The 115,343-nt window shown below is 58.8% G+C and carries 104 protein-coding genes, 1 pseudogene and 1 riboswitch (1 of these 106 running past the window's edge); of the genes and pseudogenes, 57 read left to right on the forward strand and 48 right to left on the reverse strand.

The genetic code is table 11. From position 1 onward, the window contains the following. Positions 1 to 210: 210 nt before the first annotated feature. The 9 genes from FHT73_RS18415 to FHT73_RS18455 all read right to left on the reverse strand — a co-directional run bounded on the left by FHT73_RS18415 (position 211) and on the right by FHT73_RS18455 (position 10,523). A complete protein-coding gene (locus tag FHT73_RS18415; RefSeq protein ID WP_112611326.1) occupies positions 211 to 1,080 on the reverse strand; it encodes a shikimate dehydrogenase in 870 nt (289 codons plus the stop codon). 143 nt (positions 1,081 to 1,223) lie between these two features. After that, positions 1,224 to 1,895, reverse strand: a complete 672-nt coding sequence (locus FHT73_RS18420; RefSeq protein ID WP_112339739.1) for a TetR family transcriptional regulator — start codon at positions 1,893 to 1,895, stop codon at positions 1,224 to 1,226. A gap of 83 nt (positions 1,896 to 1,978) precedes the next feature. After that, positions 1,979 to 3,865, reverse strand: a complete 1,887-nt coding sequence (locus FHT73_RS18425; RefSeq protein ID WP_183713690.1) for a sugar phosphate isomerase/epimerase and 4-hydroxyphenylpyruvate domain-containing protein — start codon at positions 3,863 to 3,865, stop codon at positions 1,979 to 1,981. Positions 3,866 to 3,947: 82 nt separating this feature from the next. After that, positions 3,948 to 5,288, reverse strand: coding sequence for an MFS transporter (locus FHT73_RS18430; protein WP_183713693.1), 1,341 nt, complete (start codon positions 5,286 to 5,288; stop codon positions 3,948 to 3,950). Between the two features lie 228 nt (positions 5,289 to 5,516). Continuing rightward, entirely contained in the window at positions 5,517 to 6,821 is a 1,305-nt protein-coding gene (locus tag FHT73_RS18435) for a hemolysin family protein (protein ID WP_183713695.1), read from the reverse strand. 108 nt (positions 6,822 to 6,929) lie between these two features. Next, positions 6,930 to 7,838, reverse strand: a complete 909-nt coding sequence (locus FHT73_RS18440; protein WP_183713698.1) for a TIGR03571 family LLM class oxidoreductase — start codon at positions 7,836 to 7,838, stop codon at positions 6,930 to 6,932. Between the two features lie 169 nt (positions 7,839 to 8,007). Next, positions 8,008 to 8,370: a PsiF family protein gene (locus FHT73_RS18445; RefSeq protein WP_183713701.1), complete on the reverse strand. Its 363-nt coding sequence runs from the start codon at positions 8,368 to 8,370 to the stop codon at positions 8,008 to 8,010. Between the two features lie 140 nt (positions 8,371 to 8,510). After that, positions 8,511 to 9,638, reverse strand: a complete 1,128-nt coding sequence (locus tag FHT73_RS18450) for an S-(hydroxymethyl)glutathione dehydrogenase/class III alcohol dehydrogenase (RefSeq protein ID WP_183713704.1) — start codon at positions 9,636 to 9,638, stop codon at positions 8,511 to 8,513. 51 nt (positions 9,639 to 9,689) lie between these two features. Beyond that, positions 9,690 to 10,523 carry a TIM barrel protein gene (locus FHT73_RS18455; RefSeq protein WP_183713707.1) on the reverse strand — a complete coding sequence of 278 codons (834 nt, stop codon included), beginning with the start codon at positions 10,521 to 10,523 and terminating at the stop codon, positions 9,690 to 9,692. Between the two features lie 302 nt (positions 10,524 to 10,825). Between FHT73_RS18455 and FHT73_RS18460 the strand changes: the two genes are divergently transcribed. The 3 genes from FHT73_RS18460 (at position 10,826) to FHT73_RS18470 (ending at position 13,772) form a co-directional block, all read left to right on the forward strand. Beyond that, positions 10,826 to 11,860, forward strand: coding sequence for a sterol desaturase family protein (locus FHT73_RS18460; RefSeq protein ID WP_112603556.1), 1,035 nt, complete (start codon positions 10,826 to 10,828; stop codon positions 11,858 to 11,860). Between the two features lie 356 nt (positions 11,861 to 12,216). Beyond that, entirely contained in the window at positions 12,217 to 12,534 is a 318-nt protein-coding gene (locus FHT73_RS18465) for a MocE family 2Fe-2S type ferredoxin (protein ID WP_112339297.1), read from the forward strand. Continuing rightward, complete coding sequence (locus FHT73_RS18470; RefSeq protein ID WP_183713710.1) at positions 12,531 to 13,772, forward strand: FAD-dependent oxidoreductase; 1,242 nt, start codon at positions 12,531 to 12,533, stop codon at positions 13,770 to 13,772. The genes FHT73_RS18465 and FHT73_RS18470 overlap by 4 nt, the downstream gene beginning before the upstream one ends. Before the next feature lie 80 nt (positions 13,773 to 13,852). Here the strand turns inward: FHT73_RS18470 and FHT73_RS18475 are convergent, their stop codons facing one another. After that, on the reverse strand, positions 13,853 to 14,773 hold the full coding sequence (locus FHT73_RS18475; RefSeq protein WP_183713713.1) for a sugar-binding domain-containing protein: 921 nt from the start codon (positions 14,771 to 14,773) through the stop codon (positions 13,853 to 13,855). A 228-nt stretch (positions 14,774 to 15,001) separates the two neighbouring features. Between FHT73_RS18475 and FHT73_RS18480 the strand changes: the two genes are divergently transcribed. The 8 genes from FHT73_RS18480 to FHT73_RS18515 all read left to right on the forward strand — a co-directional run bounded on the left by FHT73_RS18480 (position 15,002) and on the right by FHT73_RS18515 (position 24,136). Further along, positions 15,002 to 15,943 (forward strand): tagatose-bisphosphate aldolase, encoded by a 942-nt coding sequence (locus FHT73_RS18480; RefSeq protein ID WP_183713716.1) that lies wholly within the window; start codon positions 15,002 to 15,004, stop codon positions 15,941 to 15,943. After that, complete coding sequence (locus FHT73_RS18485) at positions 15,936 to 17,363, forward strand: ROK family protein (RefSeq protein ID WP_183713719.1); 1,428 nt, start codon at positions 15,936 to 15,938, stop codon at positions 17,361 to 17,363. Before FHT73_RS18480 ends, FHT73_RS18485 begins: the two co-directional genes overlap by 8 nt. 227 nt (positions 17,364 to 17,590) lie before the next feature. Next, positions 17,591 to 18,580, forward strand: a complete 990-nt coding sequence (locus FHT73_RS18490) for a substrate-binding domain-containing protein (RefSeq protein WP_112414954.1) — start codon at positions 17,591 to 17,593, stop codon at positions 18,578 to 18,580. Between the two features lie 109 nt (positions 18,581 to 18,689). After that, on the forward strand, positions 18,690 to 19,754 hold the full coding sequence (locus tag FHT73_RS18495) for a ribose ABC transporter (RefSeq protein WP_112603566.1): 1,065 nt from the start codon (positions 18,690 to 18,692) through the stop codon (positions 19,752 to 19,754). Beyond that, positions 19,747 to 20,493, forward strand: coding sequence for an ATP-binding cassette domain-containing protein (locus tag FHT73_RS18500; RefSeq protein ID WP_183713722.1), 747 nt, complete (start codon positions 19,747 to 19,749; stop codon positions 20,491 to 20,493). Before FHT73_RS18495 ends, FHT73_RS18500 begins: the two co-directional genes overlap by 8 nt. Before the next feature lie 293 nt (positions 20,494 to 20,786). Then, positions 20,787 to 22,316: a histidine ammonia-lyase gene (gene hutH / locus FHT73_RS18505; RefSeq protein WP_112603568.1), complete on the forward strand. Its 1,530-nt coding sequence runs from the start codon at positions 20,787 to 20,789 to the stop codon at positions 22,314 to 22,316. Beyond that, positions 22,316 to 23,320 (forward strand): ornithine cyclodeaminase family protein, encoded by a 1,005-nt coding sequence (locus FHT73_RS18510; protein WP_183713725.1) that lies wholly within the window; start codon positions 22,316 to 22,318, stop codon positions 23,318 to 23,320. Before hutH ends, FHT73_RS18510 begins: the two co-directional genes overlap by 1 nt. 6 nt (positions 23,321 to 23,326) lie before the next feature. Beyond that, on the forward strand, positions 23,327 to 24,136 hold the full coding sequence (locus tag FHT73_RS18515) for a PhnD/SsuA/transferrin family substrate-binding protein (protein ID WP_246712172.1): 810 nt from the start codon (positions 23,327 to 23,329) through the stop codon (positions 24,134 to 24,136). A gap of 26 nt (positions 24,137 to 24,162) precedes the next feature. Here FHT73_RS18515 and FHT73_RS18520 read toward each other — a convergent pair whose 3' ends face one another. After that, on the reverse strand, positions 24,163 to 24,747 hold the full coding sequence (locus FHT73_RS18520; protein ID WP_183713728.1) for a nucleoside 2-deoxyribosyltransferase: 585 nt from the start codon (positions 24,745 to 24,747) through the stop codon (positions 24,163 to 24,165). A gap of 222 nt (positions 24,748 to 24,969) precedes the next feature. Here FHT73_RS18520 and FHT73_RS18525 point away from each other — a divergent pair, with 222 nt between their 5' ends. The 4 genes from FHT73_RS18525 to FHT73_RS18540 all read left to right on the forward strand — a co-directional run bounded on the left by FHT73_RS18525 (position 24,970) and on the right by FHT73_RS18540 (position 29,539). After that, on the forward strand, positions 24,970 to 26,232 hold the full coding sequence (locus FHT73_RS18525; RefSeq protein WP_183713731.1) for an adenylate/guanylate cyclase domain-containing protein: 1,263 nt from the start codon (positions 24,970 to 24,972) through the stop codon (positions 26,230 to 26,232). A gap of 237 nt (positions 26,233 to 26,469) precedes the next feature. Continuing rightward, entirely contained in the window at positions 26,470 to 26,991 is a 522-nt protein-coding gene (locus FHT73_RS18530; RefSeq protein WP_183713733.1) for a DUF992 domain-containing protein, read from the forward strand. A gap of 184 nt (positions 26,992 to 27,175) precedes the next feature. Continuing rightward, positions 27,176 to 28,408, forward strand: coding sequence for a peptidase T (pepT, locus tag FHT73_RS18535; RefSeq protein WP_183713736.1), 1,233 nt, complete (start codon positions 27,176 to 27,178; stop codon positions 28,406 to 28,408). A 273-nt stretch (positions 28,409 to 28,681) separates the two neighbouring features. Then, complete coding sequence (locus tag FHT73_RS18540; protein WP_183713739.1) at positions 28,682 to 29,539, forward strand: hypothetical protein; 858 nt, start codon at positions 28,682 to 28,684, stop codon at positions 29,537 to 29,539. 100 nt (positions 29,540 to 29,639) lie between these two features. Here FHT73_RS18540 and FHT73_RS18545 read toward each other — a convergent pair whose 3' ends face one another. Next, the gene (locus tag FHT73_RS18545; protein WP_183713742.1) at positions 29,640 to 30,254 is read right to left on the reverse strand and encodes a hypothetical protein; all 615 of its coding nucleotides are present in this window, start codon (positions 30,252 to 30,254) and stop codon (positions 29,640 to 29,642) included. A 369-nt stretch (positions 30,255 to 30,623) separates the two neighbouring features. On the opposite strand from FHT73_RS18545, the gene FHT73_RS18550 reads away from it, so the two are divergent. Genes FHT73_RS18550 through FHT73_RS18565 form a run of 4 tightly spaced genes read left to right on the forward strand, consistent with a single transcriptional unit; the run spans position 30,624 to position 35,223 of the window. Continuing rightward, complete coding sequence (locus FHT73_RS18550) at positions 30,624 to 31,121, forward strand: spore coat U domain-containing protein (protein ID WP_112603580.1); 498 nt, start codon at positions 30,624 to 30,626, stop codon at positions 31,119 to 31,121. A gap of 25 nt (positions 31,122 to 31,146) precedes the next feature. Then, complete coding sequence (locus tag FHT73_RS18555) at positions 31,147 to 31,866, forward strand: molecular chaperone (RefSeq protein WP_183713745.1); 720 nt, start codon at positions 31,147 to 31,149, stop codon at positions 31,864 to 31,866. A gap of 22 nt (positions 31,867 to 31,888) precedes the next feature. After that, positions 31,889 to 34,249, forward strand: a complete 2,361-nt coding sequence (locus FHT73_RS18560; protein ID WP_183713748.1) for a fimbria/pilus outer membrane usher protein — start codon at positions 31,889 to 31,891, stop codon at positions 34,247 to 34,249. A gap of 14 nt (positions 34,250 to 34,263) precedes the next feature. After that, positions 34,264 to 35,223 (forward strand): spore coat U domain-containing protein, encoded by a 960-nt coding sequence (locus tag FHT73_RS18565; RefSeq protein WP_183713751.1) that lies wholly within the window; start codon positions 34,264 to 34,266, stop codon positions 35,221 to 35,223. Positions 35,224 to 35,317: 94 nt separating this feature from the next. Here the strand turns inward: FHT73_RS18565 and FHT73_RS18570 are convergent, their stop codons facing one another. Next, the gene (locus FHT73_RS18570; protein WP_162707995.1) at positions 35,318 to 35,620 is read right to left on the reverse strand and encodes a hypothetical protein; all 303 of its coding nucleotides are present in this window, start codon (positions 35,618 to 35,620) and stop codon (positions 35,318 to 35,320) included. A 531-nt stretch (positions 35,621 to 36,151) separates the two neighbouring features. Here FHT73_RS18570 and FHT73_RS18575 point away from each other — a divergent pair. From FHT73_RS18575 to FHT73_RS18585, 3 genes are all read left to right on the forward strand, one after another. After that, a complete protein-coding gene (locus FHT73_RS18575; protein ID WP_183714176.1) occupies positions 36,152 to 36,709 on the forward strand; it encodes a GNAT family N-acetyltransferase in 558 nt (185 codons plus the stop codon). A gap of 84 nt (positions 36,710 to 36,793) precedes the next feature. Continuing rightward, complete coding sequence (locus tag FHT73_RS18580) at positions 36,794 to 37,753, forward strand: acetylxylan esterase (RefSeq protein ID WP_112603588.1); 960 nt, start codon at positions 36,794 to 36,796, stop codon at positions 37,751 to 37,753. Further along, positions 37,750 to 38,478, forward strand: coding sequence for an alpha/beta hydrolase-fold protein (locus tag FHT73_RS18585; RefSeq protein ID WP_112603590.1), 729 nt, complete (start codon positions 37,750 to 37,752; stop codon positions 38,476 to 38,478). Before FHT73_RS18580 ends, FHT73_RS18585 begins: the two co-directional genes overlap by 4 nt. A gap of 24 nt (positions 38,479 to 38,502) precedes the next feature. Here the strand turns inward: FHT73_RS18585 and FHT73_RS18590 are convergent, their stop codons facing one another. Further along, entirely contained in the window at positions 38,503 to 38,691 is a 189-nt protein-coding gene (locus tag FHT73_RS18590; protein ID WP_112603592.1) for a hypothetical protein, read from the reverse strand. Positions 38,692 to 39,047: 356 nt separating this feature from the next. Between FHT73_RS18590 and FHT73_RS18595 the strand changes: the two genes are divergently transcribed. Then, the gene (locus tag FHT73_RS18595; protein WP_183713753.1) at positions 39,048 to 41,384 is read left to right on the forward strand and encodes a glucose/quinate/shikimate family membrane-bound PQQ-dependent dehydrogenase; all 2,337 of its coding nucleotides are present in this window, start codon (positions 39,048 to 39,050) and stop codon (positions 41,382 to 41,384) included. Between the two features lie 47 nt (positions 41,385 to 41,431). Here FHT73_RS18595 and FHT73_RS18600 read toward each other — a convergent pair whose 3' ends face one another. The 6 genes from FHT73_RS18600 to FHT73_RS18625 all read right to left on the reverse strand — a co-directional run bounded on the left by FHT73_RS18600 (position 41,432) and on the right by FHT73_RS18625 (position 47,795). Then, positions 41,432 to 42,718: a DUF763 domain-containing protein gene (locus FHT73_RS18600; RefSeq protein ID WP_183713756.1), complete on the reverse strand. Its 1,287-nt coding sequence runs from the start codon at positions 42,716 to 42,718 to the stop codon at positions 41,432 to 41,434. A 108-nt stretch (positions 42,719 to 42,826) separates the two neighbouring features. Further along, positions 42,827 to 43,570, reverse strand: a complete 744-nt coding sequence (locus tag FHT73_RS18605) for an aspartate/glutamate racemase family protein (RefSeq protein ID WP_183713759.1) — start codon at positions 43,568 to 43,570, stop codon at positions 42,827 to 42,829. 4 nt (positions 43,571 to 43,574) lie between these two features. Further along, entirely contained in the window at positions 43,575 to 44,396 is an 822-nt protein-coding gene (locus FHT73_RS18610; protein ID WP_112339273.1) for an ABC transporter permease, read from the reverse strand. A 1-nt stretch (position 44,397) separates the two neighbouring features. Beyond that, on the reverse strand, positions 44,398 to 45,309 hold the full coding sequence (locus FHT73_RS18615; protein WP_149635707.1) for an ABC transporter permease: 912 nt from the start codon (positions 45,307 to 45,309) through the stop codon (positions 44,398 to 44,400). Between the two features lie 69 nt (positions 45,310 to 45,378). Further along, positions 45,379 to 46,677 (reverse strand): PotD/PotF family extracellular solute-binding protein, encoded by a 1,299-nt coding sequence (locus FHT73_RS18620; RefSeq protein ID WP_112603600.1) that lies wholly within the window; start codon positions 46,675 to 46,677, stop codon positions 45,379 to 45,381. Between the two features lie 29 nt (positions 46,678 to 46,706). Next, positions 46,707 to 47,795, reverse strand: coding sequence for an ABC transporter ATP-binding protein (locus FHT73_RS18625; RefSeq protein WP_183713762.1), 1,089 nt, complete (start codon positions 47,793 to 47,795; stop codon positions 46,707 to 46,709). Between the two features lie 266 nt (positions 47,796 to 48,061). On the opposite strand from FHT73_RS18625, the gene FHT73_RS18630 reads away from it, so the two are divergent. Further along, positions 48,062 to 48,775 (forward strand): GntR family transcriptional regulator, encoded by a 714-nt coding sequence (locus tag FHT73_RS18630; RefSeq protein ID WP_246699032.1) that lies wholly within the window; start codon positions 48,062 to 48,064, stop codon positions 48,773 to 48,775. Between the two features lie 60 nt (positions 48,776 to 48,835). Then, positions 48,836 to 50,038, forward strand: a complete 1,203-nt coding sequence (locus FHT73_RS18635; RefSeq protein WP_183713764.1) for an amidohydrolase family protein — start codon at positions 48,836 to 48,838, stop codon at positions 50,036 to 50,038. A 33-nt stretch (positions 50,039 to 50,071) separates the two neighbouring features. Here the strand turns inward: FHT73_RS18635 and FHT73_RS29730 are convergent, their stop codons facing one another. Together FHT73_RS29730 and FHT73_RS18640 are read right to left on the reverse strand one after the other, a co-directional pair. Continuing rightward, positions 50,072 to 50,206, reverse strand: coding sequence for a hypothetical protein (locus tag FHT73_RS29730; protein WP_015343038.1), 135 nt, complete (start codon positions 50,204 to 50,206; stop codon positions 50,072 to 50,074). A 369-nt stretch (positions 50,207 to 50,575) separates the two neighbouring features. Then, positions 50,576 to 50,830, reverse strand: coding sequence for a hypothetical protein (locus FHT73_RS18640; RefSeq protein WP_183713767.1), 255 nt, complete (start codon positions 50,828 to 50,830; stop codon positions 50,576 to 50,578). A 193-nt stretch (positions 50,831 to 51,023) separates the two neighbouring features. On the opposite strand from FHT73_RS18640, the gene FHT73_RS18645 reads away from it, so the two are divergent. The 6 genes from FHT73_RS18645 to ugpC all read left to right on the forward strand — a co-directional run bounded on the left by FHT73_RS18645 (position 51,024) and on the right by ugpC (position 57,106). Then, positions 51,024 to 51,719 carry a FadR/GntR family transcriptional regulator gene (locus FHT73_RS18645; RefSeq protein WP_112339265.1) on the forward strand — a complete coding sequence of 232 codons (696 nt, stop codon included), beginning with the start codon at positions 51,024 to 51,026 and terminating at the stop codon, positions 51,717 to 51,719. Next, complete coding sequence (locus FHT73_RS18650; RefSeq protein WP_183713770.1) at positions 51,716 to 52,882, forward strand: PLP-dependent transferase; 1,167 nt, start codon at positions 51,716 to 51,718, stop codon at positions 52,880 to 52,882. Before FHT73_RS18645 ends, FHT73_RS18650 begins: the two co-directional genes overlap by 4 nt. Positions 52,883 to 52,923: 41 nt before the next feature. Beyond that, entirely contained in the window at positions 52,924 to 54,183 is a 1,260-nt protein-coding gene (locus tag FHT73_RS18655) for a sugar ABC transporter substrate-binding protein (RefSeq protein WP_112339263.1), read from the forward strand. Positions 54,184 to 54,273: 90 nt separating this feature from the next. After that, positions 54,274 to 55,209 carry a sugar ABC transporter permease gene (locus FHT73_RS18660; protein ID WP_112339301.1) on the forward strand — a complete coding sequence of 312 codons (936 nt, stop codon included), beginning with the start codon at positions 54,274 to 54,276 and terminating at the stop codon, positions 55,207 to 55,209. Between the two features lie 3 nt (positions 55,210 to 55,212). After that, on the forward strand, positions 55,213 to 56,043 hold the full coding sequence (locus tag FHT73_RS18665; RefSeq protein WP_112339262.1) for a carbohydrate ABC transporter permease: 831 nt from the start codon (positions 55,213 to 55,215) through the stop codon (positions 56,041 to 56,043). 4 nt (positions 56,044 to 56,047) lie between these two features. Then, positions 56,048 to 57,106, forward strand: coding sequence for a sn-glycerol-3-phosphate ABC transporter ATP-binding protein UgpC (ugpC, locus tag FHT73_RS18670; RefSeq protein WP_183713773.1), 1,059 nt, complete (start codon positions 56,048 to 56,050; stop codon positions 57,104 to 57,106). 21 nt (positions 57,107 to 57,127) lie between these two features. Here ugpC and FHT73_RS18675 read toward each other — a convergent pair whose 3' ends face one another. Then, positions 57,128 to 58,273 (reverse strand): Xaa-Pro peptidase family protein, encoded by a 1,146-nt coding sequence (locus FHT73_RS18675; protein WP_112603616.1) that lies wholly within the window; start codon positions 58,271 to 58,273, stop codon positions 57,128 to 57,130. 310 nt (positions 58,274 to 58,583) lie between these two features. Between FHT73_RS18675 and FHT73_RS29520 the strand changes: the two are divergent. The 4 genes and pseudogenes from FHT73_RS29520 to FHT73_RS18695 all read left to right on the forward strand — a co-directional run. After that, a pseudogene (locus tag FHT73_RS29520) lies at positions 58,584 to 58,721 on the forward strand (DUF1127 domain-containing protein); the annotation flags it as partial. Between the two features lie 70 nt (positions 58,722 to 58,791). Continuing rightward, complete coding sequence (locus FHT73_RS18685) at positions 58,792 to 59,643, forward strand: AraC family transcriptional regulator (protein ID WP_183713778.1); 852 nt, start codon at positions 58,792 to 58,794, stop codon at positions 59,641 to 59,643. Between the two features lie 82 nt (positions 59,644 to 59,725). Further along, complete coding sequence (locus tag FHT73_RS18690) at positions 59,726 to 59,887, forward strand: hypothetical protein (RefSeq protein ID WP_183713781.1); 162 nt, start codon at positions 59,726 to 59,728, stop codon at positions 59,885 to 59,887. Between the two features lie 261 nt (positions 59,888 to 60,148). After that, positions 60,149 to 60,763, forward strand: coding sequence for a hypothetical protein (locus tag FHT73_RS18695; protein ID WP_183713784.1), 615 nt, complete (start codon positions 60,149 to 60,151; stop codon positions 60,761 to 60,763). A 771-nt stretch (positions 60,764 to 61,534) separates the two neighbouring features. On the opposite strand, the gene FHT73_RS18700 is transcribed toward FHT73_RS18695, so the two are convergent. The 9 genes from FHT73_RS18700 to FHT73_RS18740 form a co-directional block, all read right to left on the reverse strand. After that, positions 61,535 to 62,800, reverse strand: a complete 1,266-nt coding sequence (locus FHT73_RS18700) for an ATP-binding protein (protein WP_183713787.1) — start codon at positions 62,798 to 62,800, stop codon at positions 61,535 to 61,537. Further along, complete coding sequence (locus FHT73_RS18705) at positions 62,797 to 63,528, reverse strand: response regulator transcription factor (RefSeq protein WP_183714182.1); 732 nt, start codon at positions 63,526 to 63,528, stop codon at positions 62,797 to 62,799. Before FHT73_RS18705 ends, FHT73_RS18700 begins: the two co-directional genes overlap by 4 nt. Before the next feature lie 225 nt (positions 63,529 to 63,753). Then, positions 63,754 to 64,803, reverse strand: a complete 1,050-nt coding sequence (locus tag FHT73_RS18710) for a hypothetical protein (RefSeq protein ID WP_112603626.1) — start codon at positions 64,801 to 64,803, stop codon at positions 63,754 to 63,756. Positions 64,804 to 64,821: 18 nt separating this feature from the next. Further along, positions 64,822 to 66,147 carry a glycosyltransferase family 1 protein gene (locus tag FHT73_RS18715; protein WP_183713789.1) on the reverse strand — a complete coding sequence of 442 codons (1,326 nt, stop codon included), beginning with the start codon at positions 66,145 to 66,147 and terminating at the stop codon, positions 64,822 to 64,824. A gap of 43 nt (positions 66,148 to 66,190) precedes the next feature. Continuing rightward, entirely contained in the window at positions 66,191 to 67,054 is an 864-nt protein-coding gene (locus FHT73_RS18720; protein ID WP_246712170.1) for an FkbM family methyltransferase, read from the reverse strand. Between the two features lie 122 nt (positions 67,055 to 67,176). Beyond that, positions 67,177 to 68,349, reverse strand: coding sequence for a polysaccharide biosynthesis/export family protein (locus FHT73_RS18725; protein ID WP_183713794.1), 1,173 nt, complete (start codon positions 68,347 to 68,349; stop codon positions 67,177 to 67,179). A 57-nt stretch (positions 68,350 to 68,406) separates the two neighbouring features. After that, positions 68,407 to 69,420: an AraC family transcriptional regulator gene (locus FHT73_RS18730; RefSeq protein WP_112603632.1), complete on the reverse strand. Its 1,014-nt coding sequence runs from the start codon at positions 69,418 to 69,420 to the stop codon at positions 68,407 to 68,409. Positions 69,421 to 70,070: 650 nt separating this feature from the next. Beyond that, positions 70,071 to 70,805, reverse strand: a complete 735-nt coding sequence (locus FHT73_RS18735) for an ATP-binding cassette domain-containing protein (protein WP_112337155.1) — start codon at positions 70,803 to 70,805, stop codon at positions 70,071 to 70,073. Further along, a complete protein-coding gene (locus FHT73_RS18740; protein ID WP_183713797.1) occupies positions 70,802 to 72,007 on the reverse strand; it encodes a capsule biosynthesis protein in 1,206 nt (401 codons plus the stop codon). The genes FHT73_RS18735 and FHT73_RS18740 overlap by 4 nt, the downstream gene beginning before the upstream one ends. 354 nt (positions 72,008 to 72,361) lie before the next feature. Here FHT73_RS18740 and FHT73_RS18745 point away from each other — a divergent pair, with 354 nt between their 5' ends. The 5 genes from FHT73_RS18745 to FHT73_RS18765 all read left to right on the forward strand — a co-directional run bounded on the left by FHT73_RS18745 (position 72,362) and on the right by FHT73_RS18765 (position 78,440). Then, positions 72,362 to 72,622, forward strand: a complete 261-nt coding sequence (locus FHT73_RS18745) for a hypothetical protein (RefSeq protein ID WP_183713800.1) — start codon at positions 72,362 to 72,364, stop codon at positions 72,620 to 72,622. A gap of 201 nt (positions 72,623 to 72,823) precedes the next feature. After that, a complete protein-coding gene (locus FHT73_RS18750) occupies positions 72,824 to 74,764 on the forward strand; it encodes a capsular polysaccharide biosynthesis protein (protein ID WP_246712169.1) in 1,941 nt (646 codons plus the stop codon). Further along, complete coding sequence (locus FHT73_RS18755; RefSeq protein ID WP_183713805.1) at positions 74,761 to 76,128, forward strand: glycosyltransferase family 1 protein; 1,368 nt, start codon at positions 74,761 to 74,763, stop codon at positions 76,126 to 76,128. Before FHT73_RS18750 ends, FHT73_RS18755 begins: the two co-directional genes overlap by 4 nt. 69 nt (positions 76,129 to 76,197) lie before the next feature. After that, a complete protein-coding gene (locus FHT73_RS18760; protein ID WP_112603642.1) occupies positions 76,198 to 77,250 on the forward strand; it encodes an FkbM family methyltransferase in 1,053 nt (350 codons plus the stop codon). Between the two features lie 71 nt (positions 77,251 to 77,321). Continuing rightward, complete coding sequence (locus FHT73_RS18765; RefSeq protein WP_112603644.1) at positions 77,322 to 78,440, forward strand: DUF6270 domain-containing protein; 1,119 nt, start codon at positions 77,322 to 77,324, stop codon at positions 78,438 to 78,440. Between the two features lie 28 nt (positions 78,441 to 78,468). Here the strand turns inward: FHT73_RS18765 and FHT73_RS18770 are convergent, their stop codons facing one another. Further along, positions 78,469 to 79,278, reverse strand: coding sequence for an ABC transporter permease (locus FHT73_RS18770; RefSeq protein ID WP_183713808.1), 810 nt, complete (start codon positions 79,276 to 79,278; stop codon positions 78,469 to 78,471). Positions 79,279 to 79,577: 299 nt separating this feature from the next. Between FHT73_RS18770 and FHT73_RS18775 the strand changes: the two genes are divergently transcribed. Beyond that, the gene (locus FHT73_RS18775; RefSeq protein WP_246712168.1) at positions 79,578 to 80,654 is read left to right on the forward strand and encodes a capsule biosynthesis protein; all 1,077 of its coding nucleotides are present in this window, start codon (positions 79,578 to 79,580) and stop codon (positions 80,652 to 80,654) included. Positions 80,655 to 80,662: 8 nt separating this feature from the next. On the opposite strand, the gene FHT73_RS18780 is transcribed toward FHT73_RS18775, so the two are convergent. The 9 genes from FHT73_RS18780 to FHT73_RS18820 form a co-directional block, all read right to left on the reverse strand. Then, complete coding sequence (locus tag FHT73_RS18780; protein WP_183713813.1) at positions 80,663 to 81,508, reverse strand: tetratricopeptide repeat protein; 846 nt, start codon at positions 81,506 to 81,508, stop codon at positions 80,663 to 80,665. Further along, a complete protein-coding gene (locus FHT73_RS18785; RefSeq protein ID WP_348648146.1) occupies positions 81,505 to 82,296 on the reverse strand; it encodes a hypothetical protein in 792 nt (263 codons plus the stop codon). The genes FHT73_RS18780 and FHT73_RS18785 overlap by 4 nt, the downstream gene beginning before the upstream one ends. A gap of 163 nt (positions 82,297 to 82,459) precedes the next feature. After that, positions 82,460 to 84,778, reverse strand: coding sequence for a glycosyltransferase (locus tag FHT73_RS18790; protein ID WP_183713818.1), 2,319 nt, complete (start codon positions 84,776 to 84,778; stop codon positions 82,460 to 82,462). A 160-nt stretch (positions 84,779 to 84,938) separates the two neighbouring features. Further along, complete coding sequence (locus tag FHT73_RS18795; RefSeq protein WP_112414992.1) at positions 84,939 to 86,129, reverse strand: Hint domain-containing protein; 1,191 nt, start codon at positions 86,127 to 86,129, stop codon at positions 84,939 to 84,941. A 51-nt stretch (positions 86,130 to 86,180) separates the two neighbouring features. Beyond that, positions 86,181 to 86,873 (reverse strand): outer membrane protein, encoded by a 693-nt coding sequence (locus FHT73_RS18800; protein WP_112603656.1) that lies wholly within the window; start codon positions 86,871 to 86,873, stop codon positions 86,181 to 86,183. An 886-nt stretch (positions 86,874 to 87,759) separates the two neighbouring features. Next, positions 87,760 to 88,323 (reverse strand): DUF982 domain-containing protein, encoded by a 564-nt coding sequence (locus tag FHT73_RS29525; protein ID WP_246712167.1) that lies wholly within the window; start codon positions 88,321 to 88,323, stop codon positions 87,760 to 87,762. Between the two features lie 371 nt (positions 88,324 to 88,694). Further along, positions 88,695 to 88,940, reverse strand: a complete 246-nt coding sequence (locus FHT73_RS18810) for a helix-turn-helix transcriptional regulator (RefSeq protein WP_112603660.1) — start codon at positions 88,938 to 88,940, stop codon at positions 88,695 to 88,697. Positions 88,941 to 89,241: 301 nt separating this feature from the next. After that, complete coding sequence (locus FHT73_RS18815; protein ID WP_183713822.1) at positions 89,242 to 89,775, reverse strand: NUDIX hydrolase; 534 nt, start codon at positions 89,773 to 89,775, stop codon at positions 89,242 to 89,244. Between the two features lie 297 nt (positions 89,776 to 90,072). Next, the gene (locus FHT73_RS18820; protein WP_112414994.1) at positions 90,073 to 91,401 is read right to left on the reverse strand and encodes a dicarboxylate/amino acid:cation symporter; all 1,329 of its coding nucleotides are present in this window, start codon (positions 91,399 to 91,401) and stop codon (positions 90,073 to 90,075) included. Positions 91,402 to 91,619: 218 nt separating this feature from the next. On the opposite strand from FHT73_RS18820, the gene FHT73_RS18825 reads away from it, so the two are divergent. Both FHT73_RS18825 and FHT73_RS18830 read left to right on the forward strand, forming a co-directional pair. Then, positions 91,620 to 93,497, forward strand: a complete 1,878-nt coding sequence (locus FHT73_RS18825; protein WP_246712166.1) for a sensor histidine kinase — start codon at positions 91,620 to 91,622, stop codon at positions 93,495 to 93,497. Next, positions 93,494 to 94,870, forward strand: a complete 1,377-nt coding sequence (locus tag FHT73_RS18830; protein ID WP_183713825.1) for a sigma-54 dependent transcriptional regulator — start codon at positions 93,494 to 93,496, stop codon at positions 94,868 to 94,870. The genes FHT73_RS18825 and FHT73_RS18830 overlap by 4 nt, the downstream gene beginning before the upstream one ends. A gap of 47 nt (positions 94,871 to 94,917) precedes the next feature. Here FHT73_RS18830 and FHT73_RS18835 read toward each other — a convergent pair whose 3' ends face one another. The 3 genes from FHT73_RS18835 to FHT73_RS18845 all read right to left on the reverse strand — a co-directional run bounded on the left by FHT73_RS18835 (position 94,918) and on the right by FHT73_RS18845 (position 98,333). Beyond that, positions 94,918 to 96,525, reverse strand: coding sequence for a hypothetical protein (locus tag FHT73_RS18835; RefSeq protein ID WP_183713828.1), 1,608 nt, complete (start codon positions 96,523 to 96,525; stop codon positions 94,918 to 94,920). 212 nt (positions 96,526 to 96,737) lie between these two features. Next, on the reverse strand, positions 96,738 to 97,613 hold the full coding sequence (yghU, locus tag FHT73_RS18840) for a glutathione-dependent disulfide-bond oxidoreductase (RefSeq protein WP_112398563.1): 876 nt from the start codon (positions 97,611 to 97,613) through the stop codon (positions 96,738 to 96,740). A gap of 573 nt (positions 97,614 to 98,186) precedes the next feature. Then, entirely contained in the window at positions 98,187 to 98,333 is a 147-nt protein-coding gene (locus FHT73_RS18845) for a DUF1127 domain-containing protein (RefSeq protein ID WP_015342994.1), read from the reverse strand. 229 nt (positions 98,334 to 98,562) lie between these two features. Continuing rightward, positions 98,563 to 98,659, forward strand: a riboswitch (TPP riboswitch). Between the two features lie 50 nt (positions 98,660 to 98,709). On the opposite strand from FHT73_RS18845, the gene thiM reads away from it, so the two are divergent. Genes thiM through thiD form a run of 3 tightly spaced genes read left to right on the forward strand, consistent with a single transcriptional unit; the run spans position 98,710 to position 100,957 of the window. Next, positions 98,710 to 99,513: a hydroxyethylthiazole kinase gene (thiM, locus tag FHT73_RS18850; RefSeq protein ID WP_183713830.1), complete on the forward strand. Its 804-nt coding sequence runs from the start codon at positions 98,710 to 98,712 to the stop codon at positions 99,511 to 99,513. Next, positions 99,510 to 100,148 (forward strand): thiamine phosphate synthase, encoded by a 639-nt coding sequence (thiE, locus tag FHT73_RS18855; protein ID WP_183713833.1) that lies wholly within the window; start codon positions 99,510 to 99,512, stop codon positions 100,146 to 100,148. Before thiM ends, thiE begins: the two co-directional genes overlap by 4 nt. Further along, complete coding sequence (gene thiD, locus FHT73_RS18860; protein WP_183713836.1) at positions 100,145 to 100,957, forward strand: bifunctional hydroxymethylpyrimidine kinase/phosphomethylpyrimidine kinase; 813 nt, start codon at positions 100,145 to 100,147, stop codon at positions 100,955 to 100,957. The genes thiE and thiD overlap by 4 nt, the downstream gene beginning before the upstream one ends. Positions 100,958 to 101,087: 130 nt before the next feature. On the opposite strand, the gene FHT73_RS18865 is transcribed toward thiD, so the two are convergent. From FHT73_RS18865 to FHT73_RS18875, 3 genes are all read right to left on the reverse strand, one after another. Further along, entirely contained in the window at positions 101,088 to 101,960 is an 873-nt protein-coding gene (locus FHT73_RS18865; protein WP_112603674.1) for an undecaprenyl-diphosphate phosphatase, read from the reverse strand. A gap of 199 nt (positions 101,961 to 102,159) precedes the next feature. Beyond that, complete coding sequence (locus tag FHT73_RS18870; protein WP_183713839.1) at positions 102,160 to 102,372, reverse strand: hypothetical protein; 213 nt, start codon at positions 102,370 to 102,372, stop codon at positions 102,160 to 102,162. Between the two features lie 103 nt (positions 102,373 to 102,475). Beyond that, a complete protein-coding gene (locus FHT73_RS18875; RefSeq protein WP_015342988.1) occupies positions 102,476 to 103,180 on the reverse strand; it encodes a transcriptional regulator NanR in 705 nt (234 codons plus the stop codon). 177 nt (positions 103,181 to 103,357) lie between these two features. Here FHT73_RS18875 and oiaX point away from each other — a divergent pair, with 177 nt between their 5' ends. The 11 genes from oiaX to dhaL form a co-directional block, all read left to right on the forward strand. Continuing rightward, positions 103,358 to 104,617, forward strand: coding sequence for a 3-oxo-isoapionate-4-phosphate decarboxylase OiaX (oiaX, locus tag FHT73_RS18880; RefSeq protein WP_112603676.1), 1,260 nt, complete (start codon positions 103,358 to 103,360; stop codon positions 104,615 to 104,617). Between the two features lie 5 nt (positions 104,618 to 104,622). Then, positions 104,623 to 105,957 carry a four-carbon acid sugar kinase family protein gene (locus FHT73_RS18885; protein WP_183713841.1) on the forward strand — a complete coding sequence of 445 codons (1,335 nt, stop codon included), beginning with the start codon at positions 104,623 to 104,625 and terminating at the stop codon, positions 105,955 to 105,957. 89 nt (positions 105,958 to 106,046) lie between these two features. Beyond that, positions 106,047 to 106,874 (forward strand): phosphogluconate dehydrogenase C-terminal domain-containing protein, encoded by an 828-nt coding sequence (locus tag FHT73_RS18890; RefSeq protein WP_112603680.1) that lies wholly within the window; start codon positions 106,047 to 106,049, stop codon positions 106,872 to 106,874. Between the two features lie 79 nt (positions 106,875 to 106,953). Beyond that, complete coding sequence (locus FHT73_RS18895) at positions 106,954 to 107,895, forward strand: D-ribose ABC transporter substrate-binding protein (protein ID WP_112337184.1); 942 nt, start codon at positions 106,954 to 106,956, stop codon at positions 107,893 to 107,895. Between the two features lie 76 nt (positions 107,896 to 107,971). Further along, the gene (locus FHT73_RS18900) at positions 107,972 to 108,616 is read left to right on the forward strand and encodes a DUF2291 domain-containing protein (protein WP_112604030.1); all 645 of its coding nucleotides are present in this window, start codon (positions 107,972 to 107,974) and stop codon (positions 108,614 to 108,616) included. Then, entirely contained in the window at positions 108,613 to 110,166 is a 1,554-nt protein-coding gene (locus FHT73_RS18905) for a sugar ABC transporter ATP-binding protein (RefSeq protein ID WP_112603682.1), read from the forward strand. The genes FHT73_RS18900 and FHT73_RS18905 overlap by 4 nt, the downstream gene beginning before the upstream one ends. Next, positions 110,163 to 111,227: an ABC transporter permease gene (locus FHT73_RS18910; RefSeq protein WP_112337186.1), complete on the forward strand. Its 1,065-nt coding sequence runs from the start codon at positions 110,163 to 110,165 to the stop codon at positions 111,225 to 111,227. Before FHT73_RS18905 ends, FHT73_RS18910 begins: the two co-directional genes overlap by 4 nt. Before the next feature lies 1 nt (position 111,228). After that, the gene (locus tag FHT73_RS18915) at positions 111,229 to 112,263 is read left to right on the forward strand and encodes a Gfo/Idh/MocA family oxidoreductase (protein WP_183713844.1); all 1,035 of its coding nucleotides are present in this window, start codon (positions 111,229 to 111,231) and stop codon (positions 112,261 to 112,263) included. Then, complete coding sequence (locus FHT73_RS18920) at positions 112,260 to 114,143, forward strand: hypothetical protein (protein WP_183713847.1); 1,884 nt, start codon at positions 112,260 to 112,262, stop codon at positions 114,141 to 114,143. Before FHT73_RS18915 ends, FHT73_RS18920 begins: the two co-directional genes overlap by 4 nt. Positions 114,144 to 114,200: 57 nt before the next feature. Further along, a complete protein-coding gene (locus FHT73_RS18925; protein ID WP_183713850.1) occupies positions 114,201 to 115,220 on the forward strand; it encodes a dihydroxyacetone kinase subunit DhaK in 1,020 nt (339 codons plus the stop codon). Continuing rightward, a protein-coding gene (gene dhaL, locus FHT73_RS18930; RefSeq protein WP_183713853.1) for a dihydroxyacetone kinase subunit DhaL crosses the window boundary here: on the forward strand, positions 115,217 to 115,343 show its beginning. 512 nt of this gene lie beyond the right edge of the window; 127 of the gene's 639 nt are visible here — the first part of the coding sequence; it begins with the start codon at positions 115,217 to 115,219; the stop codon falls past the right edge of the window. The genes FHT73_RS18925 and dhaL overlap by 4 nt, the downstream gene beginning before the upstream one ends.

Here is a 115,343-nt window from a genome sequence, read left to right on the forward strand (position 1 = left end):
TCCCCAATCCTGACGTTCGACCAGCATCCCGAGAGGCGACGAGTGTCGCATCTCTAACTGGCCTATGTGTCGCATCTCTAAAATGCCGCTACACAGGTAAATATCAGATAATCTATCTTATGGAACTTAAAGCCGCAGTCATTTGCATGGAAATGCAAATGATGATCCATCGGTGCGAAAAGCAGCTTGATGCGGATAAACGGGCTTTTCTCAGGAGCGCAATGAATTGAAGTGCTGCATCATACGGTTCGCATCCGGACGCATGCCCGTGAATAGTTCGAAAGCCTTTACGGCCTGAAATACCGCCATGCCACCGCCGTCGAGTACGCGGCATCCTGCCTGCTTGGCGCGCTTCACCAATTCGGTTTCTATCGGGAAGTAAACGATTTCGGCAACCCAAAGGCGCTCCGTTAAAAGCCGTCCGTCGAGCGGCAGACCCGGATGCGCATCCATGCCGGTTGGGGTTGCGTGGACTAGGCCGTCCGCGGCATCAAGCGCGGCGACAAGATCATGACCGATCGAGAAACGACAGGCATCGTGTGCCGGCTGAAGCTGCTCCACGAGAGCCTGTGCACGCTTGGGATCCAGATCGAATATCTCTATGGAGCGCGCGCCCATCGCGGCCGTTGCATGCGCGACGGCAACACCTGCGCCACCTGCTCCTAGCTGTACGACATGACCAAGCGCAACGCCGGCCAGCCCGCGGCGGAAGCTTTCAGCAAAGCCCCACCAATCGGTGTTATGGCCGATCCTGCTCTTTCCATGAAAGGTGATCGTATTGATGGATCCCAGCGTCTGGGCATCAGGCGATAGCTCATCCACGAGTGCAACAGCCGCCTGTTTGCAAGGATGCGTGATATTAAGACCGGCAAAACCCAGCGCTTCGGCTTCATCGATAAGTGCAGGCAAATCCGAGACCGATAGACCGCGGGCATCCAGGTCGATGAGATCGTAGCGATAGGACAGTCCGCAATGCTCGCCTTCGCGCATATGCATGGCCGGCGTGAGCGACCGGCCAATGCCGGCGCCGATTAATCCGACGCGAAGCTGACGCGGAACGATTGCGGTTTGGGTGTTCAATTCTTCCTCCCGAGCAGCGAAATAAGGTTATGCCACGTGGCTTTGCGACAAAAATGTACGAACTAGTACGTAAAGTCAACGTAAGGCGCAGTTTTGCATGCCGGCTGGAGCCGCCGACGGAACTCAAACAGTTTGACGCGAATTCAGATCAAGTCGGGAGACGGATTTTTCAGAAAGGCAAGAATGGCATCTATTATCAAAGATTTGTGCCGTTTCTTCAATTCTTCTGATGAAAGGTCGCGCTCGAAGATCGCTCCGAAAGTATGCCGATTGGAAACGCGAAAAAAGCACTGCGCGCTGATCATCATGTGTAAATCGACGGGATCGACGCGGCGCACGAAGCTGCCATCGGCATAACCCCTTTCGAGAATTTGTGAGATGATGTCGATGACTGCGATATTCATTTGCGACAGGACGACCGAACGTTTCATATGCTCCGCGCGATGAATGTTCTCGATGCTGACCAGGCGGACGAAATCCGGATTTTGATCATCGTGATCAAAGGTGCTTGCAATCAATTGCGCCATGGCCTGAACGGGCGGCATGTTTTCGAGATCGAGTTCGCTCTCGAGCGTGCGGATCTTCGTGTAAGCCTGCTCCAGGACAGCGAGATAGAGCCCTTCCTTGCTACCGAAATAGTAGTAAATCATGCGCTTGGACGTCTTGGTGCGCTCGGCAATCTCGTCGACGCGCGCCCCGGAAAAGCCGGCCGCGACGAATTCCTCGGTTGCGATCTTGAGGATATTTTCTTTGGTCGCGTCTGGATCGTTCTTTCGCGCAATACGCTCTATCTTCGCCGCTTGCGATTTGGTCATGCCCTCTGCCCGTCTTCCTGGGCGCTCCGGCCCATCATTGAAGATCAAAGCTTTAACATAGGCTTCGCGCTGATGGGGAGAGCCTAAAGTTTCGGTACACCAATTGGCCGCAGATGCCGCCGGAGCGCCGCAATGCGAAAGATGGCGTTTGCCGCACCATAGCCGCGATAGCCGCTGCGCTGAACGATTTCGAAGAAGAAACCTTCGCCATAGGTCGGGCTATAGAGCTGGAAATATTCGCCGTAATCGTCTCGATCGTAGAGAATATTATGTGCCTTCAGACGATCGGTGAAGGTCGGCTCCAGGCCGAATCTCGCCTCGAGATCGTCGTAATAATTGGGCGAGATCATCAACGTCGCAAAACCATTTTTCGACAAAGCTACCGCTGTCGCGAAAATATCGTCGGTAGAAAAGGCCAGGTGTTGAATCCCGGAGCCGAAAGTCTCGGCAATGAAATGTCCCGCCAAGGTATTGCGATTTTCCGCACCGTTCAAAGTAATACGCAAAGTTCCCGGCTCGTTTTCGACCACCTGGCTGCGGACGACACCGGCGGGATCGATAATGTCGACCATTGGCGTCTTATGCGCCTTCAAGATCGCGGTGTAAAAGAGCAGCCAGGTCAGCAACTCCTCGTATTTCATCGTTTGCGCAACATGATCTATTCCCGTCAGTCCGACCGGTCGGAGATCAGTATCGTCATCGATCGGATCGAATTCGCTCTCCCATATGCGAGCGAGCACGCTCCCCCGATCCAGGAAATAAAGGATGCCGCCGCCGACGCCTCTTATGGCCGGCATTTTTATTTCACCAGGCGTCAGGGCCTGCTCAAAGCGTTCGGCGCCGAGGGCGACAGCCCGTGCGACCGCAGCCTCAGCATCATCCACCCACAATCCCATCGCATAGGCCGACTGCCCATGCAGGGCATAGGACACGCCGGCAAACCCATCCGGATCGGTATTGACGACGAGATTGATATTGCCTTGCCGGAAGACGTCGACGCGCTTGCTCTTGTGGTGCCCGACATGGCGAAAGCCCAGGGCACGCAACCGATCCGAGAGGGCGGATGTCTCCGCTTCATCGACGGTAAATTCGATAAAGGCAACGCCCTCCACCTCGGCACGCGCCGGCATCGGCGGCAGGGTAAGGCCGCTGCTTTCCGCGCGGCGCACCTGGTCGCCGAGATAAATGAGCGAACGCCGGCCATCGACGGCAATGGCGGTCGGCGAGCCGCCACGAAACTGGTCGTTGAAAATTTCGAGAGAGAGATAGCCGTCATAGCCTGTCGCCGCGACGGCTTTCATGAAGTCAAGCACGGGAAGGTCGCCCTCGCCCGGCATATTGCGGAAATGACGGCTCCAATAGAGGAGATCCATGTCGATCAACGGCGCATCGGCAAGCTGGATGATGAAGATCTTCTCTTTCGGTATTGACCGGATCGAATTGATATCGATCTTGCGCGAGAGGGTATGGAAGCTGTCGAGAATGAGGCCGATATTCGGATGAGCGGCCCGACGGACGATTTCCCAGGCGTCGCGATGGTCGTGAATGTGCCGGCCCCAGGCAAGTGCTTCATAGCCAACGCGCAAGCCGCGCTTGGCCGCCCTCTCCCCGAGTTCGTAGAAGTCGGCCGCTGCTCGATCGATACCCCCCATCGCGACCGACGAAACATTCGAGCAGACAAGCACAAGATCCGTGCCCATCTCCTGCATCAGATCGAACTTGCGTTCGGCGCGGTCGAAGGTCCGGCTGCGCAAGGGCTCCGGCATGCCTTCAAAATCTCTGAAGGGCTGAAAGAGCGTGATCTCCAGCCCATGGTCGCGGACCATTTGACCGACCTGGCGTGGCGATTCATCGAAAGCGAGAAAATCGTTCTCGAAGATCTCGACACCGTCGAAACCAGCTTTGGCGATGGCGTAAAGCTTTTCCTTCAAGTCTCCGCTGATCGAAACGGTCGCAATCGAGGTTTTCATTGTTTCATCCCATTCACGTGGTGGTTTTCAACAAGCTTGTCCGCGATCGCGACACGTCATCGTCCAGATCGGATCCTGACGTCTAGACCGTCCGATCGGCGTGGTTCATCGAGCCTGCGAAGCGCCGCGCATCCTTGCCGAGTTGATCGATCGGCGTTTTATAAGTCTCCGTCGCGGTTGCGGCGGAAATGGCGGCAATCAAGGCTGTGATCGAGGTAAACAAGGCAACCGGCACCCATCCCATGGGACCGCTGCCCATAAGGGCGGCGCTGATCGTCGGAGCAAAGCCGCCAAGCGCAAAACCGATCTGGGTGCCGACGGCCATGCCGGACAGACGCACGCGGGTGTCGAACATTTCCGCATAGAGCGCCGGCCAGATGCCGTTGGATGCGCTGTAAACAACGCCCGAGAGCAGAATGCCGAGGATGAAGACGAGTGTGAGGTCATTCTGGCTGATTGCCCAGATATAGGGCCATATCAGAAGCGCGCAGCCGATGGCGCCGAAGATGAAGACCGGTTTGCGGCCGATTCGGTCCGCCAGAATGGCCCAAGCCGGAATGGCGCCAAGCGCCACGATGTTGGCGAGCACCAGAACGGTCAGCATCGTCGAGCGATCGATATGCATGGTGTTGACAGCATAGGAGAGCGTGAAGACGCTGAAAATCGTGCTGACCACGGAAATCAAGGCGGCAAAGATGATACGCAGCACATCGGCCCAATAGTTGGCAAACAGCGAGACCAGCGGCAGCCTGACCACATCGCCTTTCTTCGTCTCTTCAAGGAAAGCGGGCGTTTCCGCGAGCGTTCGACGAACCCAGAAGCCGACGATAACGACAGCGAAACTCAGGAAAAATGGGATGCGCCAGCCCCATGAGAGCAAAGCGGCTTCGTCCAGCGTTCCCAACGGAATGAAGACGAGGGTCGCGAGGATCAGGCCCGCTTGTGTCCCGCTCAGCGTAAAGCTTGTAAAGAAGGCCCGGCGGTTCTCGGGAGCATGCTCGAGGGTCATCGAGCTTGCTCCGGCCTGCTCTCCCGCAGCCGAAATACCCTGCAGCAATCGCGCGAAAACCAGGAGGATCGGAGCCAGGATGCCAGCCTGGCCATAGGTCGGCAGGAAACCGATAATAAAGGTCGAGAATCCCATGAGAAGCAGCGTGAAGGTCAGCACTTTTTTGCGACCGAACTTGTCGCCGATGTGACCCAGGATCACCGCACCCAATGGCCGCATGATGTAGGCCACGCCGAAGGTCGCAAAAGAAGCGATTGCCGCTGTCTGCGGATCTTCCGCTGAAAAGAATATTTTCGGAAAGATCAGCGCCGCGGCCGTCCCATAGACAAAGAAATCGTAATATTCGACGGCACTTCCCAGCCAGCTGGCAAAAGCGGCGCGCCTAGGCGTCTTATGATCAGTTGATATCGTCATCGTTGTTCCTCCCCAGACAATTCCAATTTCAAGGAAATGCAGCGAGCGGCAACGCCGAATCTACCTTCCGCGCCCCCTTCGCATGGCATTCAAGCCGATCTTGGCAGTCACCGTGCTGCTTCGGGCAGCAGGTACTCCTCCTCTGAGGAAATAATGTACGAACTAGTTCGTTTTGTAAAGAGACGTGCTTAGATGATCAGGGGCGTGTCACGCATCTCAATCCAGCTGTCAAAGGCTACTATCGCTGCCGCCGTTTTCCGAGCTCACCAGCAGCTTGTCGATCCTGCGGCCGTCGAGATCCACGACCTCGAAGCGCCAGCCGTTTTTCGTGAAGCTTTCGCCCACATCCGGAAGATGGCGCAGCTCCTGCAGCACGAAGCCTGCAACCGTCTGGTAGTCGCGATCGTCTTCGATCTGGAGGTTCATGAAATCGGCGAATTCGTCGATAGGCATCCAGCCGGACACGAGATAGCTGCCGTCGTGGCGACGGACGATTGCCTGTTCGCCGCCGGCGTCTTCTTCTTCCTGAACGGCTCCCAAAATGGCTTCCAGGATGTCACCCGACGTGATGACGCCTTCGAAATGCCCGTATTCGTCATAGACGAGCACCATGTGCGAAGAGGAGCGACGCAGAGCCTTGACGACGTCAAGGGCGCTTGAAAGATCCGAAACGATCGGCACCTGCTTGCCGAGCTTCAGAATGTCAGGCTGACCGCCGGAAGCCAGTGCGTCGAAGAAATCCCTTGTTGTCAGCACCCCAACGATCTCGTCGGAGCTGTCCTTGCGTAACGGCAGCCGCGCTTTTTCGGTGCGGCGAATCTGCTCGCGAACCTTGCCGAAGCTATCTTCGATATCGATAACCTCCACGTCGCGACGCGGCGTCATCAATGCCCTTGCGGTTCGGTCGGCCAATCGCATGACGCCCGAGATCATCGCCTGCTCTTCTGTTGCGATGACGCCGGCGCTCTGTGCCTCCGCCAGAACCGTCTTGATTTCCTCGTCGCTGACGCCATCGGCAACCTTGCCGGATTGACCAAGCGCCCTCAGAACCAGCCGTCCCGAGAGGTCGAGCAACCAGACGAGCGGGGCTGCAGCTCGGGAAAGGAACACCATGGCCGGCGCGACTTTGCTGGCGACCAATTCCGGCGCCCGGAGAGCAACCTGCTTCGGTACGAGTTCGCCGATAATCAACGATAGATAGGTGATGGCCATTACAACGGAACCAACGCCGATGGCATCGGCGGCTGCGACCGAAAGACCTTGCGCGGCAAGCCAGCCCGACAGCCGAGCGCCGAGTGTGGCGCCCGAGAAGGCGCCGGACAGGACGCCGACGAGCGTAATGCCGATCTGTACCGTTGAGAGGAAGCGGCCCGGTTCCTCGGCCAACCTTATCGCCATGGTCGCGCCTCTGCTGCCTTGATCCGATAGCACTTTCAGACGGGCAGGACGGGATGAGACGATCGCCAATTCCGACATGGCAAGCACGCCGTTCAGGAGGGTGAGGACGATGACGATAGAAATTTCGAGAAGCAAAATCGGCCCTTTTTGGTTGCAGCGGAAAGATAGGTGGCAAGGGCTGCAAAAGCCAGGGTCACAGGGATAGGATTTCCACGACGCTACCGTCGAGGGCAATTGGCGAGGCTACCGCATAGCCGGCAAAATATCCGCTGCGATCTCTTCCAAGACGTCGCCGGCAGGTCTGCCCTGGGTAACGAGATTGAAGGCGACGTGATGAATGCCGGCTTCACGCATTGCCGACAAGGCGTCGATAAGCCCTCGCCTACCGGTTCTGCCGCCAAGATTGATCTCCTCATAGGAGGCCTGCGGGTTGTCGAGCAGTTCCAGCACCATGGACTGGCCGAAGCCGCGAAAATCCGTGGTTACCTTGGCTTGGGCATTATGCCAAAGCGCCAACCGGTCTTTCTGAACGGGTAGCGGCCGGTAATAAGTCATCCAGGCTGTTGCGTGGCGGGCAATCCATTCGAGCGATTGCGACGATGAACCGACCGCCACCAGGGGAATGGAGGGTTGTTGCAGCGCGGGCCTGATGGCGAACTCGTTTCGCACGCGACCGCCTTCATCGACGACCTTCTGATCCGGGCTAAGTGCAACGGCGAGCCGGTCCCAATGCGATTGAAAGAGCATTTTACGGTTCTCGATATCCTCTCCGAAAACATCATATTCGCTCGGTCGGTCTCCCGAACCGAGACCGAGGACGAGCCGGCCTTTCGAAAGGGAGGCGACGGACAGCGCGGCCTTGGCGATATGGAGCGGATGCCGCAAAGGCAGGACGATTGCGCCGGTCGCAAGATGGATATTAGAGGTGACAGCCGCCAAAGCTCCCAGGAAAACCCAGGGATCGGCATGTCCGATCGGGTCGGAGTAGCTTTCGCTATTGAGGGGAACATCCCTCACCCACAGCGCATCGAAACCCAATTTGTCGGCATGGGTTGCAATGCCGAGCTGAGTAGCGAACTGAATGTCGGCCGCAGTTCGCGGCTGCGCCGGCAGTACCATGCCGAATGAAAGTCGGTCTGGATGGAAAAGCACGCCACGCCCTGAAGTTTATGTCCTTGCTTAAGGAGATAAGGCGACTTGCCTGCGGGAAAAAGGGCCGACGTGACGTGCGCGGTGATTGTGCGAGGTAGTGGTCCGGCCCCGTGAAGCGGACTGTTACGATGAGCAGCTCCGGCGAGAGGCCGCGATTGCAGGTCGCTGTTCAGCTCGCGGTAATGCACTGCTTGACGTAATCGTGCAGCGCCTTCTTCTGCAAACCTTTACCCGTACCTTCGTCATGGCAGGTCTTGCGTTTTGCCAGGACCGGATACTTTTGCTGCAGGCAGCTTTTGACTGCGTCCTTGCGTGCCTGACCCTTGAGGCCCTGGCCTGTCGCATCCTGCCGGCAGGCTTGCCGCGCCGTCTTGATCTCATCCTTCGAGGGCATGGTGGACGATCGCGCCGATGTGGAAGACGTCGTGACGGGAGCTGGCGTCGCAGGTGCCGTCGTTTGGGCGAAGACGACGGTTGCGGAAGATAGAGCGAAGAGAGCGGCGGCGGTCGCACCTAGCAACTTGCTGGTCATGGGCATATCCTTTTGCCTGAAGGTCATTCATGTTCAAACCGCCGACCCCATTACGAAGGCCGGCGTTCTTCTTGAGCGATGGCGATCGGCTTATCCGTCGCTTGGATCGCCAGAAACTTCCGGCGAGGACGCCTGTGCCGTCAGTAGATGACGACGCCGCGAACACTCTTTCCCGAATGCATGAGTTCAAAACCCTTGTTGATGTCGTCGAGCGGCATGGTGTGGGTGATCATCGGATCGATCTCGATCTTGCCCTCCATGTACCAGTCGACGATCTTCGGAACGTCAGTGCGGCCACGCGCGCCGCCGAAGGCCGTGCCCATCCACGAGCGGCCCGTCACCAGCTGGAACGGACGCGTCGAGATCTCCTGGCCGGCGCCGGCAACGCCGATGACCACCGACTTGCCCCAGCCGCGATGGCTGGCTTCCAGCGCCTGGCGCATCACCTTGGTGTTGCCGGTGCAGTCGAAGGTATAGTCGGCACCGCCGATCTGGTCGGCCCCGCGCTTCGTCATGTTGACGAGATAAGGCACGATGTCGTCACCGACCTCCTTCGGATTGACGAAATGCGTCATGCCGAAGCGCTCGCCCCAGGCCTTCTTGTCATTGTTGAGATCGACGCCGATGATCATGTCGGCACCGGCAAGCCTCAAGCCCTGGATGACATTGAGGCCGATGCCGCCAAGACCGAAGACGATGGCGGTTGCGCCCATCTCCACCTTGGCAGTGTTGATGACCGCACCGATGCCTGTGGTCACGCCGCAGCCGATATAGCAAATCTTGTCGAAGGGAGCGTCGGGATTGACCTTGGCAACGGCAATCTCCGGCAGCACGGTATAATTGGCGAAGGTCGAGCAGCCCATATAGTGATGGATCTTGTCCTTGCCGATCGAGAAGCGCGAGGTGCCGTCAGGCATCAGACCCTGGCCCTGGGTCGAGCGGATCGCCGTGCACAGATTGGTCTTGCGGGAAAGGCACGATGGGCATTCGCGGCATTCGGGCGTGTAGAGCGGAATGACGTGATCGCCCTTCCTGACCGAGGTGACGCCAGGTCCGACATCGACGACGATGCCGGCGCCCTCATGGCCGAGGATGGCCGGAAACAGGCCTTCCGGATCGGCACCCGACAGCGTGAAATCATCGGTATGGCAGATGCCGGTCGCCTTGACTTCGATCAGCACTTCGCCGGCCTTCGGCCCCTCAAGCTGAACCGTCATCACCTCAAGCGGCTTACCAGCCGCAACCGCGACCGCTGCTCTTACGTCCATCGAAAATTCCTCCAAAATCAATAGTCTATGATCGATATCTAATTCGACTTATCAGCCGGCTACCTTTGCCCATAAATCGAGTATTTCCTGCCGCATAAGCAGCGATTCTTCCCAGCGGTCGGTGGTATCTTCACCGTCCCTGCCGGTGATCGCATAAGGCTTGGGCCCGAGCTCGCAGGTGAAGGCGAGCGTTGCGTCCTCGTTGGCGCGCTTCTTCCAGCTTTTGAAGCCATATTCCCACCAGCCGAGGAAAAGGTCGACCCAGGGCCTGTGATGCGGGAAAGAAATCTCGATCTGGACCTGTTCGCGCGAGGCGACGCGGCCATGGAAAGCCCAGGAGCTATCCAGTATCCGATGGATGAGCGCATGGTTCTCGTCGGATACCGGCCAGGCGAACTCCCGCCCGACGAGGAAATGGGAGACATCCCCCAACAGCCGCAGATCCGGCAGTCGATCGAGGAGATCCAGCGTGAAGAATAGATCCGTCGTCATACGGTCGCGATGCGTCTCGATCCAGACGTCGATGCCGGCTTCTTCCGCCAGCCGCTGCCAACCCTCCAGCAATGGAATACAGTCCTCCAGCCGACGTAGCCGCACGTCCGGCTGCAGACAGATATGATGAACATTGTATTCGGCCGCGATTTCCAGCACCGGCTTCAGATCGTCGACAGTCCTGGGAAAGCACTGACCTTCCGCCTGCAAGCCATGCTGCTTGAGCAGCCCTGCGACGCGGGAAACGACCTTACGGTCGTACCAGTGGGTACTGATGCCATCGAAGCCCGCAGACGCGATCTTTTCGATGTTTTCTTCCAGAGAAAGCTCCGGATATTGCGCGCTGCGCCGCTCCATGGACCAGAGCGACTGGAATATGAGCAAGTTCTGCATGGTTCCTCCCCTGCCAGTGCGCAGCTCAGATCATGAATCCGAGATCTTCGCCAGCCGGCGCGATGATGGCTTTTGATCATCGCGGCGTTTCATTGCAAAGCGGATGTATTCGCGAGCCGGGCGCCGGTGTCGTGAGGGTTTTTCATCAAGACGCTCTGGATGCCAAATCGCCACCTTTCCCTCCCCGATCGCAACTCAGAAAAGTTCCCGTCTCCGTGAGCAAATTTCATCAAATCAATGCTGTCGTTTCCAGCCGACGTCGCTGACACTGACCGCATAGTTCATCCACCGGGAGGCACATTATGGACGACACGCTCTATGGCACCCGCGACAAACGCGGCGACTGGAAACCCAACAAGCTTCTGCACTATCCGCCCGTCTTCATCTGGCCGGCTAAACCGATCGCTTTCCTGAAATGGTTCTTTGGATATCCCGGCTATCTGATGCCCTGGAATGCCGTCTATGCCGCCGTTGCAACGTTGCTGTGGCTCTACGCGACACCTTCCATGGAAACGATGAAGACACTGGCGCCGGGCTGGATTGCCTATCTCCTCCTGCGCAATGCCGCGCTGGTTTTCCTGTTCTTCGGCGCCTTTCATCTCCGCCTCTACATGCAGAAGAAGCAGGGCACGCGCTTCAAATATAATAGCAAGTGGCCGTCGAAGGATAACTCGGCCTTCCTTTTCAAAAACCAGACCGTCGACAACGTGATCTGGACCTTTGCGAGCGCCGTACCGCTCTGGACGGCATTCGAAGTTCTGACGCTATGGGCCTTTGCGAACGGCATCATTCCCTATGTCGACTTTGCCGAGCACCCCATCTATTGCATCATCATCATGCTGTTGATCCCGGCATTCCGTGATCTGCACTTCTATCTGGTGCATCGTCTGATCCACTGGCCGCCGCTCTATCATGCGGTCCACAAGCTGCATCACAACAACGTCAATCCCGGCCCCTGGTCAGGCCTCGCCATGCATCCGGTCGAACATCTTTTGTATTTCTCGGGCGTTCTCATCCATTGGATCTTGCCCTCCAATCCCATCCACGCCCTGTTCCATCTGACGCACGCCGCTCTTGCGCCGGCGCCAGGCCATGCCGGCTTCGACAAGATCGTGATCGGCGAGGAAGCCGGGATCGATACCCACGCCTATGACCATTATCTCCACCACAAGTTCTTCGAATGCAATTATGCCGATGGCGTCATCCCGCTCGACCAGTGGTTCGGCACTTTCCATGACGGCTCGAAGGAGGCCGAGGACCGCATGAACAAGCGCTTTATGGAGCGCGCCAAGAAATACGCCGAAAAGCAGGCGCGACGCTCCGGCACACCGAGCTAGAGCGGATCGAAGACCCGGCTGGGCTGCCGGGACCGTCATCTCACGACCGGCGATGGCGGCAAATGCCGGAGCCTGCGGCCCTCCTTCCGCAGGCTCCGGCTTTATTGTCTATCGATATGTGGATGTGAAGCCGACGTTTTCGGCCCTATAGCCTAGCCGCCCAGCGACTGTCTTCTCCATGCAGCTCTTCCATGATGAGAAATGATCACACTCGACGTGGAATGCGAGGGGTGATTTCGCGCATGCTGGGAACCACTCGGGAGGAAAAACGATGCGCGCTCAAAGCGTAATGTCGACCTGCTCCCAAGACTCGATAACGCCTTTCACGCCTTGGCGATTGTAATGAGGAGGAAGAAATGACGAACTGGGTTGATGCCTGCGCTGCCGATGAAATCGATCAGGAAGATGTTGTTCGTTTCGATCACGCCGGGCGAACCTTCGCGATCTACCGCAGCCCCGACGACGAGTATTTTGCTACAGATGGGCTTTGCACCCATGAGAAAATCCATCTGGCCGACGGGCTCGTGATGGACGACACCATCGAGTGTCCGAAGCACAATGGCCGCTTCAGCTACAAGACCGGAGAAGCACGGGGCGCGCCCGTCTGCATCAATCTAAAGACCTATCCGGTCAAAGTGGAAGGCGATCGCGTTATGATCGGGATCGGCGCATGAGTGCCGATGCGGGCATCATCATCGTCGGTGCCGGCGAATGTGGCGCACGCGCCGCATTGAGCCTGCGGGAGAACGGCTATCGGCGGGAGATCACCCTTATCGGCGATGAGGTTCATCTTCCCTACGAGCGACCGCCTCTTTCCAAGCAGGTCCTGCTCGATCACGCGGAGCCTCGGCTGCCCGCCGTTCTCAATGATGTCGCACTGGCTGAAAAGGCTATCCGGCATATCGGCGGCGTATCGGCTGACGCCATCGACGCAGCTGGAAAACGGCTCATCCTTTCGGATGATCGGGCCTTGTCTTACGACAAGTTACTGCTGACGACGGGGGCTGCACCCCGGCGGCTGGCGAACACGCCCGCCAGTTCCCGGATCCTCTATCTGCGGACGATGGACGATGCGATTGCGCTTCGCTCCCATATCCGGGCAAATATGCATGTAGCCGTGCTTGGCGGCGGCTTTATCGGGCTGGAGGTTGCCGCATCGGCGCGCAGCCGAGGCGCGAAGGTAACTGTCATCGAGTCTCAGGAACGTATTCTTAAGCGCGGCGTACCCGAGCTGATCGCGGAAACGATCACAGCCCTGCACCAGCGCAACGGCGTCACCGTAAAATGCGGCATGGCGGTTCTCTGGATCGAAGCGGATGAACGACATGTCGGCATTTCCCTTTCTGACGGAAAGGTGATCGCTGCCGATGTGCTTGTTGTCGGGATCGGCGCGCAGCCACGCACCGAACTTGCTGCAAAAGCAGGCATTGCGATCGATAATGGCGTTGTAGTCAACGAGCACCTGGAAACTTCGATCGCCGACATCTTTGCCGCCGGCGATTGTTGTTCGTTTCCGCATCCGCTCTACGGCGGACGTCGGCTGCGTCTTGAAGCCTGGCGCAATGCGCAGGATCAGGGCATTCTCGCGGCGGCCAATTTGATGGGTGCGGCTCGCTGCTATCAGGCCGTCCCCTATTTTTGGTCCGACCAGTTTGATCATACGCTACAAATCGCCGGCCTCGTCGACGAGGGGCGCACGGTCATCAGACGCGATCTGGATGACGGCGCCGTCATCCTGTTCCATCTCGACGCAGAACAAAGGCTGGTCGCTGCGAGCGGTGTGGGGCCTGGCAACAAGATCGCCAAGGATATCAAACTGAGCGAGATGCTGATTGCCAAGCGCATCATGCCGCCGATCGAAGCTTTAACGGATGGCGTAAACCTAAAATCGCTCTTGCCAAAGGCAGCGTAAGAGATTGCTGCCTGGTCAACTCATGAGCAGACACACAAGTGCTTGCCGTTTCTAAGCGCTAATCGCGCAGACAAAGGGCATCAGGATCGATCCTCGGCTTTCTGATGGGACGACAGGCGATCGAGAATGGCCTGCGCGGTATTGGCGTCCGTGACCAGCGCATTGATCATTCCCGATCGTGCCGCGCCGATAATGCCGCTTGCCTTGCCGGGAGTAGCGGCAACGGCGATGCAGAGCGGCACCTTGCGCAACTGTTGGGGAGAAGCTGCAATCATCCCCTCCTCTCCATCCCAGTGCAGGATCTCGCCCTCCTCGGTGACGTAGTGGCGCAGCACATCGCCGGCCGCGTGGCTCAGCGCCTTTTCGCCGGGCAACGCCGTTTCCGAGGGGTTTGCCGCATGTGTCAGTCCGACGCCGACGATTGCCGCGTCCAGCCTGTCCCAGAGAGACGTCACCTGCTGGACCGTGGGATCTCCGAGAAATGCATCCCGGAGTTCGGTCGAGGAAATATAAGGCGCGTGCAGGAAATGCGGCACGCCGCCCATCTGGACTGCCGCCTGGCGCACGAATTCATTGATCTGGAAGTGAGGCGCTGCATGCTGCATGCCGCCGTTCAGCGCGACCGTGACGATACCGGGCAACTGCGGCAGACCAGCCAATGTCACCTCGCGCACCGCCCGCCCCCAGCCGATGCCGAGCGTCGAACCCGAACGCAGGCCCGTCTGCTGCAGAAGCGAGCCGACAGGCGCGGCAAGCGCGCTCAGCACGTTTGATGACGGCGTATCGATCACCGCGGCGGTGCGCAGCTTCAGGCCGTCGATCAGTGCAGCACTCAGATCCTCGGCAGGTGAGAGATCGATGACTTCGATCCGGACGATCCCGACTGCCCGGGCTCGCTGCAGCAACCGTGAAACAGTCGCCGTCGACAGGCCAAGCTTCCTGGCAATATCCACCTGCGCCATATCGGATTGGTAGTGCAATTTGGCGACCGTGTGCAGCAACGCGCGATTTGCCGCAGCCTCCTGCGATTGAGACGAATTCAGGTTGAAATTCCTTTCTGCAATGTGTTACACGTATGGCACTTGAGGAGTTATCGCTTAAAAAGCCCGGTTTCGCAACGTTTATACCGCGTATGAGAGTCCTCAATTTCAGGAGCATTGCCCTCTTCGAGGAGTGGGGAAGGCGTGCTCGTATGGGTGCCGTTTCGCAACGGTTGGAGGAAGGATCACATGACGAAATTGACGACAGCGGAGATGCGCGGCTACCAGCAGATTTGCGGCAGCAACGGTGCCATGATGGTGATTGCCTGCGACCAGCGCGGCGGCATGCGCAGCCTTCTGGCCAAGGACCCGGCCGAGCAGGCTGCGATCTCCGACAAGGTGCTGGGGGATACGAAGGCCGATATCGCCCGCTTCCTCGCGAGCAAGGCGTCCTGTGTTCTCGTCGATCCCATCTGCGCCGTGCCGGCGCTGGTCGATGATCGGGTTCTTCAGCGCGATACCGCACTGCTGATCGGCCTCGATGCTTCCGGCTGGGATACATCGGCGGAAGGCTATCGTCTGTCGAAGCTGGTTCCCGGCATTTCCGCGCGCCGCGTGCGTCAGTTGGGGGCAACGGGCGGCAAGATCATGGTCTATCTGCGCTCGGATCGGGATGCGGCGAATGTGCACAACATCCAGATCCTGCAGCAGTGCATCGAAGATTTCGCGCATGAGGATCTTCTGCTGGTCGTTGAATTCCTGACCTATAAATTCGACGACGAAGACGAGGCCGAGTACAAGGCGAAGCTGCCGTCTCTGATCGTCGGCGGCAGCAGGATCTGCCTCGATCTCGGCGCGAAGGTTTTGAAGATCCCCTATCCGGGCTCGTCGGAAGCCTGCGCCGAAGTCACGCGTCTTTCGGGCGACGTGCCGTGGGCGGTGCTCTCGGCTGGCGTCGACCACACAACCTTCCTTACCCAGGTTGAGGATGCCATGCGCAACGGCGCTTCGGGTGTCATCGCCGGCCGCTCGCTCTGGAAAGACTGCATCTCGCTCGATCGTTCGGTAACGAAGGATCGGCTGGAGACGGTCGCAGTGCCGAGGCTTCGCGAAATCCAGGCCGTCATCGCGATGCACTTCAAGGGCACTGGCTCGCACGGCGCTGATCAAAGGCAGCGCGCCCATGGCTGACATCGCCATCGGCGTCGATATTGGCGGCACGAATATTCGTGCCGCCCTCGTCTCCGTTCAGGGCGAGATCCTTGCCAAGCTGTCGGAAAGAACCCCGACCGATCCGCTGTTGGCATTGGAGCGCGTCATCGCGATGGCGCGCGCGCTCGACACTCCTGAAGTTCTGGGGATCGGTGTCGGCATACCTGGGCGTGTCGATGTCGACAGTCGCGAAATCCTGTCTGGCGGCATTCTTAATCTCTCTGGCCTCGATTTCGCGCGGCGGATTGAGGCGGCACTTGGAAAGCCTGTCGCCATCGAGAATGATTGCAGCATGGCACTCATCGCCGAAATGCGGATTGGCGGCGCCAAGGGCTATCAAAATGTTGCGATGCTGACGATCGGAACGGGCATTGGCGGCGCGGTCGCCCATGCCGGGCGCATCTATCACGGACACAGGGCGGCCGGACAACTCGGCCATATTTGTGTATCGCAGGATGGCCCGCCCTGCCCCTGCGGCAGGCGCGGCTGTGTCGAAACCTTCAGTTCTGGAACCGCTTTGCGCCGACACATCGCTGAAGCGGGATTGTCGGTCGTAACAATCAAGGAGGTGTTCGACATGGCTGCCGAGGGAGATGATGCGGCGGTGCGCGTCTTGCGCCAATGGGCAGTCCCTTTACGAGCGGCACTCGATAATATCGCAGCGACGATGGATCCTGAAGTCATCCTGCTTGGCGGCGGGCTCGGCTGCGACGCGGCGCGTGCGCTTGCAGATCTGCCGGCGGCAGCGCCTTGGTTCTGCCCCGCAATATTGCCGGCCAAACTCGCCGATGACGCCGGCGTCATCGGCGCGGGCCTGTCGATTTTCACTGCCGATGCGCCGTCACGGGAAAAGCGGGCACGGGGAAAGCGTGTCATCCTGGTCAACGGCGTGCCGGCTTCCGGTAAAAGCCGCCTTGCCAAGGCTTTGTCCGATCGAACCGGTTGGCCGGTCCTGTCCCTCGATGGCATCAAGAATCCGTTCCTGCAGCATATCGGACCAGTCAATCGCGACTTCAACCGGACTTTGGGAAAGGCGAGCTATCAGGCGATCTGGGCCATTATCGCGGACGCTCCGGCCGGCTCGACCTTCATCATCGACGCCTGGTTCGGCTTCCAGCCGAAAGCGCAGCTCGAAAACTATATCGAGGCTGCGAAAGTCGGGGATGTCGCGGAGCTGTGGTGCAAGGTGCCTGGAACGGTCGCGGGCGAGCGTTATGCCAGCCGACTGACGGAGCGGTTGCCTGGGCATCCGGGCGCCGAATATGTGCCGGAATTGATAACGCTGGCGGATCGGGCCGAGCCTATGGGCTGCGGCGTAGTCATGACCGTCGACCAGACCAAAGAACCGGACATGGAGGTAATTCTCGCTTGGGTTTGGCAAGTATTCAACCGCCAATAATATCGGTCGCCGTCCGAATGGTCGGAACAAATTCGCAATAGTGCCGAGCGCCGTGCGACGCTATGTCTTCGGCGGATTGCGATATTGCGATTGTAGTCGAATTGCTCAATTATATCAATTGGATATAAGAAATTCTTTGCAGAAAAAAATTACTTGACGTGCCGCAGTAACCCACTGATTATCGCGTTGCCGGACAGGGGAGGTTCGGTTTCAAGAGGAGGAAAATCATGGAGCGCCGCTCATTTCTGAAGGCTTCGGCCGTGGCATCGCTCGCGACCGGTGTTGCCGCTATTGCCGGCACCACACAGGCTGCAGATAAGAAATTTACGATTGCCCTTATTCCGGGGCTGACGACCGATGCCTTTTACATCACCATGCGCAAAGGCGCCGAGGCAGCGGCCAAGGCCGTCGGTGCGACGCTGGTGTTCCAGGGCGGCCCCGATTTCAACCCGGTAACGCAAGTTCCGGTTCTTGATGCGGTGATCGCCAAGAAGCCCGATGCGATCCTCATCGCACCGACCGACAAGGATCAGCTGATCCAGCCGCTGAAAAAGGCAAATGATGCCGGCATCCCGATCATCACTGTCGATACATTCATCGGCACCGGTGTCTACCAGACCGGCAAGGGCGATGCCGATTTTCCGCTGGCTTACATCGCTTCCGACAACCTGCTCGGCGGTGCGATTGCCGCGCGCGCACTGGCAAAGGCTGTCGGAGAAAAGGGCAAGGTTTACGTTTCCAACGTCAAGCCCGGCATCTCGACCACCGATCAGCGCGAGCAGGGCTTCAAGGAGGAGATGAAGAAGTATCCAAACATCACTGTTCTGGAGACGCAATATAACGACGACGACGCCAACAAGGCGGCATCGCAGCTGCAGGCGGTTTTTGCCCGCAACTCCGATCTTGACGGCGTTTTCGGAGCCAATCTGTTCTCCGCTCTCGGTGCCGCCAACGGCGTGCAGCAGGCCGGCCAGACGGGGAAGATCCGCGTGGTTGCCTTCGATGCGCCGACATCGATCGTCGACAATATCAACTCCGGCCTCGTCGATCTGGCGATCGCACAGCACCCGGCGGAAATCGGCTATTTCGGCGTGATGGCAGCCTATGCGCATCTGACCGGCAATTCGATCCCGACGGCGATCGGCACCGGCTTCACGGTCATCGATAAATCGAACGTGACGGACAAGAACGTCGCGAAGTTCATCTACTCCGATTGATGCGGAGATAGTGTGTGCCTCGCCGATCGGCGAGGCACATCATCCAACGACGATAGAGCGAACGGCGCCGTGATCTTCGCGCCTTCAACGCTTCAGTTTGGACCAGTCCATGACAATCGACAATGCAGAGGTCCGCAAGGCGGATCAGCACGTGGCGCCGCAGGCGGACCATGGCGACCAAGCAAAAACCATCCTAAACCGCATCGCGCAATTGCGTGCATGGCTCTTTCTTGCCGCACTTATCGTGAGTTTCGAGATCTGGGCGCGGATCGATTTCGGTGGCACGTTCGTCGGCTCAAGCTTCAACTGGCAGTCCGTCGCGATCTTCGCGGTGGCGCCGCTGCTGCTGGCGATCGGGCAGACCTTCGTGATCATTTCCGGCGGCATCGATCTGTCGACCGGCTTCATCATGGGCCTTGCGGCCGTCGTCGCCGCACATATTGCCAATATTGCCGGGCTCTACATGCCGCTGCCGGTCGCGATGGTATTCGGCATTCTCGTTGCCATGCTGGCTGCCGCGGTGCCTGGCTTCATCAACGGTCTCCTGATCTCCCGTCTCAAGGTTCCGCCATTCATCGGCACGCTTGGCATGTTCGGCGTCGCCCGCGGCACGGCCTTCCTGATTGCCGGCGGCACCACCGTTCCGGTCAAGAATTCCTATTTCGCCGAGCTTGGCAACGGCCGGTTCTACGGTATCCCCTATCTGGTCATCGTCACGCTCGTCTTCGTGGTCATCATGCATTATCTGTTGAGCCAGACACGCTTCGGCCAGCACAACTACGCCATAGGCGCCAATGCCCAGGCCGCCCGCCGCGCCGGCATCGACATCAAGTCCCATCTCTTGCGGCTCTATATTCTCTCAGCCGTCTGCGCAGGCTTGGGCGGCGCACTTTATGCAGCCCGCTTCACAGCAGGCGCGGCCCAGGCGGGCGAGCCCCTTCTGCTAGATAGCGTGGCTGCCGTCGTCATCGGCGGCGCCAGCCTGTTCGGCGGCTCCGGCACGATCATCGGCACCGTTGCCGGCGCTCTCGTTATCGCCGTCATCCAATACGGTCTCGTTTTCATGAACGTGGAACCGTTCTGGCAGTTCATCGCGGTCGGCATCGTCATCATCATTTCGGTGCTCATCGACCAGGCGCAGCGCCGGTTCAGCGGAGCAAAACAGGATGAATAGTACAACTCCCCTCCTCGAGGTCCGCAATCTCTCGCGTTATTTCGGTGCGGTGCGTGCCCTCGACAATTGCTCCATGGTCGTCCGGCCGGGTGAAGTCGTGGCACTTGCGGGCGATAACGGTGCGGGCAAGACGACGATGATCAAGGCGATCTCCGGCGTCTATCCACCGACTGCGGGCGAAATCCTGATCGAAGGCAAGCCCGTCACCTTCTCTTCGCCGCAGGATGCGCGGGAGAAAGGCATCGAGACGATCTACCAGGATCTGGCGCTTGCCGACAATCTGACGATCGGCTCCAACATCTTCCTCGGGCGCGAACCGATGAAGAAGCTTTTCGGCTTCCTGCCAGTGCTCGACCGGAAGGCAATGGCCGAAGCAGCGCGCAAGACGATGGCGGAGCTAGATTTCCATGTGAAGCGGCTCGATGCGCCGGTCAGCAACTTCTCCGGCGGCCAGCGTCAGGCGGTCGCGATCGGGCGTGCGGTTTACTGGAATGCCCGCATTCTGGTCATGGACGAGCCGACCGCTGCGCTCGGCGTGCCCGAACAGCGCAAGGTCGTGGCCCTCATCAAATCGCTGAAGGCGCAGGGACGCGGTGTTATCTTCATTTCTCACAATCTGCAGGACATCTTCGCGGTCTCCGACCGCATCGTCGTCCTGCGGCGCGGGATTGTGGCAGGCGAGCGCAACATCGCCGACACCAATCACGAGGAAGTCGTCAAGCTCATGATCGGCGGCTGATCCCTCACCCGCTACAACTTTTTAACAAGGGCGATCGCGATAGGTGTCATCGCGATCGCATTGTTTGTTTGCTTCAAGATCTCGGATGACCATCTGGTGCTGATTGAGCTTTCCTCAGCATCGCTTATTGCCGCACAATGAGATAGCGGTGTTCTTCAATCGATATGACCGTGGCTGGCCACGTGCCGTGCTATGGGGGATATCGATCTATTCCAGCGTCTCCAGTGTCGCCTGGAAGAGCATTTATCCGGAGATCGCGGAAAGCCGAACGCACGTCTTTGAGGCAAGCAGGAATGAGCAAAGCGGACAATATCGTGTCCTTTACCGATGCGCCTCCGACGGTGAGCGATATCGCCGCAATCGCACGGCGCAACGCCACAATAGTGATTTCGCCAGACGTCAAAGACAGAATCAACGCTGCGCGCGCCGTGGTTGAACGCTACCTGGCGGCCGACCAGCCAGTTTATGGTTTGACGACAGCGTTAGGCGCGGGCGTCGATACTCGCCTTGCCACGGACGACCTTATCGCCTTTCAGTTACGTGTACCACAAGCCCGCGCAGTCGGAGTTGGGCCTGCCCTTCCCCGCGAAGCCGTCAGGGCGATGATGGCGGCTCGCATCGCCGGCATGGCGGCCGGCGGCTCTGGCGTGTCGCTACCGGTTTTCGTCGGCCTCGTTGAGGCGCTTAATGCGGGCTTTCATCCGGTCGTGCCATCGCTCGGTTCGATCGGCGCTGCCGATCTCGCGCCTTTGGCGCACATGGGACGCGCTTTGCTAGGCGATGGCGAAGTGGAACTCGATGGCGCGATCATGCCGGCGCAGGATGCCCTCTCGAAAGTCGGTCTGAAACCGTTGCCGATCGCGCCGAGGGACGGCCATGTCCTCGTGGTCGCCAACAGCCTGTCGGTCGGCAAGGCCTGCCTCTGTATCGAGGATATCGCGCGGCTGTTCGATTGGTCGCTTGCGGCCGTCGCGCTGAACTTCGAGGCATTCCGGGCCAACGTCTCGGCTTTCGATGACCGGGTACTAGCGGCAAGACCGGCCTTCGGCCAGCGTGAAACGGCGGCAAGGCTTCGCGAGCTGCTTTCCGGAAGTTCTCTTTTTATTGATGGTGCCGCCCGGCGCTTGCAAGATCCTTTGAGCTATCGCTGTGCCCCGCAGGTCTGGGGCGCCTTGCTCCACGCGATCGGCGAAGCCCGCGCAGCAACCGAGATCGAACTTGCGAGTTCCGGCGACAATCCCGTCGTACTGGCCGACGAAGGGCTTATTTTGTCGCACGGCAATTTCGACATGACGGCCTTCGTTCTCGCATGGGAACGGCTCGGCCAGGCAATCGCCCATTGTGCGGCGGCGACCGCCTATAGAACGATGAAAATCATGTCTCCGGGCATGTCGGAGCTACCACGCTTCCTAACTCCGCTCGGGCAGAGCAGAACGGGTTTTGCCACCGTGCAGAAAACGGTCTCGGCGCTTGAATCTGAGATACGCCATCTAGCTAATCCCGTGTCGCTCACGCCGATCCCGGTCGCCGATGGTGTCGAAGATCAGGCGTCGATGGCACCGAGCGTCCTGAGCAAGATCGAAGCAATGATCGAGCGAATGCGTTATCTCGTGGCGATCGAGCTTGTCGCGTCCGCCCAAGCCGTTGAGCTGCGCGGTGTGGCGGGCGAGCTCGGCAGCGGGACGCTGGGCGCCTATCGACAGGTGCGCCAGCTGGTGGCACCGCTCGAGGAAGACCGCGCGCAAGGCCCTGATTTTCAAAGAGTGTCGGAATTTATCGCAGAGACCGCGGCGAAAGCCGGTGACATGCCTGGAGAACGGTAATGCAGGAAATCTGGATCGACTATCTCAATGCCATCGACGCCAAGGCGCTGGCGCTTTCCAACGACGAAATCCTCGACGCAGTGACCAAGGCGCTCGATGCACAGGGGCGCGGCGAAACCGTCATCGAGCCTCGCGTTCATCTCGTCCCCGAGAGTTCCGACAAGGGTCATTTCAACGTGCTGCGCGGTTATGTGAAGCCTCTCGACTATGCCGGCGTCAAGGTCGTCGGCGATTTCGTCGATAACTACAAGCAGGGCTTGCCCTCGGAACTGGCGGTTCTCAATCTCTTCGATCCGCGCACCGGTGTACCGAAGGCGATCATCGATGCGACTGCCATCACCGACATGCGCACCGGTGCCGTCACCGCTATCGGCGCGCGCCATCTCGCCCGCAAGGACAGCAAGATCCTCGGCCATATCGGCGCACGGGGCACTTCCTACTGGAACGTGCGATTGCTCGACCACATCTTCGATTTCGACGAAATCCGCGTGCATTCGCGCCGCCCCGAAAGCCGCGACGCCTTCGCCGCGCGGCTGGAAAGGGATTTGGGCAAGAAGATCATCGTAACGGACAATTGGGAGGATTGCCTGAAGGGCGCCGATATCATGATCGAGGCAAGCCGGCTGCCGGAGCCGACGCCACTCTTCAAGACCGCCTGGGTCAAGAAGGGCGCTTTTGTCGTGCCTTACGGCACCATGAGCGCGCTCGAATTCGACCTGACCGACATCATGGACAAGGTCGTCGTCGATGACTGGGGGCAATGCGGCCCCGGCCGCCCCTTCGGTGCCCTTCGCCGTCATGTCGATGAGGGCAAGGTGACGGTCGAGACGCTGCATGCCGAAATCGGCCAGATCGTCTGCGGCGCCAAGCCGGGCCGCGAAAGCGATGACGAGACCATTCTCTTCTGGCATCGCGGCCTGAGCACCACCGACGTCGCGCTCGGCGCAGCAATGGTCGAAAAGGCAAAGCGCATGAATATCGGCCAACGACTTCGGTTTGCGTGACGCGCTATGACGACTTCGAGTGCTATCGCCTGCTCGCGAATGTATAACCTCAGCCCCAGAATATCTGCTCTCTGGGATCAGCTCTTTCATTGGCTTGCCGACCGATCGGGCGTCGAACTCGAAGTCATTGCCCATGCCGCTCCGGCACCTTTGTCCGAGCTTTGGGCACGTCCTGACATGGGCGCCGTTTTCATGTGCGGCTTTCCCTTCTCCCAGCTATCGCCGGCGGAGCGCCCGCAACCGTTGGCCGCACCGGTTTCGCTGGCCGACTGGGCAAACGGGCAGCCAGTCTATGCGAGCCACATCGTCGCCGCGCGCGATAAACAGCTTACGGAAGCTGATCTTGCAGGCGCGCGCTGGGGCTGGACAGTGCGGGACTCGCAGTCCGGCTATAATGCACCGCGTGAACTCTTTGCCATGCTTGCGAATAGGCCTTCAACAGCTCAAACCGTCGGCTCGCTCCTCAATCCGCGTAGCGTAGTCGACGCCATTCGTTCAGACACCATAGATGTCGGCGCCATCGACGCCTACGCCTATCAGCTGATGGCAATGCACGAGCCGGACATGATCGCGCCACTGCGCATTGTTGCTACGACAAAACCGGCCCCCTTCCCTTTGCTGGTGGCCGCGCGGCAGCAGTCGGCGGATGTCGTCGATGCGTTACGCGCCGCTCTTCTCGGCGCGCACCAGGATCCGGAGGGGAGCGATATCCTCGCATCGCTTGGCCTTAGCGCCTTTGCCAAACCGGATGTTGCCGCCTATGACCAGCTTCCCATACGAGCACGGGCGATCGATGCGGCTCTCGGAGCGTGGTGACGCTCGAACGCGCACAATAGCCGAGCCTATTGTGCGCTGGCGGCCTGTTTCAACAATTGCTCCGCCGCGAAGCTCAGGCATTCTTCGAAGGCCGTCAGATCGAGAAAGAGCTGCTCCGGCGCGACCTGGCGCGTGACGATGACACCGCCGCGTGCCGCAATGCCGCCGTCGAGCATCAGATTGTCAGCCATGTCGAAGTTTTCCAGCGCCATTCCGTCGGGACCACGGTGGCGTCCGTCTTCACCGAGAAGCACCTCGCCGCCATAGAGCCTGCTCACGCGCTCGAAGTGATTATCGAGGCAGTTGGAAAAAGCGAATGCCGGGCAGCCGCGGGCGCACATGAAGCCTAGTTCGAAGGCTGTGCCGATATCGGCCGCTATGCCGCGAAACGGCGTGAGATTGGCGATGATGAGGTCGGCGCTCGTCATCAGCTTTTCATTGATGGCGCTGATGGCAAGGCCACGCTGGCGACGTATCTCGGTTTCCGGCACCACCAAATCACCCGGTGAAACGGGCGTGAAGCCGTAGCTGCGTGCCATTGCGATCTTGCGATCGAGGATTTCCCTTGCGTTCGGAAGGAAAACTTCCGGCCCTGCCAGATATGCTCTCAATGCTTTGCCTCTTTGACCGAATATTGCAACGCGGGAGGCGCGGAACCATATGAAGCCTATGGCCGATTCAGGGCTCTTCTGCCATACCCGGCACATAATTTACGAAGTCGCGAATTAAAAGTGATTGCCGTTCCAGGTCACTGGCGAGACGCGTATAGTTCTATTCGGATCGAATAGCGCTCACGATCCAGGACGGATGACGGAACCTGTGGGGTATAGAAAATGCAATCTTCCATTGAGGCCGTTGCCGCCTCGACCCAGGACGACCAGGGCAGCTGGCCGACAAAACAAAGCAAGATCCTCGATTGGCTTATGAATGATGTCCGCGACCAGCGGTTCATCGACAATATCCTCGTGGAACTTTGTGAGAAAATGCAGGCAATCGGAGTTCCGGTCGCAAGAGCGACGATGCACTTCCGAACGCTGCATCCGCAATGGCTAGGGGCGAGAATTCTTTGGCGCACTGGCATGAAGGAGGCCGATATTGCGACCTTCAGCTATGGAGTCGAGAATACGCCTCAATTTCTGGCAAGCCCCATCAATGAGATATTCAACGGCGCGACCGAAGTCCGGAAAAATCTTGAGGTCTGCGAGAAGGCGGAACTGAACTATCCGCTTTATAAGGAAATGTATGCGGAAGGACTGACCGACTATATCGCCTGGCCAATTTATCACACGCTCGGCAAGCGCCACATCGTGACCTTTGCCTCGGACGCGCCTGGCGGCTTCACCGATGAGCATATCACCTTCCTGAAAGACCTGCTGCCCGCTTTGACGATGGTGACCGAAATCCGTTTGAAGAACATCATGGCCCGCACGCTGCTGCGGACCTATGTCGGGCCGCATGCCAGCGAGAAGATCCTGGCCGGCGCCACGACGCGCGGCAGCGGCACCACCGTCGGGGCCGCAATCCTCATCTGCGACCTGCGTGATTTCACCACCATCTCGGACATGTGGCCGCGCGACGATGTCATCGAATTGCTGAACAGTTATTTCGACGCGATGGTCGAACCCATCGAAAAACACGGCGGTGAGATCCTCAAATTCATGGGCGACGGACTGTTGGCCATTTTCCCGTTGAGTGATCCGAATGCCTGCCACAATCTTCTCGTTGCCATCACCGAGGCGCAGGCGGCCGTTGCAACGCTCAATGAGGAAAACCGCGCGCAGGGACGCGAAGTGCTGCGCTATGGCGTCGGGGTGCATGTCGGCGACGTGATGTATGGTAACATTGGCTCGCGGACGCGCCTTGACTTCACGGTCATCGGCCCGGCTGTCAATATCGCCTCACGGCTTGAATCGCTAACAAAAGAGGTAAAGCGGCCTGTGCTTCTTTCCAAGGCTTTTGTCGACATGGCTGGTTGCCGACGCGATATGGAAAGCCTTGGCTCCTTTCCTCTAAAAGGTCTCGGCGAACCCGTCGACGTCTTTGCTTTCGCCGCAAAAGACAAACTGCCGCAGAAAGCGGAGCCAACCGCCGGGTGAAGATTGGGTCCGACGGGGCGTAAATTCGGTACGGCGCGATTCAGTCGGTAGTAAAACGTGAAATGGCAAAGGGGTGTCCCGGTATATAGATCTTCCTATATTGTGAGGTGGATCATGACGGTAGCTGCCTTAATTTTGGGATCGTTCTGCGCGTACGAACATTAACTAAGGGTTGATTCTATCGGCTCGACCACGAGGGTGCCAGTCACCCATAATACTCTGACAAGGAGAAAACAGATGAGAAAAATCCTGACCCTGGCGTTTTCAGCGGCATCGTTGATCGTTGCGGGCACCGCTGCGGCACGTGCAGCCGACATGCCGGCGACCTATAGCGAGGAGCCCGATGAGCGCAATGGCGTAAAGATCGGCTATCTCGAGTGCGATATCGGCGGCGGCGTTGGTTATGTGCTCGGTTCGGCCAAGGAAATGGATTGCGCTTTCCATTCGACGGTCGGGCGCGCTCGCGTTGATCACTATACCGGCGCGATCAGAAAGATGGGTGTCGACCTCGGGTTTACGACCCGCAGCCGGCTTGTCTGGCTGGTTTTCGCGCCGACAGCCGGCTATCATCGTGGTTCTCTGGGCGGCCTTTACCAGGGCGCTACCGTTGAAGCCACTGTCGGTGCCGGCGTCGGCACGAATATTCTCGTTGGCGGCACCTCCGGCTCCATCCAGTTGCAGACCGTGAGCGTTACGGGTCAGCTCGGCTTGAATGTTGCGGCAACCGGTACATCGGTGACGCTGACGTCGGCCGATTGAGTATTCGGTTAAAGTCCTGACCATATGATATGGCCGCTCCTGCCTAGCGCTGGAGCGGCCTTTTCCGTCGGGGCGGCGACAACCAGCTTTGCACACCAGCGTCTTCAGCGCGAAATCGGTTTATCCATGCACCCTCGCAGCGCTATAGCTATGTAAACCCTAGCGATTCTTCGGAGCCAGAATCATGACCGATACCGTCACCGATCGTTTTCTTCGTTACGTTGTCGTCGATACGCAATCGGACCCGTCTTCGGTTACGCAGCCTTCCACTGCGAAGCAGAAGAATCTCGGGCGCATGCTGGTTGAGGAATTGCTGGCGATCGGGCTTGCCGATGCCCATCTGGACGAACACGGCTATGTCTATGCCACCATTCCATCGAATGTCGACAAGCCGGTCCCCGTCATCTGCTTCTGCTCGCATATGGACACAGCGCCCGATTTCACCGGAACGAACGTCAAGCCGCAAATCCTGCGGAACTACGCCGGCGGCGATATTCGCCTTAGCGCCGATGTGCAGCAGGTCATTCGGGTTGACGAACACCCTGCCCTGCAAGATCAGATCGGCAACGACATCATCACGTCGGATGGCACGACACTCCTTGGCGCCGACGACAAGGCCGGTCTCGCCGAAATTGTCGCAGCCGCCCAATATCTCGTCGACAATCCCGATATCCGCCACGGCACCATCAAGCTGCTGTTCACGACGGACGAAGAGATCGGGCGTGGGGTCGACAAGGTCGATCTGAAGAAGTTGGGAGCACAATTCGCCTATACGGTCGATGGCGAAACGGCGGGTCATATAGAAGACGAGACTTTCTCTGCCGATAGCGTCGAGATCGTCATCCAGGGCGTCGCCATTCATCCGGGCTTCGCCAAAGGCAAAATGGAAAACGCCATCAAGATAGCCGGCGCGATCATCGACAGGCTGCCGAAGGACATGGCGCCGGAAACGACGGACGGACGCGACGGCTTTATCCATCCCACCGGGATCAGCGGCTTGATGGAAAAGGCTTCGCTCGGTTTCATCATCCGCGATTTCGAGGAAGCCGGCCTTGCTGACAAGGAGGCTATGCTGGAAGCGATCGTCAAGGACGTCATGGCCGCCTATCCCGGCTCCTCGCATAAGTTTACCGTCAGACATCAGTACCGCAACATGAAGGTGATCCTCGATCGTCATCCGGAAATCGTTGAAAACGCAGTCGAGGCTATCCGTCGTGCCGGCATGGCGCCGGTGCGAGGCAGTATTCGCGGCGGGACGGATGGTTCCAGGCTCTCTTTCATGGGCCTGCCTTGCGCCAATATCTTCGCCGGCGGTCATGCCTTTCATTCACCACTGGAATGGGTGAGCCGACAGGACATGGAAAAGGCCGTCAAGACGCTCGTGGAGTTGGCGAAGGTCTGGGAAGAATGTTCCTGAATCCTTGCCAGAATAGGCCTCGCTTCCTCCATGGAAATCAGCAACTCCGTCGTGAAATAGCGCATTTTCTCCCGCACGAAATTAATCTCGTTGTCATTATGCAAGTCATCCGTGAATTTTTATATTGAAGCATTACTAAATTAGATTATTCTATAATGTAGTCTTGGGAGGAAAGGAGAATAGGTAAGCCCCTTCATTCCAACTCTACGGTGCGCGCGCTCCGGCAATCAGAAACAGACTGTCACAAAGTCTAAGCTGAAACGGAGTTTAGTCATGAGAATACAATCTTCACGGATGGCAATTGCTGCGTCCGCACTTCTTTTATTGGCCTCGACGAGCTATGCGGAACCCGGTGGCGGGACGGATCACGGCGGCAGCCAGTCCGGAAGCGGCGGACTGGGCGCTGGCGTCGGCATATCGGTCGGAGGCGTCAATGCCGGCTTGGGTGCCGGGCTGGGTTCGAATGGGCTTGGTGCCGGCCTCGGCGCTTCCATAGGCGGAAAGAACGGCGTCAATGCCGGCGCGGGTACTTCGGTATCCGGAACAAGTGGCGTTAACGCAGGTGTCGGGGCTTCCGTTGGTGGCTCCAATGGCATCAATGCCGGAGCGGGTGCTTCCGTATCCGGAACGAGCGGCATTAATGCCGGTGCTGGCGCCTCTGTTGGCGGCTCAAATGGCGTCAATGCCGGCTTGGGAGCGTCGGTTAACGGTTCCGGGGTCAATGCTGGCCTTGGCGCTTCGGTTGGCGGCTCGGGCGGCATTAATGCCGGTGGGGGCGTTTCCCTCGGAGGATCCGGAGCGGGTGTCGGCGTTGGTGTCGGCATTGGCGGATCTGGAGGCACAGGTTCCGGCGGCAGTGGCACCGGCAGCGGGTCCGGAGGCGGGGGCACGGGCGGCATTGGCACGACAATCGGCGGCCTGGGCGGTACGGGCGGTACAGGACTTGGGTCGGGACGTTCCGGTACAGGATCGAGCACCCGCACACTCGCCGCCTTCCGTACCATGTCGAGTGCCGAGCAGAAACGTATGCTGATTGCCTGTCGTCAGGTGACGGCATCCGGCAATTTCGATGCAGGCCTTGTCAGCCTTTGCCGGCTGCTGCGCAGCACAGCTAGCGCCGGCGGCCTGTAGGTGGCCGGCGTCAAGGGGGCTTGATGTCCCTCTTTCGCTTCGGTTCTAAGGTCCGCGCCCTGGCTGCTATATCGCCAATGGGCGCGGACGCCTGTCCAGCCTACCAATCCGCGCGGGCCACATTGTCGATCACCTGCCGGCTGCGGCGCAGCATCATGCCTGGCGCATCCATCGCTTTGCTCAAAAGGTTTCGTGCGTCTGCAAGGGGATGAAATCCGGCCCTTTCTTCCATCACGGGAGACGGAGCATCGTCTGCAACAGGCAGAGCAGCCTCTGCATAGTCCGGATTGCTTGTTATCAGCGGATCCCGCGTTTCACATTGCGGCAGGCAGCGGCCAAAATGCTCTACATCCGCGGATGACGCGACCTTCGTATTCCTCGCATCGGTGCGAACAACACGCTTTGCAGGCGCGCTGCTCTTGATCATGGCTGCAAGTGGCGAAGGCTGCGGAACTGGCACCGACATCAGTGATCTTGTAGGGCTTGCGTCGACTGCCAACTGTAATCTGTTCATCGCGAATTGGTGTGCGGATGCCATGCCATTGATCGCGATGCGGCCGCCCTCGTCGATGAGCCGGATCGAGCGGTCGGCAGGGCCGGTTTGGACGATCAGATAGAGGGCGCCGACAACAGTGCCGCAAACCGCGAGCCCGCAACCCAGCCTGCGAGTCGTTTCGCTTTGACCATTCCACCATTTCACGGGCTGCATATCCATCGACCGCTCCTTTGGGAAAATCTCGAATAGCCATTCTCATGAAAACTGTGGCGCGGCTTTTACCGAAACGTGGCCAATTGCAGGCTTTTCGTAAAGAAATGTTGATGAATGCGTTCGCACATCGGGTCGTGGCTAACACGGTCGATCAGATCGGAGCGCTGCCACTGAAAGACAATATTAACCATGTTTCTCAAAAGTCCCGCTCATCCATGAGTATTAACTAAATAAATTGAAATTCTACTTGGGAGGTATTCTGGCGAGACTATCGCCGCCGCCGCCGCGGTTCCGACCTGCATTGCCAGCGAATCATATATGTGCTTATTTTATTATATTCTGATATTTTTGGGGCTTATGCGAAGGGGAATGTGAATGCTGAGAATGCTCCGCGGCGCCAGTCTTATCGGTATCGCAATGACCGTAGCAGCGCCATCCGCAATGGCCGCCACCACAAGCGCCAACATGACGGTTACCATTACTATCCAGGCGCAATGCACGATCCAGAGTGCCAATAATCTCAACTTCGGCACCAACGGCGTCATCACCAGCAATATCGATCAAGCAACCACCATCGGTGTGCAATGCACATCCGGGCAGACCTATAATGTCGGCCTGAGCGCCGGCGCTGGAGCTGGCGCGACAACGGCCGTCCGTGTCATGACAGGACCAGCAAGTGCGACGATCAATTATGCGATCTATACCGACTCCAATCGAACGCAGACCTGGGGCACGACCATAGGGACGGACACCGTCTCGGGGACAGGAAACGGCGCGGTCCAGAACATAAATGTCTATGGCCGAGTACCTCCGCAAACCACACCGGCTGCGGGCGTCTACACAGATACCGTAGCGGTTACCGTCACCTACTGAAAACTCACAGATCCGGGAGGCCGTCATGCAACGCATGTTGCCATGCATTGCCGCGACTATGCTTTTGCTGTTCAGTGCTTACGAAATAAACGCAGCCTCGCTGCGGGTAGCGCCCACAAGTCTGGAGCTTGTAGCGCCGGCTGCTGCCACCGTCTTGAATCTGGCTAATGACGGAGACCATCCAATCAACGTCCAGATACGTGTCTTCAAGTGGAGCCAGGCGGGCGGGATAGAGACCTTGGAACCAACCAGGGATGTCGTTGCCAGTCCTCCCGCGACGCGGATGAATCCGAACGCACAGTATGTGGTCAGAGTGGTTCGTACGAGTAAGGCGCCCGTTAAGGCGGAGGAGACCTATCGTGTCATCGTTGATGAACTCCCCGACCCTGCCCGTGCGCGCGCCGGCACGGTCACGCTCATCATGCGCCAGTCCATTCCTGTCTTTTTCAAGCGGCCGGACATAAAGCCCGCCGATATCGTCTGGAGCCTCAAGCAGCAGGGCAACAGCCTTGCTCTTATAGGCAAGAACAATGGCGGCAGCCGCTTCCGTCTGTCGAACGTAACTCTGATACAAGGCCCAACGAAGATCGGCAGCCGTAACGGGCTGGTCGGATACGTACTTGCTGGCGCGACGATGCAATGGCTGATGGGAACCGCAAAGTCCCTCACCGGCAGCGTCGTAACACTCCATGGCCAGAGCGATCTTGGGCCGTTCGATGCTGAAGTTGCCGTTAATCAACGGTAGTGCCAGCGCCGTTTGCATATGCATGCTTTTCTCAGTTTCGGCGCTGCGTGCTCAGGAAGTGCCCGATTTGCCGGAAAGCACAGCCATGGCAGGCCAACAGGCGGCCACGCTGGACGTCTACCTCGAAGTATTCATCAACAACGCGTCGATGAAGATGATCGGCAATTTCAAACAGCGTCCGAATGGCTCGCTCGCTGCAACCGCAGAAGAGCTGCGCGAGGTGGGCATCAAGCCGCCGGCCGGCGCTGATGATAAGCTGATCGAGCTCAGCACCTTGCCCGGCCTGTCATATCAGGTCGACATAGAGACGCAGCGTCTTTACGTGCAGACGACCGACGAAGGGCGCGCAGCTCGCGTCATCAATGTCAGGCAGCAGCAGGACAACGCAGTCCCTGCACCCCAGTCCGGCTATGGCGCCGTCCTCAACTATTCCCTCTACGCAAGTTCCAACGGTCTCTTTCAAGGCAATTCGAACATGTTCCAGGGAATATCCGGATCTTTCGATGCACGTATCTTCAGCCCCTACGGCACGCTCAGCCAGTCCTTCCTCGCCGGATATTCCGAAGGCAGTCTTGACGGCATAACCCGCCTCAACACGACCTGGAGCTACTCCGATCCGAAGAACCTTGTTACCTATCGCGCCGGTGACCTGACCACCGGCGGCCTGTCATGGACTCGGCCAGTCTATTTCGGCGGTATTCAGTTTCAGCGCAATTTTGCACTGCGTTCGGACCTGGTGACCGAACCGTTGCCCTCATTTACCGGGACGGCCGCCGTTCCTTCGACGCTCGATATCTATACGCAGAACGTGCGCACCTATTCCAGCGACGTGCCAGCCGGGCCTTTCCAGGTGACCAACCTTCCTGTCTTTTCCGGGGGTGGGCAAGCGACCGTCGTGCTGCGCGACAGCCTCGGGCGCGAAACCACGGAGACCTTGCCGTTCTATTCCTCCAATTGGCTTCTGCGTCAGGGCCTCTTGGACTTTTCCGCCGAACTCGGCACTCCGCGTCTCAATTTCGGAACTGATTCCAATGACTACGACGGTCGTATCATGGGCGCCGCCACCGCTAGGTACGGCCTGACCGATTGGCTGACACTGGAAGGCCACGTCGAGGGCGGCGCCGATCTTTTGAATGGCGGCGCTGGGACCGCTTTTCCGGTCGGCTCGTTCGGCGTTGCTTCCATAGCGGGCGCAGCAAGCAAGAGCGGGTCACGTTCCGGCGCGCTGATGAACGCCGCATTCGAGCTCAGCTATGACAGATGGGCCCTCTATGCCCGGGTGCAACGGACCTTTGGCGATTATGACGACATAGCCTCGGTTTCCGCGCGGCCCACAACCAGCATTGCCGGAGATGTAAGCATTCTCAGCGCCGGTGTGCCGCGCGCCATCGATCAGGTTACGCTCAGCGTACCGACGCCGCTCGATCTTTCCAGTCTCAACCTGTCTTACACGAACCTCGAAAGCGCGGACGGCACCAGGAGCAAGATCGCGGGTCTTTCCTACAGTCAGACGTTCAAGCATGCGACAGTCTATGCGAGCGCCTTCACCGACCTCGACAACCGAAGCAATTTCGGGTTCTTTACCGGCCTTTCCATTCCCTTCGGTGGCAATATCACGGCCAATACCGGCGTACAGGGCGGACCTAACGGCGTCGGCGTCGTCGCCGACGTTTCCAAGTCGATGCAGCAGGAGGATGGCAGTTTTGGCTGGCGGCTGCGCACCTCCGAAGGCGAAGACACCAATCGCGAGGCGGCAGTCAGCTATCGGGCGCCCTTTGCCCAGGTCGAAGCTGGCCTCCGGCAGCAGGATCATCAGACCAGCGCCACCGCTCGGCTCGATGGTGCCATTGCCGTCGCAGGCGGCGGCGTCTTTGCCACCAATCGCATCGACGATGCATTTGCCGTCGTCGATGTCGGCGCTCCCGATGTCGAGGTTCAGCAGCAGAACCGGCCGGCCGGCAAGACCAATTCGAGTGGCCGCATTCTGGTGCCCAATCTCAACTCCTATGAACCGAACACCGTGTCCATCGATCCCAAGAACCTGCCCGTCGATGCCGACGTGCCCGCGACGAAGGAAATCGTCGTGCCCGCAGACCGCAGCGGCGTGGTCGTCAAATTCGGCGTGTCCGAAGCACCGCAAGCAGCCCTGGTTACGATCAAGGACAAGAACGGGGTGCCACTGCGTGCTGGCCTCGGCGGCACCTTACAAGGATCGAGCGAGGATTTCGTCATCGGCTATGACGGTCAGACTTATATTCGCGGGTTGCATGCGAGGAATGCGATCGATGTCTCGCTGGAGGATGGAACGAAATGCCATGCCGAATTCGCCTACAGGCCGCAGCGGGGTGAGCAGGTTGTCATCGACGACGTCAGGTGCTTCTGAAGAGAGGTGAAAGGATGCTGCGTTCGATCATTGTTTTGCTCGTATTGCTGCTGCCTTCGCTATGCCTGGCGCAAAGCTGTAGCTTCAGTGCCACCAATATGAACTTCGGCGCGGTCGATATCTTGTCCGCTACTCCCGTCAGTTCGACATCGACTATAAGTGTAAGTTGTTCCGGAGGACTCCTGGACCTGGGCAAGCGGCTTCTCATTTGCCCGGATATCGGCGCCGGCAGTGGTGGCGCATCTTCGGCTGCGGCACGTCAGATGCTGAACGGTGCCAGTTCTTTGAACTATCAGCTTTATTCCGATAATGGCCGGAGTGTGGTGTGGGGATCGAGCAGCTGGCCCTATCCATCGCGGGCACCGGTCTATGCGCTGACAATGTCCCTATTGAATGGTTCGCTGGTGGGCGCAACCGGTAGCCTGACGGTCTATGGCACGGCGCTTGGAACGCCGTCGACGGCGCTGCCGGGGTCGTACACGTCCAGCTTCGCATCCGGCACCTCATTCTATTACAGCTACAGCAGCGCAACGAACTGCAATGCACCCACCGGAACGACAGGAACCGCGCCGTTTACCGTCAACGCGAGCGTTGCGGCCAATTGCCTGGTGAGCGTCCAAAACATCAATTTCGGAACGCAGGGTGTTCTGAGTGCGAATACCGATGCCGCCGGATCGGTGACGGCAACCTGTACGCCGGGTACGACCTACACGATCTCGTTGAATGGCGGCACAACGAACGCGGCACCGACGGCGCGAAAGATGACGAAGGGATCGGAGACGGTGACCTACGGTCTCTACAAGGATATCAACCGGTCGCAGCCCTGGGGCGATGTCAACACACCGGGCAGCACGGTTGCTGGAACTGGAACGGGCACGGCGCAGCTTTTGACGGTCTATGGCCGCGTCCCGCCACAGACGACGCCCTCTCCAGGCACTTACGTGGATACGGTCGTTGTGACGCTCACCTACTGACTTCGAATTTCAAGCTGCCGCGTGATGCTCTGGCTGACTGGACGGCGCGTCAGACCGCCGCCTGTTTCGACCCGCGGGTCTCGCCGGGGCAAATCTAATTTTGAAGGAAAAACGAGGGCACCAAATTGGCGCGAGCAGAATAATGCGGCTGACCGACGACATGGAATATAACAAGCGCATAGACAAGAATGGCGCCGACTGCGATGACGATACCGTTGATTGGAAGCCCTATTTTTGACGTGGCGTCGTTCGATGTATCCGACGGACTTGCATGAATGACTTTTGGGGCGGATTGATCCGTCGTTAAGGGAAGCTGCAACTCCCTTTCCATGCGCGCCTGAGCATTAAAGCGCTTGCCGTATCTCGTTGCGGGTCGAAACTGGATGACGTTGCCCATTTTACGCGGTCCCTTTCAACGCCTGCAGTTATTGGCCATTTTCCTGGCTGTTGTCGGCATTGGTACAGTCAACGCGAACGGCGACCTTTTCCGGCCGTTGTTCGCCATGTGGAAGGATCACGGTCACGATACAGCGATTCTCGCGTGGCCTGACGGATAGGAGATGCCCTTCGTCGCGGATAGAACCTGATCCACCGCGGTCCCACAATCCTGAACGTTGTAGGCACCTTGTGCGATTTAACTTTGCCCTGCAATTGCGGAGCCTGCAATCGAAATTCCCGCTGGGTATCGTTAGGATCCTGATCATGCCTTTATCATACCTCAATGAAGGCAAAGAGGCGACGGCGGTTCGCAACAAACCAAGTCTATGCGCCTCATCTTTTCTGCTGTGCGGCAGAAATCACAGAGGCTAATATCGGCCGGTAACCGTGGACTTTCTTGGCGAATTCATGGAGGGAGATCCGGCATGGCCTGCCGCCCCGCCAGAGATTGCGTGCCATCGAGATCAACCCGTTTGCCCCAAGGAGTAGGATGCCTATTCTCGAAACCTCCCGGCTCGTTCTCAGGCCTTGGCAGGATAGCGACCGTGTTCCGTTTGCCGCCGTAAATGCAGATGCGCAGGTTCGCAAGTATTACTATCCGAGCCTGCTCGCGGCGGGCGAGACGAACGAACTGATCGATGAAGCCAACGAGCAGTTCGCCAAGGAAGGTTTCGGCTTCTTGGCCGTGGAGCGGAAAGCCGATGGCGCGCTGATTGGCGGCGCGGGCCTTTCACGACCAGGGCCGGAAGTTCCGGGTGATTTTCCATTGGAAATCGGTTGGATTCTGGGGCGTGCCTATTGGCGGCAGGGCTATGCGACGGAAATCAGCCGACACTGCCTGTATTTCGCGTGGCAGGAGCTGCGGGCTGATTGCGTGATCGGTTATACCTCAGCGATCAACACTCCTTCCCGCCGCGCGATGGAGAAGATCGGCATGATCCACGTCGACGGTGGCGATTTCGATGATATCACCGTGCCGCCAGGCAATATTCTGCGGCCGCACGTACTCTATCGCATCGATCGCCCCAAACAAGAAATTCATGAATGAACAGGCAGTAAGCCGCGACGAGAGCCCCGCGGATCGGTAATCTTGCTTCTTGCCTTAGGCGTGCTTTCACGCGAAAAACTTGCCATGAGCATACCGACATCCCACCCCTTCGACTTCGATCCGACCTATGGCATGCAGCTCGCGCAGTTGCAGGCGATAGAGACACCGGAAGCTCCGGCGGGCTTCGACGACTTCTGGCGGCAGCGCTACAAGACAGCCCTGGCCATCGATCCGCAACCCAAGCTTCGCCACAGCAAGCAGCCTCACGACAACTGGCACGCCTTCGATATCAGCTACATGTCGACAGGGTCGTTTCAGATCAATGGCTGGCTGCTTATCCCCCGCAGCGGACAGGTGCGGCGCGGCCTCGTTGTCGGACACGGATATGGCGGAAGAGACCAACCGGAATTCGATTGGCCGGTAGAAGAAACGGCTATCCTTTTTCCCTGCTGCCGCGGGCTTTCCCTCAGCGCCAGCCCCAAAATCCCTTCGGACGCATCGGGCCATGTCCTTTGCGGTATCGAAAGCCGCGATACCTATGTCATCGGCGGCTGTGTGGAAGACATCTGGCTTGCCGTCTCGACATTGGAGACCCTCTATCCGTGGCTTGCTGGCCATATCGGCTATAGCGGCATCAGTTTCGGCGGCGGCATCGGCGCCTTGGCAATTCCTTTCGATGCGCGGATCAGGCGCGGTCATCTCATCGTCCCGACTTTTGGCCACCGGCAGCTTTGGCTGACACTGCCAACCGTCGGCAGCGCCCAATCGGTGCAGGCTTATCAGGAAAAGCACGGCAGCGTTCTCGAAACACTGCGGTTCTTTGATGCTGCGATCGCCGCGCAGCGCATCACTGTGCCGATGCTCGTCGCACCCGCGCTTTTTGATCCCGCCGTCGCACCACCCTGCCAGTTCGCTGTCGCAAATGCGCTGCAGAAATTTAACGAAATCTTCATTCTGGATGCCGGTCACTTCGATTATGCTGGCAGCGAGCAGCAGAACGCGATTCTGCGAGACAAGGTCGGGCAATTCTTCAAGGTGCTATGAACCGCGAATATCTATGCTGGTACAGTCCTCGGCTGCATCGAGACATGGAATTGCTGGTGTTCGGCTATGCCGGCGCCAAGGTACTGGTATTTCCCACCCGCGACGGTCGCTTCTGGGAATATGAGCAGATTGGCATCGTGTCGTCTCTCGCAGATAAGCTGGATGCCGGGCAGCTTCAGCTCTATTGTATCGAAGGTCTGGCGGCAGAAACCTTTTACGCCTTTCATTGCCACCCATCCGAGCGCATTCGCAGACACAACGCTTTCGAGGAATACATCCTCAACGAAGTCCTGCCTCTGATGGCGCAAAAGAACGGGCATGAATGCACAATCGTCCACGGCTGCAGCCTCGGCGCCTTCCAGGCGGCGAGCCTGGTTTTCCGCCACCCTCACCTCTTCCGCAAGCTGGTCGTCTTTTCCGGCCGCTACGACCTGACGATGAAGGTCGAATCCTTCACGGATCTGTTCGACGGCTATTACGACGACGAGGTCTATTTTCACACCCCGACGCATTTTCTGCCGGGACTTGTCTGCGAGCTACGTTTGGAGAGCCTGCGCCAGATCGACATCGTGATGGCGATCGGAGACGCCGATCCCTTCTTCGACAATAATCATCATCTGAGCCGACTGCTCGCCGACAAGCGGATCGATCATCGGCTGCATGTGTGGGATGGGCGCGCCCATCAGGCAGGTGCATGGCGGCGAATGGCGCCGCTGTACATCTGACGAAGGCAGTAAGTTTCGAGTCGTTCAGGCAAGTCCGGCTGGTATGGGTCGGAGCACCTTGTGCGTGCCGTAGTCACGCTCGTGGGATTTGCGATGCTGCCGCTCGGAGCTTGCCGAAAACTCGACCAGAATACGCTCCATCATGCCATCCGGATAGGTTCCGGTGTCGTTCGTTTCGACTTCCGACTGGGCGGTAACGATCTTCATATTCATCTCTAGTCCTCCGGCTCTGCACGGAAACCCTTGATTCCAATATCTGTTCCATTAGTATTCCGGAAATTGTTAAAAAATTAACTACGTCCGTTAATCAAATCGGGCGCCACGGCATCGAACTTGAAGGGCTGGCCGGATTGGAACATTCTTGCAATCATGACGTTCAGTCTCTGATTTGATTGGGGGGCTTGATGTATCGATCTAAATCGCCCAGGGCGCGGTTCTTCTCGTTGCCGGCGAAGCAACTGATATCGGTCTAGACTTTAACTTCGACGTTGAGGTCCGAAGGGATCTTGGCCGGGTTCGCATGCCTTCGATCAATCACTGTCCAATCAGCGGATAGACTGGAGCAGATCATGGCCGTCATCATCACATCGATCATCCTTGCACTCATCGGTCTGGCGCTTGGCGGCGGTGGCCTTTGGCTTGTGCTACTTGCCGGAAGCCCTTTCTATCTTTTGGCTGGCATCGCCTTCCTCCTAACGGCGATCCTGCTTTATATGCGCAAAGAGGCCGCGCTCTGGCTCTACGCGATCTTCGTGCTGGCAGCGCTTGGATGGGCGATATGGGAGGTCGGTTTCGACTGGTGGCAGCTCGGTCCGCGCGGCGGGTTGATCATTCTGATCGGTCTCTGGCTATTGACGCCGTGGGTCCGGCGGCCGCTGGGCTTTCGAAGCCTCGACGGTGTTCACTATGGAGCCAATCCATGGCCGCTCGCGATCCCATTGATCATCGCCATTCTCGTTGCCGTCTATTCGATGACGACCGATCCGCACGATCTTTCCGGCGACTTGCCGACGACAATGGCTGCGAATGCCCCTATGGGCGGCGATGTGCCCGATGGTGAGTGGCATCAATATGGTCGAACCTCGTTTGGTCAGCGTTACTCGCCTCTCGACCAGATCAATGCGCAGAACGTGGCGAACCTGAAGGAGGTCTGGCGGTATCAGACCGGCGATGTGAAGCGCCCCGATGACATCGGCGAGACGACTTATCAGGTTACGCCGCTCAAGATCGGCGACACGCTTTATATCTGCACGCCCCATAGCCTGGCGATCGCCATCGGTGCGACGGACGGCAAGGAAAAATGGCGTTACGATGCCAATGCCGGCATGAACCCCAACCGACAGCATCAGACCTGCCGCGGTGTATCCTATTATCGCGACACAACCGCTGCCGCCGGGGCACTGTGTGGTGATCGCGTCTATCTGCCGACCTCGGATGCCCGGCTGATCGCGCTCGATGCTGCCAACGGCAAGGTTTGTCCGAGCTTTGCCGATCAGGGCATCCTGCATCTTGAAACCGGGATGAAATACAATCCGGCTGGCTATTATTATTCGACCTCGCCGCCCGTCATCGTCGCCGATAAGATCATCATCGGCGGCGCGGTGAACGACAATTATTCCACCCAGGAGCAATCCGGCGTCATCCGCGCGTTCGACGCCCGGACCGGCGCGCTGCTCTGGAACTGGGATTCGGGCAATCCGGATCAGACAGCGCCGCTGCCCGCCGGCCAGACCTATACGACCAACTCACCGAACAGCTGGTCGGTTTCCAGCGCCGACGAAAAGCTCGGCATGGTCTATGTTCCGCTTGGCAACCAGACGCCAGACCAGCTTGGCATGGGCCGCAGCGCCAATGTCGAACGCTTCTCCTCGTCTGTGGTCGCGCTCGACATCAATACCGGCCAGCTCAAATGGGTGCAGCAATTTGTCCATCACGATCTCTGGGATATGGACGTGCCGGCCCAACCCGTGCTGGTCGATCTGACAAAGGCCGACGGCAGCACGGTTCCCGCATTGGTCGCTTCCACCAAGCAGGGCGACATATACGTGCTTGATCGCCGCACCGGCGCGCCGATCATTCCCTTCAAGGAAATACCGGCGCCGGGCGGCACCATTCCGGAGGATCATGCCTCGCCGGCCCAGCCGATCTCCGATCTAACCTTCTCGCCGCCGCCCTTGCAGGAAAAGGACATGTGGGGCGTCTCGCTGTTCGATCAGCTCGCCTGCCGTATCGCCTTCCATCAGCATCAATATGAAGGCCGCTACACGCCACCATCGCTGCGCGGCTCCATCATCTTTCCCGGCAATTTCGGCACTTTCAACTGGGGCAGCGTCGCCGTCGACCCTGAGCGGCAGATCATGTTCGGCATGCCGACCTATCTCGCCTTTACCTCCCGACTGGTGCCACGCGCCGAGATTCCGCCGAAGGGAGCCGGCGACAAGGGCAGCGAACAGGGGCTCAACCGAAATGAAGGCTCGCCCTATGGCGTCTACATGGGTCCGTTCGTCAGCCCGCTCGGCATTCCCTGCCAGGCACCGCCTTGGGGATATGTCGCCGGTGTCGATCTGAAGACCGGCAAGATCGCCTACAAGCACAAGAACGGTACCGTCCACGATATGACGCCCCTGCCCCTTCCCTTCAAGGTCGGCGTTCCCGGCATTGGTGGCCCGATCGTGACCAAGGGCGGAGTGGCGTTCCTGGGGGCAGCCGTGGACGATTATCTCAGGGCCTATGATGTCACCACAGGCAGGCAGCTTTGGCAGACACGCCTGCCGGCTGGCGGTCAGGCAACGCCGATGACCTATACCGCCAGCGACAACAAGCAGTATGTCGTCATGGTCGCCGGCGGTCACGGTTCCGTTGGAACGAAACCGGGCGACTATGTGATCGGTTACACCCTGCCATGAGTCGATGACGGAGCGGCGCCAAGCCGCTCCCTTCTGCCGTACGCAGTCTAGCTCTTTGAAGAGCGGCGGTTACCCTCGACGACGTTGCTTTCGGCATCCGTTGCAGGTTCCCAACCAAACACGCTGCGGCCGCCATAGGAGAAGGAGCGGTCGAACTCGCCGGCAACGATTTCCTTGAGATCGGGGCCGGTGACGTAGCGCTCCAGCATCCGCGATTGATCATCCAGCCGCTTCAGCGCCGACAACTCTTCGTCACGACCGAGGCGGCCCTTCCTGACGGCGGATTTCATCACGTTGATCGTCTCGTCATAGACTTTCAGAGGTACTGGAAAGGGATGCCGGTCCTTGCCGCCATGCGCGAGGGAAAAGCGCGCTGGATCGGAAAAACGGCAGGGTGCGCCATGCACGACTTCGGCGACCATCGCCAAGGCCTTGACCGTTCTGGCGCCGACGCCGGGCGTCAGCAGCAATTCCTGGAAATCGACTGGGCCACGCTCGGCCGCGGCGGCAAGATTTCCATGCAGGCGCCGCATGTTCACGTCTTCCTGGCGCACATCATGATGTGCCGGCATGACGAGGTATGGCAGCATCGGCTGTGCTTCTTGTTTGTCAATTACTGGAGATTTCCCTTCCAGTGCATTGAATTCACGAATGATTTTATCTGGTCCTAATGAGGCAAGCAGATCCAGCTGACCCTCGCGGGAACGCTCGGCGCGCCGATCGGCAAGATTGACAATCTCGCCCTGCTCGCGCCCTTCGATAGCCGCGTGCGGCGAATCCAGGAAGCTCGTCAACCCCTCCGATAGCCAGTGATATCGGCGTGCTTGCCGGCGTTCGTCGTTCATGCCCTGCTGGATGACGACCCACTTGCCGTCGTCGGCGACGATGAAGCCATGCAGGTAGAGGTCGAAGCCATCTTGCACGGCTGCGCTGTCCACCTTCGCGATCAGCCGGCTCTTCATAGCAAGGGACGCGCCGTCGATACCGACGCGATCGCCGATATCAAGCAGTTCGCCCGGCGTCTTGCGCGATTGCGCGCCGCGGCCGCCGCAGACATGAATGCCAAGTTCGCCGGATAGCGGAGTCAGGCCGCGCTTCAGGGCGCCAAGGACGCTCGTCGTGATCCCCGAGGAATGCCAATCCATGCCCATGACGGCGCCGAAAGACTGGAACCAGAAGGGATTGGCGAGGCGGCGAAAGAGCTCGTCGCGACCGTAATGCTGCACGATCGCCTCGGTGATGACGGCGCCCAGGCGCGTCATGCGGTCCCCAAGCCAGCGCGGCACGCGACCGCCATGCAGGGGGAGATCAGCTTTGCCAGCTCTCTGTGCCAAATCCACGACTCTCGTTCTTTACCGTGGCATTGTAGTCCGGGGAGCCGTGATATGCCATTCGCAAGGTGCGGCGATCAGCCGAGGCACGAAATATGAATTGTGATGAGGTTAAGCCGACGCCGCAGCCGGCGCAAAATCCTGCATCGCACCTGAAAAAGACTTGGTCAATGGGGAGGCGTAGGAACTGCGCTTGCTGGTAGATAGGCCCAGCGACACCAAAGCTTCGGCCTGCTTGACCGCTGCGGCGACACCATCCACGACCGGGACGCCGTAGATCGACTGCAGCTGCTTTGCGAGATCCGCCATGCCGGCACAGCCGAGGACGATGGCTTCCGCGCCATCTTCGGCAAGCGCGCGTTCGATTTCCGCCCGCAGCTTTCCGATTGCTCCCGAAGACGAATCTTCAAGCTCGAGCACGGGGATATCGGAGGCGCGAACTTTCGCCCGCGCGCCCATGCCATAACGATGGACGAGATTGTCGATGAGGATGCGCGAGCGTTCGAGCGTCGTCACCACGCTGAAGCGCTGTGCCAGAAAGCCGGCCGTGGCTACGGCCGCTTCGCAGAGACCGACGACAGGTACGTCGCAGAACATGCGGGCGGCTTCCAGACCGGTGTCGTCGAAACAGCAGATGATCGCGGCGTCATAGCCTTCGGCCTGCCTCTCCTTCAGCTCGCGCAGCATGCCGGGCACGGCGATAGCGCCGTCATAATAGCCCTCGATCGAAGCCGGCCCCATCTGCGAGGTGGCAGCGATGATCTCCGTGCCGGGGCCTGCTACGGCACGCGCAGCGATTGCCGCCTTCTCCGTCATGGAAACGGTCGTATTCGGATTGATAAGCAGCAGGCGCATGATCTCAACTTTTCTTGGCTTGGCGGCGGCCGAGCATGGTCATGACCGCAAGCGCCAGCAGGATAATGGTGAAGGAAAAGAGCGTCGTCACCGTTCCGAGCGCATAGAGCACCGGCGTCGTGACATTCGTCGTCATGCCGTAGATTTCAAGCGGCAGGGTATTGTAGGTGCCCGACGTCATCAGGGTGCGGGCGAACTCGTCATAGGACAGCGTGAAGCCGAATAGGCCGACGCCGATCAGGCTCGGCGCTATCATCGGCAGCACTACATGGCGGAAGGTTTGCCAAGAGCTGGCGCCAAGATCGCGGGCTGCCTCCTCATAGGCCGGCGAAAACCGGTTGAAGACGGCAAACATTATCAGCACGCCGAACGGCAAGGTCCAGGTGAGATGCGCGCCGAAGGCGGAGGAATACCACGCCGGCGCGATGCCGCCCTGCTGAAAGACGACGCCGATCCCAAGCGAGATGATGATCGACGGCACGACGAGGCTCGCAACTGTCGCATAGAACAGGAATGTCGATCCGCGGAACCGGCGACGGAAGGCCAGCCCGGCAAGTAGCGATACGACAACGGTCACGATCATGACCATCACGCCGAGGATCAAGGAACGCTGGAACGATGCGCCGAAGTCTCCGACCGCCTGCTTCTCGAAGAGGTTGGCGAACCAATGCAGCGAGACGCCATTCAACGGGAAGGTCAGGCCGCCGTCAGGCCCCTGGAAAGACAGAATGATGACCGCCGAGAGCGGACCATAGAGAAACAGCACGAAAATCGTGAAGAAGATTGCCAGAAGATAGAATTCCAGGCCGCGCTTTTCACTGTTCATCTTAGAGTTCCTTGCGGATGTCGACGATGCGCAGGATGGCAGCGACCATCAGCAATACGACAATCAGAAGCACGACCGCATTGGCGGCGGCGGCGGGATATTGCAGCAGCGACATCTGGTTCTTCATCATCAGCGCAATGGATGCGCTCTGGCCACCCGACATCACCTGCACGGTGGAGAAATCCGCCATGACGAGCGTGACGACGAAGATGCTGCCGATCGCCATGCCCGGCTTGGCAAGCGGGATGACGACATTCCACAGCACCTGCCATCCGCTGGCGCCGGCATCGCGCGCGGCTTCGAACAGAGAACGGTCGATGCGCATCAGCGTGTTGAAGATCGGCGTCACCATGAACAGCGTGTAGAGGTGCACCATCGCGAGCACGACTGCGAAATCGGAATAAAGCAGCCATTCTATCGGCTTCGGGATCAGGCCCATCTCGATCAGCGTCGAATTGACAAGTCCGTTGCGCCCGAGGACGGGTATCCACGAGATCATGCGGATGATGTTGGAAGTCATGAAAGGCACGGTGCAGACCAGGAAAAGGATCATCTGCGTCGAGGTGCGGCGAATATGGAAAGCCAGAAAATAGGCGACCCAGAAGCCGATGAAGAGCGTCAGCGCCCAGACAATTGCTGTGAATTTCAATGTGTTGAGGTAGGTTTTCCAGGTAACCCACGAACCGAGTGTATCGGTGTAATTCGTGGTCAGGAACGCCGGATAGAGGCCAGCGAAATCATAATCCCAGAAACTGACGATGCCGATCATGGCGATCGGCAACAGGAAGAAGAAGCCGAGAATGAGAAACAGCGGCGTTGCCTGCAGATAGGCGACGGCCCAGCCGGGTACGGCAAATCCACGCCCGGGCTTCTGAGTTTCCTGCTCCGCATCCGAGGAAGCGATTGTCGCCATAGTCCGGCCTCTCCATTGCTAGGATCCTCTCCCCGTTCTTGAAGGGGAGAGGAAATGATCGATCGCAGCTTAGGCAGCGATGAATTCGTTCCAGCGACGAACCATGTAGCGGTCCTCGTCCATGACCGAGTTCCAGCAGGCGACGGCACCCATACGGGTTTCGAAGGAGCCGCCGTCGCGAACGGCGCCCGCCTTCTCCATCACCTTGCCTTCCGGAGAGAGGATATCGCCCTGCGCCGGCTTGCCTTCGATCCAGTAGCCCCATTCGTCGGCCGACATGAAGTTCTTGGCCGTTTCCATGCAGGCGGAGTAATAGCCCTGGCGGTTGAGGTAGCCGCCGACCCAGCCGGAGGTGTACCAATTTATATATTCATAAGCCGCGTCGAGCTGTGCGCCCTTGAGATGCGAGGCGAGGCCGAGGCCGCCGCCCCAGGCGCGATAGCCTTCCTTAAGCGGCTGGAAGGTGCAGGCAATACCCTTGGAGCGGACTGCAGCAACCGCCGGCGACCACATGGACTGGATGACCACTTCGCCCGATGCCATCAGATTGACGCTCTCGTCGAAGGACTTCCAGAAAGCGCGGAACTGGCCATCGCCCTTGGTCTTGATCAGGAAGTCGATGGTCTTGTCGATTTCCGCCTTCGTCATGTTGCCCTTGTCGGCATATTTGATCTTGCCGGCAGCTTCCATGATCATCGCGGCGTCCATGATGCCGATGGACGGGATATTGAGGATCGCGGTCTTGCCCTTGAAGGCCGGATCGAGAATATCGGCCCAGCTGTTGATCGGACGACCCGTGAGATCGGGACGAATGCCGAGCGTATCGGCATTGTAGATGGTGGGAACCATCGTCATCCACTGCGTCGGCTCCTTGGCGAATTTCTTCGAACCCTGCCCTTCGACAAAGCCCACCGTGTGCGGCGCCGTGCCCTGCGCGATGACGCTGTCGGGCTTCAGCTTGCCGTTGATGAAGAGCGGCACGATCTTGTCGTAATATTTGAGCTTCTTGACGTCCATCGGCTGCATGACGCCGGTCGGGAAAACCTTCTTGGCGATCCAGTATTCGATGTCGGCGATATCATAGCTGTTCGGCTGCGTCACGGCTCGCTGTGCCGCGGCATCCGAATCGGTCGCCGTCATCTCGAGCGTAATGCCGAGATCGGCCTTGCACTTCTCCGCAATGGCATTGATGTTCGAAACGCCGGTACCGAACTGGCGCAGCGTGATGTTCGATTGCGCCCAGATGGTCGGAAAGCCGGTGATGGCGCCGGAGCCGGCCATGGCGCCGAGAGCGGCAGCGCCGGTCTTCAGCAGCGAGCGGCGGGAAATGCCTTTCGTCGTCTTGGTAGTCTTGGTTTCAGTCGTCATGTCAGTTCCCCTTTTTTGATAGTTTGGATTCATGCGGATACACGGCCGAGAAGGATTGCATCCTCCTGAGCCCAACTCAGTGAGACGGCGTCGCCGACGGCGATCGATCTGGCGGCAGCATCGTCGTTGCTTGCGATGACGGTGAAATCGTCGCTACCGGCGCCGATGACGGTGATCTTCAGAGTTGCGCCGCGATATTCGACATTGGAGACGACGCCGTTGAAGCCCAGCCCTTTGTCCGATGGCTGCGAAAGCCGGACGCGGTCGGTGCGCACGGCGATGTCGACGGCTTCGCCGACGGCGCAACCTGCCCCTCTCACCGAGAAGCCCTGCCCTTCCGGCGCGGTCATGGTGATCACGCCATCTTCGCTCGACGTTATGCGACCGGACAAGACGTTATGGTCACCCATGAAGCGGGCAACGAAGGCCGTCGCGGGATGTTCGAAAACCTCACGCGGCGATCCCGCCTGCTCGATCCGGCCGTCATTCATGATGACCATGATATCGGCGAGCGCCATAGCCTCTTCCTGGCTGTGCGTGACATGGACGAAAGTTATACCGAGCGACTTCTGCAGCTTCTTGAGCTCTGCGCGCATGCGGATCTTCAGGAAGGGATCGAGCGCTGACAGCGGCTCGTCCAACAGCAGAGCTTCCGGATCGGTGATCAGGGCGCGGGCCAGCGCGACACGCTGTTGCTGTCCGCCTGAGAGCTGAGCCGGACGGCGGGTCGCATAGGCTTCCATCTGCATGAGCTTCAGCATGTCGAGCGCCTTCGCGCGGCGCTCTTCCTTGTCGACACCCTTCATCTTCAGGCTGAAGGCGACATTGTCGATAAGGTCCAGATGGGGAAACAGCGCATAGGACTGGAACATCATCGCCGTGCCACGTCTGGCGGGCGGGAAGTCGGTGACGACGGTATTGCCAAGCCTGATGTCGCCCGAGGAAATGCCCTCGTGACCCGCTATCATGCGCAAGGTCGATGTCTTGCCGCAACCGGATGGGCCGAGGAAACAGCAATAGGAGCCCGCCGGTATCTTCAGACTGATCGCATGGACTGCCGTGGTCGTGCCGTAGACCTTCGAAACGGACACTATATCGATCTCTGCCGCTTTCGACATCATCTTCCCCTGTGGTTTGGGAAAGACACTGCATCAATCGTGCCAGTTTTGCGGAGGCTGACTAACCGACTGTATTTACTTAATTTTAGCCCGGGAGAGAAATTATGCTTCTCAATAGGCAATCATGAATCTGCACAGGAATTAGGCTATTGTGCGCGATTTATGCAAAATATCGTATACACTTTTGGCCCCGTTTGCATCAGATTTCGTTTAACTTCCGCGCGAAACCTGTCTATCATTGCAGCCAGTTACTCAGGCTACCGATCATGAATTCTTCAGCAGATGCGCTTTTGACGCCCGGCGACGCTACCGACAGTGGCGCGCAACAGATCCGCGAGGCCATTCGCGACGCGATCGTCGAGCGCCGGCTCGCACCCGGAACGAAACTGTCCGAAAGCGATGTCGGCGCTCTCTTCAGCGTCAGCCGGACTCTGGCACGTGCCGCCCTGCAGGCTCTTTCCTATGAAGGACTCGTCAGCGTCGAAAAGAACCGAGGCGCTTTCGTCGCCTATCCATCGCCCGAGGAAGCGCGACAGATATTCGCTGCGCGTCGCCTGGTCGAGCCTGGGATACTGAGATCGGCAGCCGAACGTATCACCGCGCCTCAGCTCGCACAGCTCCGGCAGCTCCTCGTGGAAGAAGGCCGCTTGATGGGAGAGCGCGGTCAACCCGCGCGCCGGGCCGAGATCAAGGCCTCGGGCGACTTTCATCTCATGCTCGCGTCGATATCGGGCAATCTCATCATGCAGCGCTTCATGGAAGAGCTTGTCGCCCGCTCCTCGCTGGTAATCGCGCTCTACGGACAATCAAGCGCCTCCAGTTGCGGCCATGCCGAGCATGGCGATATTATCACCGCACTGGAGCGCAAGGATGTCGACACAGCCTGTGACCTAATGCTTCGTCATATCGCCCATATCGAGGCCGATCTCGACCTACGTGAGCGCAAGAGCTTCGGCCTGAAAGAAGCGTTCGAGCGGTAAGACATCTGTCATCCAGACGGTTCGCGCGCGACCGGTAGCCATGGATTCAAGGAGAAAAAATTGAGCACGATCGAAACGCTCTTCACCCGAGCCAAGCTTGCCGATGGCACTATCAAGGATATCGGCGTCACGGACGGGCGGATCGTGTCGATCACGGAGACCGGAGCGCCGATCTCTGCCTCCGAGCTCATCGACCTCGAAGGCGCCCTCGTGGTGCCGGGCTTCGTCGAAGGGCACATTCATCTCGACACCAGCTTCTACGGTGACGCCTGGATACCGCACAAGCCCTGCACCAACGGCTTCGATGTCCACGAGCGTGTCGCCTTCCAGGCGCAAAACATGGCGCAGGCCGCGCCGATGGACGAAAGGGCCAGAAACCAGCTCGACCTCTGCATCGCCAATGGCAGCACATATATGCGCAGCCATGTTATGGTGGACGGTTCCGTTGGATTGAAGTCGCTGGAGACTGTGCTTGCCGTACGCGAAGAATACCGCGGATTGATCGACATCCAGCTCGTTGCCTTTCCGCAAAGTGGCATTCTGAAAAGCCCCGGCACGCCCGAGCTTCTGGATCAGGCAATCGCCATGGGTGCCGATCTCGTCGGTGGGCTCGATCCTGCAAGCTTCGATCGTGATGTCGAAAAACATCTCGATGTCGTTTTCGGCGTCGCCGAGAAGCATGGCGTCGATGTCGACATCCATCTTCATGACGGCGGCACGCTCGGGCTCTTCACCATCGAGCAGATCTGCGCTCGCACCCGCGCGCTCTCCATGGGCGGACATGTCGCGATCAGCCATGCCTATGGGCTTGGCGATCTCTCGATCGAGGCAGCCAAGCGTGCCGCGGCTCTCATCGCCGAGAGCGGTGTCTCCATCATGACCAACGCACCCGGCGCCCACACCTTCCCGCCCGTCGCCCTGCTTCGGGCTGCCGGTGTCACCGTTTTCAGCGGCAGCGACAATATCCGCGATTCATGGTGGCCCTATGGTGATGGCGACATGTTGGGCCGCGCAATGATGATCGGCTATCGGTCGGGCTTCTATACTGACGACGAATTGAGGACCGCCTTCGATGTCGTGACCGAGAGCGGCGCCAAAGCTCTGCGCCTGGCTGATTACGGCTTGAAGATCGGTGCCAAAGCCGATTTCGTTACCTTGAAGGCGGAGCATGTTCCCGAGGCGGTCGTTGCAGTACCGAAAGGACGCGCTGTCTACAAGGCGGGCAAGCTCGTCGCCAGAGACGGGACCGTCTTGCGGCGTTGATCGAGCACTACGGCTACGAATCGGCAAGCGCTGCTAGCGCTTCAACTCACGTTCGAATTTTTCGATCTGCTGCAGGACCCACGGATCATCGGCGGAGTGCTGGAGCGTTTCCTGTTCCGGCTGCCGCTTCCGGCAAATCCAATCGATGAAGGCACGAAGCAGGCGCATGTGGGTATCCAAGGTTCTCAGTGTCTGCGAGGCCCGGCGACATGGCCCGGAAGCCATAAAAACCGGGCCTCGACGACCGCAAGGCGTTGCGGTCATTGCTTTTTGCCCGCGTGAAAATGAATGCCAGCTGAACAGATTGCACGGCACGATGGTTTTGCCATGGCTTTGCAGCCAGTGAGGGAAGTCTGCAAACTGACCGCGCTTTACAAATAAATGCTTTTTTCCTTGAGCGTACCGCTATCGCCAAAACTGACCTAGTCGGGAGAGAAGGCGACCGTTAGACAATGCCGCGTCGCTTCCGATTTCCCCGGAGCGGCACAAGCTTAGCCTCGCCTGTGCGGGGCTTTTTTCTTTCCGGGATACGCTTACTCAGCGCCGCGGCTCGCCGCCCGGTGCATAGACCGTGTCCTGCTCGAAAGGAAACACCGAGCCGCATCGGCAGCGGACCATATGCTTGCGCGGATCGGTCGACGGCCGTTCCGTGGAAAAGCCGCGCGGCATCCCGTCTATCTTGAAATCGCGGCTCATCGCCCGACGATCGTCAGTTTCGGACACTTCTGCAAAGCCGGTGTGGTCGCATTTCGCGCATTCCAGCTTCCGTGAATATCGATCTCTAGCGGCCATTCTCTTCCAGCCCGGGACTCACAACACGTTCCTTCTATCAGCGCTGTCGGCGCTCTTGAAGGCCGCAAACAACCTTCGCTGCTGCTCGCTTTGCGTCCTTAAAAATTTGAGGGCCGGAAAAATGACCGGGCCGAGAAAAAGGGATTGACCAGATGGCAGATGTCAGACCAATTTACCATCCATGACGAAACCCATGCTTAGCCCTCTTCCTTCCATCGACCGGACGCAGCAAGTCATCGAGGCGCTGTCGACCTTCATCGAATCGTCCAAGCTACAGGCCGGCGACCGGCTTCCGACCGAGCGCGAGCTGATGGCCGCCCTTTCGGTAGGACGCTCCACCATTCGCGAGGTAATCACCTACTTCCAGGCGCTCGGCGTCATGGAAACGCGCAAAGGCAGCGGCACCTACCTGCTGAAGCCGGTTTCGAAGGCGACGATCCATATGCCGCTTTCCTTCAACCCGTCACACCTGCGCGATGCGCTGTTGCAGACGCTGGAGGTCCGCCGCGGCATCGAATGTGAAGCCGGCATGGTGGCTGCGAGAAAGCGAACCGACGAAGACCTCGTCATCATCGAAGAGAAGCTCAACGAGATGGAGCGCGTGCACATGGCCAAGGGCACATCCGGGCCTGAGGACCTCGCCTTCCATCTTGCCGTCTATGACGCCACCCACAATCCGCTGTTCCGGCAACTTCTCGAACAGATGCGCGAAACCTTCGAGCGCTTCTGGGAGCATCCTTTCGACCGGCAGGATTTTGCCCGCCGGTCCTTCCCCTATCATCGCACGCTGTTCAACGCGATCGCCGACCAGGATCCCGAGGCTGCGCGCGCCGAAACATTGAAAATTCTCGACGTGGTCGAGGAAGACATCAAGGAAATGTCCAAATGACTGACGGGTTAGAGCCGTTCGAACTTGCCTCCCTTATCACTGCCCATGACGACGGCAACTTCGCCGATGCCGTAGTGCCGCCGATCTTCCAGACCTCGCTTTTCACCTTCTCCAGCTATGACGAGATGATCGCCTCCTATCGCGGCGAAAAGGTGCGGCCGACCTATACGCGTGGCCTCAACCCGACGGTGCGTCTGTTCGAGGAAATGCTGGCAAAGCTCGAGGGTGCCGAGGATGCGCTCGGTTTTGCCAGCGGCATGGCCGCGATATCGTCGGCCGTTTTAAGCTTTGTCGAGCCGGGCGACCGTATCGTTGCAGTCAAGCACGTCTATCCCGATGCCTTCCGCCTCTTCGGCACGGTTCTGAAACGCATGAAGGTCGAGGTGACTTATGTCGATGGCCGCGATGAGGAGGCTGTCGCCAAGGCGCTTCCCGGCGCCAAGGTTTTCTACATGGAAAGCCCGACGAGCTGGGTCATGGAAGCGCATGATGTGGGTGCACTTACCGCACTCGCCAAACAGCACGGCGTCGTCTCGATGATCGACAACAGCTGGGCAACCCCCTTTTTCCAGCAGCCTTTGAAACTCGGTGTCGATCTCGTCATCCATTCCGCCTCGAAATATCTCGGTGGGCATAGCGACGTGGTCGCCGGTGTCGTCGCCGGTTCGAGGGAGATGATCGCGCGGCTGAAAGCCGAAGCCTATCCTTATCTCGGCGGCAAGCTTTCGCCCTTCGACGCATGGCTCCTGATCCGGGGGCTTCGCACGCTGCCGATCCGCATGAAGGCGCATGAGGCGGCGGCGATGACGATCGCCAAGCGGCTGCAGGAGCTCGATGTCGTCGAGCAGGTCTGCCATCCGGGCCTAGCCAACCGGCTGCCTGCCGGCCTGAACGGCACTTCGGGCCTGTTTTCATTCATCTTCCGCGAAGGCGTGGACGTGCGTGCGTTCGCGGATCACCTCAAGCTCTTCAAGCTGGGGGTGAGCTGGGGCGGGCATGAGAGCTTGATCGTGCCAGGCGAAGTCGTGCTGCAGCAAAAGGCACAGCCGAATTCTGCGCATACCTTCGGCATCAACCCGCGCTCCGTACGTCTGCATGTCGGTCTCGAAGGAACCGAGGCTTTGTGGAAGGAACTCGAGGAGGCAATCGCCGCCGCCTCGTGACATCGTCAATCTGAGAGGAAAACCTAAAAAGGGGAACCAACATGAAAAGACTGATAACAGCAGTACTCTTTACCGCCTTGATGGGCGGCACAGCCTTCGCCGATACGACGCTGAAACTCGTGGAAGTCATCACAAGCCCGGAGCGTACCGAGACGCTGAAGTCGATCGTTGCCAAATTCGAGGCCGCGAATCCCGGTACCAAGGTCGACATCATCTCCCTGCCTTGGAACGAAGCCTTCCAAAAGTTCGCCACCATGGTTTCGGCCGGCGATACGCCGGACGTGATGGAAATGCCTGATACCTGGCTGTCGCTCTACGGCAATAACGGCATGCTCGAAAGCCTCGAGCCCTACCTCGCGAAGTGGGAGCATACGAGTGAACTGACGCCGCGCGCGCTTCAACTCGGTCGCGATGTCAAGAACACCGCCTATATGCTGCCCTACGGCTTCTATCTGCGCGCCATGTTCTACAACAAGAAGATCTTGAAGGATGCCGGCGTCGCCGAACCGCCGAAGACGTTGGACGAATTCGTCAAGGCATCCGAGGCCATCTCGAAATTGCCCGGCAAATACGGCTACTGCATGCGCGGCGGTCCGGGCGGTCTCAACGGCTGGATGATCTTTGCTGCCTCCATGGCCGGCGACAACAAATACTTCAAGGATGACGGCACGTCGACGATGAACAGCCCGGGCTGGGCGAAGGGCATCGAGTGGATGGTCGATCTCTACAAGAAGGGCTATGCGCCGAAGGATAGCGTCAACTGGGGCTTCAACGAAGTCGTCGCCGGCTTCTATTCCGGCACCTGTGCCTTCCTCGACCAGGATCCGGATGCTCTGATCGCCGTTGCGGAACGCATGAAAAAGGATGATTTCGGCGTTGCACCGCTGCCGAAGGGTCCGGATGGCAAGTCTTTCCCGACCATTGGCTATGCCGGCTGGTCGATGTTCTCGACGAGCCAGAACAAGGATCTGTCCTGGAAGCTGATTGCAACCCTTGAAGGCAAGGAAGGCAATCTCGAGTGGAACAAGAAGATTGGTGCTCTGCCGGCCTATACGGCCGCGGAAAAGGACCCCTTCTACGCCGGCGATCAATTCAAGGGCTGGTTCCAGGAACTGGCCGACAAGGACACGGTGCCAACCGTAATGCCGACCTATCTTGAGGAATTCGCCTTCTTCAAGGATTCGCTGGCGATCAAGACGTCGCAGCAGGCGCTGCTCGGCGATATCTCGGCTAAGGATCTGGCCGATCAATGGGCCGATTACCTGACCAAGGCCCAGCAGAAATTCCTCGCGAAGAAATAGAACGTACATGCGGCGGCGGAGCGATCCGCCGCCATCTCTGCCCACTTGAAACAGACGGCGTTCGAACGCCGCGAATGGGAACTCTTGCAGATGACTTCGATCACCGACACGCTCGACAGGCGTCACGACCGCAGGCCGTGGCTGAAGCGCCTCGCCGACGCCTCGGAACCCTATCTCTACAGCGCCCCTGCCCTCATTCTGATCATCGCCGTGATGTTGGTGCCGCTGGCGATCGGCATATCCTACGCCTTTCGCGATATTCAGCTGCTCAATCCATTTTCCGGCGGCTTTATCGGCCTCGAGCACTTTCGCGATCTGTCCAAGGATAAGGCCTTCTACTGGGCGCTGAAGAATACACTTTGGTGGACCGGCGCCTCCGTGGTGCTGCAGTTCATCTTTGGGCTGATCTTGGCACTTCTGTTGGACAAGCCCTTCTTCGGCAGGTCGATCGTGCAGGCGCTGGTGTTCCTGCCGTGGGCTGTTCCTTCTTTCCTCGCCGGCCTCAACTGGTCCTGGCTCTTCAATCCGGTCATCGGCCCAATCCCACACTGGCTCTATGCCATGGGTCTGATGAGTGAGCCGGGCAATATCCTGTCCGATCCGAACTATGCGATGTGGGGGCCGATCATCGCCAATGTCTGGTGGGGTATTCCCTTCTTCGCGATCACGCTTCTGGCGGCACTGCAGGCGATCCCGCGCGATCTCTATGAGGCGGCTTCGATCGACGGCGCCGGCTGGTTCGAGCGCTTCCGCTCAATCACGCTTCCCTTCCTCGCACCGACCATCGCCATCACGGTCCTCCTGCGCACTGTCTGGGTGTCCAACTTCGCCGATCTGATTGTCGTCATGACGGGCGGCGGACCCGCGGACCGCACGCAGATCGTTGCCAGCTACATCTTCACGCAGGCCTTCAAACGGCTGGATTTCGGCTATGCCTCGGCCATCGCCCTGGTTCTGCTGGTTCTCCTTCTCAGCTATTCGATGCTGATCATCCTGCTGCGGCAGACCCTGCTGAACAAGGATTGAGCCATGAGACGATCCGTTCTTCCCACTATCGCGCATCGCCTAGCCATTCTTTGCTACGTCGTCTTCGCGCTCTTCCCGCTCTTCTGGCTGCTGAAAGTGTCAGTGACGCCGAACGATCTGCTCTATACCGAAGGCGTGCGCATGTGGCCGTCGCGCACGACCTGGGAACACTATGCCTTCGTGCTGCAGCACAGCGACTTCCCGACCTTCTTCAAGAACAGCCTCATCGTCTCCGGCTCGACGGCAATTGCCGTGACCATCTGTGCGTCGCTCTCCGGCTATGCTCTCTCGCGCTTCAATTTCCGCGCCAAATACTGGATCGTGGCGCTGATGCTGCTGACGCAGATGTTTCCGCTGGTCATGCTTGTGGCACCGATCTTCAAGATCCTGACGCCGCTCCATCTGACCAACAGCCTGACCGGCCTCGTCATCGTCTACACGGCCTTCAACGTGCCCTTCGCCACCTTCCTGATGCAGTCCTTCTTCGACGGCATTCCGAAGGATCTGGAAGAGGCAGCCATGATCGACGGCGCAACGCAGTTCACGGCTTTCCGGCAGATCATCCTGCCGCTGACGCTGCCCGGTATCGCAGCCACCCTCGGCTTCGTCTTCACGGCGGCATGGAGCGAGCTTCTCTTTGCGCTGATGCTCATCAACGGCAATCAAGCTGCGACCTTCCCGGTCGGGCTTCTCACCTTCGTCTCGAAATTCTCGGTGGATTTCGGACAGATGATGGCGGCGGGCGTCATGGCGCTCATTCCGGCGGCCCTCTTCTTCCTGCTCATCCAACGCTATCTCGTGCAGGGCCTGACGGCCGGCGCGGTCAAGGGTTAGTCACATGGCATCGATCGATATTCAGAACGTCAAGAAAGCCTACGGCCACGTGCAGGTGCTGCATGACATCGATCTCAGGATCAAGGACGGCGAGTTTGTCGTCCTCGTCGGTCCTTCCGGATGTGGCAAATCTACGCTTCTCAGGATGATTGCCGGCCTTGAGGACATCAGCGGCGGCGAAATCCGCATTGCCGACAATCGTGTCAACGAGCTGCATCCGAAAGACCGCGACATTGCCATGGTCTTCCAGTCCTATGCGCTCTATCCGCATATGAATGTCGCCGGCAATATGAGCTACAGCCTGCGGTTGCGGAAGGTGGCCAAGGATGGCATTGCCAAGGCTGTCGCCAGCGCGGCATCCAAGCTCGGTCTCGATCCGCTATTGGAGCGCCGGCCGAAGGCCCTCTCCGGTGGCCAACGCCAGCGCGTCGCCATGGGCCGCGCCATCGTTCGCCAGCCGAAGGCCTTTCTCTTCGATGAGCCGCTATCGAATCTCGATGCGCGCCTGCGCGAGCAGATGCGCGCTGAAATCAAGAAGTTGCATGGCGATCTTAAAGCGACGTCGATCTATGTCACTCACGATCAGATCGAGGCGATGACGCTGGCGGATCGCATCGTCGCTATGCATGGCGGGGTCGTTCAGCAGGTCGGCAGCCCGCTCGAACTCTACGACCGCCCCGCCAATCTCTTCGTGGCCGGCTTCATTGGTTCACCCGGCATGAACTTCCTTGATGCGACTTACGAGGGCAATGCTGTCCAGCTCAAGGATGGCACACTCGTTTCGCTTCCGGAGCCGCTAAAATCGGCAACCGCTGCGAAGGTCACGCTCGGCATTCGGCCGGAGCATGTCGTGCTGTCGTCCAACCCGTCCGACATGGCCGCCAACGTCGAACTCATCGAACCCACCGGCTTCGGCATCATCCTGCATCTTTCGCTGCACGGCCTGCCGTTCAAGGTGTTCACCTTGGATCGCACCGCTTTGAGCGCGGGCACGCAGGTACACGTCGCCTTCCCGGCGCAGCATCTGCATGTCTTCGATGGAGATGGAAAGAGGGCGGCTTGACGGCCGCCCCGATTAAAATTCTCAGCTCGCGAACGGTTCGGTCGGCCCGCTGGACGGCTGCGTGAACCAGTGCGGCCCATCCGAGGCCATATAGATGTGATCCTCGAGTCGAATGCCGAATTTCTTCGGAAAGACGATCATCGGCTCGTTTGAGAAGCACATTCCGGCCTCAAGCACCGTCGCGTTGCCGCGCACAATGTAAGGCTCCTCATGAATTTCCAGACCAAGGCCGTGACCGGCACGATGCGGCAGTCCCGGCAGCTTGTAGTCGGGGCCAAGCGAGTGTCTGGCAAGCACCGCGCGGGCCGCATCGTCCAGGCTGGAGCAGGCAGCGCCCAGCTTTGCCGCGTCGAAAACGGCCTGCTGCGCCTCGCGTTCGATCGCCCAGGCATCTTCGAAGGCGCTGTCGCCGCTCTCCAACTTGTATGTGCGGGTGAGGTCGGAATGATAGCCGTCGATGCGGGCGCCCGTATCCACTAAGATGACGTCGTCTTCGCCAAGCGTCTGGTCGCCATCGGCGCCGTGTGGCAGGGACGTGGCTTCGCCGAAGGATACGATGCAGAAGGTCGAGCCGCCATCGGCGCCCGCCTCGCGATGCCACCGGTCAATGAATTTGACGACTTCCGATGCGCGAATTCCCGGCTTGAGCATGGCATGGGCCTGTTTGTGCACGTCCAGCGTCAGGTTCATGGCGTATTGAATGAGCGCGATTTCGGCTGGGGACTTGATCCGGCGCAGGCCATTGATGATCGGCCCGCCATTCACAAGCCTTTCAGCTCCAAGCTCGACGGCCAGCGCGTTGTAGAAGTAAAGCGGCATGTTGTCGTCGAGCGCCAAGATGCCCTTATCTCCCAGCGCACGGGCTATGAGTGCCGCGCTGCTCTCTTCCTCCTGCCATTCAAGAATTTCGGCCGGCAGATGCGGCAGGGTTTCCACCCTGCTGCGCTCGAAGCCCGGAACGATGTAATAGAGCTCTGTCGGCGTTACTAGCGCGCCGAGAAACCGCTCGCTTGCATGCCAGACTAGGCCGGTGAAATAGCGGAGGCTTTCGGTCGGCCCGAGCAACATACCGGCCCATCCATTCGCATCGAGCAGCTTTTGAAGGCTCGAAAGGCGCTGTTGTCTTTCCTCCGCTGAAATCCGGGGTACTGGGCGTTGCCACGACATTCCTACTCTCCTCAATACTCTTCGCTCTGCATAGCTTATCGTCACGCCATGCGGAGCGGTGCCGACACTATCGCTCCTGCAAGACGTATGTCGACAAAAAAAATACAAATTTGCCGCTTTCTCGAAGGTCGCTGCCAAGTTCGATAGCTAAATTATTTGACAGCGCGAGTACGGCTCCGGTGGTTCACTGCTCTCATCGAAGCAACCGATGGAGTATCACCATGCAAGGCACAAGCATCATCACTTCTTCCGAACAGGCCAGCACCTCCGCAAGACTCGACCCGCGTCTTTCTCGACCTTGCTAGAGCTTGTACGTATGCTCGTACGCAAAATGGTCGAGCGCAGGAACCGCAATGCGCTTCTCGGGCTGTCGGACGATCAATTGAAAGACATTGGCCTTTCCCGCGGCCAGAATGGAAGCGATGTCCATATTTATAGCCGCTACTAAAAAGATGGCGCAGGATGTGTTAGGCTTCACTGGTGTGGCGGGCGTCAACGCCGGGATGGGGAGGTTCGGCATGTCAGAAATTACGACTGCCTTGCTGCTGAAGACGAAAACCGTCCTCATCCGCGATATCGTCTGCAATGGCGAATGCCGACATAAGAGCGATGAAGAGTGCGCCCACACGACAAGCCTCGTCTATCCCTATCGTGGCGTTTTCAAGCGCCACGTCGACCAGAGTGATACCGTTGCGGAAGCAAACCAGGTATTATTCTTCAATAAGGGACAGGGATATCGGATCAGTCATCCCGTTGATGGTGGCGATTCCTGTCTCGATTTCAGTATAGATGAGAGCGTCCTTCACGAGCTCGCGCCGAAAGAGCAGGTTCAGTCCGGCGAAAGCGTCATCTTTCGTCGGCAGCGCCGACGCATAGATCCACGTGCGCAGGCACTCGTGGCGATGCTTCGCCATGGGCTCAGCCGCAATATAGCCGAGAGCCTGGAGGGCGAAACGCTGGCATTGACCCTGGTACGCCGCTCTCTCGGCGAACGTACGTCGCATGCGGCCGGCGCAAGTTCCGGCCGGCAGAAGCTTGTCGACCGGGCAAAGCTCGTTCTGTCCTCCGATCTTGCCCGCCGCTGGACGCTTGCAGAGATCGCAAAAGAAGTCGGCGTCTCGCCCGTCTATCTGACGCAAGTCTTCCAACAGGTAGAAGCCATTCCGCTTTATCGCTATCAGCTGCGCCTGCGGCTGGCACGCGCGCTCGATCTCCTCGGCGCCTATGACGACCTGACCATGCTCGGGCTCGATCTCGGCTTTTCCAGCCACAGCCATTTCAGTGCTGCGTTTAAACAGACCTACGCGCAGACACCGGCGGAATTTCAGCGTTCGGCGCAGCTGAAGCCGAAGCGCTACGCGGTTCGCTAAAGATTCCGACAGCGCCGACATGATGATCGGTGCCCTTATGATCCTACCCCGGCAAGGGGATCAATCAGGAAAGGATCACGATATGAAGAAAACAACATGTGCTGCCTGTGATTGTGAACTCGGCGCAGATACGATCAAGGTCAACCTTGGCGGCAAATCGGTCGAGGTATGCTGCGAGGAATGTGCGGCTGCCTTAAAAGAGGCAGATCAAGCGACGTCGGCAACTTCCGGAGCCAAGGAATAAGACACCAGGGGAGAGCTTCTAATCAAAAGGAGGCCCTCCCCATCTGCAAGCTGCAAATGGCTGCGCCTGTTCGTCATGACATCGGGACGTGAAATTAGGGCGAGAATAGAGGAAATTGTAATAAAGTATTGCTGTTGACCCATCAGCAAAATTCATTTGCAACATTCCTTTCGCGGGAAAAACTCAGAAATATAGCGACGTATTGCATTCATACGAGCGCTCTAGCTTTCGCAGCAGTTGTTCATAGCGAAGGCATTGATCATGAGGAAACGACTTATCGCTGCTGCATTGGTTGCAACGGCAATTGGCGCTACTGCCGCTTCGGCTTATGCCGCAGGTCCGGACATCGCATGCGACCAGCAAAAGCCTGTGGACGTCCAGATCGCTCAGCCGGATCCAGCTGGCCCGCCACCGGACGGCCGGGATTTCTGGGGCGGTCATCCCGAAGGGCCAATGATCGGCTTCGGCGGCGGCATGCCAATGCCGCCCGGTTTCCCGCATGGGCCGAATCCCGCCGTGATGATTGCCGGTAAGTTATCAGCGCTCGAAACGCTCATCGGTGTCCGCGGCAACCAGCTCGACGCATGGAGGGATTATACCGGTGCTCTGATCGATCTTCTCACCCCTCCGAAGCATGAGCCGCCCGAGCAGCGGGCTGCGGATGGGGCTGCGGCTCCCCCGACGGCCGGTGGCGGCGACGGCCAAGTTCTGCTTTTCGGAGAGCGCCTAGCCGATCACATGCTGGATCGCGCTACCAAGGCCAAGGCTCTGAAGGACAAGGCTGCTGCCCTGCGCAACGTGCTGAATGCCGATCAGCTCGCCAAGCTGGAAGATGCTGAACGATCACTCGTCGCAGGTCCGCATCCATTCCATTGATCGATGAGGAGATGGGGCGAAAAGCCCCCCTCGCCTTGCTACGGCGGACTATGTCCTCTCCGCTTCCATCCAATTGAGATCCCCCCGGACGCCTCAGCTGGCTGGAAGGAGCGGCCCGACAATGGGCCGAACGGTCCGGGAACGCCCCGCCCGGCGCTCCCGGACCAATGGCATGTGAGCACTATGGTCGTTCTTCGAGGGAAGAAACGATGGCTTCGATAGATCCCCATCAACGGGCCGGAATGTGCCTCCACGCTCAATAAGGCTGGGATCGCCCGCTTCCTGAGAACAGGATGCCGAACACTATGGCATCTCAATGTTCCCGCACCTGCGGGTCCATAACGCGTCTTGCTGGACTTCGCAGCGACATTATCAAGAAACTGATATTTTCGAGAAAAATTGATGACCGTGGCCGAGAGCGAATCCGGCTTCGCCATTCGTGTTGGGGGCGGAATGGCGAAGCCGGGTATGCGGGGCGACCAAAGCTTGCTCGAGTCAAGCTGCTGATCGGCTGCAATTTTACATCAGTTGTCGGCCAGAACATTTCGGAAGATTGCTGAAATGAGGCATTTCTACGAAATTTAATGTCTTGGCTTTTCCACCGCGGCGAATTATTTGATAAGTTCTGCAATCTTATTTTCAATATTGCTTCAAGTAAAGTTCCCGGGTGTTTTACCCAAGTAAAACCTTGTGATAGCGCGAATTTACCGCCAGCTGCTCGCGGCTTCGCAATAGATGGCGCTGCAACAATGAATCGGCTCGAGCCGCGCGCTAGCTGACGACCTTGGCCTCGGCGTTTTTGAACGATACGACCTGCTCCAAGCCGCGTGGCTGGCGGTTGCGTACCTTGATCTCGCCTCCGAACCGGTTGATGATTTCGCGCGCAATAGCCATCCCGAGACCGGCCCCCGGAAAAGACCTTTGCCTTGCGATATCGATCCTGAAGAAGGGTTCGAACACCTGGTTCAGCCGGTCCTCCGGAATGCCGGGGCCGGTATCGACAATGCGCACAACGGCTCTATCGCCAAGATGCGTCACCGTCACCATGGCCGACTGGCCGTGGGTCGCGGCATTGATGAGCAAGTTTCGCAGGGCTCTTGTGATGGCGAGCGGGCCGGCGCAGATCGTTGCCTGCTCCAGTTCGCCGCTCGCGACATTCATATCGATCGCCTTCAGCTCGGTAACGATATCGTCGACGATCTGGTCAAGCCTGACCTGCTCCAGGCTGTCCCTGGAGATCTCTTCCCGGACCAGCCCGATTGCGCTGTCGGCGATCCTGTCGAGCTCCGCGAGATCGGCAAGCCATTTGCGACGCTCTTCGTCGTCCCGGATGAATTCCGCCCGCAGGCGCATGCGGGTCATTGGCGTCCGCAGATCGTGTCCGGCGGCAGCAACAAGGCGCATGCGGCTTTCCGTTGCCGCCTTCACCCGGGCCGACAGGCTGTTGAGCGCCTGGGCCGTCGCGCGAATTTCACCTGGCCCGCTTTCCGCTATATGAGGCAGGGTGCCGTCGAGATTGACCGCCGCAATGGCCTCCTCCAGCAAACGTAGCGGCTTCATGATTTTCGAGGCGGCAAAGATGGAAACCAGCACGCTGCCGACTATGATGAGACCGAGCCAGCCTACCAGGATCTTCCATCCGCCCGGCGGGGGTCCATGCTCCGGCAGCGGCATGATCAGCCAATTACCGTCGGAGAGCTTCAGGGACGCAATCATCTCGCCTGTCGATTGGCGCACTATAATGGCTTCGCGCATGCCCGCTATTCGAAGCAGCGCCTCCATCAGAAAACGCGACAGCTCTTCATCGCGCTGGCCTTCAGCCGGCTTGTGAGCAACGACCAACCCCGCCGATGCCGCTGTGGTTCTGTCCTTCTCGGCAAAGGTGGCGAGAATGGAAAGCTGCCGCGCCATCCGTTCGACGGTCATATCCGGACGTGGCCCGCGCATGACAAGGCTTGCCACGAAGGACGAGGAAATGACAACCAGCACAATTGCCGTCATTAAAAGCAGCGCCAGCCGCGCACCGAGCGACCTCATGAATCGCCTTTAATGGCCATCACCGGGACAACCAGTTGATAACCACCGTTGCGGATCGTTCTGAAGATCGGATCTTCGGCTGTCTCGCCGAGCTTGCGGCGCAGTCGGCTCATCAGGACATCGATGGAACGGTCGGCGGGGTCGCGATCACGCCCTTGCGTGAGATCAAGCAATTGATCGCGCGACAGGAGCCGGCCTGCACGCTCCAGAAACGCCTTGAGAAGATCGAATTCGGCGCCAGTCAGCGAAATCGCCTCACCGCTGTCTCTACTAACCCTGCGAAGCTGCGGATCGACCATCATGTTCGCAAATCGATAGCGCCTCTGTTCGGGCTCCGAGGACGAATCCTCATTCGTCCGACGCAGGACGGCGCGGATGCGCGCTGCCAATTCGCGTGGATTGAAAGGCTTGCCGAGGTAGTCGTCAGCACCGATCTCCAGGCCAAGAATGCGATCGATGTCCTCTTTCAAGGCGGTCAGCAGAATGACGGGCACGCGGGGGCGCCGGTTTCGCAGATCGCGGCAAAGATCGAGACCCGACCCATCCGGCAGCATAACGTCAAGAACGAGAAGATCGGGGTTCCGCCGGTTGAGCGCGTCGTTGCACCCGCGAAGATCGCTCGCCGTCGATACGCGAAAGCCCTGTTCCTCGAGATATCGGCTCAGGAGCGAGCGTATTTCATGATCGTCATCGACTATCAGAATATCCGGTGCGGCGCTCGCGTTCATAGGCTTCATTCCGTTTTCTCAATCCTTATACAAACTATGACTTCCCAGAAAAGAAGGACTTTGCGGCACCAATACGGAAATTTCCGCCGCGAAACATTGGTTTACAAAATTCCGGGCGTCAGAAACGCTGAGCAACAAAATAACGGGTGAAAAAATGAATCCATTGGCCCGCGGGCGGCGCAGCAGCCCTGCTCGCATGCAGCTCTCCACGACATGAGCCGATTGTCAGGCCGCTCGCAGCCACTCGACGCTCCAAGCGGAAAGACGCCCCTCGATGGCGCCGCTATCCATCATCAATCGGATTTCGATCGGGGCACGCGGATCGACAACATCGATCGGCACTGCCGCTTCGAATGAGCCGGTGCCTTGCGGGCACACGCGCAGGCGGCCGAGCAATTCGGCAGCATGTACCTCTAGGGTGAAGATCTGCCCCTGGCAGTCTTCGTCGACATCGAAGATGAATTTCGCATTCCAGCGCCCCGTCGGCAGGTGAAGATAGGGGCCATAGATGAGGCAGCGGGCTCCACCGGTGAGATCGACAAGATCGTCCAGAGCCTGCCCCAAACTATCGCCTGATAGGAACGCCTCTTGCGGCCAGAAGACGGTGCTCGGGGCTTTACGGCGGTCGAATTCAAGGGGACGGAGAACCTTCCTTGCCGTCTCGCGCAGTCCCTCGCTGACCTCCGGAACCGCCTCCTGCGGTGTCAGATAGCCCGCAATGACAGCCGCGGCGGCTTCCTCCAGTTTCGGTGCTTTATGCGGTGGTTGTCCGGCAGGCGCCATGCCGACATGCAGCAGCGCGTTGGCTATCTGCTCCAGTTTAAGATCGGTGCTGAAATGCCTGTCTATGGTCTTCAGCAATAGATCTATGCTGCCCTTTTGATCGACATCGCCGCGACGCAAGACCAACGCCCCGGAAGCGCCCGCAAGCGGCTCGAGGCAGGCAAGGCTTGCCGAAACAGCCCTCACCAAACCGATATCTCGCTGCCCGGTCGCACGAGCGAGGTAGGAAACAGCGTCGAGGGGATCTTCGAGAAATAACAGAAACGGCACGTTGACCCTGAGGATCAGTTCCGATAGCCGTGCTTCGGGAAACTGCGAGACGAGAACGGCATGCGCGCCCGATCGCGCGAGGACATGCTGCTTGAGATCCTCCACGGTATCGGTGGCAATGACCGCATAATCGCCGAAGGCTTCGCGGGCCAGGGCGTGAACCGCTGCAACGCCCCAGGAAGACATGACCCCCGGCATTCCGAATGCAAAGAGGATGGTCACGACGCACTCCTCGTTTGATTATCCGTTGAAGAGGCTGTCATAAAGCGAGCCAACCTTCTGTTGATATCGATCCGGCGAAAAACGCGCTGCCTGCCTGGGCCCGGATTTGGCAAATGAGGCGCACAAGCCGTCGTCCTGGTCCAAGCTGACGATCGCCTTGCGCATCTCCTCCGTATCATAGGGGTCGACCAGCAGCGCCGCATTCCCGGCTATCTCGGGAATCGACCCCTCCGTAGAGCTCAGAACAGGTGTCCCAAGCTGCATGGATTCCAGCACGGGCAGGCCGAAGCCTTCGTAGAGCGACGGAAATAGCACTGCGCGCGCTCCCCTGATCAGGCTGATCAGCAAGGGATAGGACACGAAGTCGAAACGCTGGATCTGTCGTTGAGGCAGGATGCGGTCCTCCGCGCGAAGATAGAAGCGGAAGCGGTCGTCATCGATCAGCTGCTGCGTCTCGGCACCCTTCCAGCCGGGGGCACCGACAATGATGAGCGGCTTGTCCGTCTTTGCGGCAAGATAGGCTTCGATCAGCCGAGAGATGTTCTTTTTCGGCTCGAAAGCGCCGAAGAAAAGGAAATAGCCCTTCCAATCGAGATGGAAGATGCCGGCGACCTCGTCCGCCACAACGTCGTCCGGCTTCTCGCGAAGCCGCTCCGGCACCTGAACGGCCTGGTAGGTATTGCTGACCCGCGCCTCGTCGACGCCGAGAACCTTGATGATATCGGCCCGCGACGTTTCCGATACCGTCACGATGTGATCCGCTCGCCGGACCAGAGAGCGCAGCATCTTGTAGTGATAGCGCTTGTTGTCTTCAGTCAGATAAGGCAGCCGCAAGGGAACCAAATCGTGGATCGTGTAGACATTCAACGCCCGTTTTGCCGCGATCGGCATCGGATAGGTGCAATGAAGAAGATCGGGCTGCGTCTCGAACTTCATGGTCAGATTGTTGCCGTAACGCTTGAAATGATAGCGCGCGAGCTGGAACAAATCGTTGGCGGCATAAATGGTGTCGGCCGCACCAAGTTGCGATTGAAGCGATTTCACAATGACGGTGCCGCTCAAAGGGATCGGAACCGGAGTGATGCCGAACGGGGCGGCGATGCGGCGCCGCAGCCAGCGCTTTGCGACCGAAATCGTTCCGGGGACTTGAGCACCGGCGTCATCGAAGAGGAGCACTTCCCGCAAAACTGGATCCGTCGGAACGTTTCCGGGAATTCCATGGACCACGCCCGTCCGATAGCCGAGGGACTGGGCCGTCGCCATCAGGCCACGGGTATAGGTCGCAACCCCGGTGCCCTTCTTGAGAGAAAGATTGAGACCGTCGTAAAGGATCGTCTGGCTCATTCCTATCTCTCCCTCAGCATTTGGGAACTCTCACCACTCTCGATCAAGCCGGCTTGTCGCGCGAAAGAACGAGCAGCGAATCGTCGGCCCCGTATTTCGAAAGCAGGTCTTCGCTGGTGATGGGAACTGCCTCGCCGCTGAAATCGAGACGCCGCATCGATCCGTAGATGCCGGCAAGCCGTTCGAGAAAACCGGATGCGTCGGCATAGCGGGCAGGATTGAATTCGACCACGAGCATTGGCTTATGGCGGGCAATGGTCTCGGCCATTCCTTCGAGTATCACCTCCTCCGCTCCCTCCGCGTCGATCTTGATGAAATCGACGCGCGAGCAAGCGGCGCTCATCCCATCGAGGGTTGTCACGGGGACCTTGATGACAACGCCGTCCTGTGGGCGAGGTTGAAACATTTCCGAAACGATCTGCGCATTCTTCGGTTCGCTATGGGGAACATATAAAGAGGCGTCTCCCGATATCGTTGCACCGAGCGCCGATGTTTCGATCCTCGTCCGTCCGAGCAGCCCGTTGAGCTCGACGCTGCGACGCAGGAAATCGGCGGCATGGGGATTGGGCTCGACGGCGATCAATTCGCCCCTTGTGCCGACGAGTTCGGCAAGCAGAAGGGAGTAATAGCCAAAATTCGCACCGACATCGATCGCGGTCATGCCGCGCTTGACGTTGCGCGCGCAGAACAGCGTCAGCCAGATTTCCCAAAAGCCGTCCAGAAGAACATGGGATCCGAAACCTCTATCTCGGGTGTCCACGTAGAGCTTGTAGCGACCGAGTACACGCACCAAAGCGGTGTGGCTTCCAAGGTAGGCGCTGTTCACGCGCTGCAAGATGGCCGTTTCGGCCTGATGCCGATCGAACGCCATCAATTCATGAAGATGTAGCAGTGCCGAAGAACTCATCGTACCTCTCTCGTTCCAGCATGCCCGTAACGCATTCCGCAAGCCAGGCAGCATCGGGAAACTCCCTCGATCGCAGCGAGATCGTCCGCCTCCGGCCGTTCCAGGCACTTGCTCCGTCGTCTTCAGTTTGCTGCCGATGCGGAGATGCCGACCGATGCCGCCGACAGAGCCGTCCCGGTAACCCCCTGGAAGAGGCCCATGAACTTCTGAATATCGACCGACGAGGCATTGGAGATATAAATTATATCTCGCGGCTGAACCTCGAAGTTCTGCATCGCAAGCAGCGTCGAGCCGTTCTTCAGGTTGAACCGGTAGACGATCGGGACAGGTCCACCACGGCGCAGCAACGGATTGCTCGGCACAACGATGCGGCGGGCAACCTCAATCGGCTCGTAGCGGAAAAGGAAGACGCCAGAAGCATCAGCGCGGCTATCCTGCAGGCCTCCTGCACGTGCAACGGCGTTTGCCATGGTCAAATGCTGAACGCTGAAGGGGACTTCGCCACTCTGACCTGATGCGCCAAGAATCGTGTAGGTAACCGGCTCGCGCACCACCGTAACGACGTCTTCGGGCCGCAATCTCACGTTTTCGCGCGGATTTTGAACAATCGCGGTAAAAGGCAGATGCATGGTTCGTCCGCCGCGCGTCAGGTAGACGACGCTGTCGTTGACGCCGGCGCGCAATCCTCCCGCCGCGGCAATAGCATCGAGCACCCGGCTGCCGGCGGGCGAAAGCGCGACGCGTGCACCGCCGGCCACCTCGCCCGTAACCGTGACGGTGTTCGATGAGCTTTGCTGGACGGTCACCAATGCCTGTGGCTGCACCGCCTTGCCCGTTAGGCCGGAAACCACCGCCTTTTCCACCGAAGCTGGCGTGCGGCCGGCAGCCGTGATCCGGCCCACATAGGGAATACTGATCGTGCCATCGCTGTTGATGGTTTGCGGCGGGATCGTCACCGAACTGCCGGTCGCCTGTTGCTGACCCGAAGCGCTCGAGGCCATCCCGAACAAACTTCCGGGTGGTGCTTCCCAGAGGCTGACCGAGACAACGTCCCCCACCGCGATCCTTAAGCCAGGATCACGTGCGCCCTGGCCGAAATAGGCGGCAAAGCTGGCTTCAGGTCGCGCAACGCTCTTGACCATCGCCGTCGAAGCCACATCGACCACCGCGAATGGCGGCATGGCGCGCGCAGCTGCCTCCTCCAATATGCGGGAGGCCTTGGGGCCGGCCTCCGGTAATCCACAGCCCGTAAGAACGCAGGCAAGAACGCACAATAATCCGAACTTCAACGGCATCGATGATCCTGATTGGCATGGAGGCAGTTTTGACGAGGCAACATCGTGCCAAGCAGGCTAGGCCGTTCCAGCATTGTCGCTGCGCTCCCGGGAAAAACGAAGGATCGACGATGGGCTGGAGCCGTAGGCGTGTTTGTAGAGCACGGAGAATCGCCCGGGATTGGAGAATTGCAGGCTCATGGCAAGATCGGTGATGCTTTCGGCCTGACCACCCTTGATGGCGCCATGTGCCGCGGCCAGCCGGTAATTGCAAAGGATTCCCATCGGCGTATCGCCGCGATAGGTCTTGAACATGCGTTGCAGCGCTCGCGGGCTGCAGCTCGCGGCGTGCGCGAGATCCTCCAGCATGATGGCATTATGCAGATTGTCGCGCATGAACGCCTCTGCCCTCAGGAGCTGTCGCGGCGCGTTATCCAAGGTGCCGCGATTGAAGGCATCGGACAGATTGTGCGGCAGCTTGGCAAACAGCTTTACCAGCAGGAGCTCGCCGTAGGCCTTGGCGAGCATCATTCGCTCCGTCTGTCGCGCAGTCGTCAGATCCTTTTCGGCCTGGCGCAATGTCTGATAGAGCCCCTGTGCACCACCTTGGCGGAAGCTTACCGGTGCCAGCGCAAATTCCTGCACGTAGGGCTTGCCGGTCAACTCTTCAAAGTGCTGCCGAATAACCGCTTCCGGGATCTGAAACAGCAGCCAGGAGCTGCGCGGCTTGATTTCGATGCGCTTGCCGGCACGATCACTGATGCTCGCGACATAGTTGGCGGGAATCCGGAGGGATTTCTGCATTCGCCGATGATTGATCTCTATTTCTCCGGCGAGAACGAAGACGATGCTGACGCGCGGCAAATCCTGTTTGGCGATACCTTCCAGGCCCGCCGAATGCTCGGCGCTTATGATCGATGCTGACTGAAGGGGTTGCTTGCTGAATTTGAAGGAATAGTCGCCAGAAGTTTCTGAGGGAACAGACCATTTCCAGTTTGGCTCAAGCATGTCGAGATTACGAATGATTGCATCACGGGAATACACCTCGAAAGTACCCACGCATTGCTCGACAACTCTTTCCAACATCGCCATCCGCTATTCCTACTCAAAATCTCAAGTTGTATATTAGCAATTGCTAACACGTGATTTCTATCTAGGCTACACTTTTTCCAGCGTTCGTTATGACGACTCCATCATCCCGTTCCCGCGGCTACGAAGTTGCGGGATCATTTAGCGTAAGTTGCATTACCTGTCTTTAAATTAGCACGACGAATTTTAGCGCAACAGTACAGATAGTGACAATGTTATACAGAATCCTACCAGTTCACAGCTCGACTGAACGTTGAATTCCCAAAGCGACGAGATCGGACAAAATACAGCCCTACCGGACAATATAATCGGAGCCCTACGGGTTTGGGTTGCAGAGGTAGCCAGTTGTTTCTGCGAATAGACTTATCGTAAGACAGTTAACTCGGCCCGGTCCTTTAGGTTGCAGCGGGCGATGGAACTTGATGGTGCCGTGGCCGATGGTCGATTGCTTCACCACGGTATTTTCAATTATCCTAATTTATCTAGAGGTTTAGATGTGCAAGCCTCTGACGACACGCGAAGCTCTCGCCTCTCCTTTGGCGGAGCGCGCAAAGGTAGCGAAATGTCGCCGGCTGCCGTCCGTTATTGTGTCAATTTGCAATGGTCGCGTGCACTATTGTTGCCGATCAACACAACCAAGACGTCGATCCGGCCTACAATGTGGAGTAGATACGAAACGCTGCCTCAATATCGTTGAACACGCGACCCCGGCCATTCTTCAACACGAGCGCCGACGTGCATAAATCACCGATCACGTTGAGATTATGTCCCACAATGATCATCGAGCGATCCTTGCGCTTGACGAAAAGCTCCTCGAAGCTACGCGTTTGGAAGCGTTTGTCCCCGACGGCCAGCACCTCATCGATGAGATAGCAATCAAAATCGATGGCAAGCGACATTCCAAACGCCAGCCGGGCCCGCATGCCCGAGGAATAGGTTCTGAGAGGCATGCGCAGATAGCGGCCAAGTTCGCTGAAATCCTCTACCAGATCACGAATTTCGTTGAACGGCTTATCATAGATGCGTGAGAGGAAGCGCATGCAGTCGAATCCGGTCATCGAACCACCGAAGCCACCGCTCAGGGCGATTGGCCACGACATCGACATGTTGCGCACGACCTTACCCGAGGTCGGCTCCTCTATCCCCGCAATCATGCGCACCAGGGTCGATTTGCCGGCGCCATTGTGCCCAAGCACGGCGATCTTCTCGCCTCGGCCGATCTTGAATGACACGCCGTCAACTACGCGGCGCATCCGGCCATTTACTTCATACTCTTTGACGAGATCGAATACCCCGACGATGCCATCTTCATGCCAGGGAATTTCTGCCTTCGATCCCGGCGCCTCTGACGGCGCGATTCGCGCAAGACTGGAAGGAAGAATGGTCATTGCTGGGCCGCATGCTCGTAGACCTGGATCACGAGAAAGCGCACGATCCAGAAGGTTGCAAAGCAAACCGCAATCAGAAGCAGAAACGAAGTCAGCCGTTTAGGGTACAATGCATGGTCGGGCAAATTCGGGTCGGCGATTCGTTCGAGATACAGTTGCTGGCGTTGCGCATCGATCCTGGCGTTTTCCAGGGAGGTGGTCGCCGATGTCAACATCTTCGCAGCCATTTCCCGCTCCAGCAGCAATTGTTCATATTGTGCGATGCGCGGCGCCATTGATCCGTCGCTGCCAACGATCCTTGTCCGTTCATCGCTGATCTGCCGTTCCATCGCCGCCACCCGCGCCCTCAGCGCCTCACCCTGCGGGCTTTGCGGCGCTTGCTCCTCAAGCGCTGAAAGCCGTGCCTTGTTGTCGGCGAGACCGTCCGAGAGCCTGGCGATCATATCCAGAGCGGCCGCTGATTGCTTGTTCGGGTCGACGAGCGCCTCGCGATTGCGAAAATCGGTCAGACTTGTCTGCATCTTGGACAGTCTCGTTTGGCTGTCATTTACCTCGATCTGAGCATAGCGAATGGCATCCTCACGGGCGCGATCGTTGAGCCTGTTGATGAGCTCTTCTGCATGCTGCACCAGGGCATTGGCCAGGCGATAAGCATCGTCGGCGCGAAATGCACGCACATCCAGCGTGGTCACGCCGCTGCCGCTGTCGGTGTGCACATTGATGAAACGAAGATAATGCTGATACAGCTCCTCATTATTGGCTTCAGCCCAGGGTAGCGGATAGCGGCTGAGGAAGTCGCCTTCCGGGCGGGAAAGAATCGCTTTCAGATCGTTCCTGCTCGCCAGCGCGTCGACGGCTGCGCGCGACTTGATGAACTCGGTGACGATGTAGCTATCGTCCTGCGCGCGAACGAACCCGGTGCTCTGAAGGAATCCGCTGAGCAGGCCGGCAGCGTTTCTATTGGGGCTGCGCACGACAAATTGCGTTTCCGAGGCATATTGATCGGCGCAGATGAAACCATAATAGATCGCCCCGAACACGCCGGGGACGACGACGATCAGCAATAGCAGCAGCTGCGATCGAACCCACCGCACAACGGAATAGGGCAAGGAAACCGGTTGGCCTATGATGACGCCGGACGAACGAGCATCCACCAGTGTAATGAAGTCGGTAAATTCCTTATTATTCTCGATGCGGCTCATCTGGGACCATCAAATCTCTCTCGGAATTGCCAAGACCATTCCACTGGCTGCCTCTCCGAAATTCCATCGGCTCTCGTGAATCTCGCGGCTTGCGCCGTTCAGCATCGCCTTCTGCGACAATGCGCGGGGACGATTTAGGCGGAAATTTACTCGCAAGAGATTCCCATATATCCTTAAAAAGTCAAATATAATTCCGAAGATTGAAAATTTTTACATAGGTATGCAAGAATAATTTCCCTTCTGTCGCAATTAATACTTTAGCGACGCGATCCGTATGGCGAGGCGAGATTGCGACGGCAATAACTGCCATTCGATTAGCTGTTTTTCCCTCATTGCTGGTTCAAGGAATTCGGAATGGGAAAGCTCGGAGGCACCTTGAGGCAAGTCGGCAGTAACGTTGCGACGCATGGTCATGAAGACCTGCTGTTCGGCCGGCTTCAGCGAAGCCTCCTGAAATTTCTCGCCCGCCGCCGGCGCAAATCAGCAAGTGGAATATTTGAGGATGTCATCCGGCTGCAACTGCTTTTCGTGCCCCCGAAAGCGGTGCCGCTCATGCAGCTGGCCGTGGTCGGATATCGCAGGCCCCGCCGCTCCGGCACGGGTGATTGCTCCTAGCGGCATCTCGGGGGGATTTATATGTATAGGGATTCGACGGTCTTTCCCGAAGGAGCGCAATCTTCGGTCGTAAAACCAAGTGAGCAGCCGTCCTGGTTACCGCCAATCAACGCGCGGCTGCTTGCTTTCCTTCCGACGCGTCAGCGCTTTCCCCTTATTGGTCCCGCTTTTTCCGCGTCCCTCAGGCCGATCGAATTGACGATGGGTGCTGCAGATGGCGTCGTCAGCTGGGGAAACGGTCCGCTTTCCCGCCTGGCACGCCTCTATGCGCAGGTGCTGCGCCTGCCTTTCTGGACGGTGGAAGGTGGCTTCCTGCAATCGACCGGCCCGGACGCTGCTTCACCGATCTCCGTTATCGCCGACGACCTCGGCATTCATTTTTCCGCACGCCAACCTTCACGGCTCGAGGCACTGCTTCAAGACGCGTCCTCCGATGCGGATGTTCGGCGAGCGCGAGACCTGCGGCGCTGGATCAACCGCGAGAGACTTTCCCAAGATGGCCACGTCCCCGAAGGAACGTTTCGTCTTCGCCGAAGCCGTCGCAGGCGCATCCTGCTCGTCGACGAAGTGGTCGGAAATAGCGCCGTCGAAAGCGCCGGCGCCAATGCAGAGACCTTCGCGAGAATGTGGACGGCGGCTCTGGCGGAGGCAAATGCCGACATCATCGTAAAATGCCATCCCGACGTCGTCGCTGGCCGCGCACGAGGTTTTCTTCAGCCTCTTGCGCGAACCGTGGATGTGCAATTCGTGGACAAGGCGATTTCAACGCACTCCCTTCTGGATATGGTGGATGAGGTCTGGACGGTATCAAGCCAGCTCGGCCTCGAAGCTCTCCTGCGGGAAATACCCGTCGTTACCTTCGGCATGCCCGCCTATGCCGGCTGGGGACTGACTGCAGACCGTGCCGAGGGCACGGTAGCAGCTACGGCACGCTCCCGTCGTGGGCGCAATGTTAGCATAGACGAGTTTGCCGCAGCTTCATTTTTTCAATATTCGCGCTATGTTGATCCCGTCTCACGCAGTCCGATCACGGCCGAGCAGGCGGTGGAACGGCTACTTGAATGGCGTGCTCGCGCCCGCTCGCTCACGGGCCGTTACCTTTGCGTCAATTTCTCGCTTCATAAACGCGCGGTCATGCGCCGATATCTGAGCAGTCCCCGGTCCCAAGTTCATTTCGCCAACAATCCGAGTGCCTCGGAAATCCAAAGCGCCGACACGATCGTTCTTTGGGGCAATGCTCCCGCTCCCGAGGAAGGAGTTCTATGGAAGAATGGCAAGAGATTGCCGGTCATGCGTGTTGAAGACGGGTTCATCCGCTCTTCCGGCCTTGGCAGCTCGCTCGTGCCGCCATCCTCGCTCTGCTTCGACGAGGAAGGCATCTATTTTGATGCCTCCGCGCCGAGCCAGCTCGAAACAATCCTGAACAGGACGAATTTCGATGATGCACTTCTCGAGCGGGCGCAACGCTTGCGGCAAGCCATCGTTTCCATGGGCATCACCAAATACAATCTGCCGCCGCAGCCTGCACCGGATTATCGTGCACTGGCCGAAGGCCGCACCATCGTTTTGGTGGCCGGCCAAGTTCCGAACGACGCCTCATTGCGCTTCGGCATGGCAAGCCATTCCTCCGATATCGAACTGCTGAGGGCCGTCCGACGCGCCAGGCCCAAGGCGTTCATCGTCTATAAGCAGCATCCGGATCTTCTAGCGAAGGCGACCGGCCGTCACCCAACTCCATCCCCGCCAGCGGAGGCCGCCGATCTGGTGATCGGCAATGTCGATCTGGGCAACCTTCTGAGTGTGGTCGACGAAGTTCACGTCGCAACCTCGCAGATCGGATTCGAGGCGCTGCTGCGCGAAAGACCGGTATGGTGCCATGGCCTCCCCTTTTACGCGGGCTGGGGTCTGACGCATGATGCGGTCGTCTCCTTGCGGCGAAAGCGGGTGCTAACGCTTGATGCACTGGTTGCAGGCACGCTCATCCTCTATCCCCGATACTGGTCGAATATCACCAATCTTCCATGCGAGGCGGAAGACGTCGTCGCCGAACTCTATCGCTCCCGCCAGGGCATTGCTCCAAATCCATCGCGGCGGCGCTGGCTGGCGCAGGCTATCCATATGCTTGAGGCCAGAAAATTATGACCAAGCCCGTCGTCATGGATATTTCTCGATTGATGGAACGGGCGCATTGCCCGACGCCCACCGGTATCGATCGCTATGAGCTTCATTACGCCAACTGGCTGAACGAACGCCGCAAACGGACTGCCTTGACAGATTTCGATGTGTTTTCGCAGCCGTCCTGGTTTGTCGAGACCGGTCGCAACAGCGCCGTTGCCATTCCGTCCGAACGGGCGGACAGGCTGGTCTCCATCCTCAATAGTCGCTGGTCGGCGACAGATATATCGCCAACGCAGGCCGCTCTTCTCGAACGGATTTTCGCCGCTATCGACGGCAAGATCAGGTGGCAGGCCGCAGCGGAAGTAAGGGCAGGCGAAGCCCATACGCAAAAGCTGCGCAAGATCGCGCATGCTGTCGCCAGCCATTTCACGCATGGCCCCCTGCTGCCGCCCAGGGCTTCCTTTGTCCACGTGTCGCACAGCCGGCTGGATCGAACATCCGCCTTCTCCTGGCTTGGAGAAACCGGTCGCAACGGCGTCTTTTATGTCCACGACCTTATCCCGCTATCGCATCCGGAATTCGTCCGACCGGAGGAGCCTGAGCGGCATCGCCGCAGGATGGAGACGGTGCTGAAACATGCGTCGCTGGTGCTTTGCAATTCGCAGGTAACCGCACGTGCCCTGCGCACGTTTGCTCAGCAGAGCGACAGGACACCCCCCTCGATCGCAGTCTTGCCTCCAGGCATCGAGCGTTGCTTCCTCTCTCCGCCAAACGACATGCCGCGCCCCCGGATGCCTTACTTCGTGACGCTCGGAACGATCGAACCGCGCAAGAACCACATGCTATTGCTGCATCTGTGGCAATATCTGGCCGAACGTGATGGGGCGATGGCCCCGCGGCTCGTAATTGTCGGCAAGAGAGGATGGGAAAACAGTCACATCTTAGCAATGCTGGAACGATGCCCTGCCCTGCCCGGGCTCGTCATCGAGGTGCCGGGGCTAGAGGATGCGGCTTTGGCGCGGTTGGTCGCCGGCGCAGCTGGTCTTTTGGCTCCATCCTTTACCGAGGGTTACGGCATGCCCGTCGCCGAGGCGATCGCGCTCGGCACACCGGTCATCGCCTCCAACATCAGTGCGCATCGTGAAGCCGCCGCCGGACAGCCCGCCATCTTCCTCGACCCGCTTGATGGGCTGAGTTGGAGAGCCGCGCTCGACATGATCACCGCCTCGCCACAACGCCGAATGAAACCCGGCCCATCGAGCGGGTGGGACACGCATTTCGATGATTTGGAGACACTGATCGAAGCCGATTTTTCGGCGCGACGCCACGCTGCCCAACGGGCTCCGCGGCGCATCGAGAGAATATCGACCTCGCCGGTTTTTCAGTGAGGGGCAACAGTGCAGGCAAAAGACGGTAACTACATAAATACGGTTGATCAAAGATCTGGGAGCAGCAAAATGACAAGCTTTTACGACATCGAGAACTGCTACAAATTCATCCTCGGCCGCGCAATGAACGAGGATGAACGTAACGTCATCGGACAGAATCTATTGCAGCTGACGGACGTTTCTCTTGAGGAGCATCGTCGGCGTTTCCTCAGCTCATACGAATTCCATCACCGCCATAGCGAGCTTCTTTTCAACAATTTCGTGCCGAAATCGATTTTCGTTTTGTTCGAGACCAAATACAATTTTAAATTGTATCTCGATCTGCGCCAGTATCACATATCTTTTGGCATCATGAGCGGCGAATATGAGAAATTCGATGTCGATCTCGTCAAGGCCATTCTGCCCGAGACCGGGCAGTTCATCGATGTCGGTGGCAATGTCGGATACTACTCACTCTCCATTGCTGCCCATCCGACATTCAAAGGAACGGTCCTTGCCTTCGAGCCGCTACCGAAGCTCTGGGATCTGTTCAACCGGTCAATCCTGGAGAACGGCTTTGAAGATCGCGTTAGCGTTCGCCAGCTCGCGCTTGCCGATGTGCCAGGCGAGCTACAACTCAATAATGCCGAGGATACCGTCAACGCCGGGGCGACGCGGCTAGTTACGAATTCGACCGACACCAAGGTCGGGCGCATGACCAAGGTCGAGACACTCGACCGCGTCGTCGGTGACCTGCGGCCCGATGTTATGAAGGTCGATATCGAGGGTGCGGAAGGCTTGTTCCTGAAAGGCGCGAAAAAAACGCTCTCGGCACATAAGCCCTCGCTCTTGATGGAGATCAACCGCGACATGCTCTCCGTCCTGTCGAAAACGACGCCCGGTGCGATCCACCAGCAATTTACCGAACGCGGTTACCGCATCTGGAACAGTGCACAAAATAAGTTGACCCGGATGACCTCACCTGAGGAACTCGACTTGAATTTTCAGGTCGGCACGGTCGCGAACATCCTGGCCGTCCATGACGATCGCGCCGATAACGTCAGCGAAAGTCTTCAGCGGCTTGGGCTGACGCTTGGGTCGACGAAGGCAAAGAAACAGCGTCAGCGAGAACCGGCGCTTTAGCCCCATCAGTGCCCGATTGTGCGATGTCGGTGCGAGACACCGGCATGTCCGCATCTTATACGGAGACATGATTGCGCAAGCAGATCAATGACATAGCTGAGGTCGCCTACTACGGCTCGTGCCCGAGCGAGGAGTTCGTTCGCCACGCCTTTCCGAATAGCAGAATCCCGTTTTTCTGCTACGGCATCAATGTCGCCAGCTTCATGGACGAGCGGAAAACAAACCTCAGAGCGATCGAGGCATGGCCGGAGCGGATCAAGAAAAGGCTGCACTTCGAAGCACGTAAGGGCTTCCGGGAGCGACTGAGGCAGGCAGCCCCGAAAATGCTTGTCGTCGATTTCAGCCGCATCACGCGCGCCTCGCTCATGCGCTACAGGAACACCTTGCTGACAGTACCCTATGAGCTACTGGAGGCGGGACCGGATTTGCAGCGGGAAGCTTTCGGTATCTTCAAGATCATCCCCTTCGGCTGTCGTGAATTTTGGACGCACGTGATCGCGGCAATGAAAGCATTTTGCGATTTCGTGAACACAGAAATTCCCGATACGAGGCTGATTCTGCTCGACGTTCCGCCCACCGCCGATTATCGCGGCACGCTCATCGACAGCAATACCTATATGATCGACTTCTGCCGCTGGCAGATGCGCTATCCGATGTCGCGCATGCTCGTCGACTTCTGCCTGGAGCATATCGAAAACAGCCGGGTGCTAACGCCGCGCACTGACCTCTATTCCGACGACACCGCCCTCTATGGACCTGCACCGATGCATTATTCTGCCGAGGTCTGGAAGGAGATGGCGGGGCGCTTCCATGCGGATGGCGGTTTCGAAGGCTTGCCTCGCTCCAGCGACCTGCTCTCGATCCTTACTAATTATTCCGGCCTTATGGATGCGTTCACCAGGACCGCGTTGTCGAACCAGAACCTTCACCGGTTCAGCCTCGATATTCTGCATGGGGCACTACCCTATCTTTTCGCAAAAATCAGCAGTCCCGCTCACAGCCATTTCGGCGATCCAATCGATTCCCACGATGTCGTTGCCGCCTTTCGTTGGATTCTTGGCCGTGAGCCAGAATCCGCAGAAACCTTCCTCAACCACTACGCGCTACACAACCGCGGCGAGCTGCGTGAAACGCTGCTGCGTTCCTTCGAATTCCAGAGCCAGGTGCCTCACTATGCCAAGCAGCAGTAGCGCGGCGGGAAACCGGACGATGAGCGCATCATTCGAACTTGATGTGGCTGCGTGCCACGTTGACCAGAAAGAGGCCGACGGCGGTGGTGAACAGGCAGCATTTCAAAAGATAGCTGACGTCGTAGAAGGTTTGCACCGTGTCGCCAAATACGCCGGCGCGGAAAAGCTCAAAGCAGTGGACGGTTGGGACATAAAGCGCCAGCTTCTGGGCGCCACTGGGAAGCCAGGCCACCATGAAGAACATGCCGCAGATCGGCAGCGTCAGATATTGGAACGGCGGTATGAACTTCTCGACGAACTCGAACCGCTCCGAACTCGCGGCAAAGATAAGCCCTACTCCGAACGAAAACCAGGCCATGAACAGCCAGCCCGTCAAAAGCAGGCCGAGATCCTGGAACGGCGGTATGATGCCCGCCAAACGCGCAACCGTGTAGACCACGATGAGCGCTGCGGTCGTGCCGGCAATCTCCAGAAGCGCACGAGCAATCAGCGCATCCGCGAAGCGGATCTGACGATGATACATCAGAGGCATATTCTGACGAAGACAAGAGACCGCGTGACCACTTATGTGGCGCCAGAGCGTCAGCGGCATGTAGCCGCTCAAAACGAAGGCCGCGACCGTCAATCCGTGCGCCTCGTGATTGAGCACCGTCCACATGATCATGACGCCCGTGGTCAGGATCATCGGTTCCAGCGCAAGCCAGAGAAATCCGATGTTTTCCCGCCCGTAGCGTATGAGCATTTCGCGCATGATCAGCGCACCGAGAACGCGCCCCTGAATCTTCAATCCGGTAATGAACTGCGAACCCCCACGCGCGCTTGCCGATACCTGATGCACTCGAAGCCCTCCTGGTCGCTACGCCGTCTCCATCAGACGGTCGGTCAACGATACCGGCGGAGTGCGACCGCTCAACCTTCATTGCGCCGGACTTGGACAATTACCGTCCATAGCGTCCGCTTGCGGATATCTAACGACAGGCGATCATCAGAAAGGGCATGGCCATGGCTCTGATAAACTCCGAGAACGAAAATAAGAAAGTGGATACTGAGCAGCGCTCGCAATCTTTACGTCAAATGGTCGCAAAATCGATCAGCGGACCGACAAAAGCCCGCAGGCATCGCAAGCGCCTTGGCCGTATGCGCGTTTATTTACTGGCAGTTGTCGCCCCTACCCTTGCCGTCAGCGCCTATTACGCGTTTATCGCCGCCCCAATCTATGTATCGGAATCCTCCTTCGTCGTTCGTATGGCGGCGCCACCATCATCCAGCGTCTTCGGCTCTCTGTTGCAGAACAGCGGGATTACGCGCTCGCAGGACGATACTTTTTCCGTGCAGGAATATATTCGCTCGCGTCAGGCGCTGAAGGAACTTGCCGAACGGCTTCCCGTACGTGCTATTTTCGGCAGCCCGCAGGCGGACTGGCTGACGCGCTTTCCACGCTTCTGGGAAACCAATAGCGAGGAACAGCTCTATAGTTACTATTCGAACCGGGTGTCCGTCATTCACAACGACACCACGGGTATCACCGTCCTGCGGACGACGGCCTTTCACGCGCAGGATGCCGCGGACATGAACACATCATTGCTGGCGCTCGGCGGCGATCTTCTCGACCGGCTCAACAACCGCGCCCGCGGCGATGCGGTTCGCTTTGCCGATGGCGAGGTGCAACAGGCGCAGCAGCGGGTCATCGACGCGCAGAGAAACATAACGAACTTCAGAAACAAGGAGCTGATGATCGACCCGAATGCCAGCTCCATGTCGATGATCGATCTCATCAGCAATCTGACGTCGGCTCTCGCCAACACGCGGGCACGCCTTGCAGAAACACGCAAGACTGCGCCGGACAGTAACTCCATCCCGTTTTTGACGAGTCAGGCTGCTGCACTGGAGCAGCAAATCGAGAGTGAACGAGCCAAAATGGTCGGATCGGATAAATCCGTCGCGCCCAGAATTGCCGATTACGAAAGTCTCGTCCTGATGCGGGAGTTTGCCAACAAGGCGCTCGTTGCCTCACTCGATGCACTCGAAGCAGCCAGGGCTGATGCGCGCCGCCAGCAGCTGTATCTCGAGGTCGTCGTTCCACCGCAGATGCCCGACGAGGCAGAGATGCCTTATGAGCTCAAGAACATTACAGTCGTTTTTCTGTCCTTGAGCCTTTGCTACCTGTTGGGCTGGCTCATGGTCACCGCCATCAGGGATCACGAAAGCGGCTGATCCCGAAATCAATCAGGATGCCAGAAGCAGGTATAAATCTCCGCCATGCAGGCGCGGATTTCTCGGCTGGCGATCGAATCCGGCGTAACATGGCCATAGAGACTGAATTCCGCATCGCGTGCGCGAATGTAATATCGCAAGGCAGCATCGATATCCCGCATCGCTTTATACAGATGCGCAGTCTGGATTTCGACGTCGATCACTGAGGCTGCATCGAGGTTTTGCGCATATTCACGATAAACATCGTAGAGCCTCAGCGCCTCATCGAAATCGCCGGCTTCCTTGGTCGCGTTGGCGTAAACGGCAATCAGATCGATTTCGCCATCCGTCTCCACCAGATCGTACAATAGCGCCCGCGCCTGATGCCAGCGCCGTGATTGAAGCAATTCCATCGCGTTCTGGCGTTTGCGCTCTATATCGACGCGCGAAAATCGAAGACGTGCCGACTCCAGATGAGCGGCGATATCAGCATTATCGGGCGCGAGAACATGGGCTTGCTCGTACCATTGAAGTGCGGATTCCCACTCATTCATCCGATTGTAGAGGTGCCCGAGCTGGAGATGAATATCGACATCGTCGGGCTCTTCCGCGAGGAAGTGCTGGTATGCCTCAAGAGCGGCATCGAAATCGCCATTCTCCTTGTGAGCGTGCCCCAGCTGAACGAATAGCGATACTCGCGCGGGATTTTGTTTCAGCGCCTGCTGATAGTAGAAGGCGGCCGCCGCCCAATCGCGCCGATCGCGCGCGGCATCTGCCGCGGCGAGAGCATTGACCGGCGTATCGGCTTCGGCTGCCTCTTTCTCCGCCTGGCCGACGCGCAGGAGCGTCGATGCAAATCTCAGTTCTCGTCTCATGATACGCGCCGCATCGAAATGTTTCGAGGACGCAGCCAGCGGTCTTCGGGAGAGCGCTCGTGAATGCGAACACGCAATTCGATGAAACGATGCTCCCGCTTGATGGCCACACACACGGTTCCGGAGAACGAACCGACCAGCGTCATGACCTGTAGAAAATCGAGACCTGAATTGGCGACGATCTCGATATCGAGCCTGGCCGTATGCGGTTGGATAATGTCGAGATCCAGCAACCAGTCGCCTTCCGTCATGCTGCGCTTGGGACCTGTCAACAGCCAGCCCGACTGCACCGTCCAGTTGCCGTCATTGATCTGCAGCGGCTGGCACAGGAGATCTGGAGCGATCATCCAGCCGACGTTTTCGAGCTCACGCACAAGGACGAGCATCGCCTGACCATCCGGATTGACCAGCAGCCCCGACGGCGTGATGTTTGCGTTGGAGGCATCGGGCAGATCATGTGTGTCATCGTTATCTTCAGGCAGCAGCGTATCCCAATACGCTGTCTTGCCATCCCGGCGCGCAATGGCGACAATCTGCTTCACCACGTCTCTTCGCTTAAGGACGCCGCGCCTAAGGTCGAACTCCATCCCTAACCGCTCGGCGGATGTCGGATCGCGGCCGCAGATCCGCGAAAATGCATGGCGCAGGAAAGCCGGGTCATCGTCTTTCGCGAATCGAACGAAATTCTCCACCATGGCGAACTGGTCCGGTTCCCGACGCAATGCATGCAGGCCGGACAGGCCGTTCAATGATTGCGGGACGGGACGGCGAGCCTTCAGCGCGTCCACCACACGCAGCCGACTGGTGCCGCCGCGAATGGCGTTTGCAAGCGAAAGACGATCGTCCGCTGTCAGATCGACCTCCGTCAGGTCCAATGCCTTTGCCCAGGCGTCGATGAAGGATTCCGCGGGCAAGGAGAACACGTCTTTCGGCAGCGAGCTCAAAGGCTGCCTATGCAACTCGGCGATGGTCAATATTTTCCCCCAACATCTTCTCGATGGCTGTGACATGCCGCGCGGCAGTGCGCGGATAGGAATACCAGTGGGCGGCCTGGCTGCGGTCTCGATCCAACATCGAGAGCAGCGAGGGATTTTGAGCAAGGCTGAGAAGCGCTTCCGCGATGCACTCTATCTCGGTACTCCTCACGACGTGACTGAACGGCCACAAGTCGCGCAGAACAGGCGAGCGAGAGCAAAGCAGCGGGCGGTCAACGCTCATCGCGATACGCGCTGCCCCGGTCGCCGTTTCGGTCGAGTGGCCATACAGGAAGGAAAGCAGGTCGCAGGTCATAAGTTCGCGACGCAGCTCTCTTTCCGGAATGAAGTCGAAACGTGCGGTGATCTTGTCGGATAGTCCGAGATAGGCGATCAGATTTTCGATCATGGCGCGTGCCGCACGCGATTCGTCGTTGGGCACCGTGCAGTTGAACAACTTGAGGCGCAGTCTCGGCTCGTAGTTCAATGCCTCCGCAAAGGCCAATACCAGACGGTCGATATTCTTGTGTGGCATCAGGAACCCAAAGGAACCGATGGTGAAATGCGACGGGTCCGGCGCAGGTGCATCTTCCGGCACCAAGAGGACACCGTGCGGTATGACGATCGGGTTGGGGTGGCCGGCAGCCGAAACGGCTGCCGCATCCTCTGCCGAATGTAAGAAGACGATGTCGAATGCGCGGGTCCAGTCGAGTGACCCACCGCGCAGCGCCTCTTTCACGCTATGCATGGTCAGCACGCGCAGCCGATGACTGGTTGCTGTGATCGGCTGGGCCAGTAATTCCATATCCGGTGTTGAGAAATGCCCCGGATGATGTTGCATCCATAAGACATCGCCGCGTGCCTGCTCCAGCCGTCCAGCCAGGCGTTTCAGCGAAGCAAGATCATAGCCCCACAGCCTCGACATGCTGCGCGGTGTTGCCTCGATCATATCAACGGGCGCTTCGGGCAGCGCATCGTCCATGATCCGCCGGGCAAAGATATGCTCGATCCTGCCCTCGAATGCGGGCGTGCTATAGAGGTGCTGCGAATAGGTGGCGATACCGCACTGCTGTTGCCAGGAGGAAATGAGATCGACGGTCCAATCCTGCCGTGGCTGGGCCGCTGTCCGCACGGATTTTGCAAGTGCGCTCAGGGTACGGATAGCGACCGATCTCCAGCTGAAATGCGCTTTCAACAGTGATTTCGCCTTTTGCGTTCGGCTTTGAGCCTCGTCGGGATGGTCAAGCACGGCGCGCATCTGCGTTCCCAGATGCTGCACGGAGGGTTCGGCCCAAAGACTATGAGAGCCGGCCACATGAGCCTGAGATGCCGACATATGGCAATCGACCAGCCAAGCCGTGTCGGGACGGCAGAAATCGAGCTGGCCGCTGTAATTCGTGGTGACAACGGGAACATCGAGCAGCATGGCTTCCGCCAACGGCAAGCCGAAACCCTCGCCCCTGCTCGGCGCCACCAACATCGCGGCCGATCGATAGAGCGCGCGGAGCTGGCTTGGATTGTAATGCTTGTCGATGATGGTGATGGGGGGAGCATCGGCGAGTCTGTCACGCCTGTCGGCCAGAACAGATGCCGAGATATTATTCGGATTCGGAAAAGTCTTGATTACCAGTTCGACCGGATCATCCGCACGGAAGCTGTCCAGGAACGCATCGATCAGGACGTCGACACCCTTGCGCGGAAAGCAGGAAGAGACATGCAGAATGCGTCTGCGTCTGCTTTCGGGCAATGGGGATGGCACGTCTTCAGCAAGAGCCGAGAGATGATCACAGCCATTTCCGGTAACTTCCACCGGTATTGTGACGCCGGACCGCGCGAAACTGTCGCGAACGAAATTCGAAATGACGGTTACAAGGTCGAGATCGCGGTTGAAGCGATCCACCAGGTATTGCGGAAATTCGAGCTCCTCCCAGGCAAAGGCAACATAGGCATTCTGCCGTCCGACCATGTTATGGGTCACCGGGGGCCAGGTATTGCGGAGATGGATGTCGAATGTCTCTTTGAACGGGTAGTCATCGCGCATTCGGCGGATGATATCCGGTGCTGTCGCCAGGTTGACATCGCTCTGCCAATCGTCTTCGGCCGTATGACAAGTGAGATTGATGCCCAAATCGATGAGCGCCTGCGCAAGGTGGCGATTGACGATCGCCAGGCTGTAATCGCCTTTGAACACCCCGTCGAAGAAAACTGTCTTGCCGGCAAATTTTTCGATCAGCGATCGCTCATCGATTCGGTCTACATCGAGCAAGTAGGGCGAGACAGCATCGTCATGGCGCATTCAGTACTCCCAAGCGCTGAAAACAAAAAAATGAACGATATCTTTGGGGCTAAGAGTTTCTCGGCCAAACGAAAGTCGAGATGGGACCGACACCTCAACATCCCGCTTCAATCGCCTGCGGGCGGTCTTAACCGCCCGCAGTTCGCTTTGCATTCGAGTATCAGGATGCTTGCGCATCCTGAACGATGTAACCCAGTTCCTCGGCTCGCTGTTCAAGGATCGCGCGGGCTTGCTCCAGCACCTTGCCGGCATAGACCGGAGGATAGCACCAGTCGTTCCAGTTGCGTGTTGCCGTGCCCGACATCGCGCCGAACCGCAGGACGCCCGGTTCAAGGAAGGACATGCGGCCACCGAGATCGAGATAGGTTTCCGTCGGAGCGCCTTCGGCGAGAATGATCGAGTGCTGCTCCAGTTCGATATGGAAATACTCGAAAGGTGCCAGCGTCGCCTCCTGGGTAACGGTGGTGCCGTTGATGAGGAACTTGGCGGGGATCAGGGACTCCTCGAGGAACATGCAGTGGTCCGGAGAGACGTAGAGATCCCGGGATGGAATATTTTCCGCAAATGCCCCCACCCGGATACGGATCGGAAGCGTATCGCGGGGCTTGTCGATTGCCTTCGGATCGAGCCGACGTCGACCGACCCATTTGATATCCGCCACGCCATTGTGCGTGACCACAAGATCCCCGACCCGCAAATCCTCGACCGGAGTATCTCCCTCGGGCGTCCGGATGAGCGTACCGCGCAGGAAGCAGCTCGTGAAGGTCAGCGTGTCGGTGTTGGCATCGTAGCTGTACGTGACGCCGGCCGGTATCGTATAGGAACCGAGCGGCACTGCGTTCAACAGACCGCCGAAGAAGGTAACGGTATTCCCGGATTGCGAGACAACATTCGAGCCAACAACTTCGATCTTGTCGCCGGATTGAACGTTCACCACATTTGGCGGGGTTGAGAGGTTCAAATTGATCCCGCCAGGATTGTAAGCGAACAGCCCACTGCCGTTTGCGTTGGCAAAGTCTACGGTAACGCCATTCAACAATCCAACCGTCAGCAAGCTCGAGTCGACGGTAATGCTGGATCCAGCACCGATTGCATAGGTATAAGTCGAGCCAGCTCCAATGTTGGCGAGGCCTGCATCGATCGTCACGTTCGCACCGTTGATCGCTTCGATAGTTGTGCTCGAAAGCGCACCAGTACCAACAAGACTGCTGATATTGACGTCCACGCCATCAACGATCACCGTGCCGTTGGAAACCAGATTGAGCTGGATTGTATCTCCCGCTGAGCCAGCATTGCTGCTGTCGATCGTAGTCGTGCCGTTGTTGATTAGGTTGATGCCAATCAAAGCCATGTTATTATCCTCTCCATTAGATTAACACATTGTCTTCAAGGCAAACTATTGTCAGAACTTGTAGTTCAGACCCACACGAATGGCATGGAAATCAAGGCTGGCTTTGGAGTTAAGGGCGTCCCCACCCATGTTGCTGCTGCCGAAATCAACATACTGATATTCGAGTTTTGCCGTCACATGGTCGGTGAAAGCATGTTCGACACCGGCACCGACAGTCCAGCCGGCCTCGGTCTTATCATCGTCGAAGCTTACGCCGGCCAACGCGCCCTTGTATTTGACGTGTCCATAGGCGAAGCCGCCGGTTCCGTAGAACAAGGTGTTGTCATAGGCATAACCGATGCGAGGACGAACGGTGCCGTACCAATCGATCTTGGAAGATGCGCTTGCGATATCGCTTCTGAAGGAATCGCTGATGTCAGCACCCTGGAAATCAGCTTCAAGGCCGACTACCCAGTTAGGATCGAACTGATAGTTGTAGCCGATTTGACCACCACCGAGAAAACCGGATCCCTCAAGCTTGCCAAACCTGCCAAGATAATCTCCGAACGAATGGAAACCGACAGTGTCGTTGCCGCCAAAACCGCCGCCGGCGTTCACACCCACATAGAAGCCGGTCCATGAAAATACCGGCGCCGCTTCAACAGGAGCTTGAGGCGGTGTGGAAACCGCAAGATCCGCTGCATAAACGGTACTCCCCGCAACCGCCGCCATCAGAAAAACGGTGGATCCCAAAAACTTGCGCATTCGAAAATTCTCCTTAAAGGAATTCACGAGATTCAACATGTAACTTGTGAAAGTTCACGTTGAAGCCATAATATCGGCGTGATTATAGCTGTAAATACGTGATCGCTAATAAATATTTTCATAAAATATACATTATTTGTATAATGCTGTCGCAATATGTATTGAGGTAATATTGATTCTATACTTTGGGATCACCCAAATATTCCGGAATCTACCGTTGTCGATCAACACGGTTTAGAATCGGAAGGCGGACTTCGCGTCGCTGCATGCGAATAACTTTTTTCGTCGGCAAAAGGCCGCCGTCAATTTCCGGTGACGTAATTGGATGCAGCCTGTCGCTTTCGATATAGACAGTCCACGCGCTGTTCTGCAGGTTTCGAGCGCTACCGCAGATACCAATCTGCTGCGCCGGGAGGCCTGACGTGGCGGACCCTTTGAAGGAACGTCTGGCCTCCCAACTGCACTCAATGCCCTGCCCCAACATCCCTTTCGGAAAGAACCTGCCGGCAGCGCATGCGCGAAAACAGACGTATATGGTCTGTGCTTGCCATAGCATTCAAACGGGAGAAGAACTGGGCATCTCGGGCTGCAGCATTGCGAGACAAGCGGCGTGTCGGTGTTAGGTATCGGCTTACTTTAAAACCGGCTTTCCAACGTCAGGCGCAATCGGACCTCTGCTGTCGCTTTGCGTATGGACGACAGGACAGTGAAAAGCCACATCTTTGTAGCTATCGCAACCGCCAATTTGCGATGGACGGGAGGCCCGGCCGCCTTGCTTCAAGCACTGGTCGGGCCTCCTCGTTTGCACCATGCAGTTGCGCCTTTTCACGCACACGCTGTGGTGCTCTGCGATTCCAGGGGACGGGAAGGTTTAACAGACCGGGCTTTAATCGCCGGAGATAACAACGCGTATACTCACCGCATCTGCGGCCTTTAGGAAAGCAGAGCGAACCTGCTCAGGTGAGGCTCTGCCTTTGACGCCGTCGATACAGGCTTGCAGCGCTTCTTCGAAGGCATCCCCGCTGCGGATCGGCCATTGCGTGGCAAGATACTCGATCGCCTGGCCAATTGAAGCGATGAATTGAAGCTCGTCACCATCACGCGATGCGATGCCGATAGGCGCGAATGCCAGTTCTTCTGGATCGCTGGAGGCGTCAAATGACGGCGCCTGATCTTGATCCCCGGCGTTTTCGGATTTCACGTGTCGCCGTCTCGTCACGAGCGTGGCGAGCAATGTCATGTCCCGAGCGATCTGGTCCAGGGCTGCTAGTTTGTCCTCTTTAGCTGGCGCTCGATCCAAACTACTCCCTTCAGCTTGCGTTCGCTCCTGGGGTAATGGCGTGCGGTCATCCGCGTTCGTCTGAGGACTGGGAACTTCAACAGGGATTGAATTAACGAGCTGCTCACCATGATCGAGGTCGGCGCCGCCATTCTCATCATTCCGCCGCATGCTGTACGTCCCAATGAGCGCCATCGAATACATCTCACTTACGGCAGGCGTGCCGTATCATGCTGCTTCGATAAAAGTACGACTAATAAAACGTATTTGATTGGTACAGGTTAAAGCTTTGAAACGATTTTGACCAGTATCGCGACAGGAAAAAGAGCGAATACTCATAAAATCACACGAATATTGGCTTATTTTCGATGTATAATTATGAGAGTTTTCGCTTAGAAAGCCGATAGACATGCATGAGCGCGACCGGCGCTTTTCGGAAGTCGTCACGCCGACCCGGTGCATGTCGCGTCAAGATCTGCGGTGTTTTGCGACGAAAAGTGCCGTCGGAACTTTGAAGGGGCGCACCGAAGTGCGCCGCCTGCTCAGACGATGAAGAAAGTCGATGGCGGAACCTGTAATGCGGTGGCAATACGGCGAAGTTTTGCCGGATCGGCCTCGGCCCCAGCTTCGATTTCAATGATTTCCTCGCTGGTGAGGCCGCAGGTTTCCGAGAGGTCGTCAATCGTATAGCCGATGGCTTCACGCGCCTGCCGCACAGCAGCAGCAATCTCACCATCAGGAACCGTAGAAACCTTTGAACTATCGATATTATTCGGAGTAATGGACATGAAATTTCTCCTTCCAAAGTCCGCCGGCCAAATCGTTGCCGGGTGAAGGCAGCTATTGCAGCCATGAGGCATATCGACCTAAACAGACACGGCCGAACGCTGCGTCAATATAGGCATCAATGCGGCGAGGGCAAGCACGGAAGCGCATAGCTGCCAATCGCCTGGCTCTCGGCTAATTTCGCGATTTAATATTCTGTGATAGCGACAACACGTCACGGTTACAGAGGAACGAGCACTGCAGCGCGCCGTCTTGCGACGACAGCCGCCGGCCGGCTGCGAACCCACTCAGTAACGATGAAGATCATTTCTTGCCTTTTGCCTTGCGCACCTTTCGCTCAGCCGCAAGCAAAAGTCCCTTGAGTTCCGGTTCACGCACACGGTTGGCTGCTTCGACGAAGGAAACCCACTCGACACGGCGCTGGCCTCGCTCCGGGAAGTCCTGAAAGGTCTGATCAACCTCAAGCAGATGTAATCCGACAATGCAGGGAACGCGATTGCCGTCGGCAAGCTGCTTTAAATAGGTGAAATAGCCGAACGGCTTTTTCTTAACCTTGCCGCGTACGCCGGCTTCTTCGTAAGCCTCGATGGCAGCAACTTCATGCGGCTTCTTGCCCTTGATCGGCCAGCCCTTGGGCACGACCCATCGGCCGCTTTCCCGGCTGGTGACGACGAGCATCTCGGCTTCATCGCAGTCGGGCGCCTTCCTGTAGCAGATGGCGGCATATTGCTCATGGACTTGGCCGTGCAGCAACTCGTCCGCATGGGAGGCAAGTTCGGACAGAAAACTCTCCGACCGTCGCAAGGCTTTTTGCTGCGCTGAGAGTGAGGAAGCCATGTGCGCTACTCGCGACATGGTCGATCGACGCACATGCTCCTCGAAGCTGGCTGGCTTGTGCTCACAAAAATCGTCTGTGACACGCTGCCCTCCTGTCCGCTCGGGTTTCGTCGAAATTCACAACTGTCAGTATGATGCTGTGAGCTGTTGCAGTGACAGTTTTATGAAGGCGACTGTTGATGATGCCAGGGGCAGCAGCCATCTGGCGGTGCTACACGAAACTGTGATCGAACGGAACGGAAGTGGAAAAACAGCCCTCGAAAGGGCCGTTTCATCCTTGGGAGGATAATGCGAAGTTTACTCGGCGGCCTGCAGGGCAGGCACCTCGATTTCTTCGCCTAATTGCCCCGCCATGGCGGCGGCAAACTTGGTCTGGTCGAGCTCGTTTTCCCAGCGGGCGACGACGATCGTAGCAACCGCATTGCCGACGAAGTTCGTCAGTGCCCGGCATTCGGACATGAAGCGGTCGATGCCGAGGATCAGCGCCATGCCGGCGATCGGAACCGACGGTACGACTGCGAGCGTCGCGGCAAGCGTGATGAAGCCTGCACCGGTGATGCCGGCAGCACCCTTGGAGCTCAACATGGCGACGAGCAGCAGCAGGATCTGGTCGCCGAAGGTCAGCGGCGTATCGGTTGCCTGTGCGATGAACAGCGCCGCCAGCGTCATATATATATTGGTGCCGTCCAAGTTGAAGGAGTAACCCGTGGGGATGACGAGGCCGACGACGGAGCGTTTGCAGCCGGCACGCTCCATCTTGTTCATCAGGCCCGGCAATGCAGCTTCGGACGACGAGGTGCCGAGAACGAGCAGCAGCTCTTCCTTGATGTAGCGGATCAGCGCCAGGATCGAGAAGCCATTATAGCGGGCAACGGCGCCGAGCACGACGAGCACGAACAGCAGCGACGTGGCGTAGAAGGTGCCGATCAGGAAGGCCAGATTGGCGATCGTGCCGATACCATATTTGCCGATGGTAAACGCCATGGCGCCGAAGGCACCGATGGGAGCAAACTTCATCAGCAGGGCAACCATGCGGAAGATCGGCGTGGTTAGTGCTTGCAGGAAATCCGTCACCGGGCGGCCGCGTTCGCCGGCAGCGCCAAGCGCAATGCCGAAGACGACCGAGAAGAACAGCACCTGGAGAATATCGCCCTTGGCGAAAGCGCCGACGATGGTATCCGGAATGATGTTCATCAGGAAGCCGACGACCGAGGCGTCATGGGCCTGTGCCGCATAGTTGTTGACGGCCTTCGTATCCAGCGTCGCCGGATTGATGTGCATGCCGGCACCCGGCTGCACGACGTTGGCAATGATGAGACCGACGATCAGCGCCAAAGTCGAGAAGGTCAGGAAGTAGATGAACGACTTGCCGACGACGCGACCGAATTTCTTCAAGTCCGACATGCCGGCGATGCCGGTCGTGACCGTCAGGAAGATGACGGGCGCGATGACCATGCGCACCAGCTTGATGAAGGCATCGCCGAGCGGCTGCAACGACGTGCCGAGCTGCGGATAATAGTGACCAAGCAGGATGCCGGCAGCGATGGCGGTGAGAACCTGCACATAGAGATGCCGGTAGAAGGGAACTTTGGCGCGCGTTTCCGCGGCAGCGATGGGAGCAATCATGATGTCCTCCGTTAAGCCCAACCGATCTCTCGGCCCTCCGGGCGACGACTAGAATTCAACAGCCTCCGACTGTTTCATCATCCGTTGCAATGACCGTGCCAAATGCGCGCCATGATTTTAACACATTGCTTTTGTTGAATTTTAATTTCCGACCCGGATCGAAGATCATCGATCTGTGCGATTATTCGCACAGATCGAATTGCGGCGCGCGCGAAATCATGCACAATACGGCAATGCTGCAGCGCCCGGCCAACGAACGATTTCTAACGCCCGAGCAACTGGGCCGGCGCTCACGCCGGGTCTGGCTCGTGTTTGCGTTTCTAAGTGCGGCTGTCATTGCGGCTGGTCTTTATGGCGCGAATTTCTATGGTCGGCTCTCGGCAATAGAAACGCTGCAGAGGCAGGGGCACACGGATGCGAACCTCAAGGTTGCCCTGCTGCGCGCAGTCCTCGAACGTCCGCGCGCCCTGCCGCTCTTGCTGGCCGACGATCAGCAGGTGCGAGATGCGCTCGCCGAGAAGCACATCGACGATGTTGTCGCCCTGGACCGTAAGCTTGAAAGTCTCGTCTCGGGCACCAGCGCATCCGTCCTTTACGTCACCGGCAAGGACGGCGTTGCCATGGCTTCCAGCAACTGGCGAGAACCGTTGAGTTTCGTCGGCAACGACTATTCCTTTCGCGACTATTTCCGCAAAGCCATGGAAACGGGAACCGCTGAGCATTATGCACTCGGCACCGTCAGCAATCGCCCCGGCCTCTACATTTCCCGCCGTGTCGGCGATGTCGGCTCTGCGCTTGGTGTCGTTGTGGTGAAGATGGAGTTCGATCAGCTGGAGGCTGACTGGAGCGAGACCGGCCGCCCTGCTTACGTGACTGACGAACGCGGTGTCGTGCTCATCACCAGCCTGCCCTCATGGCGCTTCATGACGACCGCTCCGCTTGCGCGCGAGGAAGCCGACGCGATTCGAAAAAGTCTGCAATTCGGCGCAGCACCGCTTTCGCCCCTTCCGGTCAGCCATCCCGAAGAAATTGGCCCGGATGCAACCATCGTGCGTGCCATTCTGCCTGGAAGCAGCGCTGCGGAATATTTGCGGCTGGCGGTCGCGGTTCCATCGACGCCCTGGCAGCTCGGCTATCTGATCCCGACCGATCAGGCGATCGCCTCGTCCGTGCGCGAGACACGCTTCCTCGCCTTGACCGTCCTTCTGCCGATCCTCGCATTCGCCGCTTTCCTGCTGCGCCGCCGCGATGTTTCCGCCATGCAGATCGCCGTGAGCAGGATCGCGCGTGATGAGTTGGAACGCCGGGTTCTTGAGCGCACGGAGGACTTAAGCCAGGCCCGCGACCGGCTGGAGGCGGAAATTGCAGACCACCGTGCGACGGAAGCCAAGCTGCAGGGTGTGCAGCAGGATCTCGTACAGGCCAATCGCCTTGCCATCCTGGGTCAGGTCGCCGCCGGCGTAGCCCATGAAATCAATCAGCCGGTGGCGACAATCCGTGCCTATGCTGAGAATGCCAATGTCTTCCTCGACCGGCGGCAGACGGAGCCGGTGAAGGAAAACCTTTCGGCAATCGCGGCGCTGACGGAGCGTATCGGCACGATCACCGAAGAACTGAAAGCCTTCGCCCGTAAGGGAAGGACCGCACCGGAGCCGGTTGATCTCAGAAGCGTGATAGAGGGGGCCGTGGTCCTGCTGAGGAGCCGCTTTGCCGGCCGCCTGGATGCGCTGAAGATCGAGTTGCCACCAACGGGGCTCGGCGTTGTCGGGACCCGCATCCGGCTGGAGCAAGTGCTGATCAACCTCTTTCAAAATGCTCTAGAGGCCCTTGAAGGTCGCGACGAGGCCAAGGTGGAGGTGTCAGTGCGCGAAACTTCAGAGGAAGTCGAGATCGTAGTTTCGGACAACGGGCCTGGCATTCCGGCGGCGATCCTCGACTCGCTGTTTACACCCTTCAACACGTCCAAGGAAAAAGGCCTCGGTCTTGGTCTCGTCATTTCAAAGGATATCGTCGTCGACTATGGCGGCCGGATCGATGTCGAGAGCAATGACAGCGGCACACGCTTCACCGTCCATTTGCGCAAGGCCACACCATGAGTGAGAGTTTCCCCGTTTTCCTCATCGACGACGACAAGGATCTGTTGAGGGCGACGAAGCAGACGCTTGAACTGGCTGGCTTTGGCGTCTCCGCCTTTTCTGCCGCAAGCGAAGCGCTCCATGCTCTCAAGGCCGATTTTGCCGGTGTCGTCGTTTCCGATATCCGCATGCCGCAGATGGACGGGCAGCAGCTCTTTGCCCGCATCAAGGCGCTCGACGCCGATCTGCCGGTCATTCTCATGACGGGTCATGGCGATATTCCGATGGCGGTTCAGGCGATCCAGGATGGCGCTTATGATTTCATCGCGAAGCCCTTCGCCACGGATCGGCTTGTGCAGAGCGTGCGGCGAGCAGCTGAAAAGCGACGGCTTGTGCTGGAAAATCGGGTGCTGCGGCAAGTGGCCGAACAGGCACAGGGCGATCTGCCGCTGATCGGACAGACTCCTGCCATTGAGCGGCTGCGCCATACGCTGCGGCAGATCGCCGATACGGATGTCGATGTGCTTGTCACGGGCGAGACTGGCAGCGGTAAGGAAGTGGTGGCGAGCCTGCTGCATCGCTGGAGCCGGCGAGCGAAGGGCAATTTCGTTGCGTTGAATTGTGGTGCCCTGCCCGAAACCGTGATCGAGAGCGAGCTTTTCGGCCACGAACCGGGCGCTTTTACTGGCGCCCAGAAGAAGCGCGTTGGGCGCATCGAACATTCAAGCGCCGGCACCCTGTTTCTCGACGAGATCGAAAGCATGCCGCCGGCAATCCAGGTGCAGATGCTGCGCGTGCTGGAAATGCGCGAGGTGACACCGCTCGGCACCAATGAAGTTCGTCCCGTCGATCTTCGCGTCGTCGCGGCAGCGAAGGTCGATCTTGCCGATCCTCGCCAACGCGGCGATTTTCGCGAGGATCTCTACTATCGCCTCAACGTTGTCACGCTTTCCATTCCGCCATTGCGTGAACGCCGCGATGACATTCCCCTGCTCTTCGGCCATTTCGCCGATCGCGCCGCCGGCCGCTTCAAGCGCGAGGTGCCCGCCCTATCTACAGCGGTGCGCCGCCATCTGCAGCAGCACGACTGGCCGGGCAACGTTCGCGAACTCTCGCATTTTGCCGAGCGCTTCGTGCTCGGTCTCGAATCGGCAACAACGGCAAAATCTGACGAAGCGCCGGCGACGGATGAAGGTTTGCCGTTGCCCGCTCGAGTAGAGCGCTACGAAGCCGAGCTCATCCGCGAAACCCTGTCGCAGAACAATGGCGATGTACGCCGTACCATCGAAGCGCTCGGCATTCCCAGGAAGACCTTCTACGACAAGCTCCAGCGACACGGCATCGTCAGAGGCGATTTCGCCGGCTTTGACGGGGGCGAGCGCCGAGGTTCATGATCCGCTGCCGATGAGCGACCACGCCAGCTGAAGCCGTCGCGTGAACTTCAGGCGCTGCGGCGCATGTCCCTGGCATTGCCTTGCCTTTGCCGGGCCGCTGCCTCGGCGGTGCGATCCAGAACCAGCATCGCTTGCGCAACCACCGCTGCGAGCGCTTCATCGCTCCTGGAAGCGGCCACGACCAGCGGCGCGCTCAGGCAAATTCTAAGAGCACTTGCCGGTACATCACCAAAATCGGCACAGCGAACGGGCTGGCCGAGACGCACCAGGGCAACTCCATCGCCTTCGACGGCCAGCTCCTTGTAGACCGCCGCCATTTCCGCTGCGGTCAGCATGGCGCCATCTGTGCAATTGCGCAGGTAAAACGAAAAGATGGAGGGAATTTCATCCCAGCGAAGAGCCGATGATGCGCCCCACAGCTCACGCCGCTCCAACGGCCGGCTCTGCAGAGGCTCGAAAGCCGGATCGTTCGCAAGACGATCGGAGACTGCCTCGGCAAAAATGGACAAAACCTTGACTACACGGTCTTCAGGAATATCGAGGAAGCATCCGAGTTCGAACAGCGCGGCTTTCCAGCGTAGCAGGAGGCCGAGATTGGCGCGCTCCGGCAAGATATTGCGGGCGGCCCAGCCTTCCGGCCACTCTGCCTTCCCGCAATAATCTGCCAAGGCTGCAGGCAGAGTGCGCGATTTGAAGCGTTCCGACATTTGCGGCGGGCAGAGAAGCGCCCCGCTGAAAATCGGCCCGGCGAGGAATTTCGAACCCGTGAGCGCGACCATGAAACCATGGGCGAGATAGGCGCGGATCGTCGCCGCTGACAGGCGAAACTGGCAGGCGTCGATCATGATATCCAGCAATGTGCCGAAGCGCTCCTTCAGACGCATGACGGTCTCAAGGCTCGGCGCCAGCAGGCTGGTCTTCGAGACGTCTGTTACGACGAGAAGGCATCTGAGGCCGGCTGCGCGGGCAAGCTCGATGAGGCCGCGCAGCTCCTCTTCCACCTCGCTATCGGCGCGAAGGGAACCATCCTTGTTGCGCACGGCAATGGTGGCGTTGCGTGTTGCGTCCCCTGGCCGCAATTCCTCGCCCTTGGCGACAGACCGTGCGCTGCTGACGCGGCTCATGAAATGCCGCCCGGCCGACGCCATCATGACGCCGCTGCCCGTCTCGTTCCCCATCAGCGTGATGGTCATCAGGGCAGGCTCGTCCTCACCCGCCAGCAGCGCGGCCGAAAAAAGGTGGATGTCCGTGCCTGACGTGGCCAGGATCGCATCGATCCGCGGCTGCGACGATTGACCGAGGCCAAGCAAGCGCAGCAGATCGTCACGCACACGCCCGATTTCGCGGTCATAGACAGCCGTCGGCGAGCTTGTTTCCATCTCCCGCCTCAGATCCGCGTAAAAGGATTCGACCGTGGCAAAGGCGGCGGCGGATATGGTCGATGCCGTCGACGAGCCGAAAGCGAGATCTTCGGGCCGTGGTGCCGGACCATAGCCATACATGTTGAGCCCGGTGAGCGGATCGCAATCCAGCCGTTCATCGCCACCCGACACCAGGTGTTTCAGCAGCGCATCCCTCGCCTCGCTCTGTTGCTTCGACAACGCACCCGTAGTCGCATTTTTATCCAGGGTACGGTCGTCAGCAACTTGCTGCATGGAGAAGCATTCCTCTTTCGCCAATGTCGACACGCTTTGCAGAATCGCGCCGCGGTCTACGCCGGGCGGGGGAGCCTCGGCAGCCGAACATTACGCTTCACAAGATGGAGCGAGGCTGACTTGCCGGGACCGACAGCACCCGCAGTAAGCGCAATAAAAGAGCTCGCGATCCGGAGGGCCGCGAGCTCATTTCTGCAAAGCGAATGGTCGGATCAGCCGGCAGCTTCCAGCTTATCCTGCGTCTTCGTCTCGAAGTCGCTGGCATCGTGGCGCTCACGCAGCTGCTCGGATGGATCGCCCGACATGCGGTTGACCATGCGGCCGCGCTTGACGGCAGGACGCGAGTAGATTTGCTCGGCCCAGCGCTGCACGTTCTTGTAGTCCTGCACCTGCAGGAACTCGGCCGCACCGTACTGCCACCCCTTGGCCAAACCGCCGTACCACGGCCAGATGGCGATATCGGCGATCGTATAGTCGCTGCCGGCGATATATTCGCTTTCAGCCAGACGGCGATCCAGCACGTCGAGCTGGCGCTTCACCTCCATGGCAAAGCGATCGATCGCATATTCGATCTTCGTCGGCGCGTAGGCGTAGAAATGACCGAAACCGCCGCCGAGATAGGGCGCGCTGCCCATCTGCCAGAACAGCCAGGAGATGCATTCGGCCCGAGCCGGCTGCTCGGTCGGCAGGAAGGCGCCGAATTTTTCGGCGAGATACATCAAAATCGAGGCCGATTCGAAAACGCGAACCGGCTTCGGGCCACTTCGGTCGAGCAAAGCCGGGATCTTCGAATTCGGATTGATGTCAACGAAACCGCTGCCGAATTGATCACCCTCACCGATCTTGATCAGCCAGGCATCATATTCCGCACCGCTGTGACCAAGCGCCAGCAGCTCTTCGAGCATAATCGTGACCTTCACGCCGTTGGGCGTTCCAAGCGAATAGAGCTGAAGGGGATGGCGTCCTACCGGCAGTTCCTTCTCGTGAGTCGGGCCGGCAATCGGGCGATTGATATTGGCGAACTGGCCGCCATTGGCCTTGTTCCAGGTCCAGATTTTCGGCGGGGTATATTCGGCAGGGCCGGTCATGGGCATCCTCCTTTTTCGGGAATCGAATTTGGGCGATCTTCGATGTAGCGCGCTACATAGATCGCACATAGGGGCCGCTCTTCATTTTTGCGAGAGGAGGATACCCAACTCTTTGAATGCGCCGAGGCTGCTTTGCACGCATGCCGCCTGCGCCGGGCTAGGATCCCTATACCGATCCGGGCCATTCTCAATCGCTTGGAAGTTCAACAAGACGAAAAAGCCTGCCGCGGGAGGAGGAGCGGCAGGCTTTTTACAAGAACCGAACAGCGGATGGGAGGAGGAGTTCCGCTATTCCTGCAGTCGTCCCTGGGAGGAGGATAAGGACGTCTGCCAAGCGAAGGGATGCGGGAGGAGATGCATCGCTTCGATGAAAAGAACATACCAGTCTTTTGCTCAGTTCATAGGCATTTCTTTGCAAGGCAGTTATGCGTCATGCGAAAAGCAAGGAGCTAGATTGATGCAATCTTCAGCAATCGCCGCGGAAATGAACGGTGATGCCCATAAAGCAAAAGCGCCTGCTCAAGGGAACAGGCGCCGGCATAATGCAGCTTTTATAAGGAGCCGTTTCGGCCGTTAGCGAGCGATCGCTGCGCGGGCAACATTGCGGATCTCACCGCGATCGATACCCAGGTCGTGCAGTTCGCGCGTGGACATACGGCCCAGTTCGGCGACCGTCTGACGATACTTGCGCCAGTTGTTGAAAGAGCGTGCTACGTTCATGATGATCCCCTTTCCTTGGGCTTTCGAAGCTGAGCAGCCGTGCTTGGCGCTCCCGTCGCTTCGATGAGAAATATATAGCCGAATCCCACGGCTTTTTGCAGAGCTAAGGGATCACTCCACCCATGCAGTTACTGCATAGATCGCCAAAAAAAGGGGGCGATCCCAACCGTCAGCATCGCATTTATGATTTGCTGGTGACAGCGCCGTCTTTGTCTGCGAAAAGAAGAGAGATGAGAGACAGGGGCGTCCGCTATCCGGCGGGCTGAGAAGCACCCTTCGAACCTGAACCAGATCATGCTGGCGGAGGAAGTCGCTCGGGACCTCGCGAAGCTGAAGCACGTCGTCCCTACGCGTCTCGCCGCCTGAAAGGGGCGATATGCAAGACCAAATCACACCGGGCAATCTACTTCGCACCATGCGGGCGAACCCTCCCCTGGTACAATGCATCACCAATTTCGTCGCCATGAATATTGCGGCCAATGTGATGCTTGCCGCCGGCGCATCGCCGGCAATGGTACATGCCGAAGAGGAGGCCGGTGAGTTTGCCGCTATCTCCGGCGCACTGACGATCAATATCGGTACGCTTTCGTCCGGCTGGCTTGCGGGCATGCGGAAGGCCGCTCAGTCGGCAAACGAGACGGGCAAGCCCTGGGTCCTCGATCCCGTCGCCCATTATGCGACAGGGTTTCGCCGCGATGCCATCACGCGCTTGTTGGAACTAAAGCCGACAATCATTCGCGGCAACGCATCCGAGATCATCGCGCTTGCCGGCGGGACGAGCCGCGGCCAGGGCGTCGATAGCCGCGATGCTGTCGAGCAGGCGGAAGATTCCGCCCTTCAACTCGCGGAAAAGCACAGCTGCGTAGTGGCAGTCACCGGCGTTACGGATTTCGTGACGGATGGGCAGAAGGCGAAGCGCATTGCAGGCGGTTCGCCATTGATGCCGCAAGTAACCGCACTCGGCTGCTCCCTTACCTGCCTCGTCGGCGCCTTTGCAGCGGCATCGCCAGATGCACATCTGGAGGCAACGGTTGCGGCGCTTGCCGTCTTTGCCGTGGCCGGCGAACAGGCGGGGGCGGCGGCTGGGGGACCAGGCTCCTTCTCCTGGCGCTTCCTTGACGCACTCGCCGCTTTGAGCCCGAAGACACTGGATCGCGACGCAAGGATATCTGCGGCATGAAGCAAGACTTCGATCTCTCGCTCTATCTCGTCCTCGATCCGCTGCTATGCCGTGATCTCGGTATGGTGGAGACAACGCGGGCGGCGGTGGCGGGCGGCGCCACCATGATCCAGTTTCGCGACAAGGAGGCTTCGACCGCCGCCATGATCGAAACCGGCCGTGCCCTCAAGCAAATCCTGCATGGAACGAATGTCCGGCTGATCGTCAACGACCATGTCGAGGCTGCCCTCGCCATCGGCGCCGATGGCCTTCACATCGGTCAGGAAGATATGAATGCCGCCGACGCCCGCCGCCTGATCGGCCCGGACATGATCCTCGGCCTCTCGGTGGAAACGGAGGCTCTCGCCTCCTCCATAGATGCCGGAATCATCGACTATGCCGGGATCGGTCCGGTCTTTGCCACACCCACCAAACCCGACCACAAGCAACCGATCGGCTTTGACGGGCTTGCCCGCATCGTCAGGCTTTGCCCGGTTCCTTCAGTGGCAATCGGCGGCCTGAAGGCCGTTCATACCGCCGATGTCCTTTCGTGCGGCGCAGATGGCCTCGCGGTCGTCTCGGCCATATGCGGACAACCGGACCCGCAAGCGGCGACAATCATCATCGCGAAAGCCATCAAGGAGGCTCGCCAATGATCCGCAACGTTCTATCTATCGCCGGCTCCGATCCCTCCGGCGGTGCTGGCATTCAAGCCGACCTGAAGGCTTTCTCCGCCCGCGGCGTTTATGGAATGGCGGCTCTGACCGCCTTAACCGCGCAAAACACTCAGGGTGTCTCCGGCGTCCATCCCGTGCCCCCCCATTTCGTGGCAGATCAGATCAATGCGATCTTTGCCGACATCCGTGTGGATGCGGTGAAGATCGGTATGATCGCCAATGCCGCCATCGCCAGTGCCGTCGCGGACATTCTGGCGCGACATCGCGATGTACCCGTCATCCTCGACCCGGTCATGATCGCCAAGGGTGGCGCCGCTCTGCTGGCTGCCGATGCCGTTGACGTGCTGACCACACGATTGCTGCCGCTCGCGACCGTCGTTACCCCGAACCTACCCGAGGCGGCTGCGCTGTTGCATGACGCAGAGGCGAAAAGCCGCCAAGACATGGCGCGCCAGGCGCTTGCGCTGGCCGCGCTCGGGCCTTCAGCAGTCCTCGTCAAGGGTGGTCATCTCGAGGGTGACGAAAGCCCGGATGTGCTCGCAAGCGGCGATCATGTGGCCTGGTTCGAAGCTCAGCGGTTGCCGACCAAGAATACGCATGGAACGGGCTGCACGCTCTCAAGCGCTATCGCGGCAGAGATCGCCAAGGGCCTGCCGCTCCCCGAAGCTATCGCCGTCGGCAAGGCCTATCTCGCCGCCGCGGTTGCTGCCGCAGGCCAGCTTTCCGTCGGAAGCGGCCATGGGCCTGTGCAGCATTTCTATGCACTGTGGGCCACAAATAAGGAGTAGCGAGCCTGTTACTCAAGGATCAGGTCGCCGTTTCTGGTGCCGGCCGCGGCCTCGATCGGGCATAAGACAAAAAGCGCCGTCCTGATGGGCGGCGGCGCCTCTTCATTGGCGATCGAATGGTACGGGCGGCTCAGGCCCAGCCCATGGTCAACACGCCAAAAAGGATGACGGCGCCGAGACCGATACGGTAGATGACGAAAGGCCAGGTCGAAAAGCGTTCGAGAAAGCGCATCAGCCCCCAGATGGTGATGAAGGACGATATGCTGCCGACAATCAGGCCAACGAGCAGCACCGACCAGGCTTCCATCGGAATATGCGCCTTGTGAAGCTCATAAAGCTCCTTCAAGCCGGCAAGAGCGATGGCCGGTAAGCCGAGCAGGAAGGAGAACCGTGCCGCCTCCTCTCTTTTTAAGCCGAGGAACAGTGCGCCGGTTAGGGTCGAACCCGAGCGCGAGACACCGGGGATAAGAGCACCGACCTGCGTGATGCCGACAAAAAGGGCATCCATCAGCGTCATCTGTCCGATATCCTTCCTATGGCGGCTGTAAAGCTCAGCGACCGCCAAGAGCAAGCCCATGACCACGCAGGCGATGCCGATGACCCAGAGGCTGCGGAAAGACGTGCCGCAAGCGTTCAGGGAGGATGACAGCAGCAGGCCGGCGATCACGATCGGTATGGTGGCGATGACGATGGCGATCGCAAGCCGGATGGAAGGAGAGCTCCAGTCCCTTTGCCTGATCGCATCGAGCGATCCAAAGGTGACGTAGCGGACGTCGCTCCAGAAATAGGAGACGATCGCTGCAAGTGCTGCAAGCTGCATCGTAGCCGAGAAGGCAGAACCAGGGTCCTGCCAGCCCAGCAAGGCGGGCACCACGCGCATATGGGCAGTGGACGAGACCGGCAGTAGCTCGGTCAATCCCTGCACGATGCCCAGAATTGCGATCTTGGCATAGCCCAGGGCAACAAAGCCCGTATCCACGCCTTGCGTACAAACATCAGCCACGTTTTGATATCCTCAGTTGTTCAGGGGGCTTAGCACCGAGTGGTGCGACGAACTAGCTGTGAAACTGGTTCCCAAATTGAACTTGGCAACACCTAGTGAAGGGGTCGCCAATATTTCATCGGGACAAGCTGAGGATATAGCCGCGCAGGCTGAACTCTATCTGAAATTGCCGGCTCGAATTTTGGAGTTTGGCGTATTTCTAGCCGTCATCCTCCGGCAACGCCTGCATGTAGCGGATCATGGTGTAGAAGCCGGCGAGGAGGACCAACCCGCCTGCCGCATGATGCAGATTGTGCAGCATCGTATGGTGATGCCTGAGCAGAAGGCAGCTCAAATTATAAAGGGTTATGGCCACCGCCGTCATGAGAGCGGCCAGGAATAGCGCCATGTTTCGCTGAAAGAAATCAATCATCACGCACACCTCTTTTGAGTGCCAACAGATTCCATAAGGATTGGGGAGGAATTACGACAAAGGCACAGAACCGTGGCACCGTGGCGGGCGAATGCCGACGGGTTCATTTCGTATAGAGCGCACGCGATCTTTCCAGATGCTTGAGCATCGCCTGCTCGGCGCCATCTGCATCGTTTTCAGCGAGGCGCGCGAGGATTTCCTCATGTTCGACCAGCGTGAACTTTTCCTTACCGGTCCAGATCAGCATGTCGGTATGATAGGCTTTCAGCCATGCGAGCATCGCTTCGCTGACGGCAGCAAAGATTGGATTGCCGGAAATCTGGGCGATGCGCGTATGGAACTGCATGTCCGCAGAAATGAAGTCCTCGGCATGACCGAGAGATGCGCGCTGCCGGTCGATGATTTCACTGAGATCGGCAACATCTTTCTTGCTCGCGCGCTGTGCGGCCTCGCGTGCCATGCCGCGCTCGAAGAAGATGCGGGCGCTCTTCAGCTGTTCAAGGGAATCAGGTGATTGCGACAACATGATCTTTGCGGTCAGGTCGACCTGCCGAAAGATCGACTTCGCTGTGAGCTGAAGCACCTTGGCACGTTCGCCATGGGAAATGTTGACCAGTCCCATATTGGCAAGGGCCTGCATGGCCTCCCGGATCGCCGGACGTCCGACACCGAAGCGTTCCATGAGGACGCGCTCGGACGGCATCTCGTCACCCGGCTTGAGCTCTCCCGACGTGATCAACCGTTCCAGCCGGTCGAATACTTCATCGGATAGCTTTCGGCGTACAATTTGTTCGACTGGCTCGCCCATGGAATCCCGCTTTCCCAAAGCTTTTACCCCTTATGCATTTTTGGCCGCCATGGCGGAAGCCCCACCCTACCGACAACCGGGCAAAAAATAGTTTGCAGAAGTTGGAATACTCATTATACCAGATCACCAGTTTGTGCCACGCGGAAAATCGTCGGCGAGAGGAGCATTCACCCACTCATGACTATTACCATCACCTACCGCATCGAAACGCCAGGCAGCATCGAGGCGATGGCTCGCAAGATCGCTAGCGATCAGTCGACAGGCACCTTCGTCGCTGTGCCGGGCGAGACGGAAGAACTCAAGGCGCGTGTGGCCGCGCGTGTCGTCGCGATCCACCCTCTTCCTGACGCGGAGCGTCCGACTTGGCCGGAGGTGGCCGAGGGCTATGGCCCGATCCATCGGGCCGATGTCGACATCGCCTTCCCGCTGGATGCGATCGGCACCGATCTTGCGGCACTCATGACGATCGCGATCGGCGGCGTCTTCTCCATCAAAGGCATGACCGGCATCCGCATTGTCGATATGAAGCTGCCGGAGGCCTTCCGCAACGCGCATCCCGGCCCGCAATTCGGCGTTGCCGGCAGCTTGCGCCTCGCCGGCGTCAGCGGTCGCCCGATCATCGGCACCATCGTCAAGCCGGCGCTCGGCCTTCGGCCGAAGGAAACGGCTGCCCTTGTCGGCGAGCTGATCGGCTCCGGTGTCGATTTCATCAAGGACGATGAGAAGCTGATGAGCCCGGCCTATTCACCTCTGAAAGAGCGCGTCGAAGCCATCATGCCGCTGATTCTCGACCATGAGCAGAAGACCGGCAAGAAGGTGATGTACGCCTTCGGCATTTCGCATGCCGATCCCGACGAGATGATGCGCAACCACGATCTCGTGCTGAAGGCCGGCGGCAATTGCGCCGTTGTCAACATCAACTCTATCGGATTCGGCGGCATGAGCTTCCTGCGCAAGCGTTCCGGACTGGTGCTGCATGCGCATCGCAATGGCTGGGATATCCTGACCCGTCATCCCGGCGCCGGGATGGATTTCAAGGTGTATCAGCAGTTCTGGCGCCTGCTCGGGGTCGACCAGTTCCAGATCAACGGCATAAGGGTCAAATATTGGGAACCAGACGACAGCTTCGTCGAATCCTTCAAGACGATCCGCACACCGCTTTTCGATCCATCCGACTGTCCGCTTCCCGTTGCCGGTTCCGGTCAATGGGGCGGCCAGGCGCCCGAAACCTACCAGCGCACCGGCCGGACGACCGACCTTCTCTATCTCTGCGGCGGCGGCATCGTCAGCCACCCCTTCGGACCCGCTGCCGGCGTTCGTGCAATCCAGCAGGCCTGGCAAGCGGCGGTTTCGGACATACCGCTTGCCGACTATGCCAAGGACCATCCGGAGCTTGCCGCCTCGATCGCAAAATTCAGTGACGGCAAGGACGCCTGACAGCGATGTCCAATCTTCTTCTCAGCTACTACGGCGATGACTTCACCGGCTCGACCGACGTCATGGAGGCCCTCGCCTCGAACGGCGTACAAACCGCTCTCTTCCTCGGCATACCAAGTGAAACCTTACTGGAGCGGTTCAAGGATTGCCGCGCCATCGGCATTGCCGGCACCAGCCGCAGCGAAACGCCGCAATGGATGGACGAACATCTAACGCTCGCATTTCAATGGCTGAAAAGCCTCGATGCCGCGCTATGCCATTACAAGGTCTGCTCGACTTTCGATTCCAGTCCGAAGATCGGCAACATCGGCAAGGCGATCGAGATCGGCAAGGCGCTCTTTGCACAATCCGTCGTGCCGGTCGTGGTCGGTGCGCCGCAGCTCAAGCGTTACACTGCCTTTGGCCATCTCTTTGCCGCGTATCAAGGCGAAGTCTTCCGTATCGACCGACACCCGGTCATGAGCCGGCATCCCGTCACGCCGATGGATGAGGCCGATCTGGCCGTGCATCTGAGCAGACAGACGTCCCTTCCCGTCAGCCTCGCCGATCTCGTCGCACTCCGGGCAACCGATGCCGACGCACGGATCGATGCGCTGACGGGAGGCAGGGAGGGCATCCTGCTGCTCGACGTCGACAGTGCGGAAACACAGGTTGCCGCGGGACATCAGCTATGGCGTCTGGCAATCAAGGGCAACGTCTTTGTCGCAGGCTCGTCCGGTGTCGAATATGCTCTTCTCGATGCCTGGCGGAATGAGGGTTTGATCGAAGAGAAGCCGGTATTCGCTCCTCCCGGCAAGGTCGATCGCCTGGCGGTCGTCTCCGGCAGCGTATCGCCTACGACCGAACGTCAAATCCGCCGGGCTGCGGCCGGCGGATTTGACGGCATCGATCTCGATCCATTGGCGCTTGTCGGAGAAAATGCCGAGCAGGCGCTGGAGACAGCGGTCGCCGCGGGCGTGGCCAGCCTCAAGGTCGGACGCAGCGTCATCCTTCACACAGCACTCGGCCCATCGGCGGATCGCGGCGGCGATATAGACCGTATTCCCGGCGCCCGCCATCGCCTGGGGCAGGCTCTCGGCACGATCCTGCGACGGTTGATCGAACAGGAAAATCTCGGCCGCGCCGTCATCGCCGGCGGCGACACGTCGAGCCACGCGCTCAAGGAATTGCGTGTCGAAGCGCTGACAACGCTTCTTCCATTGCCGCAAACCCCCGGCTCGCCGCTTTGCACGGCCCACGGCAGCTACGCGCCCACCAATGGTCTGCAGATCGCGCTGAAGGGCGGCCAGGTCGGCACCGATGATTATTTCACACAGATCCGCGACGGCAGGGGATCGTAGCGGCGTCATTCTTCAGCATTCATTGGCATACTCATTGACTCATTATACCACTTGCGATACCACATTCTGGAAGTGAACGAGGTACTAACATGACTGCAATTGCTCTTTTCGGCGCCGGAGGCAAAATGGGCTACCGGCTCGCCAAGAACCTGAAAGGCTCGCGCTTCGATGTGCGCCACGTCGAAGTCAGCGATGCCGGCAAGGCGCGTCTGAAGAATGATCTTTCTGTCGATTGCGTCCCGGTCGATGCCGCGCTGGATGGCGCGGACGTCGTGATCCTTGCAGTACCGGATACCGCTATCGGCAAGGTTGCCGCCGGCATCGTCGACGAGCTGAAGCCCGGCACGATGGTCGTCGCACTCGACGCCGCCGCCCCCTTCGCCGGCCATCTGCCGCACCGTGAAGATCTCACCTACTTCGTTACTCACCCCTGCCATCCGCCGATCTTCAACGACGAGACCGACATGCAGGCCAAGAAGGATCATTTCGGCGGTCTTTTTGCCAAGCAGCATATCGTTTCGGCACTGATGCAGGGTCCGGAAAGTGCCTATGCTCTCGGCGAGGAAATCGCCAAGGTCATCTGGGCGCCCGTCATGCGCTCGCACCGCGTCACCGTCGAGCAGATGGCAATGCTGGAGCCGGGTCTTTCAGAAACGGTCTGCGCGTCGCTGCTCGTCATCATGCGCCAGGCCATGGATGAGTGCGTCGCCCGCGGCGTCCCGGCCGAAGCTGCCCGCGACTTCCTGCTCGGCCACATGAACGTACTCGGCGCCGTCATCTTCAAGGAAGTCGACGGCGTCTTCTCCGATGCCTGCAACAAGGCGATCGAATTCGGCATCCCTGCCCTCATGCGCGACGACTGGAAGAAGGTCTTCGAGCCACAGGAGATCGCAGAAAGCATCCGTCGCATCACCTGATCGACGTCCCCGGGAGGGCGTCGCCCTCCCTTTGCCGCCCTGCCGGGAACAGGGCCTGTTTCATAACTGGGAGGAGACCATGAAACTGAGACGCAGACTGACACTTGCAGCCTTCACCGGCGCACTGGCGCTGGGCACGGCGATGCCGGCCTTCGCGGCCGATCTGATCGCGATCATCACGCCGGCTTTCGACAATCCCTTCTTCAAGGCGGAGGCCGTCGGCGCCGAAGCCAAGGCAAAAGAGCTGGGTTACGAGACGCTGGTCATGACGCATGACGACGATGCCAACAAGCAATCGGAAGTCATCGACACCGCCATCGGGCGTGGCGCCAAGGCCATTATCCTCGACAATGCCGGTGCGGACGCAACGGTCGCTGCCCTGAAGAAGGCCAAGGATGCGGGCATCCCTTCCTTCCTCATCGACCGCGAAATCAATGTCACCGGCATCGCAGTCGCCCAGATCGTTTCCAACAATTACCAGGGCGCCCAGCTCGGCGCGCAGGAATTCGTCAAACTGATGGGCGAGAAGGGCAATTATGCCGAACTCGTCGGCCGCGAAGCCGATACCAATGCCGGCATCCGTTCGCAAGGCTATCACGACGTCATCGACGACTATCCGGACCTGAAGCTGGTCGCCAAGCAATCGGCGAACTGGAGCCAGACTGAGGCCTATGCCAAGATGGAGACTATTCTTCAGGCAAATCCCGACATCAAGGGCGTGATCTCAGGCAACGACACCATGGCAATGGGCGCGATTGCCGCCCTGCAGGCCGCCGGCCGCAAGGATGTGATCGTCGTCGGCTTCGATGGCTCCAACGATGTGCGCGACTCGATCAAGGCGGGCGGCATCAAGGCGACGGTCATGCAGCCGGCCTACGCCCAGGCCCAAAAGGCGGTCGAACAGGCCGACGCCTATATCAAGAACAAGACGGCGCCTAAGGACGAGAAGCAATTGATGGATTGCGTCCTCATCAATGCCGACAACGCCGACAAGCTCGAGACTTTCGCACTGAAAAACTGATGGCGGGCCAGATACGTTGGAGGGCGCGGCAAAACCGCGCTCTCCGGAGCTTTTCTGCAAGATCGAGGTGCATTGCATGTTGAGGATCAGAGGCGCGCTCGTGGCCTTTGTATTGGCCGCGGCATTGCCCGGCTGCAAGATTATCAAGACACCAACGCCCGAGGAGAAGGCAGCGGCGGCGGCAAGGAGCGCCTTCGATCCAGCGGCAAAGGTCGAGGCGATTTGGCAATCGAAAGTGGTGCCCGGCGTCGAAAAGCGCGCGAGTGACCTCAAGACTGTGTTGCAGGCGGTAGCAACTAATCCCGATGATGCCGGCGCGAAATACGGAAATTCGCGCAAGCAGAGCTCCTCGCCCTGGACCTATGCCGTCAAGCTGAGCGGTAAGATCGTGGCTGCCGATACAGCCTCCCGCGCGGGCACCCTCGACGTCGACGTGGATGGCGACGGCAAGGCGGATGCGAAGGTGCAGATCGGTCCGGCGATCCGCGGCACGGCGCTGCGCGACGCGCTGGATTTCCTGGACTTCAACGAATTCAGGAACCAGATCGAATGGGCACAGTTCGGCAAGGCCTTCAATGAGAAGGCCAATTCATCATTTCTGGCAGCTCTGCCTCGCGACGGGCTGATTGGAAAGACGGTCACCGTGACGGGTGCGTTTCCGCTGCCCCCATCCGGCCAGCTGCCTTTGATCACCCCTTCGGCCCTGACATTGGGGCAATGACCATGAGCGAAACCCCAAGCAACGATATCATCCTGCGCCTGGAGGACGTTTCCAAGGTCTATTCCGGCATCGTCGCCGTCAAGCACGCCAGCCTCGAGCTGCACCGCGGCGCGGTCAACGTGCTCGTCGGCGAAAACGGTGCCGGCAAGTCTACCCTGATGAAGATCATCGCCGGGGTCGAACGGCCGACCTCGGGCCGCATCCTGCTCGAGGGCGAGGAAGTCTCCTTCAGCAGCCCCGCCGACGCGCAGGCGCGCGGAATCGGCATGATTTTCCAGGAGCTCAATCTCTTTGCCAACATGACGGTGGCCGAAAACATCTTTGCCACGCGCGAAATCACCCGCGGCATCTTCGGCATCGATCACAAGGCACAGATCGCAAGGGCCAACGAGTTTCTGGATCGGCTCGATGCCGGCATAAGCGCCGAAACCATGGTGGAAGACCTGCCGATCGGGCAGCAGCAGCTCGTCGAGATCGCCAAGGCCATCTCACTTGATGCCCGCATCCTCATCATGGACGAGCCGACATCGGCGCTGTCTGCTGCGGAAGTCGATATTCTGTTCAAGGTCATCGCGGAGCTGAAGGCTCAGGGTGTTGCGATCGTCTATATCTCACACCGGCTGGAAGAGCTGATGCGTATCGGCGACTATATCACCGTACTGCGGGATGGGCAGATCACCGGCCAGGCCAGGGTTTGTGATATCGACACGAAATGGATCGTCCGGTCGATGATCGGATCGGATGCCAAGGATTTCGCAAGGGACGGAGGCCATGCCATCGGTAAGGAAGCCTTCCGCGCCGAGGAGATCAGCCTGCCGAGACGTACGGGCGGCCTTGCCGTCGATCATGTCTCGCTGTCGGTGCGCGCCGGCGAAATCCTCGGCATCTATGGCCTGATGGGTGCCGGGCGCAGCGAATTCTTCGAATGCGTGATGGGCCGGCATTTGCATTCGACCGGGCGGATCTACATCGATGGCGTGGAGGTTCGCGCCCGCGACACCACCCGGCGCATCCGGCATGGCCTCGCCTTGATTCCAGAGGACCGTCAGCGCGAAGGATTGGTGCAGGTGCTGTCGATCGCCAGCAATTTGACGCTTGCGAGCCTCGGCCGCTTCGCCCGGCTGTTTTTCCATATCGATCCAGGTGCCGAAAAGAACGCCATTCGCGACATGATCCGCGATCTCTCCATCAAGGCGCCCAATCCGGACTTCGAGGTTACCTCCATGTCCGGCGGCAACCAGCAGAAGGTCGTCATCGGCAAGGCGCTGATGACCGATCCGAAGGTGCTTTTGATGGACGAGCCGAGCCGCGGCATCGATGTCGGCGCCAAGGCCGACGTCTTCCGCACCATGCGCAGGCTCGCCGGCAAGGGTCTGGCAATCTTGTTTTCAACATCGGACCTCGAAGAGGTCATGGCTCTTTCGGACCGCATCGCCGTGCTCAGCAACGGCAAGCTCGTCACCGTTCTCGACCGAAGCGAAGCGACGGAAGAGGCCATCATCGCGGCATCCGCCAAGGGACACGGACATACAGGGAAACTCGCGTCATGACCGCAGATACGTCCTCCGCCTTTGCGACCAATCGCTCGAACGGTTCGGTTCTCCTGACGCTGATGAAGCTCAGGACCTTCATCGCGCTGTTCGCCGTCGTCATCTTCTTTGCGATCTTTGCACCGAACTTCACCTCGACCGCCAACATCATCCTGATGTCGAAGCATGTCGCGCTCAACGCCTTTCTCGCCATGGGGATGACCTTTGTGATCGTCACCGGCGGGATCGATCTATCGGTCGGTTCGATCGTCGGCCTTTGCGGCATGGTGGCCGGTGCCCTCATCCTGAACGGCGTCGAACTGCCGATCGGATATACGGTCTACTTCAACATCTACGAGATCATCCTAATCACACTGGCCGTCGGCCTGGGGATTGGACTCATCAACGGCCTGCTGATCACCAAGCTCAACGTCGCCCCCTTCATCGCCACGCTCGGAACGCTCTATATCGCCCGCGGCCTCGCACTCCTGTCTTCTGACGGTCAGACCTTCCCGAACCTGGTCGGGCGGCCGGAATATGACACGACGGGCTTCGACGTCTTCGGCGCCGGCCGTATGCTCGGTCTTCCGGTTTCCATCTGGATCCTGATCGTGTTGGCGCTACTCGCCGCTTACGTCGCCCGCTCGACGCCGATTGGCCGCCACATCTTCGCCGTCGGCGGAAACGAGCGCGCCGCACGCATGTCCGGCATCCGTGTCGATGTGGTCAAGATCTTCGTCTATATGTTCTCAGGCCTCTGCGCCGCCATCGTCGGTATCGTCATATCGTCGGAGCTGATGGCGGCGCATCCGGCAACCGGCGAGAGCTTCGAGCTGAACGCCATTGCAGCAGCCGTGCTTGGCGGCACCTCCATGTCCGGCGGGCGCGGCACTATCGGCGGGACGATCATCGGCGCCTTCGTCATCGGCATTCTTTCGGATGGCCTCGTGATGATGGGCGTATCATCCTTCTGGCAGATGGTGATCAAGGGATGTGTCATTATCATCGCTGTGGTCGTGGATCAGGCGCAGCGGCGTCTCCAGCAGCGCGTAACTCTCATGCAAATGGCAAAGGCAGGCTGAAATGGCAGAACTCAAGGGCGCATTGATCGGTTGCGGCTTTTTCGCGATCAATCAGATGCATGCATGGCGAGACGTCAAAGGCGCCAGCATCGTTGCGATCTGCGATCGCGACCCGGAGCGGCTGAAGATCGTCGGCGACCAGTTCGGCATCCAGCGTCGCTATATGGATGCAGCCGCCATGTTCGCCGATGGTGGCTTTGATTTCGTCGATATAGCAACGACGGTGCAAAGCCATCGCGCCCTAGTGCAGATGGCCGCCTCTCACAAGATCCCCGCAATCTGCCAGAAGCCTTTCGCAAAAACGCTGAGCGATGCCAAGGCCATGGTCGCGACCTGTGCCGCGGCCGGCGTGCAGCTGATGGTGCATGAGAATTTTCGCTGGCAGACACCTATTCAAGCCGTCAAGACTGCTCTGCAATCCGGCGCAATCGGCGAGCCCTTCTGGGGACGTTTCTCTTTCCGCTCGGGCTATGACGTCTTTTCCGGCCAGCCTTACCTGGCGGAAGGCGAACGGTTCATTATCGAGGATCTCGGTATCCACACGCTCGATATCGCCCGCTTCATCCTCGGCGACGTTTCTTCACTGACGGCCCGCACCAAACGGGTCAACCCGAAGATCAAGGGCGAGGATGTCGCAACCATCCTGCTCGATCATGAGAATGGCGCGACATCGATCGTCGATGTCAGCTACGCCTCCAAGCTTGCGACCGAGCCCTTCCCGGAGACGCTGATCGAACTCGACGGCACCAAGGGTAGCATTCGACTGTCGCAGGGGTATCGTCTCGAGGTAACTGGCCCCCAGGGCACGAGCGTTACGGACGCATCGCCGCGGCTTCTGTCCTGGGCCTCGCGTCCCTGGCATAATATTCAGGAGAGCGTCCTGGCGATTCAGCAGCATTGGATAGACCGCCTTGCCAATGGTGGCGAAACTTCCACGTCAGGCGCCGACAATCTCAAGACGCTGGCACTTGTCGAGGCCGCCTATGAGAGTGCCGCCAACGGGAATCCCATCGATATCGGAGCGATGCTGCGATGAAAACCGAGATCGATCCGTTTCAGCTTTACGGTACGCACGAGCTCGAAACGACGCCGATGCGACTGACTTCGGGCAGGCTGGATGTCGATTTCAAGGACGGCAATCTCCGGACCATTCGCTATGATGGCATCGAGGTTCTGCGGGCTGTTTCCTATCTGATCCGCGATCGCGATTGGGGCACCTATTCGCCCCATATCGACGATATACGGATCGAGCAGCGTCACGATGGTTTTTTCGTCAGCTATCTAGTGCGCTGCGCCGGCCCCGAGAACACCGAGCTTACAGTCGACGTTCGGATAACGGCTCAAGTCGATGAGGCCCTGATCTTCGAAGCGACGGCGCTCTCGACGACCGGCTTCGAAACCAACCGCTGCGGCTTCTGTATCCTGCATCCGATCGTCGGCGTCGCCGGGATGCCCGTCTCGGTTGAGCATGTCGACGGCAGCCGCGAGAGCACGCATTTTCCCGATCCTATCGAACCCTGGCAGCCCTTCAAGAATATGCGGGCGATTACGCATAGCGTGGTGGCGAACGTGACAGCCGAATGCCGCATGGAAGGCGACACCTTCGAGATGGAAGATCAGCGCAACTGGTCCGACGCTTCCTACAAGACCTACGTTCGCCCGCTTGCCCTGCCCTGGCCTTATCGAATTCCGGCTGGAAAGCCGATGCGGCAGCGCATCGTTCTGACCATCGGGGATATGCGCCGCCTGCCTCCCGCCTCCACCTATGGTTCGGAAGAAGCGCCCCCGGTCGGGCTTAGCGCTGGAGCAAGGTCCGGAATCATGCCGTCCATCGGCCTTGTCATTACACCGGAGGAGGCGGATGCGACGCTAGCTGCGCGCGACCGGCTGGCTGAAATCGAACCGCAGGAGCTGCTGTTTCACTTCGATCCCGATGCCGGCCATGGTGCTGGCGCCTTCAGGCGCTTCGCCGCCGTTGCCGCACTCCATCCAGGCAATTCGACGCTCGAAATCGCATTGCCCTGCCGCCAGGCACCTCCTGTCGAGACACAGCAAATAGCAGACTGGATGCAGGCTGCCGGCTTCAAACCCGATGCAATCATGATCTCGCCTTCCGTCGACCGGCAATCGACGCCGCCGGGCAGCAAATGGCCGGAATGTCCGCCGCTCGAGGAGGTCTACGCCGCCGCGCATGCGGCCTTTCCCGATATGCGTATCGGTGGCGGCATGCTGAGCTATTTCACCGAACTCAATCGCAAACGGGTGCCTGCCGATACACTCGGCTTCATCAGCCATTGCACCAATCCGATCGTCCATGCGGCGGACGATCTGAGCGTCATGCAGACGCTGGAAGCACTGCCGTTCATCACGCGCTCCGTGCGCGCCATCTACGGCGACAAACCCTATCGTATCGGCCCGTCAACCATACCGATGCGGCAGAATCCCTATGGCAGCCGGACGATGGACAATCCTCACGGCGGTCGCATTGCCATGGCCAATATCGATCCACGGCCCAACGCCCGCTTCGGTGAGGCCTTTGCGTTTGGCTATGCCGCCCGCGTCCTCGATGCCGGATTGGAGTGCCTGACGCTTTCGGCACTGACGGGGTCCTTCGGGCTGATCGCCGGAGCGAACGAGCCGTCGGCGGCGGGAACCACGCGGCCGCTCTTCAATACGGTCTCGACCTTGTCTCACCTTGCCGGACAGCAATGGCACGAATGCCTGTCGACCGATCCGAGCGCCGTACTCAGCTTCATCACGGCACGATCCAACGGATTGCGTTCGCTCCATTTGGTCAACATAACGCCCATTCCGCAACTGGTGGAGCTGGGGGAGTTTCGGCTTAAGGAACAGAGCGGAAGCAAGAGGCTTATGCTTGATGCCTACAGCACTCTTTCGGCTGAGTTGATGGATTGACCTTCAATCGCAGACGCGCATGTTAGTCCCAACAATCGCAATGATTTGGAGGACTGCGTGAAGACGAAGAAGCTGATCAACGAAGGCGCGGCCGCCGTGGATGAGATGCTGGCCGGGATATTGGCGGCCCATCCGCGTCATCTCCACGCCGTTGAAGGATCGCCACGCTCGATCGTGGCAAACCATGGCCCGCGAGCCGGCAAGGTCGGTCTGGTCATCGGTGGAGGTTCCGGGCACGAGCCGACATTTCTCGGCTTTGTCGGCAAGGGGCTGGCCGATGCCGCGGCGGTCGGCAATGTCTTTGCCTCGCCGCCGCCCGATCCGATCATCGAATGCGCCAAGGCCGTCGACGGCGGCGCCGGCGTACTGTTCATGTACGGCAATTATGCCGGCGACGTCATGAATTTCGACATGGCGGCGGAAATGCTGGCTATGGACGATATCGAGGTGCGTACCGTACTGACGACGGACGACATCGCTTCCGCGCCGGTTGATCAGAAAGAACGCCGTCGCGGGGTTGCCGGCAATGTCTTCATCTTCAAGGCCGCCGGTGCCGCCTGTGATCTGATGTACAGTTTCGACGACGTGGAACGGCTGGCACGCTGGGCGAATGAGCGCACCTATACCATGGGGGTGGCGCTTTCGCCCTGCTCGCTGCCGCAGACACGCAAGCCGAATTTCGAGATCGGCGCCGACGAGATGGAGATCGGCATGGGTATCCATGGCGAGCCCGGCGTCGCACGCGGGCCGATGCGATCGGCGGATGAGGTGACGAGTGAGCTCGTCGGCAAAATTCTCGATGAGATGAAGCCGGCGCGCGGTGACCGGGTCGCCGTGCTTGTCAATTCCCTTGGCTCGACGCCGCTGATGGAGCTTTACATCATGATGCGCAAACTCAAGAGTATGCTCGACGATGCCGGCCTTGTTATCCATCTGTCGCTGGTCGGCAATTACTGCACGTCGCTGGAGATGGCCGGCGCCTCGATCACCCTCATGCATCTGGACGACGAACTGCAGCGGCTGATCGATCATCCCTGCGATTGCGCCATGTTCCACTCCGGCGAGGCTCTGCAATGACGACGGTTACAACGGAAGATCTGAAGGCGCTTTTCGTGCGGATCGCGGAGGCGATGGAACGTGAAAAGGATCGCCTCTGCGAACTGGACGGCGTCATCGGCGATGCCGATCACGGCATCGCCA

Origin of the sequence: Rhizobium sp. BK098 (assembly GCF_014193155.1) — a bacterium.
GTDB lineage: Bacteria > Pseudomonadota > Alphaproteobacteria > Rhizobiales > Rhizobiaceae > Rhizobium.

What these genes read in the sequence shown, in the direction of transcription:
- FHT73_RS18875 (WP_015342988.1), bottom strand. Translation starts at nt 103,180, where the DNA reads ATGGGCGAGCCAGTCGAACAAATTGTACGCCGAAAGCTATCCGATGAA.
- FHT73_RS18660 (WP_112339301.1), top strand. Translation starts at nt 54,274, where the DNA reads ATGACTTCGATCACCGACACGCTCGACAGGCGTCACGACCGCAGGCCG.
- FHT73_RS18530 (WP_183713733.1), top strand. Translation starts at nt 26,470, where the DNA reads ATGAGAAAAATCCTGACCCTGGCGTTTTCAGCGGCATCGTTGATCGTT.
- FHT73_RS18465 (WP_112339297.1), top strand. Translation starts at nt 12,217, where the DNA reads ATGACGAACTGGGTTGATGCCTGCGCTGCCGATGAAATCGATCAGGAA.
- FHT73_RS18590 (WP_112603592.1), bottom strand. Translation starts at nt 38,691, where the DNA reads ATGAATATGAAGATCGTTACCGCCCAGTCGGAAGTCGAAACGAACGAC.
- FHT73_RS18570 (WP_162707995.1), bottom strand. Translation starts at nt 35,620, where the DNA reads ATGGGCAACGTCATCCAGTTTCGACCCGCAACGAGATACGGCAAGCGC.
- FHT73_RS18460 (WP_112603556.1), top strand. Translation starts at nt 10,826, where the DNA reads ATGGACGACACGCTCTATGGCACCCGCGACAAACGCGGCGACTGGAAA.
- FHT73_RS18525 (WP_183713731.1), top strand. Translation starts at nt 24,970, where the DNA reads ATGCAATCTTCCATTGAGGCCGTTGCCGCCTCGACCCAGGACGACCAG.
- FHT73_RS18810 (WP_112603660.1), bottom strand. Translation starts at nt 88,940, where the DNA reads ATGTCCATTACTCCGAATAATATCGATAGTTCAAAGGTTTCTACGGTT.
- FHT73_RS18715 (WP_183713789.1), bottom strand. Translation starts at nt 66,147, where the DNA reads ATGAGCCAGACGATCCTTTACGACGGTCTCAATCTTTCTCTCAAGAAG.
- FHT73_RS18510 (WP_183713725.1), top strand. Translation starts at nt 22,316, where the DNA reads ATGCAGGAAATCTGGATCGACTATCTCAATGCCATCGACGCCAAGGCG.
- FHT73_RS29730 (WP_015343038.1), bottom strand. Translation starts at nt 50,206, where the DNA reads ATGCGCCTGCTTCGTGCCTTCATCGATTGGATTTGCCGGAAGCGGCAG.
- FHT73_RS18820 (WP_112414994.1), bottom strand. Translation starts at nt 91,401, where the DNA reads ATGATTGCTCCCATCGCTGCCGCGGAAACGCGCGCCAAAGTTCCCTTC.
- FHT73_RS18790 (WP_183713818.1), bottom strand. Translation starts at nt 84,778, where the DNA reads ATGCGCCATGACGATGCTGTCTCGCCCTACTTGCTCGATGTAGACCGA.
- FHT73_RS18575 (WP_183714176.1), top strand. Translation starts at nt 36,152, where the DNA reads ATGCCTATTCTCGAAACCTCCCGGCTCGTTCTCAGGCCTTGGCAGGAT.
- FHT73_RS18585 (WP_112603590.1), top strand. Translation starts at nt 37,750, where the DNA reads ATGAACCGCGAATATCTATGCTGGTACAGTCCTCGGCTGCATCGAGAC.
- FHT73_RS18615 (WP_149635707.1), bottom strand. Translation starts at nt 45,309, where the DNA reads ATGGCGACAATCGCTTCCTCGGATGCGGAGCAGGAAACTCAGAAGCCC.
- FHT73_RS18445 (WP_183713701.1), bottom strand. Translation starts at nt 8,370, where the DNA reads ATGACCAGCAAGTTGCTAGGTGCGACCGCCGCCGCTCTCTTCGCTCTA.
- FHT73_RS18835 (WP_183713828.1), bottom strand. Translation starts at nt 96,525, where the DNA reads ATGCAGCAAGTTGCTGACGACCGTACCCTGGATAAAAATGCGACTACG.
- FHT73_RS18735 (WP_112337155.1), bottom strand. Translation starts at nt 70,805, where the DNA reads ATGACCATTCTTCCTTCCAGTCTTGCGCGAATCGCGCCGTCAGAGGCG.
- FHT73_RS18920 (WP_183713847.1), top strand. Translation starts at nt 112,260, where the DNA reads ATGAAAACCGAGATCGATCCGTTTCAGCTTTACGGTACGCACGAGCTC.
- FHT73_RS18815 (WP_183713822.1), bottom strand. Translation starts at nt 89,775, where the DNA reads ATGGCTTCCTCACTCTCAGCGCAGCAAAAAGCCTTGCGACGGTCGGAG.
- FHT73_RS18430 (WP_183713693.1), bottom strand. Translation starts at nt 5,288, where the DNA reads ATGACGATATCAACTGATCATAAGACGCCTAGGCGCGCCGCTTTTGCC.
- FHT73_RS18700 (WP_183713787.1), bottom strand. Translation starts at nt 62,800, where the DNA reads ATGAGGTCGCTCGGTGCGCGGCTGGCGCTGCTTTTAATGACGGCAATT.
- FHT73_RS18580 (WP_112603588.1), top strand. Translation starts at nt 36,794, where the DNA reads ATGAGCATACCGACATCCCACCCCTTCGACTTCGATCCGACCTATGGC.
- FHT73_RS18905 (WP_112603682.1), top strand. Translation starts at nt 108,613, where the DNA reads ATGACCATGAGCGAAACCCCAAGCAACGATATCATCCTGCGCCTGGAG.
- FHT73_RS18795 (WP_112414992.1), bottom strand. Translation starts at nt 86,129, where the DNA reads ATGGCTTTGATTGGCATCAACCTAATCAACAACGGCACGACTACGATC.
- FHT73_RS18910 (WP_112337186.1), top strand. Translation starts at nt 110,163, where the DNA reads ATGACCGCAGATACGTCCTCCGCCTTTGCGACCAATCGCTCGAACGGT.
- FHT73_RS18695 (WP_183713784.1), top strand. Translation starts at nt 60,149, where the DNA reads ATGAGGAAACGACTTATCGCTGCTGCATTGGTTGCAACGGCAATTGGC.
- FHT73_RS18760 (WP_112603642.1), top strand. Translation starts at nt 76,198, where the DNA reads ATGACAAGCTTTTACGACATCGAGAACTGCTACAAATTCATCCTCGGC.
- FHT73_RS18625 (WP_183713762.1), bottom strand. Translation starts at nt 47,795, where the DNA reads ATGTCGAAAGCGGCAGAGATCGATATAGTGTCCGTTTCGAAGGTCTAC.
- FHT73_RS18605 (WP_183713759.1), bottom strand. Translation starts at nt 43,570, where the DNA reads ATGCGCCTGCTGCTTATCAATCCGAATACGACCGTTTCCATGACGGAG.
- FHT73_RS18595 (WP_183713753.1), top strand. Translation starts at nt 39,048, where the DNA reads ATGGCCGTCATCATCACATCGATCATCCTTGCACTCATCGGTCTGGCG.
- FHT73_RS18690 (WP_183713781.1), top strand. Translation starts at nt 59,726, where the DNA reads ATGAAGAAAACAACATGTGCTGCCTGTGATTGTGAACTCGGCGCAGAT.
- thiD (WP_183713836.1), top strand. Translation starts at nt 100,145, where the DNA reads ATGATCCGCAACGTTCTATCTATCGCCGGCTCCGATCCCTCCGGCGGT.
- FHT73_RS18490 (WP_112414954.1), top strand. Translation starts at nt 17,591, where the DNA reads ATGGAGCGCCGCTCATTTCTGAAGGCTTCGGCCGTGGCATCGCTCGCG.
- FHT73_RS18705 (WP_183714182.1), bottom strand. Translation starts at nt 63,528, where the DNA reads ATGAACGCGAGCGCCGCACCGGATATTCTGATAGTCGATGACGATCAT.
- FHT73_RS18565 (WP_183713751.1), top strand. Translation starts at nt 34,264, where the DNA reads ATGCTGCGTTCGATCATTGTTTTGCTCGTATTGCTGCTGCCTTCGCTA.
- FHT73_RS18825 (WP_246712166.1), top strand. Translation starts at nt 91,620, where the DNA reads ATGCACAATACGGCAATGCTGCAGCGCCCGGCCAACGAACGATTTCTA.
- FHT73_RS18685 (WP_183713778.1), top strand. Translation starts at nt 58,792, where the DNA reads ATGTCAGAAATTACGACTGCCTTGCTGCTGAAGACGAAAACCGTCCTC.
- FHT73_RS18665 (WP_112339262.1), top strand. Translation starts at nt 55,213, where the DNA reads ATGAGACGATCCGTTCTTCCCACTATCGCGCATCGCCTAGCCATTCTT.
- FHT73_RS18745 (WP_183713800.1), top strand. Translation starts at nt 72,362, where the DNA reads ATGGGAAAGCTCGGAGGCACCTTGAGGCAAGTCGGCAGTAACGTTGCG.
- FHT73_RS18545 (WP_183713742.1), bottom strand. Translation starts at nt 30,254, where the DNA reads ATGGATATGCAGCCCGTGAAATGGTGGAATGGTCAAAGCGAAACGACT.
- FHT73_RS18655 (WP_112339263.1), top strand. Translation starts at nt 52,924, where the DNA reads ATGAAAAGACTGATAACAGCAGTACTCTTTACCGCCTTGATGGGCGGC.
- oiaX (WP_112603676.1), top strand. Translation starts at nt 103,358, where the DNA reads ATGACTATTACCATCACCTACCGCATCGAAACGCCAGGCAGCATCGAG.
- FHT73_RS18470 (WP_183713710.1), top strand. Translation starts at nt 12,531, where the DNA reads ATGAGTGCCGATGCGGGCATCATCATCGTCGGTGCCGGCGAATGTGGC.
- FHT73_RS18730 (WP_112603632.1), bottom strand. Translation starts at nt 69,420, where the DNA reads ATGGCGATGTTGGAAAGAGTTGTCGAGCAATGCGTGGGTACTTTCGAG.
- FHT73_RS18500 (WP_183713722.1), top strand. Translation starts at nt 19,747, where the DNA reads ATGAATAGTACAACTCCCCTCCTCGAGGTCCGCAATCTCTCGCGTTAT.
- FHT73_RS18420 (WP_112339739.1), bottom strand. Translation starts at nt 1,895, where the DNA reads ATGACCAAATCGCAAGCGGCGAAGATAGAGCGTATTGCGCGAAAGAAC.
- thiM (WP_183713830.1), top strand. Translation starts at nt 98,710, where the DNA reads ATGCAAGACCAAATCACACCGGGCAATCTACTTCGCACCATGCGGGCG.
- FHT73_RS18620 (WP_112603600.1), bottom strand. Translation starts at nt 46,677, where the DNA reads ATGACGACTGAAACCAAGACTACCAAGACGACGAAAGGCATTTCCCGC.
- FHT73_RS18775 (WP_246712168.1), top strand. Translation starts at nt 79,578, where the DNA reads ATGCGCGTTTATTTACTGGCAGTTGTCGCCCCTACCCTTGCCGTCAGC.
- FHT73_RS18610 (WP_112339273.1), bottom strand. Translation starts at nt 44,396, where the DNA reads ATGAACAGTGAAAAGCGCGGCCTGGAATTCTATCTTCTGGCAATCTTC.
- FHT73_RS18755 (WP_183713805.1), top strand. Translation starts at nt 74,761, where the DNA reads ATGACCAAGCCCGTCGTCATGGATATTTCTCGATTGATGGAACGGGCG.
- FHT73_RS18480 (WP_183713716.1), top strand. Translation starts at nt 15,002, where the DNA reads ATGACGAAATTGACGACAGCGGAGATGCGCGGCTACCAGCAGATTTGC.
- FHT73_RS18675 (WP_112603616.1), bottom strand. Translation starts at nt 58,273, where the DNA reads ATGTCGTGGCAACGCCCAGTACCCCGGATTTCAGCGGAGGAAAGACAA.
- hutH (WP_112603568.1), top strand. Translation starts at nt 20,787, where the DNA reads ATGAGCAAAGCGGACAATATCGTGTCCTTTACCGATGCGCCTCCGACG.
- FHT73_RS18555 (WP_183713745.1), top strand. Translation starts at nt 31,147, where the DNA reads ATGCAACGCATGTTGCCATGCATTGCCGCGACTATGCTTTTGCTGTTC.
- FHT73_RS18900 (WP_112604030.1), top strand. Translation starts at nt 107,972, where the DNA reads ATGTTGAGGATCAGAGGCGCGCTCGTGGCCTTTGTATTGGCCGCGGCA.
- FHT73_RS18630 (WP_246699032.1), top strand. Translation starts at nt 48,062, where the DNA reads ATGAATTCTTCAGCAGATGCGCTTTTGACGCCCGGCGACGCTACCGAC.
- FHT73_RS18540 (WP_183713739.1), top strand. Translation starts at nt 28,682, where the DNA reads ATGAGAATACAATCTTCACGGATGGCAATTGCTGCGTCCGCACTTCTT.
- FHT73_RS18455 (WP_183713707.1), bottom strand. Translation starts at nt 10,523, where the DNA reads ATGCAGAACTTGCTCATATTCCAGTCGCTCTGGTCCATGGAGCGGCGC.
- FHT73_RS18890 (WP_112603680.1), top strand. Translation starts at nt 106,047, where the DNA reads ATGACTGCAATTGCTCTTTTCGGCGCCGGAGGCAAAATGGGCTACCGG.
- FHT73_RS18740 (WP_183713797.1), bottom strand. Translation starts at nt 72,007, where the DNA reads ATGAGCCGCATCGAGAATAATAAGGAATTTACCGACTTCATTACACTG.
- FHT73_RS18550 (WP_112603580.1), top strand. Translation starts at nt 30,624, where the DNA reads ATGCTGAGAATGCTCCGCGGCGCCAGTCTTATCGGTATCGCAATGACC.
- FHT73_RS18845 (WP_015342994.1), bottom strand. Translation starts at nt 98,333, where the DNA reads ATGAACGTAGCACGCTCTTTCAACAACTGGCGCAAGTATCGTCAGACG.
- FHT73_RS18560 (WP_183713748.1), top strand. Translation starts at nt 31,889, where the DNA reads ATGCTTTTCTCAGTTTCGGCGCTGCGTGCTCAGGAAGTGCCCGATTTG.
- yghU (WP_112398563.1), bottom strand. Translation starts at nt 97,613, where the DNA reads ATGACCGGCCCTGCCGAATATACCCCGCCGAAAATCTGGACCTGGAAC.
- ugpC (WP_183713773.1), top strand. Translation starts at nt 56,048, where the DNA reads ATGGCATCGATCGATATTCAGAACGTCAAGAAAGCCTACGGCCACGTG.
- FHT73_RS18725 (WP_183713794.1), bottom strand. Translation starts at nt 68,349, where the DNA reads ATGCCGTTGAAGTTCGGATTATTGTGCGTTCTTGCCTGCGTTCTTACG.
- FHT73_RS18515 (WP_246712172.1), top strand. Translation starts at nt 23,327, where the DNA reads ATGACGACTTCGAGTGCTATCGCCTGCTCGCGAATGTATAACCTCAGC.
- thiE (WP_183713833.1), top strand. Translation starts at nt 99,510, where the DNA reads ATGAAGCAAGACTTCGATCTCTCGCTCTATCTCGTCCTCGATCCGCTG.
- FHT73_RS18885 (WP_183713841.1), top strand. Translation starts at nt 104,623, where the DNA reads ATGTCCAATCTTCTTCTCAGCTACTACGGCGATGACTTCACCGGCTCG.
- FHT73_RS18650 (WP_183713770.1), top strand. Translation starts at nt 51,716, where the DNA reads ATGACTGACGGGTTAGAGCCGTTCGAACTTGCCTCCCTTATCACTGCC.
- FHT73_RS18915 (WP_183713844.1), top strand. Translation starts at nt 111,229, where the DNA reads ATGGCAGAACTCAAGGGCGCATTGATCGGTTGCGGCTTTTTCGCGATC.
- FHT73_RS18645 (WP_112339265.1), top strand. Translation starts at nt 51,024, where the DNA reads ATGCTTAGCCCTCTTCCTTCCATCGACCGGACGCAGCAAGTCATCGAG.
- FHT73_RS18495 (WP_112603566.1), top strand. Translation starts at nt 18,690, where the DNA reads ATGACAATCGACAATGCAGAGGTCCGCAAGGCGGATCAGCACGTGGCG.
- pepT (WP_183713736.1), top strand. Translation starts at nt 27,176, where the DNA reads ATGACCGATACCGTCACCGATCGTTTTCTTCGTTACGTTGTCGTCGAT.
- FHT73_RS18425 (WP_183713690.1), bottom strand. Translation starts at nt 3,865, where the DNA reads ATGAAAACCTCGATTGCGACCGTTTCGATCAGCGGAGACTTGAAGGAA.
- FHT73_RS29525 (WP_246712167.1), bottom strand. Translation starts at nt 88,323, where the DNA reads ATGCGGCGGAATGATGAGAATGGCGGCGCCGACCTCGATCATGGTGAG.
- FHT73_RS18780 (WP_183713813.1), bottom strand. Translation starts at nt 81,508, where the DNA reads ATGAGACGAGAACTGAGATTTGCATCGACGCTCCTGCGCGTCGGCCAG.
- FHT73_RS18720 (WP_246712170.1), bottom strand. Translation starts at nt 67,054, where the DNA reads ATGAGTTCTTCGGCACTGCTACATCTTCATGAATTGATGGCGTTCGAT.
- FHT73_RS18800 (WP_112603656.1), bottom strand. Translation starts at nt 86,873, where the DNA reads ATGCGCAAGTTTTTGGGATCCACCGTTTTTCTGATGGCGGCGGTTGCG.
- FHT73_RS18750 (WP_246712169.1), top strand. Translation starts at nt 72,824, where the DNA reads ATGGGTGCTGCAGATGGCGTCGTCAGCTGGGGAAACGGTCCGCTTTCC.
- FHT73_RS18895 (WP_112337184.1), top strand. Translation starts at nt 106,954, where the DNA reads ATGAAACTGAGACGCAGACTGACACTTGCAGCCTTCACCGGCGCACTG.
- FHT73_RS18640 (WP_183713767.1), bottom strand. Translation starts at nt 50,830, where the DNA reads ATGGCCGCTAGAGATCGATATTCACGGAAGCTGGAATGCGCGAAATGC.
- FHT73_RS18485 (WP_183713719.1), top strand. Translation starts at nt 15,936, where the DNA reads ATGGCTGACATCGCCATCGGCGTCGATATTGGCGGCACGAATATTCGT.
- FHT73_RS18830 (WP_183713825.1), top strand. Translation starts at nt 93,494, where the DNA reads ATGAGTGAGAGTTTCCCCGTTTTCCTCATCGACGACGACAAGGATCTG.
- FHT73_RS18870 (WP_183713839.1), bottom strand. Translation starts at nt 102,372, where the DNA reads ATGATTGATTTCTTTCAGCGAAACATGGCGCTATTCCTGGCCGCTCTC.
- FHT73_RS18450 (WP_183713704.1), bottom strand. Translation starts at nt 9,638, where the DNA reads ATGGACGTAAGAGCAGCGGTCGCGGTTGCGGCTGGTAAGCCGCTTGAG.